A 113,930-nucleotide genomic window follows, 5' to 3' on the forward strand; every position below is an offset into this window, starting at 1 on the left:
AAAACAGGGCATGGCAAAAAACAACAACAAACAAAAACCACCAAACACACTATTGAGTTCTCAAACAACACACCCGCTTTTGGGGCAACCCTGCCAGTCTATACCGATCTGGACAGAGACGTCAAACCCCGTCCGCCAGTCCGATTGGCCTGGGGCCGTGGGCTTCTCACACGAGGGTACGCCAGCCGGCGGCAATTCCCAAAGCGGCTTCGCGGGAGAACTTCCGAGCACGAGGCGGCTCGGCAGGGACCGCTTAGACCACTCGCTCGATCTCGGCGCCCAGGCTCTTGAGGTTCTCGACGAACAGCGGATAGCCGCGGTCGATGTGGAAGACGTCATGGACCTCGGTATCGCCGTCGGCGACCAGGCCGGCCAGCACGAGCCCGGCGCCGGCGCGGATATCGGACGACCAGACCGGCGCGCTCGAGAGCTGCGAGATACCCCGGACCACCGCGTGATGGCCGTCGGTCCTGGCATCGGCTCCCAGGCGCACCATCTCCTCGACGAATCGGAACCGCGCTTCGAAGACGTTTTCCGTGATCATCGACGTGCCGTCGGCGATCGACGCCAGGGCAATCGCCATCGGCTGCAGATCCGTCGGAAAACCCGGAAACGGAAGGGTCGCGACGTTGACCGCCTTCGGACGCTCGTACTGAACAACCCGGAACCCGTCGTCGGACTGCGTCACGGTGGCGCCGGCGTCATGCAGCTTGTGCAATACCAGCTGCAGATGCTGGGGGTCCACGCCGGTCACCGAGATGTCTCCGTGCGTCATCGCGGCGGCGATCCCCCAGGTCGCGGCCACGATCCGGTCGCCGATCACCCGGTGTTCGGTCGGATGAAGCCGGTCAACGCCGGTGATCGTCATCGTCGAGGTGCCTGCGCCGGCAATCTTGGCACCCATCTGGTTGAGCATTGCGCAGAGATCGACGACGTCGGGTTCGCGCGCGGCGTTGTGAATGGTCGTGACGCCCTCGGCGACGACAGCCGCCATCAGGATGTTCTCCGTGGCGCCGACGGAGGGAAACTCCAGCTGGATCTCGGCGCCGCGGAGATGGTCCGCCTCGGCCACCACGCATCCATGCTCGATGTTGCACCGCGCCCCCAGTTGGCGGAGGCCGGCCTGGTGCATGTCCAACGGTCGTGAGCCGATCGCGTCACCTCCCGGCAGCGCTACCTTGGCCCGCTTGCATCGGCCGACGAGCGGACCCAGCACGCAGACCGACGCGCGGAACTGACGCACGGCGGCAAAGTCGGCGTCGTATTTGGGTTCGTCGGGCGAGGTGATCCGGACGACGTCGCCGGCCAACTCGACCGTGGCCCCGAGACCTCGCAACACCTCGGCCATCAGCGGCACGTCGAGAATGTCCGGACAATTGGTGATCGTGCTGGTGCCCTCGGCCAGCAAGGTCGCGGCCATCAGCTTCAGAACGCTGTTCTTCGCCCCCCCGACGGCAACTTCGCCAGACAACCGGTTTCCGCCGGTCACCACGAATCGCTCGCTCACGCGGGTTAGTGTAAACAGCGCCGCGAGCCATGTCAGTTTCCTCGGCTATGGGTTCCGGTACGGTTTGACCATGGCGGTCCATCTCACCCGCATATACACGCGCACGGGCGATGACGGCACCACGGGCCTGAGCGATTTCAGTAGGGTGTCAAAAAATGACGCCCGCCTCGTGGCGTATGCCGACTGCGACGAAGTCAATGCGGCGATCGGCGTGGCAATCGCACTGGGAAACCCCGACGAGCAAATGTCGAAGGTACTCAAGCAGATTCAGAACGACCTCTTCGACGCCGGCGCTGATCTGTCGACACCGGTGGTCGAGAATCCCGAACATCCGCCGCTGCGGATCACCCAAGGCTATGTCGACCGACTGGAAGCCTGGTGCGACGCGTTCAACGAGTCGCTGCCCGCGCTGAATTCGTTTGTACTGCCGGGGGGTACTCCCCTCTCGGCGTTGTTGCATGTGGCCCGCACAGTGGCCCGCCGCGCCGAGAGGTCGGCGTGGGCCGCCGTCGAGTCTCACGGCGATTCGATCAGCGTGTTACCCGCGAAATACCTGAACAGACTGTCGGATCTGCTCTTCATCCTGTCCCGGGTCGCCAACCCCGAGGGAGACGTGCTCTGGAAACCGGGCGGATGAGCGCTCGCGAAGACCAACAACGGTGTCCGGCAACGGGTTAGAAGCTTCGACGTCGCGCGCGCGGCGACGGCCTTGACTCCAGCCAAGACAAGAACGCCGTCAGCGCGCCACGATCCAAGGCGATTTCGTAGCCACGACGGCGTTCAGGGCTGGTGTCGCGCAACTCCAGCACCACGATCTCGTCCGTCATGATGTCGAACTCGTCACCGCGGGGCCCGCGCCGAGAGACGATCTCCAGCCCGCGGCGACTCAACCGGCGATCGGGCCACCAGCGCAGGCTCGACAACCTGTAAAAGCCGGCTTCGCCGCCGCGGTAACGCATTACGCCGTGACGCCAGCCGTGGCCACCGACGGCAGGTACGTCCCGCAGGATCGCCGCGGTACCGCCGACCTGCCGTAGCTTCCACAGCCGGTAGCACAGCGCGACGACGACAAAGAGCAGCACGCAGATCAGCGCGACCATGATGAACATGAGCGCGCTCATCTGCCTATCCCGTCGCTCCGCTCGCCCTGGCTGCGACCGCTAGTCGATCTGACCCAGGGCGCGAAGCCTCGCTCGACCCTTTGCGGCGACCGCAGGATCGTCGGATTCAGAGTCTCGTCGCGCACGGTCGGCATCGATCTCGGACTCGAGCTCAGCGGACTCTGCCAGGATGATCACGCCTTCCTCGGTGACCGACATGAATCCGCCGTCTACCGCGATGCGCAGGTCATCCTCACCCTCTCGCTCGACGCGCACCATGGCGTCGTCGACGAGCTGAGCAACCAGCGGAATGTGGCGGGGCAGGATGCCGATCTCACCTGCAGTGGTGCGGGTGAACAGGAACGTCGCCTTGCCCGACCAGATTTCCCGCTCGACGGCGACAATGTCGACGTCTAAATCCGCCATCGCTATTCGCCCTTGTCGGAATCGTCGCCCTTGCCGGAATCGTCGCCCTTGGCGGCGTCGCTCTTGTCGGAATCGTCGCCCTTGCCGGCGTCGCTGTTCGAGTCACTCTGCGCCGGGGCACCATCTCCGCCACCGTCATCCATCTTGGCTCCCAGGCTCTCGGCCTTCTTCTCCAGGTCCTCGAGACCGCCGATGAGGAAGAACGCCTGCTCCGGAAGATGGTCGAAATCACCCTTCGTGAGCTTGTCGAACGCCTCGATGGTTTCCTTCAGGGGGACAGTCGAGCCCGGCTGACCGGTGAACTGCTCGGCCGCCATCATGTTCTGCGATAGGAAGCGCTCGATACGACGGGCGCGCTGCACCAGCTGCTTGTCTTCCTCGGCCAACTCGTCGATACCGAGGATCGCGATGATGTCCTGAAGATCCTTATAGCGCTGCAGGATTCGGATGACCTCTTGCGCGACGCGGTAGTGCTCGTCACCGACAACACTCGGATCGAGGATCGTCGAGCTGGACGCCAACGGGTCCACCGCCGGGAAGATGCCCTTCGAGAACACCGACCGGCTCAGCTCCGTGGTCGCGTCGAGGTGGGCGAACGTCGTCGCAGGCGCCGGGTCGGTGTAGTCGTCGGCGGGCACGTAGACGGCTTGCATCGAGGTGATCGAGTGACCTCGGGTCGACGTGATTCGCTCCTGCAGCTCACCCATCTCGTCGGCCAGCGTCGGCTGGTAACCGACCGCCGAAGGCATGCGTCCCAGCAACGTCGAAACCTCCGAACCGGCCTGGGTGAACCGGAAGATGTTGTCGATGAACAGCAGCACGTCCTGGCCCTGCTCGTCCCGGAAGAACTCGGCCATCGTCAACGCGGACAACGCGACCCGCATACGAGTGCCCGGCGGCTCGTCCATCTGGCCGAACACCAGCGCCGTGTCCTTGAGTACGTCGGCGTCCGCAAGTTCGACCCACAGGTCGTTGCCCTCGCGGGTACGCTCACCCACACCGGCGAACACGGAAGTGCCGCCGAAGTTGCGGGCGATGCGGTTGATCATCTCCTGGATCAGAACGGTCTTGCCGACGCCGGCGCCGCCGAACAGAGCGATCTTGCCGCCGCGGACGTATGGAGTCAGCAGGTCGACGACCTTCAGCCCCGTCTCCAACATCTCGGTCTTGGGTTCGAGGTGGTCGAAGGCCGGCGGCTTGCGGTGAATCGACCAGCGGTCGAAGTCCTTGCCGTAACCGGGGTCGTCGAGGCAGTCACCCAGCGCGTTGAACACGTGGCCTTTGACGCCGTCTCCGACGGGCACCGAGATGGAGCTGCCGGTGTCGGTCACCTCGACACCACGCACCAGACCGTCGGTGGGCTGCATCGAGATGCACCGCACGAGGTTGTCGCCGAGGTGCTGAGCGACCTCGAGGGTCAGCGTCTTCGCCAGATCCTTGTAACCGATATCGGCGTGCAGCGCGTTGAACAGTTCCGGCACGGAGCCGCGCGGGAACTCGACGTCGACGACCGGGCCGGTGACACGGACGACGCGACCGGCGGTGTCGGTGCTGGTCTCTTTTTCAGCAGTAGCAGTCATTTGTCTTCTTCGCTTTCTGGGGCTACTTCTTGGCGGCGTCCGCAAGCGCGTTCGCGCCACCGACGATTTCGCTGATTTCCTGGGTGATCTGAGATTGCCGCTCGCGGTTGGCCATCAGGGTCAGATCCTTGATGAGGTCGTCGGCGTTGTCGGTCGCCGACTTCATGGCGCGTCGGCGGGAAGCCGACTCCGACGCCGCCGCCTCGAGCAGCGCGGCGAAGATGCGCGTGGAGATGTACCGCGGCAACAGCGCGCCGAATAGGGTCTCGGCGTCCGGCTCGAAGCTGAACAAGGTGCGGATGCCCGTGTCCTCCTCGCTGTACTCCACCACCATCGGTGCGATCCGGCGGGCGATCGCCGACTGCGACAGCATCGACCTGAATTCGGTGAAGACGATGTGCAGTTCGTCGACGCCGAGAACGTTGTCCGCGCCGGGATCCTCGCCCTCGTCGTCCATACCGGCCTGGAAGGCGTCGACCAGCGTCGACGCGATCTCCTGGGCGTTCTCGTATTCGGGCCGCTCGGAGAAGCCGGTCCACGACTCCTGAATGTCCCAGTTGCGGAAGCTGTAGTACCCGAGAGCTTTTCGGCCCACTACGTACAGAACCGGTTCCTTGCCCTCCGAACGAAGAAGAGCGAACAGCTCCTCAGACCGCCGGAAGATGTTCGCGTTGTATGCGCCCGCTAGGCCCCGGTCCGACGACACCACCAACACACCCGCCCGCCGAGGGTTCTCGCGCGCAACGAGCAGCGGATGATCCAGCGCGCTCGCGCTCGCGAGTTCGGTCAGCATGTTGGTGATCTCGCGGTCGTAGGGCCGAGCCGCCTCGACTCGGGCCTGCGCCTTGGCGATTCGCGACGTCGCGATCAGCTCCTGGGCTTTGGTGATCTTCTTGATCGAGCCCGCGGAGCGGATGCGGCCGCGCAATTCGCGCAGTGTGGCAGCCATCTGTTCAGGCCCTACTTCTTCTTCGGTGCGGGCTTACGAACCTTCACCGATTCCTTCTCGACGTCTTCTTCGTCCATCGCCTCGACATGCTCGTCAGGCACGACCGAGCTGCCGTCGGTGGTGGCGAAGCCCTTCTTGAAGTCGTTCACGACCTTTTCGAGCTTCTCCTCCAGCTCTTCGGAGAGCTTCTTGCTCTCCCGGATCTCCTTGAGAATGCCTTCCTGCGACCCCTTGACGTGGTCCAGGAACTCGCGCTCGAACTTCTGGACGTCCTCGACCGGAACGGAATCCAGGTGACCCCGGGTGCCGAGGAAGATCGCGACGACCTGCTCCTCGACCGGCATCGGGCTGCTCTGCGGTTGCTTGAGCAACTCGACGAGCCGGGCGCCCCGGTCCAGCTGCGCCTTCGACGTCTCGTCGAGATCGGAGGCGAACGCCGCGAACGACTCGAGTTCGCGGTACTGCGACAGGTCCAGACGGAGACTTCCTGCTACCTCTTTCATCGCCTTGATCTGGGCGGCGCCACCGACGCGCGACACCGAGACACCGACGTTGATGGCCGGCCGCACGCCCTGGTTGAACAGGTCGGTCTCCAGGAAGCACTGACCGTCGGTGATCGAGATGACGTTGGTCGGAATGTAGGCCGAGATGTCGTTGGCCTTGGTCTCGATGATCGGCAGGCCGGTCAACGAGCCACCGCCGAGATCATCGGAGAGCTTCGCGCAGCGCTCCAGCAACCGGGAGTGCAGATAGAACACGTCGCCCGGGTAGGCCTCACGGCCCGGCGGGCGGCGCAGCAGCAGCGAGATCGCGCGGTAGGCCTCGGCCTGCTTGGTCAGGTCGTCGAAGACGATCAGCACGTGCTTGCCGTCGTACATCCAGTGCTGAGCGATCGACGAGCCCGTATACGGCGCAAGCCATTTGAAGCCGGCCGAGTCAGACGCCGGCGCGGCGACGATCGTCGTGTACTCCATCGCGCCGCCCTCTTCGAGGGTCTGGCGCACGCTGGCGATCGTGGTGCCCTTCTGGCCGATCGCCACGTACACGCAGCGGACCTGCTGCTCGGGGTCGCCGGTCTCCCAGTTCTGCCGCTGGTTGAGGATGGTGTCGACACACACCGCGGTCTTACCGGTCTTACGGTCGCCGATGATCAGCTGACGCTGTCCGCGGCCGATCGGGGTCTGCGAGTCGATGGCCTTGATGCCCGTCTGCAGCGGCTCGCTGACCCCCTGGCGCTGCACCACCGAGGGTGCCTGAAGCTCGAGGGCGCGACGTTCGGTCGTCTCGATCTCGCCGCGGCCGTCGATCGGCTGGCCCAGCGGATTGACCACGCGACCGAGGAAGCCGTCACCCACCGGCACCGAGAGGACCTCACCGGTGCGCTTCACCTGTTGGCCTTCTTCGATCTTCTCGAAGTCACCGAGGATGACGGCGCCGATGCTGTGCTCGTCGAGGTTCAACGCAACGCCCAGAACGCCACCGGGGAACTCCAGCAGCTCCTGGGTCATCACCGACGGAAGGCCTTCGACGTGGGCGATACCGTCGCCCGCGTCGACGACGGTGCCGATCTCTTCGCGTTCGGTGTCCGCCTCGAAGCCGGCGACGTACTCCTCGATCGCGCCCTGGATCTCGTCCGCGGAGATCGTCAACTCTGCCATGGTGTTCGTCTTCCTACTTCGTGTGTGGGTCTTGGTGTGGTGGGTCAGTCGGGTAAGCGGGTCTCGGCCGCGGCCAGCTTCGACGCCAGCGACCCGTCGATCACCTCGTCGCCGACGGCGATGGTCAGGCCACCGAGCAGTTCGGGGTTGACGTCGAGCTGAATCGAGACCGGACGGCCGTAGATACGGGTGAGCAGTTCGGTGAGCCGCTGGCTCTGGGCGTCGCTGAGCTCAGCGGCCGCGCGAACCTGAGCCACGACTTCACCGCGCCGCGAGACGGCCAGATTCGCAAGTTCGCGAACGGCCTCGTCGGCGCGCTCACCGTGCAGCAGATCGAGCGTCTGGCGCAGCAGATCTGCGGTGTCCTTACTCGCCCGGCGCCCAAGCACGTTGTTCAGCAGGTTGATTCGCCCCTCGAGGGGGGCGGTGTATTCGCTGAGCAGCGATATCAGGCGCGGTTCGGAATCGAGGATGCGGCTGAACCGGAACAGCTGATCTTCGACGTCCTCGATCTGGCCTTCTCCCTCGGCCCGCACGAGAAGCGCCAACCTCGCGAGGTGCTGGATGCTGTGGAGCAGATCGGACGTGCTCGACCAGCGCTGTGAGACAGCGCTCTTGAGGATCTCGAGTGCCGAATCGGAAATCTGGCCCGAGAGCAGACGCTCGACGAGCCTAATTTTCGGCTCCTCGTCGCTCGAGGGGTCGGCCAGATGCCGGGAGAGCACGGCCTCGCGGCGCAACAGTTTCGCCGTGGAGCCCAGATCGTCGGCCAACCGGGTCAGCGCGTTCGCATCGAGATCCGACGCCACAGCGTCGAACCGCTCGACCGACTGGGCCAGGGATTCGCGGCTGGCGGCCCGGAGTTTGGCCGTGACCGGGTCGGTGAAAGTCGTCGTCGACGGGGCCATCTCGTCGAGCTCCGCGAGGAAGCGGTCAACGGTCGCGGACTGTTCGGAACTGTCCGAGACGAAATCACGCACCATGTCGCCGGCCCGCCGGACGGACTCGGCGCCGAGACTCTGCCGCAACTCACGAACCAACTGCTGGCGCAGCAATTGAACTTGCTGTGCCCCCTGGACTTTGATGCGTTCCAACTCCACGTCGGCCTGCGCACGCAGCTGCTCGGCGATGATTGCAGCGTCCCGTCGGGCCTCTTCGATCACACTCGCGGCCTCGGCCTTGGCTTGCTCCAACGCCTTTGCGTGCTCAGTGTCAGCGTCGGCCACCTTCTTCTCGGCCTCGGCGTGCTCGGCAAGTTGGTCGCGTACCAGCTCCTGTTGCGACCTCATCATGTTGCGCACCGGTGGCACGACGAATCGGACGATCAGGAACACGATGACGGCGAAGCCGACGAGCTGTCCGATGAATGTCGACATCTCTCAGCGCTCCCGCCCCGTTGAGACCGGCACCGTGCTGGTCGCCACGTCGACGCCGAGCACACGGCTCGCCAGGTTCGCGGCCAAGGTCTCCACCGACGACTGCAGGTCTGCCGTCAAATCACGAGACTGCTGTGTGAGCTGTTCGTTGGCCTGCTGCAGCAGAGTCGAGACCTCCGCGTTGGCGCGGGCCCGTGCGTCGTCGACGATCTTGCGGCCCTCTGCGCGGGCTTCCTCACGGACATTGGTCGCCTCCCGGCGCGCGTCGCCCATCACCTTGCGGTAATCGGCATCGGCGGCAGCCCGCAGCTGGGCTGCCCGTCGATTGTCCTCGGCCGTCTTGGACACCATGGCTTCGCGCTCGTGCAGCACCCTCGAGATCGGTGGCACGACCCACTTGGCGATCACTCCGAGCACGATCAGGAAGATCAGGAGCACGAAGATGAAGGTGCCGTTGGGGATGAGGAAGTTGCTCTGGCCGCCTCCCTCAACCGCCAACAGAACGACGTTCGAGTCAGCCATGGCCGGCTCTAACCCCCGACCGGGGTGGCGAACACGAACAGTGCCATGAAGGCCAGGTTGATGAAGTACATGGCCTCCACCAGACCGACCGTGATGAAGAACGGGACGAACAGCCGGCCCTGCGCCTCTGGCTGCCGGGCTACGCCGTTGACCAGCGCGCTACCGACGACGCCGTCACCGATAGCGGCACCGACGGCGCCACCACCGAGAAGAAGTCCACCGCCGATGAGCGCTCCGGCAGCGATAGTGGGATCCATTCCTTATCCTCCTTGATATCTGGTAGCGGTCCTACCAGGTTGTGGGTCCTGCTTGTTTCGCGGGTCAGGGTGTCGGGTCGTGTTCGTCGATCTCCATCGACTGGCCGAAGTACAGAATCGTCAGCAGCGCGAAGATGAACGCCTGGATGGCGCCGATGAACAGTTCGAAGGATTTCCACAGCGCGTTCGGCGCCCACAGGATGTAGGCGGGGAACAGCGCGATGATCGTGACCATGATGCCGCCGGCGAACACGTTTCCGAAGAGTCGGAGTGACAGCGAAACCGGCTTGGCCAGTTCCTCCACGAGGTTGATCGGCGCGAGGAACGCGACGTGTCCCTTGAGCAGTTTCACGGGGTGGCCGAGCGGGCCACGGCGCCAGAACCCGGCGGCGTGGTAACAGATGAACACGAAGAGGCCGAGGGCGACGACGAAGTTGATGTCGGAGGCAGCGGGCTTGAGCAGTTCGTGGATGCCGGTCTCATCGGAGTACTGCCACGGGAACACCGACAGCCAGTTCGCGATGAGGATGTAGACGAACAACGTCACCGCGAGCGGCAGGACGAACGGCGCGATCTTCATCCCGATCGCGGACTCGACCTGATTGCGCACCTGAACGGTGATCGCTTCCCAGAACAGCTGCACTCCGCTCGGTACGCCACTGGCCGTGACCTTGGCGCGCAGATAGAACGCCAGCGCCAGCACGATCACGGCGGCGATCGACGCGGAGAGCAACGTATCGGTGTTGACAGTCAGCCCAAACCAATTGGCCTCGGTATGCGTGCCGACGTGAATGCCGGACTCGGCGGCGAGGATGGTTTCGGTCGTCACTGGGTGGCCTCCCCTTGGGATCCAACGGTGTCAGTTGGGTTGCCGGCACGCAGTTTCCGCGCAACGGGCACCGCCGTCGAGAACACGAGCAGCATTTGGAACAACGCCATTCCGAAGACCACGCCCAGTCCCTCGGGCCGGAACACGAACGCGATCACCAAACCGATCACGGTCAGGAACATCAAGCGGACGGCGGAGTTCACGGCCATCTTGCTCTTCAGCGGGTGAGCGTGCGCGGTGATCCTGAGTGCCGATCGTCGCACCAGGACCGCGTTGAACAAGCCCAGGCCCAAGCCGATGCCGAAAAATATGCCGACCATGGGGTGGCCGAGCAGGGCGGTCGCCACCGTGGCGAGTACGGTCAGGACGAGGCAGATCACCGACAGGCGCAACGGGCGGAACGCGACGGATGGCAACACCAATGGCGCATCTTGCGCTGGCGTCGTCACAACTTCACCTCAATCCGCGGTAACGGTGGCTGTCCCGATGATTTGCGTGCGGCGCCCTGAGCGTATCGGAGGGCGTTTGGCTCGCTGGAATCACCCACGGGGCAGCTCCCTTTGTCGGTCGTGGTTCCGTGCCGATCGGTGGTGCACCGACGGCCCGGGGGCCGGCAACCCGCGAGGTTTTTTCGGGTTCTGATTGCACCCTAACACATGGTGGGAGGCATAAAACGGGGTCTACTACTTTTCGTCGTACATTGGCTGCAATTGGCCGTTCCGCCGGCGAAGAAGAGGGATCAGCGTCACGACGACGGCGACGAAAATCGCGGCCAGCATGACGGCGCCGCTGTAGCGCGGATCGAAGAAGATCGTGCTGGCCGCACCAAAGCAGACGATGCTCACCCACAGATAGATGACCAAGACCACCCGCCGGTGGGAGTGGCCGATCTGGAGCAACCGGTGATGCAGGTGCATCTTGTCCGGCGTCGTGAAGTGCACCCCGGCCCGGGTGCGCCGGATGATTGCCAGCAGGGTGTCGAGGGCGGGCACGAACATGACCGCGACCACGAGCAGGAACGGCGACAGCAACGCGAAGACGTCGCGCACCCCGTATGCGGTCTGCGAGATGGGGCCGGCGGCCGTGGTGGCCGCCGCCGCCAACATCAGGCCGATCAGCATCGACCCGGAGTCGCCCATGAAGATCCTGGCGGGGTGGAAGTTGTGCGGCAGGAATCCCAGGCATACGCCGGCCAGCACCACCGAGATCACCGCGGGCGGGTAGAACAGGACGTCGCCGCCGTGGTCGCGCAGCAACCCGACCGAGAAGATGCAGATCGCCGATGCGGTGATCAGCCCGAGCCCGGCCGCGAGGCCGTCGAGGCCGTCGATGAAGTTCATCGCGTTGACGATCGAGACCGTCAGCGCCAGCGTCAGCAGGATCGACGACACCTGGTCGAGGACGATGGTGCCGACGCCGCCGATCGGGATGTAGAGCACGCTCCACGCCACGCCCATGGTGACGAGGACACTCGCTGCGGTGATCTGTCCCGCGAACTTGGTCAGCGAGTCCAGGCCCCACCGATCGTCGATCAGGCCGACGACCATGATCAGACCGCCGGCGACGACGACTGCGGGCAAGCCTGTGGAATAGACGAACCCCCGCGTCAAGGCCGGTAGCTGAGACGCCAGCAGGACCGCGAACGCCACGCCGATGTACATGGCGAGCCCACCCATCCGCGGGACGGGTTGGGCGTGCACGTCGCGGTCGCGCGGGATCGCGACCGCACCGAAGCGACGCGCCAGGACCCTGACCCACCCGGTCGCGAAGTAGGTGATGATCGCCGCCGTCAGCCCGACGAGGGCGAGCTCCCGGATCGGTACGCCCGCACCGCGATCGTTGAGTGCCAGCAGCGTGTCGGTGGCGTAGACCACCGGTGAACCGTACTGCACGAAAGTCAATCTCAGTCCGTCAAAGTGGTCGGCTCTACACCGAGCACGGTCGCGATCGCGTCGACACCGACCGGGCCTTCACGGAGCACGCGGGGGTGCGCGCCGGTGAGGTCGACGATCGTCGACGCGGCCTGCCGCTCGGATGGTCCGGCTTCGAGGTACACCTCGACTTGCTCGCCCAGTTGTTCCCGCGCCGCCTCGGCGGTGACGGCCGGCGGGCGTCCGGAGACGTTGGCGCTGGAGACCGCCATCGGGCCGATAGCTCGCAACAGTTCGATGGCCACCGGATGCAACGGCATGCGCAACATCACGGTCCCGTGCGCATCGCCGAGGTCCCACTGCAGCGACGGCGCCTGACGTACCACCAGGCTCAGCGCGCCAGGCCAGAAGGCGCGGATGAGTTCGCGTGCGCTGCTGGGCGCGTTGTACGCCAGACCTTCGATCGTGTGCCATGACCCGACGAGAACGGGCACCGGCATGTCGCGGCCACGCCCCTTGGCGGCGAGCAGGGCGGCGACGGCTTCACCGTCGAATGCGTCGGCGCCGATGCCGTAGACGGTGTCGGTCGGCAACACGACGAGACGGCCGCCTTTGAGCGCGCTGATCGCCGACGCGATGCCCATCTCGCGCTGGTCGGCGTCGGAGCAGTCGAACAACTGACTCATGTCGCGACTCCTCCTTCGGGCGTCATCTGATCCTCCGCGCGGTCACGAACCGCGGCCGCCCGGTGAGGTCATGCCGGGCGGTCACGTTGCCGAAACGCGTTGATCGACGGAAACACTCAACGGTACGTTGCGAGGTCGTGTCGTCGTGCTCGACGGCCACGGACCCGCCGGTGCGCAGCCACCGCGCCGCCAAGCCGGAGATCGCCTCGATCACGCGCATCCCGTCCGGCCCCCCGAACAATGCGTGAGCCGGATCGTGTTCGGCCACTTCAGGTTCGAGCTGGGCACCGTCGGGAATGTATGGCGGGTTGGCAACCACGAGGTCGACTGCGGCGTCGAGTTCGGGCAGAAGTGCGGGCTCGGTCACGTCGGCGCGGAGGACCTCGACGGCCGTGCCGGCGAGATTGCGTCGCGCGTATCCGAGCGCTGCCTCGGAGTCGTCGACGGCGATGATGCGCGCGTCGGGCCGGTTGTTCGACAGCGCGAGGGCCAGCGCCCCGCTGCCCGTGCACAGGTCGACGATCACCGGGGCGTCGGGCAACCGTTGTGCCAGAGCCCATTCGAGTAAGGCCTCGGTTTCCGGGCGCGGGATGAACACGCCGGGGCCGACGTGCACGTCGACCGGTCCGAACGGTGCGGTGCCGACCAGATGCTGCAGCGGGATGCGCCGGGCGCGTCGAGCGACGAGTGCGTCATAGCGTGCGGTGAAATCCGGTCCGGCCTCGACGAAGCGGAGGCGGCCCCGGTCGGTGCCCAACAGGTGCCCGGCCAAAAGCTCGGCGTCGACGCGCGGCGTCGCCACGCCCGCTTCGGCGAGCACGCTCGCGGCGGCGTCGATGGTCTGGCTCAGCGTGGTGGATGCCGGCGCTGGGCTGGGCCCGATCATGTGGCCTGCAGTCTCGCTTGCTTGTCGGCGGCGGCCAGCGCGTCGAACAGGTCGTCGAGGTCGCCGTCGAGCACCTGGTCGAGGTTGTGCGCCTTGAAGTTGATCCGATGATCGGCGATCCGGTTCTCCGGGAAGTTGTAGGTCCGAATCCGCTCGCTGCGGTCCACGGTGCGGATCTGGCTGGCGCGGTCGGCCGACGCGTCGGCCTGCGCCTGCTCCTCGGCCAGCGCCTGCAGTCGCGCGGCGAGCACCTGCATTGCGCGGGCTTTGTTCTGCAGCTGCGACCGCTCGTTCTGACAGGTGACCACGATGCCCGTCGGCAGGTGGGTGATGCGCACGGCGGAGTCGGTGGTGTTGACGCCCTGGCCGCCCTTGCCCGACGACCGGTAGACATCGACGCGCAGATCCGACTCGTCGATCTGCACCTCTTCGACTTCTTCTGGTTCCGGGTAGACGAGCACCCCGGCCGCTGAGGTGTGCACGCGGCCCTGCGACTCGGTGACCGGAACGCGTTGCACCCGGTGCACGCCGCCTTCGAACTTCAGCCGCGACCACACGCCGTCGGCGGAGTCGCCCTTGCTGCGAATGGACAGCGTGGCGTCCTTGTAGCCGCCGAGGTCGGAGAAGGTCTCGTCGAGCACGGTGACCGTCCAGCCGTGGCGCTCGGCGTAGCGGATGTACATCCGGGCCAAATCGGCGGCGAACAGCGCCGACTCCTCACCACCCTCTCCCGACTTGACCTCGAGGACGATGTCGTCGGCGTCGTGCGGGTCGCGGGGCGCCAGCAGGTCGGTCAGCTGGGTGTCGAGTTGCTCGACGGTGGCCACCAGCCCGTCGACCTCGGCCGCGAACGACGCGTCGTCGGCCGCGAGTTCCCGTGCCGCCTCCAGGTCGCCGCGGGCGGCCTCGAGCTTGCGGTACGTCGCGACGATCGGCGACACCTGCGCGAAGCGCCTGCCCACCTTGCGGGCGCGGGCGGCGTCGGTATGCAGGTCCGGATCGCTGAGTTGACGCTCGAGGTCGGCATGCTCGGCCAGCAGCGCATCGATCGCCGTTGACGTCATGTCGACCTTCCTTCCATGGCTTCCCGCGAACGCAAACCGACGCCCGGCCTGGCCGCTGACGCGGCAGATCGGGCGCCGGAAAGGGAGCTACTTGTCGGCAGCCTTGTCCTTGCGCTTGCCGTAGCGCTTCTCGAAGCGCGCCACCCGGCCGCCGCTGTCGAGGATCTTCTGCTTGCCGGTGTAGAAGGGATGGCACTGCGAGCAGACCTCGACGTGGATCTGTCCGCTCTGCTTGGTGCTCCGCGTGGTGAACGTGTTGCCGCAGCCGCAGTGCACGGTGGTCTCTACGTAATCAGGGTGAATACCCGTCTTCATGGTTTCCTCTTCGATCGTGGGCCGGGTCGCCCCTCCGTGCTGGAGGTATTGGGCGTGAACCGGAACCGAGGGTCGGCGGTCCATTATGCCAGCTCAACCGCCAAGTGCCTAAACGCGCGCGCACCGGGCGGTATTCCGCTTCCGCCTCGACCGTCGCTCTTCCACCTCTGGCCGAACGTGGGTTACCGTCACGCGTCGCGGCGGTTTGGCGTGACATAACCCCACACTCGCGGGCTAGACAGGCTGGAACCTGCTGCCGTCGCGCCGCCAGAGCGTTCTACCGTCGGGTGTAGTTCCCCGCGCGACGAGCTCACGCTTGAGGATCTTGTTGGTCGCGGTGCTGGGCAGGTCGTGGGCGATCCACACGTACCGCGGCCAGGCTTTCGGCGAGAGGTCTCGCTGGTCCGCAAGGAACCTTTCGAACGTCTCCGGGTCGATTTCGGCGCCGTCCTGCAGGACCAGGGCGGCCATCACCTGGTCGCCGACGAGCTCGTCGGGCACGGGATAGACCGCGACGCGGTTGACCGCCGGCAGCCGGAGCAGGATCCGCTCGATGGGCGCGGTCGCGAGGTTCTCCCCGTCGACCCGCATCCAGTCCGCGGTGCGGCCGGCCAGGTAGATGAAACCGTCGGCGTCGCGGTAGGCCAGATCCCCCGACCAGTACATGCCGTGGCGCATCCGCTCGTCGGTGGCGTCCGGGTCGTTGTAGTAGCCGCGGAACAGGCCGCTGCCGTCGGTGTTGACGAGTTCGCCGATCGCCACATCGGCGTTGGCCAACGCGCCGTTCTCGTCGAACTCGGCCACCGGACATTCGGTGACCGTCTCGCTGTTGTAGATCGCCACACCCGGAAAGCCTTGTCCGATCGAGCCTTTCGGCGTGTCCGGAGTGCGGGTGATAATCACGGCGTTCTCGGTCGATCCGAAGCCGTCGTCGACGGTGACGCCGAAGCGCCGGCTGAACTGCTCGATGTCGCGGTCGGTGGCCTCGTTGCCGAAGGCGACGCGCAACGGGTTGTCGCGATCGTCGGGTCGCTCGGGTGTCGCCAGCACGTAGGCCAGCGGTTTACCCACGTAGTTCATGTACGTCACGCCGTAGCGTCGGATGTCGGCCAGGAATCTGGACGCCGAGAATTTCGCGGGCACCATCGCGGCCCCCGCGACCAGCGCAGGTGCCCATCCGCCCACCACCGCGTTCGAATGGAACATCGGCATCGACAGGTAGCAGACATCGTTGTCGCTGAGCTCGAATTTCTCGGCCAGGGCGTTGCCCGCGAACAGCACCATGAGGTTGGCGACTTGAACCGCCTTGGGATCACCGCTGGTGCCGGAGGTGAAGATCATCATGAACGTGTCGTCGACGGCGGCTTGCCGGTGGGGAACGAACGGCGCCGCCGTGGCGAGGAAGTCCGTCCACCCGCTGCTCGACGTGTCGAACACCATGACTCCCGGCAGGTCCAGACCCTCGAGCAGCGGACGGTGCTCGGCGTCGGTGATCAGGAACTGACAGTGCACCTTGACGATGTCGCGTGCCAGGGCTTCTCCGCGGCGCGTGGTGTTGATACCGCACACCACGTAGCCGCCGAGTCCGGCCGCCGCGAGCGCGATCAGCATGTCGGGGGTGTTGCCGAGGAGGACCCCGACGTGCAGGGGACGGTCCGGGTCGGCGGCCCCGATGATCGCGGCGGCCTGCGTCTTGGCCTCGGCGACGTATTGACGGTAGGTCCATGTGCGGTCGCCGTACCGGATGGCGACGGTGTCGCGGTCAGCACGCTCGTTGAGCAGCTGCTGGAGCGTGTCCGCCATGGCTCACCTCTCGACAGTGAACAGATTCGCGATTGTGTCTACCATGACACAATGCTCCGATCGGCCCGCTTGACGGCGAGATTAACGGAGGAGCCCACCTGGTGACGAGCGGCGCCGCCACCAAGAGCGTCCGCGATCGACTGATCGACGCGGCGGAGCTCTGCCTGCGCGCCAAAGGAATTCGCGCGACCACCGTGTCCGAGGTGGCCGAGGCGGCCGGTGTCTCCCGCGGTTGGCTGTACCGCCACTTCCCCGACAAGGTCTCGCTGCTGGGAGCGGCGATCGTGCGGCTCAACGAGGCGTACTGGTCCGAGGCGCACGAGATGCTCGAGCGCGTCGAGGGGCTCGACCGGCAGATCGCCGCCGGGATCCGGCATGGGCGCACAGCATACGACGACCCTGGCGCCCTGCTGATGAAGCTGCGCATCGACGAGCCCGAAGAGTTCGCCGCGTGCGCGGGCGCCGGTGTTCAGGGACTGGTACCCGACCTCGCGGACTTCTGGTCTCGCTACCTGGTCGCCGCGCGCGACTCGGGTGAGATCCACCCCGACACGGATATCACTGAAGCGTCGGAATGGCTTGCACGCGTGTTGATTTCGCTTGCCACCGTTCCCGGCGAGACGCTCGACCCGAGCGACGGTGACGCGGTACTGCGGCATCTGCGCCGCTACGTCATGCCGGGCCTGCGTGCCGGCCCCGCCGAGTGATCTCGGTGCGCTACCGATCGCTGAGCTACTGGATCTGCACCGAGATCGCCGTGGGGCGACCGGCGAGCACCATGAGAATGTCGCGGATGGGGGACTCGACCAGGCGGCCCCGCCCGACGTGGAAGTCGGCATCGGTGGCGGAGAATTCGTAGCCCTTGAGGCGACGCTGTGGGTGAAGCGGGAACCGCATGCCCCACAACCGTTCGGCGACCGCCGCGGCGGCGTCGACGGGCATGGGAAGGTCGATTCCGAGAGGCACCGCGATGTCCTGACCGTGAACCAGTACGTCCAACAGCGGGTCGAGCTCGGCGGTACCCGGCGGGCGCTTGCGCGAGCCACGCATTTTCCGCAACGCCGCGGCCAGCTGTTCGGGAGTTCGCTTGTCGTGCACCGCTGCTCGATGAACCGTCGCATTGAACCGGAACCCGTTGCGGAGCGCTTCGGCGAGCATCGTCCACGTGCTCAAGTGCGAATGCGTGAGGTGTGCAGCGACGTCGCGCACCGTCCACCCCTCGCACAGCGACGGCGTCGACCATCGATCGGCGCCGATGCCGTCGAACATGTCCGCGAGTGTCGAGCGCTGTTCGTCGATGTGCCGCCATATCGTGTCGGAGTCCATGACCGCCCCTTTTTTAGTCAGGTTTCCTGACCAATGTAGTCAGGAGATCGTACTAAAGTCAACGGTGTGCCCGAGATGCCGAACGTCGCCACGCTCATGTTCATCGGGCATCGGGCGGTCGAGGCCCGTGTGATGGAGGCATTGGCCGCCGCGGGTGCCAACGACATCACTGCAGCGCAGAGCCGGTTGATGCAACGTCTCGATCCGCAGGGAATGCGACTCACCGATCTCGCCGAGCAGGCGCGCGTCACCAAGCAGACGGCCGGTGCGCTGGTCGACCAACTGCAACGCTCGGGTTATGTGCTGCGCTCCCCTGATCCAACCGACGCGCGGGCCCGCCTCGTCACGCTGAGCGAGAAGGGGCTTGCGGTGTGCCGGACTGCGGGCGCGGAGGTCGCAAAGGTCGAAGACGAATGGCGACGCTACATCGGCGACCGCCGATTTCAGCAGCTTCGCGAAGCGCTGACCGCGCTGCGCGAGATCACCGACCCCTATCGGTGATCTCGAACCGCTGGTTAGTCGGCGTCCATCGAGCCGGGGGCGGTCTTGGAGACCTGCACCAGGAACTCGTAGTTGTTCTTGGTCTTGCGCAGCTGGCTCATCAACAGGTCGATGGCCTGGTGCGGATCCAGCCCGGACAGCACGCGACGCAGTTTGTGCACGATCGCGAACTCGTCGGGCGAGAGCAGCAGCTCGTCCTTGCGGGTGCCGGACGGGTTGACGTCGACGGCCGGGAAGACGCGCCGCTCGGCGATCTTGCGGTCGAGCTTGAGCTCGGCGTTGCCGGTGCCCTTGAACTCCTCGAAGATCACGGTGTCGCCGGTCGACCCGGTCTCCACCATCGCGGTGGCGACGATGGTCAGCGAGCCGCCCTCTTCGATGTTGCGGGCCGCGCCGAGGAACCGCTTGGGCGGATACAGCGCGGTCGAGTCCACACCACCGGACAGGATGCGACCCGAGGCCGGCGACGCGTTGTTGTACGCGCGGCCGAGGCGGGTGATCGAGTCCAGCAGCACGACGACGTCCTTACCCTGCTCGACGAGTCGCTTGGCCCGCTCGATCGCCAACTCGGCGGCCTGGGTGTGATCGGACGGCGGCCGGTCGAACGTTGAGGCGATGACCTCGCCCTTGACCGAGCGCTGCATGTCGGTCACCTCTTCCGGACGCTCGTCGACGAGCACCACCATCAAGTGGCATTCCGGGTTGTTGGTGGTGATCGCGTTGGCGATGTCCTGCAGGATCGTCGTCTTACCGGCCTTGGGCGGCGACACGATCAGCGCGCGCTGGCCCTTGCCGATCGGCATGATCAGGTCGATGACGCGGGTGGTCAGCTTCTCGGTGTTCGTCTCCAGGCGCAGCCGCTGGTTCGGGTAGAGCGGCGTGAGCTTGTTGAACTCCGGCCGCTTCTTGGCCTCCTCGACCGGTTTGCCGTTGACGGTGTCCAGCCGGACCAGCGGATTGAACTTCTGCCGCGGGTTCTTGTCGCCGCCTTCTCCATCTCGGGGCACCCGCACGGCGCCGGTCACGGCGTCACCGCGGCGTAAACCGTTCTTGCGCACCATATTCATCGAGACGTACACGTCGTTCGGGCCGGCCAGATAGCCGGAGGTGCGGACGAACGCGTAGTTGTCGAGAACGTCGAGGATGCCGGCGACGGGCTGAACGACGTCGTCCTCGCGCAGCTCGGTGTCGCGGTCACCGCCGCCGTCACCGCCGCCGCGCTCACGACGCCTGCGGTCCCGGAACCGGCGGCCGCGACGACCGCCACGGCCTTCGCCGTCGTCGTCGTTGTTGCCGCCGCCGCGGTTCTGGCCACCCTGTTGGTCGCCCTGCTGCTGATCGCCGTCGGACTTGGTATCCGACTTGTTGGACCGGTCGTTCTGGCGGTCGTCGGTCTTGGCGTCCCGAGGCGCGTTGTCCGGCTGGTTACCCGAGGCATCGGGTGTGCCGGCGCCCCGCGACGCTCCGCGACGCTCACGGCGCCGGGGCTGTTGGTCGGCGTCAATGTCCGAACCACCGTCGCTGCTCTCGGCGCCCGAATCGGCGTTCGGGGCATCTTTCGCGGGCTCGCCCGTCTTGGCTTCGGCGGCCGCAGGCGCATCGCCGCCCGCGGATGTCTTTCCACGGCCGTTCGACGCACCGCGCCGCTCACGGATGGCGGCGACCAGTTCGCTCTTGCGCATACCGGACGCGCCCTCGACGCCCATTTCCTTGGCCAGTGCACGCAGTTCGGGCAGCACCATGGTCGACAGCGAGCCGCCGCGGTTGCCGGAAGCGACCTCGGCGGTGGGTGCGGTCTCCGCGGTCGGCGCGTCCGCCGCCGCAGAAGTTGAAGTTTCTGAACTCACGGCGTTCGACAGCTCGCCGTTGTCGCTGCTGCCCCCAGCCGTGATCAGGTCCGTTTCAGTCACGGATGTCCTTTCTTTCCCTCGCAGAACGAGTCGCGCGGGGGTTCGGTGCGATCAGTTGATCCACTGAACGCATGGGCCCCACCATTGCCCCTGCAACGGTGATGGCCGGGCTTCGCCGGTATACGGCGAACCGTCAATCCACGAGTAGACCACGGGGAAAATGGGTGGTGTCCTAGTGTCGGCGCAGGTAGAGACGCTGCGATTGCCTGACGACAGCGAGAATATCCCGCATCGGGACGGGAAGCAAGAAAGACATGAGTGTCGTGTTGCTCCTGTGACTCGTGTTCCTGCCGGCCTCAGCGTCGTAACGCCACGCCCGACGTCCATCTGGCGCCGTCACCGATACCCATGGCTTTGACGGTGAACCCGTTCGCGGTGCCGTACTCGAGAGCTTCTGCGGGTAGCTCCGGTGACGTGCTGAGCGCAAGCACCGAAGGACCCGCTCCCGAGAGCGCCGCCGCAATGCCGCAACGTCGCAAGACTTGCAGATATTCCGCGGAGGCAGGCATCGCCGAAGCCCGTTGCGGCTGATGCAGGACATCCTCGGTGGCCGGCATCAGCAGGTCGGGCCGTGCCGTCAACGCAAGGACCATCAGGGCCGCCCTGCTCACGTTGAATCGCGCGTCGGCGTGGCTGACCTTCTCCGGCAGGAGCACGCGGGTCTCGGCCGTCAACGAACTCTCGTCGGGTATCGCGACGAACAGGCCGATGTCGGGGTGGATCCGGATAGGCGCGGCATCGAATCGGGCCGTCGACTCCTCCCCTTGCGTCCAGGACACCACGCCACCGCCCAGCACCGCCGCCGAGGCATTATCGGGATGGCCTTCGAACTCCGAGGACAACTGGATGAGGTCTTGTTCCGAGAGGATCTCCGAAGAGGTCTGTGCCGCAAGGCCGTTGACCACCGAGAGTCCGCTCACGACCGCTGCTGCCGACGATCCGAGCCCTCGCGAGTGCGGAATGTCGTTTCGGCACCGCACGGTCATGCCTGGAGCGCTGATGTCCAGCGCCTGGAATCCTCTCCGGATGGCCTGTACCACAAGGTGCGTCTCATCCAGCGGCACCTGGCCCTCGCCCTCGCCTTCTACAACGACCGTCAGGCCGGACTCCGTTGTCTCGACGATGATCTCGTCGTAGAGACTCAACGCGATGCCTAGGCTGTCGAAACCCGGGCCGAGGTTCGCGCTGGATGCCGCCACCACAGAGGTGGCCCTCAGTCCCGGTGGCAATACGTGAGTCACCGGCTATCCCAGCTCCAGCTGCTCGACCACGGCCACCGGATCGACGGGCACCGCGATGACCGGCGGCATGCCCTTTAACGCGGTGTCCGGGTCCTTGAGCCCGTTGCCGGTGACCGTGCACACGACCGTCGAACCCTTGGCCACCCAACCGTCTTCGATCGATTTGAGCAGACCGGCGATGCTGGCCGCCGATGCGGGCTCGACGAACACGCCTTCGGTGCTGGCCACCAGGTGGTACGCCGAGAGGATCTCCTCGTCGGTGGCGGCCAGGAATCGACCGTCGGACTGCTGCGCTGCCGCCACGGCGGTGGTCCACGATGCGGGCGAGCCGATCCGGATGGCCGTCGCGATGGTCTCCGGATTCTTGACCGGCTCACCGTGCACCAGCGGCGCCGCACCGGCCGCCTGAGTACCGAGCATCCGGGGAAGCCGGTCCGCGACGTCGTCGCGGTGGTACTCGGTGTAGCCCTTCCAATAGGCGGTGATGTTGCCGGCGTTGCCCACCGGCAGCGAATGCACGTCCGGAGCGCCACCCAACGCGTCGACGATCTCGAAGGCCGCGGTCTTCTGCCCCTCGATTCGGTAGGGGTTGACGGAGTTGACCAGCGATATGGTCGGAAAGTCGGCGGTCAGCTTGCGCGCCAGCTCCAGACAGTCATCGAAGTTGCCGTCGACCTGGATGATCTTTGCACCGTGCATGACGGCCTGGGCAAGCTTGCCCATCGCGATCTTGCCCTGCGGCACCAGCACCGCGCAGGTGATACCCGCCCTGGCCGCATAGGCCGCGGCTGATGCCGACGTGTTACCCGTCGATGCGCACAGCACCGCCTGCTGGCCGCGCGCGACCGCCTCGGTCACCGCCATGGTCATGCCGCGATCCTTGAACGACCCGGTCGGGTTGAGCCCTTCCACCTTGAGATGCACTGTGCACCCAGTCAGTTCGGACAGCCGCTGCGCGGGTAGCAGCGGAGTCCCGCCCTCACGCAGGGTGATCGGTGTCCAGCCGTCCTCGACCGGCAGACGGTCGCGGTACGCCGCGATCAGCCCGGGCCAGGGCTGATGAACAGCCTGCGCCGAGGTGCTCATTCGGTGGTTCCTTCCATGCGGAGCACGCTGTTGATGCTCTGCACGACATCGAGGTCGGCCAGCGCGGCCACGGTCTCCGACAGTGCCGCGTCCGTGGCCTGATGGGTCACCACCACGATGCGCGCACCGCAGCGCTGACCGTCCTCGTCGACCATGCCCTCTTGTCGCACCTCGGCGATGCTGACGTCGCGCTTGCCGAATTCGGCTGCCACAGCGGACAGTACGCCGGCTCGGTCGGCGACGTTCATGTTCACGTAGTAACGAGTCGGGATCAAGCCGATCGGCGCGATGGGCAGCTTGGCGTACTTCGATTCCCGCGGTCCGCGGCCGCCCTGCACGCGGTTGCGAGCCGCCATCACGAGATCACCCATCACCGCAGAGGCCGTGGGTGCACCGCCGGCCCCCTGCCCGTAGAACATCAGGCGGCCCGCGGCTTCGGCCTCGACCACCACCGCGTTGAACGCTCCGTTCACGGCGGCGAGCGGGTGATCCAACGGTACCAGCGCGGGGTACACCCGCGCCGAAACCCATTGCTGTCCTTTACTGTCCGTCAGCCGCTCGCAGATGGCCAGGAGTTTGATCGTGCAGCCGAGCGCCTCGGCGGATTCGAAGTCGGCAGTGCTGACCTTGGTGATGCCCTCGCGGTACACGTCATCGGAGCTGACCCGGGTGTGGAAGGCGATCGAGGCCAGGATCGCCGCCTTCGCCGCGGCGTCGTATCCCTCGACATCGGCGGTCGGGTCGGCCTCGGCGTATCCGAGGGCGCTCGCGTCGGCCAGCGCGCCGGTGTAATCGGCGCCGGTGCTGTCCATCTCCGAGAGGATGTAGTTGGTGGTGCCGTTGACGATGCCCGCCACACGCACGACCGAGTCCCCCGCCAGCGACTGGGTCAGCGGCCGGATGACGGGGATCGCACCGGCGACGGAAGCCTCGAAATACAGGTCTACCCGGGCGTTTTCGGCCGCCTGAGCCAACTCCCCGGTCGAGACGGCCATCAGCGCCTTGTTGGCCGTGACCACGGACTTGCCCTGCTCCAGCGCGGTCAGGATCGCTTTGCGCGCGGGTTCCACGGGCCCCATCAACTCGACGACGATATCGACGTCGTCGCGGGACACGAGCTCCTCGACGTTGTCGGTGAGCATGTCGACGGGGATTCCGCGGTCATCGGCCACTCGACGGACGCCGACGCCGCGCAGCACCAACGGCGCGCCGATGCGTGCGGCCAGGTCGTCGGCGCTCTCCTCGATGATGCGCACAACCTGGCTACCGACATTTCCAAAGCCAAGGACCGCTACGCCGATGGGCTTTTCGGAGTCAGTCATCGTTACCTCACTTCCAGACTCAGCAGATCGTCGACCGTCTCGCGGCGCAGTATCAGGCGGGCTCGCCCGTCGCGCACGGCCACCACGGCGGGACGACCGATCAGGTTGTACCGACTCGACATGGAATAGCAGTAGGCGCCGGTCGCCGCGACCCCCAAGAGGTCACCGGGCCGGAGGTCATCGGGCACCCAGGTGTCGCGGACAACGATATCGCCGCTCTCGCAATGCTTTCCGACGATTCTGCCGATTGCGGGTGCGGCCTCGGTGTGCCGCGATATCAACCGTACGTCGTATTCCGCACCGTAGAGAGACGTCCGGATGTTATCGCTCATACCGCCGTCCACGCTGACATAACGGCGATGTGCGGTCGGGCTCACGGCGACGTCCTTGACGGTGCCCACCTCGTAGAGCGTGATGGTCCCGGGACCGGCGATGGCCCGACCCGGCTCGACCACCAACCGCGGAGTCGGTAGCCCGACGGCAGCCGACTCGTCGCGCACGATCGCGGTCAGCTTGGCCGCCAGGTCGGCGATCGGAGGCGGATCGTCCTGGGGCAGATACGAGATGCCGAGGCCCCCACCCAGGTCGACGATCGACATCTGCGAGGTCTTGTCGACACCGAACTCGGCGACCACGTCGCGCAGGAGACCGATCACCCGGTGCGCGGCGATCTCGAAGCCGGCGACGTCGAAGATCTGAGAACCGATGTGGCTGTGCAGACCCTTGAGGCGTAGGTGATCGGTCTCGAACACCCGCCGGACGGCGTCCATGGCGGCGCCCGAAGCCAGTGAGAGCCCGAACTTCTGGTCCTCGTGCGCGGTCGAGATGAACTCGTGGGTGTGCGCTTCGACGCCAACCGTGACGCGGACCAACACGTCCTGGACCACTCCGGCTGCGCCGGCGATCTGGTCGAGACGGTCGATCTCGATCATCGAGTCGACCACCACGTGCTCGATACCGGCTTCGACGGCGGCGGTGAGCTCGACAACCGATTTGTTGTTGCCGTGCAACGCGATCCGCGCGGCAGGAAAACCACCGGCCATCGCGACGGCCATCTCACCTCCGCTGGCCACGTCGAGCGAAAGGCCCTCTTCGGCGATCCAGCGGGCGACCTCGGTGCACATGAACGCCTTGGCCGCGTAGCGGACGTTGTCACCCCCGCCGAACGCGGCGGCGATCTCGCGACAGCGCGACCGAAAGTCGTCCTCGTCCACCACGAATGTCGGCGTTCCGAACTCTGCGGCGATGTCGGTCACCGGCACACCGCCGATCGACACCACACCGTCGTCGTCGCGAATGGTGCTGCGGGGCCAGACGTTCGACGCCAACAGGACGAGCTCGGTCGGGGACTGCGGGCGTGGCGGAGCGCCACCGTGATGGATCTCTTCGGCATGCCGGGGACCGGCGGGATGCGCAATCACATGCGCTCCGGAGCGGTGACGCCGAGAATCCCGAGGCCGTTCGCGATCACCTGACGAGTGGCCTGGCATAGCGCCAGGCGCGCACCGTGCACCTCGTTGGGGGTCTCGTCGCCTTGCGGCAGCACGCGGCAGGAGTCGTAGAACCGGTGGTAGTCCCCGGCCAGATCCTCGAGGTATCGCGACACACGGTGCGGTTCGCGCAGTGCCGCAGCCGTTTTGAGCACTCGCGGAAACTCGCCGATGTTGCGAATCAGCGTGCCTTCCTTGTCGTGGTCGAGCAGTTGCAGGTTCTCGGCGCTGGGCACGACACCCAGTTCGGCGGCGTTACGGGCCAGGGCGGACAGCCGCGCATGCGCGTACTGCACGTAATAGACCGGGTTTTCGTTGGATGCCGACGACCACAGCTCCAGGTCGATGTCGATCGGGCTGTCGACCGAGGAACGGATCAGCGAATAGCGGGCGGCATCGACGCCGATCGCCTCGACAAGGTCGTCGAGCGTGATCACCGTGCCCGCCCGCTTACTCATCCTCACCGGTTGACCCTCGCGCACCAGATTGACCATCTGACCGATGAGCACCTCGACCGTGGCAGGATCCTCACCCAGCGCGGCCGCCACCGCCTTGAGCCGGGCGATGTAGCCGTGGTGATCGGCGCCGAGCATGTAGATGCACAGGTCGAATCCGCGCTGGCGCTTGTCGAGGTAGTAGGCGATGTCCGCGGCGATGTAGGCCGGCGCACCGTCGCTCTTGATCACGACGCGGTCCTTGTCGTCGCCGTAATCGGTGGTGCGCAACCAGGTTGCGCCGTCCTTCTCATAGATGCTGCCCGCTTCGCGCAGTCGTGCGACGGCCTGCTCGACGCGCCCGGATGTGTGCATCGAGTCTTCGTGGGTGTAGACGTCGAAGTCGGTGCCGAAGTCGTGCAAGGACTGCTTGATGTGGGCGAACATCAGGTCCACACCGATGGCGCGGAAGGTCTCGCGCATCTCGCTTTCGGGCAGGCCAAGCGCATCGGGTTCCTTGACCAGCACTTGAGCGGCGATGTCCTTGATGTAGTCGCCCGCGTAGCCGTCGTCGGGGGTCGGTTCACCCTTGGCGGCGGCAATCAGAGAGTTGGTGAACCGGTCGATCTGGGCGCCGTGGTCGTTGAAGTAGTACTCGCGGGTGACGGCGGCGCCTTGGGTGGACAAAAGCCGGCCGAGAGCGTCGCCGACGGCCGCCCAGCGGGTGCCACCGATGTGGATCGGCCCGGTGGGGTTGGCCGAGACGAACTCGAGGTTGATGTTCTGCCCCGCGAGCGCCTCCGTATGCCCGTAGGCGGCGCCGGCCGCCAAGACGTCGGTGACGATCACGTTCTGCGCCGACGCCTCGAGGCGCAGGTTCACAAAGCCAGGGCCCGCAACGTCTGCGGCAGCGATCCCGTCGTTGTCGGCCAAGGCCGAAGCCAGCCAGCCGGCCAGTTCCCGCGGATTGGCGCCGACCTTCTTGCCCAGCTGAAGGGCCAGGTTGGTGGCATAGTCGCCGTGCTCGGGATTACGCGGACGTTCGACGGTGACGGTCTCCGGCAGCACCGACGCATCAAGCCCATGCTGGACGAGCACCGCGGCGGCGGTGGTCTTGAGCAGGTCGGCCAGGTCGGCGGGGGTCACGAGGGTCCATCCTATGGTCTTGGGTGGTCAGCCCCGAATCCGTTTCCGATCACCCGAATGCGTTAGGCTGTCCAAGCCCATCGGCGCCGTTTCTCACGCGCCCCCGTAGCTCAGGGGATAGAGCGTCTGCCTCCGGAGCAGAAGGCCGCAGGTTCGAATCCTGCCGGGGGCACAATCTGACCAGGTCTTTCGCCCTCTGCACAACGCTCAGACCCTTCTAAACTGATTGACCGCGACATAGCCGGAATCCCGGCGTGCGGAGTCGAACGCTAAACGTTCCTGGGCGTAGCGTGCAGAAGCTCGTCGCAGCACCGCCGCCGGCCCCTCGTCCCGAGGTAGCGTGCGACGCGATGACCGGGCCTCGGATCGTTCTTGACGACGTAGCCCGGCCTGGACCCGAGTGCGCTCGATGCTGATTGAGCGGCCGTCCAAGTCGACGTCAGACCCGGCGGCATTGTGGGCGACCTCCCTGTGCATCACACCTAGGCCAGCATCGAGCCCCCCGCATCGACTGCATTGTCCAGCGATCGCGGCCGGAACCAGCGCATAGACCAACGAGTTGATCGTCGCGGCGCGGGCATGGTGCAGGGCGACGGTGAATTTGCTCCCTACGGGCGACGGGCAGATTTGCGGTGCCAGGACATGAACATCGAAATTCGGCTCTGGCCGATGCCAGCCCTGACCGGCGCGCGCTAACTTGAGGGACTGTGGCGACCGCGGCGGGGCGAACTGGCGAACGGGCATCCTCACAGCAGCCCTGGACGGCCGTGGCACCTCAGGCTGATGCGCCGTTGATCGGCTGCTTGGCCGCAGTGATTTGCGTCATCGGCGCGGGGAACCCGTCGTTCTGGTACGACGAGGCCGCCACTATGTCGGCGACCGGCCGCTCACTGGCGGAGCTGGCGAAGCTGATCGCCACCAGCGACGCGGCACACCCGCTCTACTACCTGCTGATGCACGGATGGTTCGAGATCGCGCCACGAACCGAGTTTTGGGCACGAGTACCCAGTTCGATCGCGATCGGCTTCGCCGCGGCGGGACTCGTGGTGTTGGCCCGGTTGCTTTCGAATCGGGCTCTCGGAATCAGCGCCGGGTTGGTGTTCGCGATCCTGCCGCGAGTCACCTGGGCCGGCATCGAGGCGAGGCCCTATGCACTGACCTGTGTTGCGTCCATCTGGCTGACGGTTCTACTGGTCGTCGCCGCCCGCCGCGGAAGGAGCTGGTTGTGGGCTGCTTACGCGGGGCTATTTGCCGTATCGGTGTTGCTTCACATCCACCTGGCGATGATCGCGTTGGTGCATCTGGCTGTCGTTGTGGTTCTCCGGTTGCCCCGGTCGACGATGATCCGATGGGTCGCGGCCACGGGAACCGCTGTAGCCGTGCTGATTCCGTACTTGGCATTCTTGAGTGGACAGACGTCGCAGCTGGCGTGGATCGAGCCGTTGAGCCTTGAGACATTGGCTCACGTCTTCGGAACGCAGTACTTCGACCGCTCGATTCCGTTCGCCGCCATCGCAGCGCTAGTGGTGGTGTTGTCGTTCGCGATTCCTCGCTACCGACGGCAATGGCGCACCGTTCCCGGCTCGCTGGAGGTCGTGGCGATATCGGCGCTGTGGATTGTGCTGCCTACCGGATTTATCCTCGTCGCCTCCGCGATACTGCAACCGCTCTACGCCGATCGGTATCTGACTTTCACCGCTCCCGCTGCCGCTCTGGGGATTGGGATGTGCGTGGTGGTGCTGGGACGCAATGCCAGGGGTATCGCCATCATCTGCGCGTTGTTGGCCGTCGCTGCTGTGCCCAATTACATCTGGCAGCGCAGCGATTATGCCAAGGCGAAGATGGATTACAGCCAGGTCGCCGATTTGATCAGCGCGCATGCGTCTCCGGGTGACTGCTTGCTTCTGGACGACACCGTCGATTGGCGGCCAGGCCCGATTCGGCCACTGGCGCATGCTAGACCAGCGGCCTACGCGGGTCTCGTCGACGTGGGTCTGGGCCGGCCCGCGGAGGAAGCAGGGCAGCTATGGGACTCCAACCTTGCTCCGTTCCAGGTGGTCGACCGCATCGCGAAATGCGATGTGATTTGGACGATCTCGCAGAAAGACCCGACGCTGCCGTCGCATGAGGCAGGTATCGCGCTCCCACCGGGACCGCGTTTCACCACCGCGAATGCCTTTTGGGTGCCGCGAGACCTCGGTTTTCGCCTCGTTGAGCGGTGGCAGTTCAACATCAGCCAGGTGATCAAAGCTATCCGATAGACGCTTACCCTCGTCGCCGCTACCACGCTCCGGGAGACGCTGCAGGCATCGACACACTCACCAGATGCGGCGCTGTGCAACGCGTGGACGGATGCTCGCGTGGCCGGCGTGCTACGGGCCCTGTTCGGTGTCACGACGTCGCAGGGGTCTCCTCCTGGTTGAAATCCCCGGTCGATTTGATGTTCAAGTTCCCCGGATGAGTTCTCCGGTCGCGACGTTGACTCGATCGAACGCCGCTTCGTTTGTCGCCGCACCTTCGGGGGTAGTCGATGAACGCTGTTTTACTCGAGAGGAGGCGCTATGACCGACTTGAGCACTCTCTTCGGATCGCTCCAGTCGATCATCTGGCTGCTGGTGGTCATCCTCATCATCGCCGTGATCATCTGGGCTGTGCGTATCGCATCCGCGCCGCGACCACGGTCGCACGAGCCACCGCCGGTGGTGCAGCAACCGATCGTGCAGCAGCCGACGCCGAGCAGCGGTCTGGCGCCAGGCTGGTACCCGGACCAGAACGACCCGAACTCGATGCGCTATTACGACGGCCGGACGTGGACGTCACAGACCGAACCCCGCCGCTGACTAGAACGGCAGCGTCGTACCGTTCCTTCTCCGCGAACCCCACAATCTCCTGGCGTCGTCGTAATCGCATGCGACCGCGCCCCGACCGCTCAGTGTCGGCCACCCTTCAAGCCGTACCGGCTGTCGATGCGGACGTTGGCAAACACCAGCGCCGCCGCCTTGACCACCCTCGAGGCGAATCGTCGGCACGGGAGAGTAACGGCCGCCCGCTGGACTGATCGTGAGGCGCTCGCATTTCCGCGATCGTTACCATGACCGGGTCGGTCGATGAGTTGCTCGCCGCGGAGACGGTTGCCACGGCTGTTGGGCTGAAGGGGTGTATGGGGTGGCCGAGAACCTCGATGTCGATCCCACAGGTCTGCGCACGGCCGCCGCGGGCAGTGACGGACTCGCCGCCGCGTTGGGTGCTACCCCATCAGCAGCGAGCGCAGGAGGCGGTCAGGCGACGCACGCGGCAGTGTCGGCCATGGACGCGGCAATTGCCACGGCGCGCCTTGGCCAGTCGGCGCGGATATCCCAGCAGGCCGCCGACATGCAGTCGGCCGGCAGCACCTACCAGAGCACCGACGAACGCGCTGCCGGCGAACTCGCGGAATCGATGTGACCCCAGCCAGCGCGGTGGGCAGCTCGACGGTGCCGCTGCGCTCTCAGATCGCGAATTGGGATGTCGCGCATCTGGAGAGTGCTGCAACGAGGTGGCGCTCGCTGGCCGCCCAATCCGAGCGGCTGTTCGCAGAACACGCGCAGAACGTGCGTATGCCGGGCGGCACCACGTGGAAAGGCAGCGCTGCCGAGGCAGCATCCGACCGTGTTACCGCCGACATGGTGGTGGTGCGGCGCCATAGCGACCTCATGCGACAGGCTGCCGCCGCTGCGGCCCGCGGCTCAGGTGATCTTCGAGCCGCCCAAGTCAAAGCACTGGATGCCATCGCCGACGCCGAAGCCGATGGATTCCGGGTCGGCGAGGACTTGTCCGTGACCGACACACAGCAGCGAGAGCCAGCCGAAGCAGCCGCCCGCCAGCGCGTCGCAACCGAGCACGCGGAGTACATCCGCTGGCACGCCGAGCAACTGGCGCAGACGGACAGCCACATCGCAACCCAGGTGACGGCCACGGTCGCTGAGTTGGGGGGCACCACATTCGAGCAGTCCGGCGATGATTCGACACAGATGCTCACTGACGACGAGGAGCGCCAGGGGCCGGAGTATGCCACCGACATATCCTCGGGTGACGTCGAGGTGATTGATCGGGCCAATCGTGAACTGCTTCAGGAGATGTTGGAGGACGTCCAGCAGTTGCCCGACGGTCAGGTCAAGCAGGACCGGCTGGCCGACATCGCCGCCATCGAAGAAGCTCTGCGGGTGCCCGACTCCCATCTGATCTATGTGGAAAAGCCCGACGACTGGTCCGAGATGGTCCCAGCGGCGACGGCGGTCAGCGACCCGTTCGAGGCCGACCACGTCTCCGTGACCGTTCCCGGCGTATCGAGCACCACTCGCGGCGCGATAGCCGGCATGACTCGCGAAAGTTACCAACTACAGCAAGAAGCGATCGATGTCGCCAGAAGAGTCGGGGCAAGCCAGAATGTCGCGGCTGTGGCATGGGTGGGGTATCAGCCGCCGCCGAACTTGGGGTCGACCGACGTGCTCAGCGATGACCTGGCCCAGGCAGGGGCGCCCAAACTCACGTCCTTCCTGCACGACCTCGACGCCGCCAAGCGCAACCCTGACCAGACCCTTGCCTTGTTCGGACATTCCTATGGCTCGTTGACGTCGGGCATCGCCCTTCAGGACGGAGCCAGCCAAGTGGTGGACAATTCAGTGATGTACGGGTCGCCGGGATTCAAGGCCGACACCCCTGCCGACCTCGGAATGAACGACAACAACTTCTTTGTGATGTCGGCGTCAGACGACCCGATCAACTACATTGCCGACCTTGCGCCGCTACACGGCTGGGGATCGAGCCCGAACGACGTCATCGACGACGACGGAGATCTTCGGTTCCGGTTCCAACACCTGGAAGCAGATGCCGGCCTCACACCTATCGACGGCTACGAATCCAAGATCGGGGCGTCTGGGCACTCGGAGTATGGCCGCGATGCAGGAGATCGAATGACCGGATACAACCTGGCGGCAATCCTGCTCGACCGCCCAGATCTCACGGTGAAGGAAACCCCGCTCTCATGGTGACCCGACAGTGCGGCGAACGAGCGCCGCGCCGCCTGGCGGCACTGACTTTTCTGTTGTGTACCTCGACGTTGATAGGTGGCTGCACCTTGACCGAGAATCCGCACGAGTCCAAGACCGTCAAGGGTGATGAGGCGGTGCAACTGATCGACAGCATGCGCGACAAGGGCTCCTACGAGGACACCCGCGAACGCCTCAATGAGACCGCCCGCGTGATCGGCGAACGGATCGCCGCAGCCGTCCCCGGCCAGACCTGGAGATTCGATGACGACCCGCACGGGCTGAAGGCCGCCAGGAACGGAGCATTGTGCGAAAAGCTCAATGCAGACGTCGCGCGGCGTCCCCGAGCGGACCCAGTTGTGTTCGGCAGGACGTTCTCCGCGGAGGAGTTCGCGACAGCGGCCGACATCGTGCACGAAGAAGCCGCGCAGTACGGCGCCACGGACGATTCTTCGCTGTTCAACGAGCAAGACAAGCGCGACTTCGACCTGCAGGGCAACGGTTACGAATTCAACCTTGGACAAATCAATTTCGCCACACTCACGATCACCGGCGACTGCTTCCTTCTGCAGAAGGTGCTCGAGCTGCCACCCGGGCAGCTCCCACCAGAACCACCCATCCTGCCGACGACACCCACTCCGTGACCGCCGGTGTGGACCACCCGGCCACGGTCAGCAGCAAACGGTCGTCGTGGTTGTCGGTTCGCCGTCGCGTGCGGTACCAGCGCAGCACCGATCCCCTTCGACGTCGGCGTCCTGGCGCAATGAGCCGCTGCCGAATGTCTCGGAGTCAGCCAGCACGGCGTAGACCTCCCATTTTTCGCCGGCAGGCCCCCTGACCCAGACCTTGTCCTGTTTGGCAAAGCAACACGTCGTGCCGATCTCCTCGTCGGTGAACAGGCCCTCCCCCGCGAGCCGCGCGAGTTCGGCGTGCACCGTCTCGCTGGATTCCACCTCGACGCCGAGGTGGTTGATAGTTCCGCCCTTCCCGTGATTCTCCAGTAGGACGAGCTTGAGCGGCGGGTCGACGATGGCGAAGTTGGCGTACCCCTCTTTGAGCTTCGCGGGCTCTGCGTTGAACAGCTTCGAATAGAACGTGACGGCTTCGTCGAGGTCGTCGACGTTGAGTGCCAGTTGAACCCGGGACATGGTGACCTCCATACCTGTGTGACATATATCGAACTCGAGGTAGGGCCGATACTGCCACCTTTTTGATATATGTCAACCCATCTGGCACGATGGATTCATGCCCAAAGCGTTGCCGATGGTCGACATCTCCGCCCCTGTTTGCTGCGAGCCGGTCGCAGCCGGGCGGCTCGACGACGCCGCGGCCCTCGGCATCGCCCTGCGCCTCAAAGCGCTGGCCGACCCCATGCGAGTCACGCTGGTGTCGCTGCTGTTCAGTGCAGCGGAGGGCGAACTGTGCAGCCGAGATCTCGCAGCGGACGTCGGCCTTTCCGAGTCCACCGTCAGTCATCACCTGTCGCAGCTTCGCAAAGCGGGCCTGGTGGAATCCGAGCGACGCGGCATGAACGTCTATCACCAACCCAACCGCGACGCCCTGGCGGCTCTGTGCCGCGTACTCGATCCGAGTTGCTGCCTGTAGCCGATCGTAGAGCCGCTGTGCCACAACGCTTTTGGGGCGCTCGGCCAACCCACCTCAGATCGGCAGGCTGGTACCGGTTTCCTTCTCCGCGAACTCCCACAGCCGTCTGGCGTCGTCGTAATCGCACGCCACCGCGCCGCGCCCGCTCAACGTCGGCGCACCCTTCAAGCCGTACCTGCTGTCGATGCCGACATAACTGCCGGGTGGAATCGGCTCGGTGATGCAGTACAGCGTCGGCGCCGCGCCCGCTTCGAGGTCGTTGGCCAGCACTCGGGCCGCCGCCTTGACCACTGCGTGAAACACGGCCATCACCGGCTTTTCGGAGACGTTCGACAGGTTCGAGGCCACCCAGCCGGGGTGCGTCAGGAAGCTGGTGATCGGCGAGCCGGCCTCGCGCAGCCGGCGGTCCAGTTCGAGGCCCCATAGCATCACGGCCAGCTTTGAGCGGGCGTATGCCGGGAAGGCCGACCAATTGCCGGTGCGCAGATGAGGGTCATCGAAGTCGATGCTCGCCGACTTGTGCGCGTCGGAGCCCACGTTGATGATCTTCGACCGCACTCGCCCGAAGAGCAAATTGCTCAACGCGAACGGCCCTAAGAAGTTGGTGCCGAGCGTGATCTCGAAGCCGTCCACGGTTTCACGTCGGCTCTGCGCGACGAGGCCCGCGTTGTTGATGAGGATGTCGACGTCGCCCTCGAGCAGATCCGGGAAGGCGCGCACCGACGACTGATCGGCCAAGTCGAGCTTGACCACTGACGTGTCGCCGCCCATCTCCGCGGCCCGTTGTGCGCCCAACTCGAGGTTGCGCACCGCCAGGATGACATGTGCGCCCGCAGCGGTCAGGGCCCGCGCCGTCGCCAAGCCGACTCCGTTGGTCGCGCCCGTGACGATGACCCGCTTTCCGCTCAGATTGCCGAGCCGGCTCGGCGACCAATTCGTAGCCACCGTGTGAGGCTAGGTGATGCGGTGGAGCGCATGATCGTTGACACGACACAGTGGTGCTGGTTGTCTACTGGCCGATGAGCGACTCCGCCCGCGAGATCGAGAATCTCGTCTACGCCTACGCTGAGCGAATCGACGCCGGCGATTTCGACGGTGTCGGCGCACTCTTCGCCCATGGCCGGATCCGCGCCGTCGAGAACGGGCCGCCGGAAACGGTTTTCGAGGGCGCGACCCGAGTGCGACAGATGTTCGAGACGGCGGTGCGCCTGTACGACGACGGCACCCCCAAGACCAAGCACCTCACCACCAATGTGACGATCCACGTCGACGAGGACGCCGGGACCGGTCACGCTAGCGCCTACTACTGCGTCACGCAGGCCACCCCCGAACTGCCACTGCAGGTCATCGTGGCCGGCCGATACCGCGACACCTTTCACCGCGTCGACGGCTCATGGTGGTTCGACACTCGCACCATGTTCGTCGACCAGGTGGGCGACACCAGCCACCACCTCACGTTCTAGCGGCGGCCACGACCTTCAGCCGCCCTACGGCGCGAACTCGCCCACCACGTCAGCGACCCGACGCACCTGGTCGACGTCGGAACTCGTTGGGATCAAATGAATCTCGTCGGTACCGATGTCCTCGAACCGGCGCAAGACGTCGAGCAGTTCTTGTTCACTGCCCGCCCAGCCGGTCGTGGGTGCCATCGCGTCGACCACGTCGGCAGGAATCCAGTTCATGTACCGCCGCAGATGACGGTGCACCTGCTCGCGCGGTCGGTCGTCCTCGCCGATCGCGAACCAGAACGACGTGGCCAGGTGCGGTGCGGGTTTACCGGCCTGAGCCCACGAGGCGCGGGCGACATCGAACAACTCGTTCTGCCCGTCGACGTCCAGATCCAGGGTCGTGCCTGCCAGCCCGTCGGCCCACAGTGCAGCACTGCGCACCGTCCTCGGGCCGATCGTGCCGACCAACAACCTCGGGCCGCCGGACTGCACCGGCGCCGGGCCGACCGGGAGGACGGATTCGGTGACTTTCTCGCCCGCCCAGACCCTGCGCATCACGGCGACGCGGTCGGCCATCGCCCGCATCGTTTGGCCGGCCGGGTCCGCGCCGACCGCGCGGTAGTCCTCTTCCCTACCGCCGACACCGAGACCGACCGTCAACCGTCCGCCGCAGAGCATGTCGCCGGTGGCCAGCGCCTTGGCCAGCATCACGGGGTCGTGCAGTTGCGGGACCACCACGGTGGTCACCAGGCGAACCCGCTCGGTCCACGCGGCGAGCGCCCCGAGCAGCGTCAGCGAGTGCGGGTTGTCGAACGCGACGCGCTCTCCCCAGCACAGCGACGAGAAGGGCCCGTCGTCGATCACCCGCGCCCACGTCTCGAGCGTCTCCGCGTCGAGATCGGCTTCCATGACCGGCATCGTCATCCCGATTCGCACGTCGGCGATTCTGGCACGGCTGGCAGCATGGGGACATGCCGATCACCACCACGTCCATCGCGCACATCCGCCTGACCGTGACCGACATCGAGCGATCGCGTGAATTCTACGAAGCCGTCTTTGGCTGGCGTGTTCTCTACGAGATGCCCGAAGGCGCCGATGCCGTGACCCGTGAAGCGCTGGGTTTCCTGTTCGGCGGGGTCATCTACGACCTCGGCGGCATGCTCGTGGGCTTACGACCGGCAGCGGCAGACACCGACTCCTTCGACGAGAACCGCACAGGCCTCGACCACGTCGCGTTCCGGTTGACCAGCAAGGACGAACTCGACTCCGCGGAAAGCCATCTCGATGATCTCGGCATCTCGCACGAACCGATCAAGGACATCGGGCCGATGTACATCCTCGAGTTCCGCGACCCGGACAACATCGCGCTGGAGTTGACCGCCCCGAAGTGACCAGTCAGGCGAGTGTGCCCATGATGTCGGCCACCGAACCGGTTCTGGCCGCACGGAATCCGGTACCCGCCCATACGTTCACCCCGTGCGGATCGCCCGCTCGCACGGCCGCCGCCCGCAGCGGGCTGGTCAGGTAGTGCACCTCGGGGTATCCCAACGGTGCCTCGCCTTCGTGGTCGTCAACGAACCGGTTGCGCAGGCCGCGTGCGTAACGGCCCGAGAACGCCTTCGTCACAACGGTTTCAGTGAACCCGTCGTCCTGCAACGCGGCACGGTGCACGGCGCTGCTGCCCGCCTCGTCGGCGAGCAAGAACGCGGTGCCGAGTTGTGCGGCCACCGCGCCCGCGTGCCGCACCCGCACGATGTCCTCGCTCGTCATCAGGCCACCGGCGGCGACGACGGGCACGTCGACGGTGGCCATCAATGACGCCAGCAGTTCGTCCAGCGGAACCTCGGACGGGCGCGCGGTCGGGTCGAAGGTGCCGCGGTGCCCGCCGGCCGCCGGACCCTGCGCCGTGACAGCGTCCACGCCGCGCGCGACGGCTTGCTGCGCCTCGGCCAGCGTGGTCACAGTGCCCACCGTCGTGATACCGGCCCCGCGTAACCGCTGTATCTCCTCGTTGGTGGGCAATCCGAACGTGAACGACGCCACCGCGGGCTTGAGGTCGAGCAGCACATCGAGCTTGGCCGCCCAGGCGTCGTCGTCGAACCGGGGGTCACCGAGCGCGGTGCCGTAAAGTTCGGCGTCTTTCGCCAGCGACTCGGCGTACCGTGCAAGTGGGCCGGGGCTGGCCGCACTCGGTTGCGGCACAAACAGATTGGCGCCGACGGGCCCGGAGGTGAGCTGCTGGGCGGCGGCGAGGCGCTCGGCGAATGCCTCGGCAGTGAGATAGCCCGCCGCGACGAACCCGAGACCGCCCGCATTGGTTCCCGCAGCGGCGAGTTCGGGTGTCGAGGGCCCGCCCGCCATCGGCGCCACGACGACAGGATGAGCGAGGTCGCGGAAGTCGAACGTCACCGCTACATCGTGCAACGTTGTCGGGGTTGGGCCGCGGTGGTTGACTGAATGGGTATGGCCATCGAGTTCAACCACACGATCGTCGCGGCACGGGATCGCGAGGAATCGGCCCGCTTTTTCACCGAGTTGTTCGGCTTGCCGCCTGCCAAGGAATTCGGCCCGTTCCTGGCGGTGGGCCTGGCGCACGATGCCAGTCTCGATTACGCGCAGGTCGGCCCCGGCGAGAAGATCCACCCCCAGCATCTCGCATTCCTGGTCTCCGAAGACGAGTTCACCGAGATCTACGGGCGCATCCAGGATCGTGGTCTTCAGCACTGGGCCGATCCCCACGGTTCGCGCCCGGGTGAGATCAACCACAACGACGGTGGCCGCGGCGTCTACTTCCCGGACCCGGCGGGTCACCGCCTCGAGATCATCACCCGGCCGTACGGGTCCGGAGGCTGACCCGTCACGTCAATTCAGCGAGTGCCCGCGCTGGGTCTCCTGATCGCGATAGTCGTCGGCGAGCTTGCGGACGTGCTTGGGCAGCGCATCGGCGGCCACGTCGGCCACGCTCGTCTGCTCGAGCACCGAACGCATGCTCGCCCGCAGCGCCCGCCAGACATCCCTCAGCGGTGTCGTCGGCCCGGTGTACGGCAGGTCTCCGAGCCCGATGTCGCGAACGCTGGCCAGTGGGCCGTCGATGCAGCGCAGCACGTCAGCCAGGCTGATGTCCGTGGCCGGACGAGCCAACTCGTATCCGCCTTCACGGCCGCGGTGGCTGCGCACGAGGCGGTCGGTGCGCAGGGCGGAGAGGATGTCGACGAGGAACTGCGGCGGAATCCCCTGTGCCTTGGCGAGGTCGTCGGTCGTCACGAGCACGCCGTCGTCGACCGTGGCGAGCTGCACCATCGCGCGGACGGCATACTCCGCTTTGGCCGACATGCGCATGAGCCCAGTCAATCACGCGTCACGGCGAGCACCGCGTCGGCGAGCTCGGGGCGGCACACGACGAGGTCGGGAAGCAGCGGGTCAGGGCGGTTGTAGATCAGCGGCGCGCCGTCGATGCGGGAGGTGTGCAAACCTGCGGCTCGTGCGACGGCAACCGGTGCAGCCGAGTCCCACTCGTACTGGCCGCCGGCATGCACGTACACATCCGACAGGCCCTGGACGACCGACGCCACCTTCGCCCCCGCCGAGCCCATTTCGACCAGCGTGCCCTGCAGCGCGTCGCGCACGGCGAGTGCGATCGTCGGCGGGCGCGTGCGCGACACCACGATGCGCGGTTGGTCGGGAGCAGCGGGTGGGGCCTCGACGGTGGGCGTGGCGAATGTGATGCCCTGCGCGGGAAGGGCGACCGCGCCGGCCGACAGCGTCCCGGCCTCCCAGAGCGCGACGTGCACGGCCCAGTCGTCGCGGCCCAGCTCGGAGAACTCGCGGGTGCCGTCGAGGGGGTCAACGATCCAGACGCGTTCGGCTCTCAGGCGGACCGGGTCGTCGGCGCCCTCCTCGGAGAGCACGGCGTCGTTCGGCCGCTCGGCTCGCAGCGCCTCCATCAGGAAGTCGTGGGAGCGCTTGTCTCCGGCTGCTTTCCGTTCAGCGGCGGTGGCGTCGGCGAGTTCGGAACGGACATTGAGCAGAAGTTCTCCAGCCGCGGTGGCAAGGCGTGCGGCGAGCTCGTGATCGCTCACTGCCGACCTTCCAGCATCTCGATCACCATCTGAGCCAACTCCTCCGGGTCGCGGTCGGGGGTCAGCCTCAGGTCCGGATTCTTCGGCCGCTGGTAGGGGCTGTCAATGCCGGTGAAGTGGGTGATCTCGCCGGAACGGGCCTTGGCGTACAGGCCCTTCGGATCGCGTCGTTCGCAGTCCTCCAGCGGGGTGTCGCAGAACACCTCGAAGAAGTCGAGCCCGGCGTCGGTGGTCACTTTTCGCGCCAGGGCGCGGTGCTCCTCGAGGGGGCTGATCGCGGGCACCAGCACAACCTGTCCGGAATCGGCGAGGATAGCTGCGACGTGAGCCAGCCTACGCTGGTTCTCGGCACGGTCAGACATCGAGAAGCCGAGGTCGGCGTTGAGCCCGTGACGGAGGTTGTCACCGTCGAGAACATAAGCGGGAACACCTCTTTCGATCAGCTTCTGCTCGACCAGCATCGCCACCGACGATTTGCCCGAGCCTGACAGCCCGGTAAACCACACGGTCCTGCCCTTGCTCAGCCGGTCCTCGGCCTTGCACAGCGACTCGTGCCTGACGGTGTTGGGGCTCGAGGTGCGGGCCGTCACCTGCGGCAGGATCATGCCCGCCGCGACGGTGCCGTTGGTGTTGGGATCGATCAGGATGAACGACCCCGTGGTTGCGTTGCGGCTGTACTCGTCGAGCAGCAGCGGCTGTTGTGTGCGCAGCGAAACCCGGCCCAGCTCATTGAGTTTGAGGGCGGTGACTTCCTTGTCCCGGTGCAAGGTGTTGACGTCGAGGCGGTAGTCCAGCGCCGTGACCCGGACTCGCGTGGTGCGGGTGGTGTGCTTGATCACGTAGTCGCGGCCGGGTTCGAGGGCGGAGCCGTCGGCCATCCAGCAGACGGTGGCGTCGAACTCCTGGGTCACCCGCGGCTGATTGTTGGGCCGCGCGATGAGGTCGCCGCGCGAGATGTCGATATCGTCGGTGAGGCTGATCGCCACGGCCATCGGGGGAAACGCTTCGTCGACCGGACCGCTCGGACCCTCGATCGCCGCGATCCGCGACGTCATCCCGGCGGGCAGCACGACGACGTCGTCGCCGACCCGCATCACCCCGCTCGCGACGGTGCCCGCGTAGCTGCGGTGATCGTGGTGTTCGAGGCTCTGCGGGCGGATCACGTACTGGACCGGGAACCGGACGTCGACGAGGTTGCGGTCGCCGGCGATATAGACCTCTTCGAGGTGGCTCAGCAGCGGCGGACCCTCGTACCAGGGGGTGTTGTCGGATTTGGTGACGACATTGTCGCCGTTGAGTGCGGACAGCGGAATCGTCGTCACGTCGTGGATGTCCAGGCGCGCGGCGAAATCGTGGAAGTCGTCGCGGATCTTCTCGAACTGCTCTCTGTCCCAATCGATCAGGTCCATTTTGTTCACCGCGAGCACGATGTGCCGGATGCCGAGCAGCGATGCGAGGAACGCGTGGCGGCGGGACTGCTCGAGCAATCCGTGGCGGGCGTCGACCAGGACGATCGCCAATTGCGCGGTGGATGTACCCGTGACCATGTTACGGGTGTACTGAATGTGGCCGGGGGTGTCGGCGATGATGAATTTGCGCTTGGGCGTTGCGAAGTAGCGGTAGGCGACGTCGATCGTGATGCCCTGTTCGCGCTCGGCGCGCAGACCATCGGTCACCAGCGCCAGATCTGTGTAGTCGTGGCCGCGTTCTTTGGAAGTGCGCTCCACCGAGGCCAATTGGTCTTCCATGACGGCCTTGGAGTCGAAGAGCAGCCGCCCGATCAGGGTCGACTTGCCGTCGTCGACGGACCCCGCGGTGGCGATGCGGAGCAGCGTCGCGGCGGGCCGCGTGGCGGCTCCGGGCCGCTCGGTGGTGCGAGTCATCAGTGTTGTCCGTTCTTCGCGCGAGCGTCCCCTGCCCTTCGGGCGTGGGCCCACATCAGAAGTAACCCTCTCGCTTGCGGTCTTCCATACCGGCCTCGGAGATGCGGTCGTCGGCGCGCGTGGCGCCGCGCTCGGTGAGCCGCGACACCGCCGTCTCGGCGATCACCTCGGAAACCGTTGCGGCGTACGACTCCACGCAGCCGGTGCAGGTGACATCGCCGACGGTGCGGAACCGCACCGTCTTCTCGACGATCTCCTCGTCTTTGCGCGGCTGCAGGTACTTGTGGACGGCCAGCAGCATCCCGTCGCGCTCGAACACCTTGCGGCGATGGGCGTAGTAGATCGACGGCAGCTTGATCTTCTCGGCGCCGACGTAGGACCAGATGTCGAATTCGGTCCAGTTCGACAGCGGGAACACGCGGATGTGCTCGCCCTTGTGGTGGCGGCCGTTGTAGAGGTTCCACAACTCGGGCCGCTGGGCCTTCGGGTCCCATTGGCCGAACTCGTCGCGGAACGAGAACACCCGCTCCTTGGCGCGGGCCTTCTCCTCGTCGCGGCGTGCGCCGCCGAACGCGGCGTCGAACTTGTTCTCGCGAATGGCGCGCAGCAGGGTCACCGTCTGCAGAGGATTGCGCGACGGGATCGTCTCGACCACGCGCCCGGCGTCGATGTCGTCCTGCACCTTCGCGACGACCAGCCGGACACCGAACTCCTCGACGAGCTCGTCGCGGGTCTGCAACACCTCGTCGAAATTGTGTCCGGTGTCGACGTGCATTACCGGGAAAGGCAGCCGGCCCGGCCGGAACGCCTTGAGCGCCAGATGCAGCATGACGATGGAGTCTTTGCCGCCGGAGAACAACAGCACGGGCCGCTCGAACTCCGCGGCCACCTCACGGATGATGTGGATGGCCTCGGCTTCCAAGGACCGTAGGTGGCTGAGCTCGTAACGCCCGGCGTTGAGCTGCTCGGTCGTGGCCGTCATCGTTACCTCGTTAAGTTGGTAGGAATGGCCATATTTATGGTCATTACCGGATATTAGACACCGCTGCGGTCCGAGGTGTCAACGCACCCCTATCTGCGACGGTGCCCCCTATCTGCGCGACGGTGCGGGTCTGTCGACGACACGCCGCGAGATGTCGCCACTTAACGCACCGTCACCGCGCCGCGAGCGTGCGCAGGGCGCTGCTGTCAATGCTGCGAAGGCGATCGCAACCTACAAAGTGGGATACCCCGCGGGGCCGTGAGCGTGCGCAAAGTGCTGTTTTTCCGCGGCATGTCGTGTGCAGACACGCACCCTCGCGCAAGAGGAGGGAGGTCGCGCAGCGGCAGGTAAGGTCGCCCGCCGAGAGTCAGAGCGTGACTTCGGTCAGCCGGCCGGTGGCGACGTCGAAGATGAAACCGCGCAACGACTCGTGCTTGGTGACGAAGGGGCTCGCCTCGATCCGTCGCAGTGATTGCCGCACGTCGACTTCGAGGTCGATGAACGACTCGGCGGCCCACTCGGGCTTGATGCCGATCTCGTCCTGGATCTGCTGCTTGAAACCGTCGTCGGTGAAGGTCAGCATGCCGCAGTCGGTGTGGTGGATCAGGATGATCTCCTTGGTTCCGAGTAGCCGCTGGCTGATGGCCAGCGAGCGGATCTCGTCGTCGGTGATGACGCCGCCGGCATTGCGGATGACGTGGGCCTCGCCGTCGCCCAGACCGAGAATCCGGTAGACGTCGAGGCGGGCGTCCATGCACGCGACCACCGCGACGTGCTTACTCGGCGGCAGCGGCAGCGGACCGGAGAACGTCTTCGCGTACTCCTCGTTGTTCTTCAGATATTCGTCGGTCACAGACATTCGTCGACCATATAACCGCGCTCCCGTACAGAGGCCATAGAAAATCAGGCCGATCGAATGGGAAAGGCCGAATCACCGGCCGGGCAACGTCACGACGAAGCGCGTCTCACCGGGGGCGCTGTCCACCTCGATGGTGCCGCGGTGGGCCTTGACGACAGCGGCCACGATCGCCAATCCGAGGCCCGTCCCTCCGTCGCGACGAGACCGCGACGAGTCTCCGCGGGCGAACCTCTCGAAAATCTCGGGCTGCAACCAGCCCGGGATGCCCGGGCCGTCGTCGGCCACGGTCAGTACCACGGCGCCATCCGCCTTGACGGTCAGCGACGTGGTGACCGAGGTGCCCGGCGGCGTGTGAACGCGGGCGTTGGCAAGCAGGTTCGCGAGCACCTGGTGTAGCCGGGCCTCATCGCCCACGACGAGTACCGGTTCCGTGGGGAGATTGAGCGACCATTGGTGTTCCGGCCCGGCGATATGCGCGTCGCTGACCGCGTCGACGATCAGGCGCGACAGGTCCACCGGCTGCTGCTCGAGCGGTCGTCCGGTGTCGAGGCGCGCCAGCAGCAGCATGTCCTCGACGAGCTGCGTCATACGGGCGGTTTCCGATTCCACCCGGCTCATGGCGTGGGCGACGTCGTCGGGCACGTCGTCGTGTTTGCGTTGTGCCAGTTCGGTATAGCCGCGGATGGCGGCCAGCGGGGTGCGTAGCTCGTGGCTGGCGTCGGCGACGAACTGGCGGATCCGGGTCTCGCTGGCGTGCCTCGCCGACAGCGCAGACGCGATCCGATCGAGCATTCGGTTCAACGCGGAGCCGAGTTGCCCGATCTCGGTGTGCGCGCCCGCCGGGTCCACCTTGACGATCGGCGTGGGCAGGCGCACTTCGCCGCGTTCGAGTTCTAGGTCGGCGACCTGCCGCGCCGCATCGGAAACTCTTGCCAGCGGCGCGAGTTGACGGCGAATGATCACAATGCCGGCCGTCGTTCCGCCGATCAACGCGGTAGCGCCGACGACGCAGAAGATGACCGCGACGGTGAACAATGTGTCGTCGACATCGGATGTGGGCAGGCCGATCACGATCGTCTCGCCGCCCCGGGGCGTGTGCATCGCGATCACCCGGTAGCGTTTGAGTCCGTCGAGGTCGACGGTCGTCGGCGTGTCCGGCACGACGTGCGCCAGTTGTTGCCCTGCGGCCGTGCTGATCTCGCTGCGTGAGCCCTCGGCGGTGATGACCCCGGCATCGACCGGGGTGCCGCGCGAGACCACCGCGCCCACTGTGCCTGCTGCCTGCCCCGGAGCGTTGAGGAATGCGGGACCTGGCCCGAGGTTGTCGCGAATGATCATGCGGTGACGGAAAGCCGGGCGCGGGAATCCCGGCGGCGCCGGCGGCGGGCCGAACTCGAACAGCCCGGCCGAACGTCGCCCCGTTTCGGCCAAGCGCTCATCCAATTGGTTGACCAGAAAGTGTTGCAGCGCAACGACGGTCCCCACCCCGACCACCGCGCACACCAGTGCGAGGAGAACGATCTGGGAGGCGAGAAGCCGAGCACGCAGCGACCACGTCCGCGGCCATCGGATTCGCGTCGACGGCCCGTCAGCGCGCGGGTTTGAGGACATAGCCGGCACCGCGCAGGGTGTGAATCATCGGTGCACGCCCGTTGTCGATCTTCTTTCTGAGGTACGAGATGTACAACTCGACGACGTTCGAGCGGCCGCCGAAGTCGTAACTCCATACACGATCGAGGATTTGCGCCTTGCTCAGCACGCGTTTCGGATTGCGCATCATGAACCGAAGTAGCTCGAACTCCGTCGCGGTCAACGTGATCGGCTCACCGCCGCGAGTCACCTCGTGACTGTCCTCGTCGAGGACCAGATCTCCGACCACGATCTTCGCGCCATCCGGTTCAGTTGTCACACCGGTGCGCCGCAGCAGCGCCCGTAGGCGCAAGACCACTTCCTCGATGCTGAACGGTTTGGTGACGTAGTCGTCCCCGCCTGCGGTCAACCCTGCGATGCGATCCTCCATCGAGTCCTTCGCGGTCAACAGCAACAGCGGCAACCCGGGGACCTGCTCTCGCAATCTGCGCAACACGTCCAAGCCGCTCATGTCCGGCAGCATCACGTCGAGCACCACGACGTCGGGCGGCGTCTCACGTGCCGAGGCGATGGCTGAAGCCCCGTCGGCCGCGGTCGCGATGTCCCAGCCCTCGTAACGCAAGGCCATCGACATCAGCTCGGTGAGTACCGGTTCGTCGTCGACCACCAGCACGTGTATCGGCTTGCCGTCGGCGCGACGCATGACGACGCGGCCTGCGTGCTGCTCGCTCACACCGGGGATCGCCACGGCTCTCATTATCGTGGTCGTCGTGAGGGGCGGCTGTGCGCTTCCTAAGCGCCGGCTGTGAACCTGCCAGGGTCTGTCAGGCCGCGGGCGGCGGTTCGGCCTTGACCGACGGCGTGGCCACCTACGTCGGGCTCACTTCTTGACGGCAAACGGAGCCGGGCCCTTGATGGTCGGCTCCGCCTTGCCGACCGCCGGCGCAGTGGAGGGTGTTGTCTGGGTCTCCGTCGCGCCGACGCTCATCCTCGGCATCGCGATCGGAGTGGGACCGGCAGGGTGTTCGACCACCATCCCGAGCGCGGCCATCGCCACGAACGCACCGCCGCCGACCACAGCTGAGGCTGCCCGAATTGCATTACTGCGTCCTACCCTGTGACGTGCCATCCGAATTCCTCCATTCGTGGTTGCCCAGTCGCCCCATCGGCGCGGCCACCGGTGAAATCGCAGATGTCGATTGACTGAACCAGCGGTCCCTGGACGCCCGCTGCGGCCCGGGTGAGAGTTCACCAAAATGCCCGGCTCGGTGGCCGCAACGGCCCGCATAACGGCCATCGGGGCCGTCATCTCCTAACCTGAGCGCATGCAGCCGACCGACGGATTCACCGCATGACGCGGTTCTTGGCCCGCCGACTGCTCAACTACCTGGTGTTGCTGGGACTGGCGTCGTTTCTGGTCTTCCTGCTCGCGTCGTGGCAGTTCGACCCCCTCGACAGCCTGGAAAGCCGCAACCCGCGCCCGCCCCAGGCCGTCATCGACGCCAAACGCGTCGAACTCGGTCTCGACAAGCCGGTGCTCGAGCAGTACGTCCACTGGGCATCCGGCGCCATCCGCGGCGACTTCGGGGTGACGATCGCCGGGCAGCCGGTGACCGACGAGCTGTGGCGGCGGGTGGGCGTCAGCCTCCGTCTGTTGGTGATCGGCTCAATCATCGGAACCATGGTCGGCGTGGCCGCCGGAGCGTGGGGGGCCATCCGGCAGTATCGGCTCAGCGACCGCGTCGTCACCGTGCTGTCCCTTCTGGTGATCAGCACACCGACCTTCGTGTTGGCCAACCTCTTCATCCTGGCCGCGCTGGGCGTGAACAACGTACTGGGCGTTCGGATATTCGAGTACACCGGCGAGACCTCACCCTTCCCCATCGAGGGGGCGTGGAACCAATTCGTCGACCGGTTGCAGCATTTGGTGCTGCCCAGCATGACGCTCGCCATCTCCTCGATCGCGATCTACAGCCGGTACCAGCGCAACGCGATGCTCGACGTCCTCGGTCAGGACTTCATCCGCACTGCGCGGGCCAAGGGTTTGACGCGGCGGCGTGCGCTCGTCAAGCACGGCCTGCGCACCGCGCTGATTCCGATGGCGACGTTGTTCGCCTACAGCGTCGCGGGATTGGTGACCGGCGCGGTGTTCACCGAGAAGATCTTCGGCTGGTACGGCGTCGGCGAATGGATCGTCACCGGAATCGGTAACCAGGACATCAACATCGTCGCCGCCATCACCGTGCTGTCCGCTGCGATGATCCTGCTGGCCGGCTTGCTGTCCGACGTGGTCTACGCCGCGCTCGATCCGAGGGTGCGGGTGTCATGACCGAACCAGCCACAGAGCGCTCGACCACCGCGCAGTCCGGCCTGAAAGCAGCCGGGTTCGCATCGCGACGCGCGCTGGTGTTCCGCCGGTTCCTGCGTAACAAGCCGGCCGTCATCTCTCTGGTGCTGTTGGTGGTCCTGTTCGTCGGGTGCTACGCGCTGCCCCCGCTATTGCCCTACAGCTACAACGATCTCGACTACTTCGCGCTGCAGCAACCGCCCAGCCCCGACCACTGGTTCGGCACCAACGCCCTGGGACAGGATCTGTTCGCCCAGACGCTGCGGGGCATGCAGAAGTCGATGCTGATCGGTGTCTGCGTCGCGTTCATCTCGACGATCATCGCGGCGACGGTCGGCACGATCTCGGGCTACTTCACAGACTGGCGCGACCCTGCCCTGATGTGGCTGGTCGACCTGATGCTGGTGGTGCCGAGCTTCCTGCTGATCTCGATCGTCGTGCAGCGCACCAAGGGTGACATCTTCTGGATGATCGTGCTGCTGTCGTTGTTCAGCTGGATGATCAGCTCCAGGATCGTCCGCGGCATGACGATGAGCCTTCGCGACCGCGAATTCGTCGCGGCCGCACGCTATATGGGTGTCAGCGATTGGCGGATCATCATCCGCCACATCCTGCCCAACGTCGCGTCGATCATCATCATCGACACCGCGCTCAACGTCGGTGTTGCGGTGTTGGCCGAAACGGGCCTGAGCTTCTTGGGTTTCGGTATCCAGCCGCCCGATGTGTCGCTCGGGACGCTGATCGCCGACGGGACGAAGTCAGCGACGACGTTCCCGTGGCTGTTCCTGTTTCCCGGTGGTGTCCTGGTGCTGATCATCTTGTGCGCCAACCTCGTCGGCGACGGGCTGCGCGACGCGCTCGATCCGGGTGCGCGCCAGCTCCGGAGGCGCAAGCGATGAGCCTGCTCGAGGTCCGGGATCTCACCGTCGAATTCCCCACGGACTCGGTACCGGTGAAAGCGGTGCGCGGCATGAACTTCGACGTCGACAAGGGCGAGGTCGTCGCGCTGGTCGGCGAATCCGGAGCGGGTAAGTCGGCCAGCGCGATGGCCGTCGTCGGCCTGCTCCCCGAGTACGCCGACGTGTCCGGTTCGATCCGGCTGCACGGCGACCAGCTGATCGGATTGTCCGATCAGCGGATGTCCGCGATCCGTGGCAAGGCCATCGGCACGGTGTTCCAGGATCCGATGTCCGCGCTCACCCCCGTCTACACCGTCGGCGACCAGATCGCCGAGGCGATAGAGATCCACCAGCGCGGCATCGGCCGACAGGCGGCCCGCAGGCGCGCGGTCGAACTGCTCGAATTGGTCGGCATCGCCCAACCCGACCGGCGGGCCAAGTCGTTTCCGCACGAGTTGTCCGGTGGCGAACGTCAACGAGTCGTGATCGCCATCGCCATCGCCAACGATCCCGACCTGATCATCTGCGACGAGCCGACGACCGCCCTGGACGTGACGGTGCAGGCGCAGATCCTCGAGGTGCTCAAGACCGCCCGCGATGTGACCGGCGCGGGTGTCCTGATCATCACCCACGACCTCGGGGTGGTCGCCGAGTTCGCCGACCGCGCCCTGGTGATGTACGCGGGCCGGGCGGTCGAGGTGGCCGGCGTCGAGCAGCTGTACCGGGACCGGCGCATGCCCTACACCGTCGGGCTGCTGGGTTCCGTCCCCCGCCTCGACGCCGCCCAGGGCGCGCGGCTGATCCCCATACCGGGGGCACCGCCGTCGATGGCCGCGCTGCCGCCCGGATGTCCGTTCGCCCCGCGGTGTCCGCTTGCCATCGACGACTGCCTTGCCGCCGAGCCCGAGCTGCTGCCCGTGAACTCCGAGGCGAGCCACCGCGCGGCCTGCATCCGCACCGAACACGTCGTCGGCCGCAGCGCCGCCGAGATCTACGGCGTGTCGACGACCCCGCCCGACACGCCGTCCGCGGCCGAGCCCCCGGTGGTGCTGCGCGTCGACAATCTGGTCAAGACCTACAAACTGACCAAGGGTGTGGTGTTCCGCCGCCAGGTCGGGGAGGTGCGCGCCGTCGACGGCGTCAGCTTCGAACTGCAGCAGGGCCGCACGCTGGGCATCGTCGGAGAATCCGGGTCGGGCAAGTCGACGACCCTGCACCAGATTCTTCAGCTGACCGCGCCCGAGGGTGGCTCCATCGAGGTGCTCGGCAAGGATGTCGCCTCGTTGGACCGGCAGGGACGACGGCTGCTGCGAGGCGACCTGCAGGTGGTGTTCCAGGACCCGGTGGCCTCCCTGGACCCGCGGCTTCCGGTGTTCGATGTGCTGGCTGAACCGTTGCAGGCCAACGGGTTCGGCAAACGTGAACGTGACGAACGGGTCGGTGAACTGCTCGGCATCGTCGGACTGCAGCGCGAAGACGCCTCCCGCTATCCAGCGGAGTTCTCGGGCGGGCAGAAGCAGCGCATCGGCATCGCGCGGGCGCTCGCGCTGCAGCCCAAGATCCTCGCCCTCGACGAGCCGGTGTCGGCGCTGGACGTCTCGATCCAGGCCGGCATCATCAATCTGCTGTTGGATCTGCAGCAGCGGTTCGAGCTGTCGTATCTGTTCGTCTCGCACGACCTCTCGGTGGTGCGGCACCTCGCCCACCGGGTGGCCGTGATGTACAAGGGCACCGTGGTCGAACAGGGCGACGGTGACCAGGTGTTCACCGACCCGCAGCACGACTACACGCGGCGGCTGCTGGCCGCGGTGCCGCAACCGCAGGTGAATCGCCGCTAGAGTCGGAGCGCATGAAGATGCGACGCTTCGCTGCGGCTTCCATGATCGCCGCGCTGACCCTGACCGCCTGCTCAGGCGGTTCCGAGGAGGCCCCCTCCGCCGGCGGCGAGGCGACGGTGGGAACCACCAACGACATCAACCCGCGAGACGTCGCCGACCTGCAGCAAGGCGGCAACCTCCGGCTGGCGCTCAACGACTTCTCGCCCAACTTCAACCCGCTGCACATCGACGGCAACACCGGCGACAACAACTCGGTGCTCAAGCCGACCATGCCGCGCGCGTTCCGCATCGGGCCCGACGGCTCGGCCACCGTCAACACCGACTACTTCACCGACGTGGAGTTGACGAGCACCGACCCGCAGGTCGTCACGTACACCATCAACCCGAAAGCGGTGTGGAGCGACGGCGCACCGATAACCTGGGAGGACATCCGGTCCCAGATCAACGCCACCAGCGGCAACGACGACCGCTTCGCGATCGCCGCGACCAACGGCAGCGACCGGGTCGAGAAGGTCGAGCGGGGTGTCGACGACCGCCAGGCCGTCGTCACCTTCGCCAAGCCGTGGTCCGACTGGCAGGGGATGTTCGCAGGCACCAGCATGCTGCTGCCCAAGAGCTCGACGGAGGACCCGGAGGTCTTCAACAGGGGTCAGCTCAACGGCCCCGGACCGTCGGCGGGACCGTTCATCGTCTCCAACCTGGATCGCGGAGCGAAGCGAATCACGTTGACCCGCAACCCCAAATGGTGGGGTGAGCAGCCTCTGCTGGACAGCATCACGTTCCTCGTGCTCGACGATGCCGCACGCATTCCCGCGTTGCAGAACAACACCATCGATGCCACCGGTCTGGCGACACTCGACGAGATGCAGATCGCGCGACGCACACAGGGTGTGAGCATCCGGCGTGCGCCCGGCCTGGCCTGGTACCACTTCACGTTCAACGGCTCGCCCGGTTCGATCCTGGCCGACCCCGCGCTGCGACGGGCGATCGCCAAGGGCATCGACCGCAAGACGATCGCCGAAGTCACCCAGCGTGGACTCGCCGACAACCCCGCACCGCTGAACAACCACATCTTCGTCGCGGGCCAGGAGGGTTACCAGGACAACAGCGGCGAGGTCACCTTCGATCCGGAGAAGGCCGAACAGGAGCTCGATGCGCTGGGCTGGCGGCTCAACGGTCAGTTCCGCGAGAAGGACGGGCGCCAACTCGTGATCCGCGATGTGCTGTTCGACTCGCTCAGCACCCGGCAGTACGGGCAGATCGCGCAGAACAACCTCGCCCAGATCGGGGTGAACCTCGAGCTGGACGTCCGCCCGGCGGCCGGGTTCTTCACCGACTACGTCACCGTCGGCAACTTCGACATCGCCCAATTCTCTTGGAGCGGCGATGCTTTCCCGCTCGCCAGCCTGACGCAGATCTACCGGACCGGAGCCGAGAGCAACTTCGGACAGATCGGCAGCCCGGAGATCGACGCGAAGATCGAGCAGACCGTCGGCGAACTGGATCCGGCCAAGTCCCGTGTGCTGGCGAACGAGCTGGACAAGATGCTGTTCAACGAGGTGTTCAGCCTGCCGTTGACCCAGTCGCCGGGAAACATCGCCGTGCGAAGCAATCTCGCCAACTTCGGTGCGTTCGGTCTGGCCGACGCCGACTACACGAAGATCGGCTTCGCGAAGCCGTAGCGGGGTGTGACGTTCGTGCACACCTCGAGGGCATTAGGTCCTTCGTCGGAGGCAATAGCGCCGCGAACCTGACATGTAGTCGTAGCGTGATGGGCGGGAGCGAATATGACGGCATTCATGCGCAATACCGACGCCTTCACCTGGGCGATGGAAAGTGACCCGCGGTTGCGGTCGACCGTGGTGACGGTGATCATGCTCGACCGGGTGCCGGATTGGGGCGAGGTTCGTCGCCGGTTCGACCGGGTGAGTCGGATGCTGCCGATGTTCCGGCAACGGGTCGTGCAGTCGCCGCCGCCGGCACCGCCGAGGTGGGAACAGGCGCCCGATTTCGACCTCGACTTCCACATGCGACGAGTGACCGCACCGACGCCCGGCACGCTGGACACCGTCTTGGAGATGGCGCGACTGGCTCAGATGGCCGACTTCGACAGGGCCCGTCCGCTCTGGGAGGCCACGCTGATCGACGGATTGACCGGTGGAGCGGCAGCGGTGTTGTGCCGATTCCACCACGCGTTGACCGACGGCGTAGGCGGCGTCCAGATCGGCATGATCCTCTTCGATATCCAACAGCAACCGAACAACGTTGTGCCCCTGCCGGAGGCGCCTCCTGCGGTCAGCGAATCGTGGTTCAGTGGCTACCGTGATGCGTTGCGCTACAACGCGGGTTTGGCCGGTGCCGCTATGAGCACCGCGATCACCTTCGCTCCGAGGTGGCTGAGTCAGGGCATCCGACGCCCGCTCGCGACGGTCAACGCGGCAACGGCGACGGCGGCGTCGGTCTACCGCACGGTCCGCCCGGTGAACAGCACCGGATCGCCTCTGATCACGCGTCGCAGCCTCGTCCGTCGCCTCGGTGTTCACGATGTTTCGCTGCAACGTCTCAGAGAGGCCGCGCACCGGTGTGACTGCGCCCTCAACGACGCCTTCGTGGCCGGAGTCGCCGGCGGCCTGCGCCGCTATCACGACAAGCACGGCGTCGTCATCGGCGACCTGCACCTGACCATGCCGATCAACCTGCGGACCACAGGAGAGGAGATGGGCGGCAACCGGATCACGCTGATGCGATTCGACATTCCGGCGGGGCTGGCCGACCCTGCTCAGCGGATGCGCGAAATCCGCTCCCGGACAGGTGAAGTACGTCATGAGCGTGCGATTCCGTACACGCAGGCGATCGCGGGAGTACTCAACCTCATGCCCCGCTGGTATATCGGTTCCATTCTGCGCCACGTGGACTTCGTCGCCAGTGACGTGCCGGGCATCCCAATACCGGTGTACCTCGGCGGGTCGCGGGTCACCGCCCAGTACGCATTCGGCCCGACGATCGGCGCGGCGGTCAACGTGACGCTGCTGACGTATGCCGACACCTGTCACCTCGGCCTCAACGTCGACACCGGTGCGATACCTGACTACGACCTCTTCCGTTCCTGCCTTGTGGAGGGGTTCGACGAAGTCCTGACACTGGCGGACTGAGCTGCGGCGACTTGTGCGTGATTCCGATCGCTCAGCGAACGTTTTCACGCACGAATCGCCGTTATTGGAGACGCGGGCGAAGCCGATCGGGGTCGATCTGCGCTCCGGCTTCGAGGTCGTCGATGAGCGTCCCCGCGTAGTCGACGAGCCCGGTGACGTCGACACCGTGCGTGGTAGAGGTGTCGTCGGTCAGACCACTGCGCGCGCGGCGCAATACCCCGAGCGCTCCCTTGGTGTTCCCGCGTTGCACGTGGGTGATGCCGACGGCCAGCTGGGCGAGGCTCTGCCACAGCGAGCGTTCGGTGTGCGGACCGTTCTTCCACGCCGCCTCGAACACCTCGTGCGCGTGGAACGCCATACCGTTGTCGAGAAGCTCCTGGGCATAGGCGAGGGTCTCGGCCGGCGGCATGTCTAGGTCGTCGGGAATCCGCGCGACACCCTCGCTGCCGTGCGGCAGCGGCCGTCCCAGCGCATCGCGGGGACGGGTGTTACGGGGACGCCCGGCTTCATCGCGGTCGCGATCGGCCATGGCACCCATCTTGGCACCCGCGGCTGTCACGCACGCAGCAGCTCGGCAGCCGGCTACGCCGTCAGCGCGATGTGTTGGGCGCCGTCGACGGCCGCGTACCGCTGCGGGCTGCACGTCAGCACGATCACCTGTCCGTCGCCACCGACCGCGTTGAACACCGCGCCCATCTTGACCAGGCGGTCGGGATCGGTGAAGCCGAGCGCGTCGTCGATGACCACCGGCACGCTGTCCTCCTTGGCCACCAACGCCGCGCTGGCCAGTCGCGCAACGATGCCGAGTTGTTCCTTGGCCCCGCCCGAGAGCAAGTCATAGGGCACTGTGCGGCCCGACAGCGTGCGGGTGCAGATCCGCAGCGCGCTGTCGACCTCCACCTCGAAGCTCTCTCCGAACACCATGCGGCCCAACCGCTCCACTTCACCGCGGAACGGCTCGACGTAACGCTGCCGGGTGGAGTCGCGATGCCGTGTGATCACCGACCGCAGCAACTCGGCGGCCCGCGCGCGGCGCTGCACCCTCGAGTACTCGGCGAGGGCGTGCTCGCGCTCCGTCTCCGCCTCGTCGAGTTTGCCCTTGCGGCCTTCGGTGCCGTACACCTTCAATCGCGTGCTGACCTCTTTCAGCTCCTCTGCCACCTGATCGTGTTCGGCCGAAAAGGCGTCGGCCCGGCGGGTCGCTTCCTGAAGAGCCGCGGCCACGGCCTCGGGCGCCGCGCGGGTGAGTTCGTCGCTCAGCTCGGCGACCAGGGCGGTGGCCCGCAACGCGTCGTCGGCGTGCGCCTGGGCCTTGACCGCCAACTCCGCGTCACCAACGGTGGCGCGCTGCTCCTCCAATCGTTCGCGGGCCAGCGCAAGCTCGGACCGCGCACCGGCCGACTTCTCGCGCAGCACGGTAATCCGAGTGTCGCACTCCCCCAGGCGCTTAGCGGCCTCCTCGGCAACCTTACGATGCGTTTCGCAATCGGCGATCGCCTGGTGCTGTGCGGCGGTCGCGGCGTCGAGCTCGGCACAGGCGACGTCCGCGTCGACCTCGAACACCTCCGCAACCTCGGGCCGTCGCGCATTGAGGTCGGCCAGCCGCGCCATGAGCCGCTCGGCCGATTCGTCACCCGTCAGCGCCTCGACCGTCGCGCTCAGCCGGTCTCGGGTCGTGATCAATTGTTGACGCCGCTGATCGACGACGCGCGCCTCGGCGACGTCACCGACACCGCACGCCTCGAGCACAGACGTCAGGACCTCCTGTGCAGCAACGAGTTTGGCCTTAATCTGCGCCGCCGGCGTGCCGGGTACCAGCCGAGCGGTCAGCAAACCCGGCATTTCGATGGTGGTCTCAGCGCTGACGCTGGCCGTCCACGCCTCGCCCGCCCCGAGGGGGACCGTCTCGCCTGCGACGCGTACCGCGACGTCGGCCGTCGCGATCAGCTCGATGTGCGCCGCCGCCGATTCGAGCTGTGCCGTCACCGCGTCGACCGTCGCTTCGGCGGATTCGATGGCCCGCATCTTCTCGCCGGTCAACCGGATCTCGGCGAGTTCGTCTCGCACGCGGTCGAGCTCGCGCTGGGCGGTCTCGATCTTCGCCAGCCGCGCGGCGATGCGGTCGGCCTCGTCGCGGTCGGCAAGCCGCTGTACGGTTCGTCGTGCCGCTTCGACGCGGGATTCGATGGCCGACAACGCGCTTCGTGCCTGCTGCGCGGCGGCCTCGGCGAGCTCGGCCACCTCCGCGACCGTCGACTGATCGTCGGCGGCCTGGGCCACCGTGGCCTCGAGCTCGGCCATCGCGGCGGCTCGCTGCTCGATGTCGGCACGCAGCCGCCGCCGCTCCTCGACCGCGGCACGCGACGCGTCGTGATTGGCCTGCGCCGCCGCGAGAACCAGCTCGGCTTCCTTGAGCTGTCCCCTCAGCGCGGCCACCTCGTCCGCTGCCTTCTGCACGACGGCGACCTGCTTCACGGCATCGGCGCGCTGTGCGGCCAGCCGCGCCAGGTCGTCGGTGAGCGTGGCATGCCTGCGCGCCGCGTCGTCGACCTGGGCGACGGCGGCCGCCGCTTCGGCCAACGCGTCCTCGGCCGTTCGCAACCGCTTGGTGGCCGCGGCCCACTCACCTGTGGGCCTTCCGGTGCGGGTGAAGTACCGCAGGTATTCCTCTTCCACGCGGTCGACCAGCAACGGTTCGGCACCCGAAAGTTCCACCGCCTCACCGGCGGCCACGTCGAGCGCGCGCGACAGCGCGTCGCATCCGGACAGGTCGACCGCCGCCGTCGACCCGGACTGCAGCACCCGCTGGGCCTGCCACAGGCAGGTGTCGACGGTCTCGTCGAGCATGGCCCGAACGCGGTCGTGTGCCTCGTCGCCGGTGAGCTGTTCGCGGCGCGGCTCCACGATCGTCAGCTCGGTCTCGAAGCGTTTGTGGAAGCGCTTGCGGTAGACGAATCGATACCGCCCGGTGGAGATCTCGGCTTCGACTTCGGCACCGACGTCCGCGTGTGTTGGCTTGACGTCTTTGACGTCCTTCTTCGCCGACCGGTCCTTGGCCTCGATCAGCAGGTCCAGCGCCTCGATCATCGAGGACTTGCCGATCTCGTTTGCGCCGCTGACGATCACCACGCCGTGGTCGGGAAACTCGATCTCGCGGTGGGTGATGCCGCGGTAATTGGTCAGAACCAGACGATGCAGTTTCACGCCACACCTCGATCCGACAGCCGCAGAAGCAGCGCGAGGGCGGCGCGCGCGTCCTCGGCCGCCTCACCGTCCGACCGGGCGGTCGCGACCAGTTCGTCGACGGCCGATGCGGCGAAGCCGCCGATACCGAGGTCGTCGAACTCACCGTCAGCGGGAACGACCGCGATGTCGCTCTGCTTCTCGTCCACCCTCAGCGCGGCGAACAGGCGCGCGTATTTGTCCAGGCAGGTGTCGAGCGCAGCCTTGTCGGTGACCGTCAAGGTTCCGGTGAGCGCGAGACGGACCACGGTACGTTCCTTGTCCGGCAACAGATCCAGGTTGATGTCCAGGTCTGCGACGTCGCGGTCGCTGTCCACCCCACGATGCAGGGTGACGAACCGCCAGCGGCCCACCTTCCGTGGTTCGACGGTGACCGGATGCGCCGGGTCCTCTTCGTCGATCTCGACGACCAGCACATGCCCCGGGTCGACCTCGATGTCGTCGTAGTTGGTGACCTCCGGTGACCCGGAGTACCAGATCCGCCCGGTGGACCCCACCTGCATACGAGAATGCTTGTCGCCCAAGGCGACATAGTGAACGGCGCCCCGGTTGACGGCCGCCTCCAGCGCCGAAAGCCGGATGAGCGACGGTCGGTCCTTGTCCGGCACGAAGATGTCCACACCGCCGTGCCCGACGACGACCCGCGTCACCCCGTCGGCGGGCAGGTCCTCGAGCACGCCCGCCACGGGGTCCGACGACGGCGCCTTCGAGGTCCACGGCGCCGCGACCAGCTCCAGTCCGGGCCGCACCTCGTGCACACCGGCGCGATCGAGGATCGACACGTTTCCGGGGCATTCGGCGACGAACAGCGGGCTGGTGTACACCGACGAGGCGTCGAGCGGGTCGTGGTTGCCCGGCAGCAGGTACACGGGAACGCCGATGGCACGCATGACCTCGAGCGATTGGCTGACGTCGCGCGGCGCGAGTTGGTTGTGCTCGAAGACATCACCGGCGACGACGACGAACTCCGCGCCGGCGTCGGCAGCCACCCGTCCCAGCTCGGCCACCGCGTCCCGGCGCGCGGCCGAATAACGGGGCTGCGCCTCACCATTGAGGAAGTAACGCGTCATGCCGAGCTGCCAGTCGGCGGTGTGCACGAATCGCATCTCAGCGCCCCCTCCCCCTCGTGTGTTTGCCGGGCACCGCGAGTGTAGGGCGGCACGCCGACAAGTCACGGGAGGTGCAGCGGCATGCCTTACCGTTGATCCGGTGACCGACCGGTACCGCACGCTGCTGTTGCTCCGGCACGCCAAGTCGGACTACCCGCCGGGGGTCGGCGACCACGACCGTCCACTGGCGGCCAGGGGTGTGCGCGAGGCCGGGTTGGCCGGCGACTGGCTGCGTGCTCACGCACCGGCCGTGGACGCCGTGCTGTGCTCGACCGCGACCCGCACCCGCGAGACGCTCGCACGCACCGGTATCGCCGCGCCCGTCCAGTACCTCGACCGCCTCTACGACGCGACGCCGGGCACGGTGATCGGCGAGATCAACCGGGTGCAATCGCACTTCGACTTCGAGGTGGGGGCCCTGCTGGTGATCGGCCATGAACCGGCGATGTCGGGTGTCGCGCTCGGCCTGGCCACCATGGACGGCAGCAATAGCGTTGCCGCCGAACAGATTTCGCTGAAGTACCCGACGTCGGCCATCGCGGTGCTGCGGACGCGGGAAACGTGGGCCGACTTGGCGCTCGGCGGCGCGACGCTGGTGGACTTCCACGTCGCGCGATAGCGAGTTATGCGCGTTTTGCCGCGCTCACCGCAACAAAGCGCTCACAATCACCCGGTCAGGCGCGGGTGGCCAGCGTCAGCTCCATCAGCTTGATCGCCATCCCGCACGCATCCATCCCCGGCGATTGCGGGTTGATCCACCAGCCGACCACCCCGGCGGCGTCGCTGGCCACACCGCACGCGCCGTTCGGATCGTTCGGCCGCATCACGATGGACTGGATTCCAGCGACCCTGCGATCTTCGATCCGATAGTCCAACCGCTGGGCGACCTCGCGTTCGTGGTCCAGATCGCCCTGCTCGAACCAGAACCGGGTGATGTCGATGAGGCCCGCCGGATTGGCCGCCTGCCAGCGGCACACGGCACCGACGAAGGTGCTCTGGATGTCGAGGGGCTCGGCGCCCACGGTCTCGGCGAGGATGTCTTCGGTCAGCACATCGCACTCCTTGAGCAGGTTCGGGTACTGCCGCTCGGAATCTTCGTTGCGCGGTCCCCCACCCGATCCCGACTTGGCCGCGGTGCCTTCGACCGTCTGTGTGCAACCGGTGAGCACGGCCAACGAAGCGAGCACGGCGAACATGCCCGCGATCAGCCGACGAGCGGACACGGATCTCATTCGGAGTTCACAATCGATTGGCGGGTCAGTTCCTTGGCCACCTCGCAGGGATCCGGGAACGGCTTCGAGGCGTAGCTGACCGACCACTCGATGAAGTCGTCGTCGAACTGGATGCCGATCTCGCAGAGGTTGACGCCGTTGATCGGGTCCTCGGTGTAACCGATGAATCCGTCGTGGCCTTCGATGGTGATGTCTTCGACGGCGGTGCGCGACAGTTCCATGGTCTTGCGCTCACGTCCGATCGGGCTGCCGCGGAACCAGGTGAACGAGAAGTGCGGGCCGAGGATGCTGCCGCCCGCCAGCCACTGGCACCCGACGGAGGTCTGGGCGGTGTTGACCAGCCCCGGGATCCGCGTCTGCTTGATGACCTCCTGGTCGCTGATACCGCCGCATTGCGGGAAGAACGGGCCGTGCGAGACGTTCTCCGTTGGCGCTGAGGTGTCCTCGGGCACTTGCGGGCCGGCGGGTTCGGAATCCGAGCATGCGGACAGCGGAATGACCACCGCGGCCGCGAGGGCCAAGCAGCGGGTCACGCGCGTGCTGTGAGTCACGCCATGCACTGTAGCGGCAGCCACTCTGGTCAACCACCGACATGCCGGTTGACCTGCCCATATATCGGATGTGCGACAGTAACGGGATGTTATGGGCGCTGCTGCGACAGTACGCGCGGCCATATCGGGCGCTGCTCGCCACCGTCGCCGCGCTGCAGTTGGTCAGCACGCTCGCCTCGCTGTACCTGCCGACGGTCAACGCGGCGATCATCGACGACGGCGTCGCGGCGGGGAACCTGCGCCGGATCGTCGAACTGGGCGGTGTGATGCTGGCGGTCACCGCGCTGCAGGTGGTGTGCGCGGTGGGGGCGGTGTACTTCGGCTCTCGCGCGGGCATGGGCGTCGGGCGCGATCTGCGCGCGGCGATGTTCGACCACGTCACCGGGTTCTCCGCCGAGGACGCCGCACGGTTCGGTGCACCGTCACTGCTCACCCGCACCACCAACGACGTGCAGCAGATTCAACTGCTGGTCCAACTGACCTGCACGATGCTGGTCACCGCGCCGATCATGTCGATCGGCGGAATCTTCATGGCACTGCATCAGGACGCCGGGCTGTCCTGGCTGCTGCTCCTGAGCGTGCCGATCCTGGCCCTGTCGAACTACTGGATCGTGCGCAACCTACTTCCGATCTTCCGCCGCATGCAGCGTCTGGTCGACGGCATCAACGGGGTGATGCGCGACCAACTCGCCGGCCTGCGCGTGATCCGCGCGTTCGCCCGGGAGCCGTTCGAACGCAACCGGTTCGCCGAAGCCAACCACGCGCTGGCCGACACCGCGCTCGAAGCCGGACGGTGGCAGGCGCTGATGCTGCCCACCACGACGCTGGTGATCAACGTGTCGAGCGTCGCGTTGATCTGGTTCGGTGGGCTGCGGATCGACGCCGGACAGATGCAGGTGGGTTCGTTGATCGCGTTCCTGGCCTACTTCATGCAGATACTGATGGCGGTCCTGCTGGCAACGTTCATTCTCGTCATCATCCCGCGGGCGTCGGTGTGCGCCGAGCGGATCGTGGAGGTGCTTTCCGTCACACCGCGGATCGTCACCCCCGAACGTCCGGTGCGGCCGTCGAGCATACGGGGCGAGATCCGGCTGGACGCCGCGACGTTCTGTTATCCAGGCGCGGAACAGCCTGTTCTGCAGGATATTTCGCTGACGGCACCACCGGGGACGACGACGGCGGTGGTCGGCTCCACAGGGTCGGGTAAGTCGACGCTGGTGTCGCTGATCTGCCGGATGTACGACGTGACGAGCGGTTCGGTGTATCTCGACGGAATCGACCTCCGTGACTACGACCTCGAGCAACTGTGGTCGGTGGTCGGCCTGGTGCCTCAGCGCGGATACCTGTTCTCGGGCACCGTCGCCGACAATCTGCAAATCGGTATGGCCCCAGGAAATGTGGCCACCGACGATGAGATGTGGGACGCGCTGCGGGTGGCCGCGGCCGACGATTTCGTGCGCGCGCACCCCGACGGCTTGGCCATGAAGGTCGCGCAGGGAGGGGCGAATCTCTCGGGCGGTCAGCGCCAGCGGTTGGCCATCGCCCGCGCGGTGATCCGTCGACCCGCCGTGTATCTGTTCGACGACGCGTTCTCCGCACTCGACGTGCATACCGACGCCCGCGTGCGCTCGGCGCTGCGCGAGGCGTCGGCAGACGCGACGGTCATCGTTGTCGCCCAGCGCATCTCCACCGTCACCCAGGCAGACCAGATCGTGGTGATCGACGACGGCCGGATTGTCGGCATCGGTACCCACGAAACCCTGCTGACGGACTGCCCGCAGTACGCCGAATTCGCCGACTCCCAGTCACTCGCCGTCGTCGGGGACGTCCAGTGAGCGGCCCGATGACCCGGCCGATCCGCGGCGTGATGCAGGCGCCCACGCAGCGCTCGCGCGACTTCACCGGGTCCGCGATCCGCTTGGTCAAACGGCTGACACCGCAGCGCGGCCTGACCACCGCGGTGATACTCCTTGGCGTCGCGGGCATCGCGATCAGTGTCATCGGGCCGCGAATCCTGGGGCACGCCACCGATCTTCTGTTCAACGGCGTGGTCGGCCGTCAGCTGCCCGCGGGGATCACCAAGGAGCAGGCCATCGTCGCCGCCCGCGCGCGCGGTGACGGCACGTTCGCCGATCTGCTGTCGGGGATGAACGTGGTCCCCGGCCAGGGTGTGGACTTCGAGGCCGTCGGGCGCACACTGCTGCTCGCGTTGGGCCTGTATCTCGTCGCTGCGCTGATGGTCTGGTTGCAGGCCCTGCTCCTCAACGTCGCGGTGCAGCGGACCATGGCGACGCTGCGCTCCGACGTCGAGGACAAGCTGCACCGAATGCCGCTGTCCTACTTCGACTCTCGTCAGCGCGGCGAGGTGCTCAGCAGGGTCACCAACGACGTCGACAACATCCAGGGCTCGTTGTCGATGACGATCAGCCAGTTGTTGACGTCCGTGCTGACGGTGCTGTCGGTGCTGGTGATGATGCTGACCATCTCACCGCTTCTGACGCTGCTGACCGTGGTGACGGTGCCGCTGTCGCTGTGGGCGACCCGGGTCATCGCGCGCCGGTCGCAACGCCTGTTCGTCGCGCAGTGGGCCAACACCGGCAGGCTCAACGCCCACATCGAGGAGACCTACAGCGGCTTCGCCATCGTCAAGACCTTCGGTCATCGCGCCGCGGCGCAGGAGCGGTTCCGCGAGTGCAACGAGGACGTCCACGACGCCGCCTTCGGCGCCCAGTTCTTCTCCGGTCTCGTCGGGCCCGCCACCACGTTCATCGGTAACCTGAGCTATGTCGCGGTCGCCGTGGTGGGCGGGTTGCAGGTGGCCACCGGCCAGATCACGCTCGGCAGCATCCAGGCGTTCATCCAGTACGTCCGCCAGTTCAACCAGCCGCTGACGCAGGTCGCGGGCATGTACAACTCGCTGCAGTCCGGCGTGGCCAGTGCGGAGCGGGTATTCGAGCTGCTCGACGCGGATGAGGAGGTGCCCGATTCCGCGGACCGGCTGCCGGTCGGTGACCCGGTGGCCGGTCGGGTCGAGTTCGAGGACGTCACGTTCGGCTACCACCCGGACACACCGGTGATCCGGAACCTGTCGCTGGTCGCCGAACCCGGTAGCACGGTGGCAATCGTCGGGCCGACGGGCGCGGGCAAGACGACGCTGGTGAACCTGCTGATGCGGTTCTACGACGTGGACTCCGGCCGGATCCTGGTGGACGGCGTGGACATCTCGACGGTCAGCAGGGAATCGCTGCGGTCCCGCATCGGGATGGTGCTCCAAGACACCTGGCTGTTCGCCGGCACCATCTTCGAGAACATCGCCTACGGCAGACCCGGCGCCTCCGAGGACGAGGTGATCGCGGCGGCCAAGGCCGCATACGTCGACCGGTTCGTGCACATGCTGCCCAACGGCTATCAGACCCACGTCACCGACGACGGCGCCTCGATCAGCGCCGGCGAGAAACAGCTCATCACGATCGCGCGCGCGGTGCTGGCCCGGCCCAGCCTGCTGATCCTCGACGAGGCGACCAGCTCGGTCGACACCCGCACCGAGCTGCTGATTCAGCAGGCGATGGCCGAGTTGCGCCGCGACCGAACGAGTTTCATCATCGCCCACCGGCTGTCGACCATCCGTGACGCCGACCTCATCGTGGTGATGGACGCGGGTGAGATCGTCGAACGCGGCACCCACGCCGAGTTGCTCGCTAAGCGTGGCGCTTATTGGTCCATGACGCAGGTCTGAGCATCGTACGCTCACGATGATGAGCGAAACGGTCTACACGTTCTGTCGCATCTGCCTGGCGTCCTGCGGACTGGAGGTGACGGTGGAGGGCAACCGCGTCACGAAGATCGCCGCCGACAAACAGAATCCGCACAGCTGGCGAGACTTCTGCGCCAAGGGCCGCACCGCGCACAGACTCCTCGAGCACCCGCGCCGGATCCTCAATCCCATGCGCCGCGTCCGCGATTCCTATGTCGAGGCCACCTGGGAGGAGGCCGTCGCGGACATCGCCGCGAGGATGAACGCCGCGATCGAGGCCGGCGGACCCGACGCGGTCGGCGTCTACTACGGGAACCCGGCGGGTTTCTCCTCCTCCAACGTCATCTTCATGAACGGCTGGCTGGACGCGCTGGGGACCCAGAACCGTTACGCCGTGGGCTCGGTCGACCAGAACGCAATGCACGTCGTCGCGGAGGCGATGTACGGATCGATGCTGATGGTGCCGGTTTCGGACGTCGACAACTGCGACTACTTCCTCATCGTCGGCGCGAATCCCGCTGTGAGCGCATGGAATTGGCTCGAGACGGTGCCCGCTGGGTGGCGACGCGCGCTTGCACGTCAACAACAGGGCGCGACGATCGTGGTGGTGGACCCGCTGCGGACAGAGTCCGCCGAAAAGGCGGACGTACACCTGGCGGTGCGCCCCGGGCAGGATTGGGCGCTGCTGCTGGCGATGGTGAAGGTCATTCTCGACGAGCGCCTCGAACATCGGCTGGACTGCACGGAACTGGCCACCGGCGTCGACGATCTGCGCGCTCTGGTCGCCGACGCCGACCTCGACGATCTCGCCACCCGCTGCGACATCCCCCGCGACCGGATCGAACGCGTCGCCCGCGACTTCGCCGCGGCGCGCGGGGCCATGGTGGTGACCCGCACCGGGGTGTCACTTCACCTGGCGGGCACCGTCGCCGAATGGTTGGGTCATGTACTCAACGTGGTCACCGGTCGCATGGACCGTCCCGGTGGACGCCGCTTCGAACCCGGCTACGTCGACGCGATCCGCATGTCGGCGATGGTCAAGACCAAGCCACACTACAGTCGGCTCCTGGGCCGCGAAATGGTCGCGGGCGCACACGCGCTCAGCGAGTTGCCCGACGAGATCACCACACCGGGCCGCGGTCAGATTCGCGCGCTGCTGATCAATTGCGGCAACCCCGTGGTCTCCGGGCCCGACGGCGACGAACTGGACCGCGCGCTGGCCGACCTGGACCTGCTGGTCGCGATCGACTTCGTTCAACGGGAGAGCCACCGTCATGCACATTGGCTGCTTCCCGCGGCCCACTGGTTGGAGCGCGACGACCTGCTCTCGTTCACCAGCAACATGCACGACGAGCCCTATCTGCAGTACGGCGCCAAGGTCGTCGAGCCACCACCGGGGGTCCGACAGGAGTGGCGCATCTTCACCGACCTCGCAATCGCGATGCGCAGACCGCTGTTCGGCGCCAAGGGCCTCAACGGATTCATCAAGTCGACGCGGGCCGCGGCGCGCGTGACCCGCAGGCCCGCCCTGGAGTTCGGTCCACACTGGATCGACCGGTTGGTCGTGGCGACCTCCCGGAAGATCAACGGACGCAGGATCAAATGGCGAGACGTCCTGTCGCACCCGCACGGCTGGGTGTTGGGGCCGCGCGAGTTCGGGCATTTCCGGGATGCGCTGAGAACCGACGACAAGAAGGTGCACGCCGCACCGCCCGAGTTCGTCGCGCGGGCCCGTGAACTGCTCGCCGAGCCGCTTCCCGCGGCGCCGGTCGACTATCCGTTCCAGCTGGCCAACCGCAGGCACCGGCACTCGATGAACTCCTGGCTCAACGAGTTACCCGGACTGCACCCCGCGGGGAAGGGCAACGACGTGGTCCTTCATCCGAAGGACGCGGCCGACCTCGGAGTGAGCGACGGCGACCTCGTCAGGGTCTACTCGCCGGTCGGAGAGGTCGAGTTGAAGGCGGTGGTGAACGACCGTCCGCGTCAAGGGGTTGTCATCATCGACCACGGTTGGGGCTCACGCGTTTTCGACCCACGCGGGCACAGCGAACCGGTCTCGTACGGTGCCAACCGTAACCTCTTGGTCGACGGCGGACCGGTTGATCCGCTGTCGCAGACCCCGGCGTTGAGTTCGCAATACGTTGGCGTCGAGCGGATCTAGAGGTTCGGACCCTCGGCGCGCAGTTCGTCGACGTTGCGCATCGCCTCGCGCAGCTTGCTCAGCCACTCGTCGGCGTGTTCACCGACCAACCGCACCGACCACACCAGTGCATCCGACCGTGACCGTGCCACGCCCGCGTCGACCAGCGTGTCGAGCACCTGGCGCTCGGGCTGGCGCAGCCGGGTCATCACCGGAACGGCCATGTTGGTGAACATGATCCGCTCATGGTCGTCGGTGCCTGGTGCCCCGATCTCGATGCCCCACGCGACCTTGCGGCCATAGCGCGCCTCGGCCTCGTCGGCGACGCGCATGCGTTCGGACCGGGTTTCCTCACGGAACCGCGCCGCCCGTCCCGATGCCCGCGCCTCGCTCTGGCCGCCTTCGGGCTCCGCAAGGCGTCCGACGACGGTGATCTCCTCGCGGTCGACGATCACCGTCGGGTCTCCTGCGAACCAGTTCTCGGGAAGCCGGCCGGCGAACCAGTCGGCGGCGTCGCCCGCGTCGGGCTGCTGAGCCTGTTGCCAGCCGCCCTGACGGCGCCGGCCATGGATGGTGTGTCGCATAATTACATGATTACACCGTCACAGGCGTTGCAGAACAGCGTTCGCCGACAGCGAACACTCCAGGTCAGAAGATCTCCGCCGGCTTGACCGGTTCGTCCCCGGGAAATCAGCTGCGCTTGCGCAGCAGCACGGCGCCACCGCCGACAACCGCACCGATCAACAGCAGCACGGCCAGGATCGGGCTGACCAACCACCACACCAGGCCAACGGCGATGAGGACAGGCGAGGCGACGAAGAGCACCATGCCCGGATGCTGATTGACGACCGCAAAGGCGCTCTGCGCACGTACTCGGTCGATTTCTCTTGCCATGACCCAAGAATGCCAGTCGAGGACCAGTGCGCGCCGGAGCACCAGTGCAGAAAGTCCCCCACCACATGAGGGTCGTCCGGTTAGTTTGTAGGCCATGACAGCACCGAATAACGGAAGCTGGCGGCCCGACCCCGAGGGTCGCTACGAGTACCGCTGGTGGGACGGACAACGCTGGACCGATCAGGTGTCGCACCAGGGTCAGATGGGTCGGGCGCCGCTCACCTCGTTGGGAGGACCCCCACCGGCACCTCAGGGTCCGCCACAACAAACCGCGCCGCCGCAAGCGATGGCGGTCGGACAGGCTCCAGGCGACGGCTTCGGAGGAATCAGCGGCGATCTGGTGGACGGCCGGTTCAGCGAGAAGGAGGCCAAGGCCATCGCCAACCAGAACACCAAGATGTTGCGTGTCCGCCTCGGGGAGCCGTTCATGGCGCGGCAGGGCTCGATGGTGGCCTACCAGGGAAACGTCGATTTCGCGTTCGAGGGTGGCGGCGCGTCGAAGTTCCTCAAGAAGGCGCTGACCGGCGAGGGTCTACCTTTGATGCGCTGTCAGGGTCAGGGCGATGTCTTTCTCGCCGAGCGGGCCTACGACGTGCATCTGCTGCAGCTGACGAACTCCGGGCTCTCGATCAGCGGTAAGAACGTGCTGGCGTTCTCGTCGAGCTTGGACTGGAACATCGAGCGGGTGCGCGGCGGCAGCATCGCGACCGGCGGGTTGTTCAACACCACGCTGCGCGGGACCGGGTGGGTGGCGCTGACGACCGACGGGCCGCCGGTGGTGCTCAATGCCGCCGAGGCGCCGACGTTCGCCGACACCAATGCGGTGGTGGCGTGGTCGGCGAATCTGCAGACCCAGCTCAAGACCAGCTTCAAGGCCGGCGCGCTCATCGGCCGCGGCTCCGGGGAGGCGATCCAGGTGTCGTTCCACGGGCAGGGGTTCGTGATCGTCCAGCCCTCGGAGGGCGCACCGCCGGTCGCCACCACGTAGTCACAGCTCGAGCAGCACGGTCACCGGGCCGTCGTTGACCAGCTGTACCTGCATGTGGGCGCCGAAGACGCCGGTTGCCACCGACGCGCCCAGGTCGCCCAGCGCATCGGCGAACGCGGTGACGAGTGGCTCGGCGATCGCGCGCGGCGCGGCGGCGTTCCATGCCGGCCGCCGGCCCTTGGCGGTGTTGGCGTACAGGGTGAACTGGCTGACCACCAAGATCGACGCCCCGACGTCGGACGCGGACTTCTCGTCGTCGAGAATCCGGAGTTGCCAGAGCTTTTCGGCCATCCGCCGAGCCTTGGCCACATCGTCGTCGTGCGTCACGCCGACCAGCGCGACCAGCCCCTGACCGTCGGGCTGGATCGCTCCGACGACCTCGCCGTCCACGGTGACGGCAGCTGAAGTGACCCGTTGGGCGAGAACACGCATGGTCGCCGATGCTGCCATGGGGTCGTGCAGAAGGCTGGCAGCAGATCGGAAGTGATACCCCTAGGGGGTATGGAGTATCCTGGCTTCATGGCTACCACCACTGTCACCGTCACCGGAATGACCTGCCAACATTGCGCCGCGTCGGTGCGCGAGGAACTCGCCGAGATTCCGGGCGTGAAGTCGGTCGAGGTGGATGTCGCCAGCGGTTCGGTGACCATCGACAGTGTCGCACCCGTTGGAACCGACGCGATCAGGAGCGCCGTGGAAGAAGCCGGCTACCGGTTGGCAAGCTGATGAAGACCACGCCTCGGATCGTCGCGTTCATCGCCATACTCGCGGTGGTGTTCGCGGCATCGGTGTGGGTCGGCCGGTCGTTCGGTCCCGAGAGTGACGTCGCTGCAGAGCGACACTCCGCCGCATACGATGTTCAGCCCGTCGAGGCTCCCGGTGGCTTACAGGTGACCGAGAGCGGCTACACGCTGGACGTGGCTCAACCGCTCCCGCCGGCGAACCGAACCTGGCCGCTGGAGTTCAGGGTCCTCGACCAACGCGGTGCTCCCGTGACGCAATTCGACGAAACGCACGAGAAGCTGATGCATTTGATTGTGGTTCGCAACGACTTGTCCGCGTTCCAGCACGTTCACCCCGTGCTCGACGACCGCGGCACGTGGCGGACTCCCGTGGATTTCAGTCGCTCGGGCGACTACCGAGTCTTCGCCGACTTCGTGCCCACCGACGGTCCCGCGCTGACCCTCGGCGCCAACGTGCACGTCGCGGGCCCCTACTCCCCTGTGCCGCTGCCTGCGGTCGATACGTCAGCGGCCGTCGACGAGTACACCGTCACACTCAGCGGTGTTCCGAAAACCGGTGAGGCATCGACTCTTTCGCTGACCGTCCACCGCGACGGCGTTCCGGTCTACGACCTGCAACCGTACCTGGGTGCCTACGGTCATCTCGTCGCGCTGCGGGCCGCCGACCTCGCATACCTGCATGTGCATCCGCTGGGTGGAGTCGGCGATGCCCGTACTCGCCCGGGGCCGGCAATCGAGTTTCACACCACGTTCCCCAGCGCCGGGCAGTATCGACTGTTCCTTGATTTCCAGCACCGCGACGTCGTGCGCACGGCCGAATTCACCGTGTCGGTCGATCCCTCCGCGCAGCCGCCCGTCCCCACAGACGATCGCGGCGAGGCCGGCCATGGCCACTGACACGATCGAGCTGTCGATCGACGGCATGACCTGTGCGTCATGCGCCAACCGAATCGAGCGCAAGCTCAACAAGATCGACGGCGTGACCGCCACCGTCAACTTCGCCACCGAGAAGGCGCGCGTCGAATACAGCGCAGACGTGACGCCGGAGGCGTTGGTGGCCACGGTGGAAGACGCCGGCTATCAAGCGCATCTGCCCACCGAACGGGCAACCGTCGTCGAAGACGATCCGACCGCCGCGCTGCGGATTCGGCTGCTGGTCTCACTCGCGCTGACGGTTCCGGTGATTGCGATGGCGATGATCCCGGCACTGCAGTTCACCAATTGGCAGTGGCTTTCGCTGACACTGACGGCGCCGGTGGTGGTGTGGGGAGCCTGGCCGTTCCACCGTGCGGCGTGGGCGAACCTGCGCCACGGCAGCGCCACCATGGACACGCTGATCTCGATGGGCACGCTCGCCGCGCTGGGATGGTCGCTCTATGCGCTGTTCTGGGGCACCGCCGGCACCCCCGGAATGACGCATGGGTTCGAGCTGACGCTGTCACGCACCGACGGTTCGGGCAGCGTGTACTTCGAGGTCGCTGCCGGGGTCACCACGTTCATCTTGGCCGGTCGATACTTCGAAGCGCGCTCCAAGCGGCGTGCCGGCGCGGCGCTGCGGGCGCTGCTGGAACTAGGCGCCAAGGATGTCGTGGTCCGCAAAGATACTGGTGAACTACGGATTCCGATCGATCAGCTCGGCGTGGGCGACGAATTCGTGGTGCGGCCCGGTGAGAAGATCGCCGCCGACGGCGTGGTGGTCGAGGGGGCCTCGGCGGTCGACGCCTCGATGCTGACCGGCGAGTCTGTTCCAGTGGACGTCGGTCCCGGTGATGAGGTCGTCGGTGCGACGGTCAACGTCGACGGTCGGCTCGTGGTGCGGGCCAAGCGGATCGGCGCCGACACACAGCTCGCTCAGATGGCACGGCTGGTCGAGGACGCCCAGAGCGGGAAGGCGGCTGCACAGCGACTGGCCGACAGGATCTCGGGTGTGTTCGTGCCGGTCGTGATCGCGTTATCGGTTGCGACTCTGGGCTTCTGGCTGGGTACCGGCGGATCGGTTGCGACGGCCTTCACCGCGGCGGTGGCCGTGCTGATCATCGCGTGCCCGTGCGCGTTGGGGTTGGCGACGCCGACCGCGCTCATGGTCGGCACGGGCCGCGGTGCACAGCTGGGCATCTTGATCAAGGGTCCGGAGGTGCTGGAGTCGACCCGTCGGATCGACACCATCGTGCTGGACAAGACGGGCACCATCACCACCGGCAGGATGACGTTGGTCGATGTCGTCGCCGCCGACGGTGAACGGCCCGACGAGGTGCTGCGGATGGCCGGTGCGGTCGAGGACGGTTCCGAGCACCCGATCGCCAGGGCGATCGCGACGGGCGCGCGGGAGAAACTGGGTGACCTGCCGACGGTTCAGGGCTTCACCAACCTGCGCGGTCTGGGGGTGCGCGGGAGGGTCGACGGCCGCGAGGTGACGGTCGGGCGGCAGCGGCTGCTGTCGTCGCACGATTTTCCCGAGTCGTTGAAAGCGGCTGCGCGGCAGGAGGAGTCACAGGGCCGCACTGTGGTTGTCGTGGGCTGGGACGGCAGTGCCCGCGGGGTGCTGGTGGTGGCAGATGCGATCAAACCCACGTCACCCGAGGCGATTTCGCGGCTTCGTGCGCTGGGGTTGAAACCCATCATGGTGACCGGCGACAACGAGGCCTGTGCTCGCACCATCGCTGCGGAGGTAGGCATTGACGATGTCGTCGCCGAGGTGCTGCCGCAGGACAAAGTGGACGCCGTCAAAGGTCTGCAGTCCGAAGGCAAGGTGGTCGCGATGGTGGGCGACGGCGTCAACGATGCGGCGGCGCTCGCCCAGGCCGATCTGGGACTCGCGATGGGAAGCGGCACCGACGTCGCGATCGAGGCGAGCGACCTGACCTTGGTGCGCGACGACCTGAATGCCGTTCCCGACGCGATTCGCCTGTCGCGTCGGACATTGGCGACGATCAAGGGCAATCTGTTCTGGGCGTTCGCCTATAACGTCGCTGCGTTGCCTCTGGCGGCGGCCGGTCTGCTGAACCCGATGATCGCCGGTGCGGCGATGGCGTTCAGTTCGGTTTTCGTCGTCAGCAACAGCCTTCGGCTGCGCCGGTTCAGCACTACAGCGTCGCGTTGATCGGACCGAGCATGTCGCAGTTGGGCTCCAGCGCGTCTTCGAAGACCTTGCCGCAGCCGCGTCCGCTCGCGATGTAGGTCGCGCCTGGCTGGTACGGCTCGAAGAACACCTGGGCGGGCGCCGGTCCCCGCGCCTGCGTGCACTGCCCCTGTGAATCGTGGCCGGCGAGGTGGACACAGGCGACGCTCATCGCCGGGCGAAACGGCGCACCGCATGCGTAGAACGACACCGTTGCCGTCACCTTGCTCACTCCACCGGCGTTGACGACCTGCGGCGGCGACAGCGTGTACCCGCACGCCGGCTGCGGCGGCTGGGCGTTGGCTGCACTCACACCCAGCAGTCCGGACGATGCGACGAGCAGCGCGACCATTACGGCTTTGACGACCCGGCTCATGCGTCGATGGTAGTTCACCGACTGCGACCGCCGTCCCCGAATGAAAGCCCAGAAGTCCCGCTCAGTCTCCCCCGCGGCGAACGCGATACAACTTGACGTCGGATTTGATGCCCTTCAGACGCCGTGCCCCCGCGAAGGAGAACGAGAACCGCTCGTCGTCGTCGATCGCCTCGCGCGTCGACTCCGAGATCAGAACGGAGCCGGGCCGCGCGGCGCCGGAGACGCGGCTCGCGAGGTTGACCGCTCCGCCGAACCAGTCGCCGATACGGCTCACGGCCATTCCCGTCGCCAAGCCAACGCGCAGACGCGGGAAGTCCTCATCGTCGTTGGTCTGCTCGACCAGGGTCAGCGCAACGTCCAGCAGGGGCACTGCTTCCTGGCTGACGAGCATCACCTCGTCACCGATCGTCTTGACGAACCGCACCGGCGGGACGGATGCCTCGCGGGCGAGCTCGAAGAGTCGGTGGGCAAGCCGTTCGAGATCTTCCGGCGGCACGGCCTCGCCCAGCCTGGTGAAACCGACGAGATCGGCGAAGGCGATCGTCACCAGCCGGGCACCGGGTAGCCGCTGGCCCTTCGCGCGTTCGGAGGCGGTGATCGCCTCGGTCTCCATCAGGTGGCGCAGCTGCAACCGCAGCATGTCCTGGATCATGGGGCCGAGCAGCGGATCGGCGGTACGCACCAGGGCTTCGGCGTTCTTGGCGATGACGACTTCCGATGCGCCCGGGTCGAGCACCGACGCGAGCCCGGCATACCGCATCACCTCGGCGGCCTTCGACAGTCCGTCGGCGAGCACGCGGGTGATCTGGATGATCTGGTCGGGCAGGAACCCGATCTCGATGAAGCGCTGAGCGTACGCGGCGGCTTCGGCGTCGGCGCGCAGGTGGACCTTCGCGTCGGGATCGTCGACTGTCGGGAGCCCCATGGCGCGTTGAATGCGCTGCAGCAGTTCGAGATCGATGCCGGTCTTTTGGCTTGTTTCCCGCGCGGAGACGTAGACCCCGTCGTCGCCGAGGGCTTGACGCGCGGCAAGGAGCATCGGCAGGAAGGCGTTTCGGATCACCTCGACGTCGATGCCTCTACTCACCAACCACGCGATCAGTTCGGCGCGCTGGGCGCGCTCATCGCCATCGAGCCCGTCGAGCAGACCGGACCCTTCGACGTCGAAGTCATCGGCCACCGGCCCAACGTATACCGCATGCGATAGTCGAAGTATGGGTTCGCCGGTGCTGTACGGATTTCCGCCGATCGTCGGCGAAAGAGCTCACATCTTGATCCTGGGCAATATGCCCAGCGTCATGTCGCTCGCCGCGCAGCAGTACTACGGCAATCCACGCAATGCCTTCTGGCGTATCATGGGCGAAATCCTCGGGTTCGCATCCGACGCGCCGTACGGGCAGCGTTGTGCCACGCTGACAGCGAATGGGATCGCGGTCTGGGACGTGCTGCGCTCGTGTCGGCGTGAGGGCAGCCTGGATTCCGCGGTTCGGCGGGAGAGCATGGTGCCGAACGATTTTCAGCAGTTCTTCGATGAGCACCACAGCGTCAGGCGGGTGCTGTTCAACGGCGCCGCAGCGGAGAAGAACTACACCCGACTCGTCTCCGTCGCCAACGATTTGCGCTACCGACGGCTGCCGTCGACGAGCCCGGCGCAGACCATGCGATTCGTCGACAAGCTCGCGGCGTGGCGGGAGGTCCTTTCCGAGGCCGCGGCTTAGGACACGGGCAACCGTGCCTGTCCGACGACGCCCGCGAAGACAAGCGAGCGACGGAGAACCGCTACCGTGGCGGCATGTCCTGTGTGTTCTGCGGCATCGTCGCCGGCGAGGCCCCGGCCATCCGCATCTACGAAGACGACGACGTTCTCGCCATCCTCGACATCCGTCCGTTCAGCCGCGGCCATACTCTGGTGATCCCGAAGCGGCACACGGTGGACCTGACCGACACGCCGCCCGAGACGGTCGCCACCCTGGCGCGGGTGGGTCAGCGGATCGCGCGCGCCGCACGCCGGTCCGGACTTCACGCCGACGGCAACAATGTGGTGATCAACGACGGCAGGGCCGCATTTCAGACGGTGTTCCACATCCATCTGCACGTCCTGCCGCGACAGGAGGGCGACAAGCTCTCGTTCGCCAAGAACATGCTCCTTCGCCGCGACCCGGACCGGGAGGAGTCGGGACGGCTGCTGCGCGAAGCCCTGGCGGAACTCGACTCGGCTGCGCAAGACTGAACCCCATGAGCATGCCCTGGTACGAGAAGTACATCGGTTACCCGATGCTGTTGCTGCACGACAAGCTCTACAAGGGCACCAACGGCCGCATCGGCCACACGATCCCCGGTGCACCGTCGATGCTGATCCTGCATACGGTCGGCGCGAAAACCGGTTTGCAGCGGTCGAATTCGCTCGCGTATGCCCGCGACGGGGACGACTATCTGGTCGTCGCGTCCAAGGGTGGCGAGCCGAAGGCGCCGGGCTGGTATCACAACCTCAAGGCCAATCCGAACGTCGAGATCAACGTGGGGCCCAAGCGCATCAAGGTGACCGCCACGCCCGTCACTCACGACGATCCGGATTTCCCGCGGCTGTGGAGGATCGTCAACGACATGCGCGGCAACAAGGACCGCTACATCGGGTACCAGAAGCGGACGTCTCGTCCCATCCCGGTGGTCAGGTTGACTCCGGCCTAGAACAACTCCTTGGCCAGCAATTCGAGCGTCTTGTCGCGGGCCGGCGCGGTCGCCGGATCGGTGCCGCGGCGGGCCGAGGCCACCGGATTGATCATGACCTCGTCGACGCCGAACCGGTCGGCCAACGCGCGCACCTGCTCGGCCGCCTCTGTCGGATCGCCGACGACGGCGCGCCCGAAAGCGGCTTCGGCGATGCGCTGCGCCTGCGGTGCGAGTTCCTGCTGTTCGGCGTCCTCGACGAGATCCAGCGGCCCCAACGGCTGGCCGGTGCGCAGCCGCGCCATCATCTGAAGGTTGGGCAACGCCAACGCTTCTGCTTCGTCGTGTGTTTCGGCGACGACCGCGTTGACGGTCAGGAACGTGACTGGTTCGGGCGCCGACTCGCTGGGCCGGAACTCCGAGCGGTACACCTCGAGGGCCTCAGCGGTGCCCTGGCCCGAGAAGTGGTGGGCGAACACGTAGGGCAGCCCCTTCGCGGCGGCCAGGTGCGCCGAGTACATCGACGACCCGAGCAGCCACAGCTTCGGCTCGGTCGCCGCCGCAGGTGTCGCCTTGAGAATGTAGCGCTGATTGGGGATCGGGACACGGACACCGCGCGCGCCCATCAGCGCGACGACGTCGTCGAGATAGTCGGGGAAGGCCTCGATATCGCGATCGTCGCGACCGGCGGCGCCGCGCAGCGCCATCGACGTCACCGGGTCCGAGCCCGGCGCCCGGCCGATGCCGAGGTCGATGCGACCGGGATGGGCCGCCTCCAGCAGCGCAAACTGCTCGGCGACGGCCAGCGGCGCATGGTTGGGCAGCATCACCCCGCCCGACCCGAGCCGCATGTGTTGGGTGTGGGCGGCCAGGTGCGCGATGAGGACCGGCGGGCTGGTCGCCGCCACCGAGGGCATGTTGTGGTGCTCGGCGACCCAGTACCGGGTGTAGCCGAGGCGGTCGGCGGTCTGCGCGAGCTGCGTCGACGCCGCCAGCGCGTCGGAGGTCGACTGGTCGGTGCGCACGGGCACGAGATCGAGGACTGAAAGGCGCATGGCAGTCACAACGCTTTCGGCCGCACGGACCTTCCCCGTACCGCTTTGACCAGCGCTTCGGGGTCGGGGTGTCGTCGCAGGAGGCGCTGGATGGGGCGCAACGCCATCTCCACGCTCATCACCCGCATCGCGAGCTCACGGGCGACGGCCAGCGTGTTGCTGCGGCGAAACATCACCATGGCGAGTTGGCCGCGAGTTGGCCGCCGCCCAGTTCGCGACTATCCGACGGACGCTAGCGCCTTGGCCTTGCGGAAGACGTCGTCGAACATCTGCGGGGTCAGCTTGCCGGTGAAGGTGTTCTGCTGGCTCGGGTGATAGCAGCCCACCAACGAGACGCCGCTCAGCTCGGCCGTGACCCCGTGGCCGAACTTCGGGGCGGGCGCCGGTATCGACACCCCGCCCGTGCGCAGCATCTGCAGAGCGGCGCGCCAGGCGAACCCGCCGAGCGCGACGACCACCCGCACGTGTGCCGCCGCCAGCCGCCATTCGGCGTCCAGCCACGGCGCACACGTCGCCCGTTCGGCCGGCGTCGGAGCATTGGCGGGCGGGGCGCAGCGCACGGCAGCGGCAACTCGGGTTGCGTTGAGCGTCAACCCGTCTGCGGCGTCCACACACAGCGCCTGGTTCGCCAGCCCTACCCGGTGCAGCGCCGCGAACAGGAAATCACCCGACCGGTCACCGGTGAAGATCCGACCGGTGCGGTTCGCGCCGTGCGCAGCGGGCGCGAGGCCGACGACGAACACCTTCGGCCGTGATGATCCCCAGCCGGGTGCCGGACGGCCCCAGTACGGCTCGTCGGCGAACGACCTGCGCTTGACGACGGCGGACTCCTCCCGCCACTCGACCAGACGGGGACAGGCCCGGCACACCGATACCTCGGCGTCGAGCTCGTCGAGTGACTGCGTCGCCGCGGCCATCGACACGACCTGTGCCGCGGTCGTAGCGACGGCGGTCTGAGGTGTGGCGGGGTCACCCGGCCAACCCGAGCCAGGAGGAACCGGCGACGCGAACCGCGCACCGGTCCGCGGGTGGGGCAAGAGCTGCACAGCTCCACTGTGCACGGTGGGGAATTCAGATGCCGAGCGGCCTCGAGCGCTGTTACATTCTGCCGCGATAACTCATGACGGATAGCAGGCGCGGCCCCCTACTGCTGATTCTGTTCGCCGCGCTGATGGCCGGTGCCGGCAACGGCATATCGCTCGTCGCGTTCCCGTGGCTGGTGTTGCAGCGCAACGGATCTGCGCTCGACGCGTCGATGGTGGCGATGGCGGGCTCGCTCCCGCTGTTGGTTGCGACGCTGATCGCGGGGGCCGCGGTGGACTACCTGGGCCGACGACGGGTTTCGATGATCTCCGACGCCTTGTCTGCGCTGTCGGTGGCCGCCGTGCCCGTGCTCGCCGTGACCTTCGGCGTCGAGTCCGTCAACGTCGCGGTGCTCGCCACGTTGGCCGCACTGGGCGCCTTCTTCGACCCGGCGGGTATGACCGCTCGCGAGACGATGCTGCCCGAAGCGGCGACGCGTGCCGGATGGACGCTGGACCGCGCCAACAGCGTCTACGAGGCGGTGTTCAACCTCGCCTACATCGTCGGGCCTGGCATCGGCGGCCTGCTGATCGCCACGCTCGGCGGCATCGACACGATGTGGGTCACCGCGTCGGCGTTCGTCACCTCGATAGCCGCGATCGCGGTCCTGCGGTTGGAAGGGGCCGGAACGCCCGACCGCACCTCGTTGCCCGAGGGGGTGTGGGCGGGCGTCGTGGAAGGGCTCAGGTTCGTCTGGCACAACAAGGTGCTGCGCACGCTGGCGGTCGTCGACCTGGTGGCAACCGGGCTCTACATGCCGATGGAGTCGGTCCTGTTCCCCAAGTACTTCACCGACCGCGACGAACCCGTGCAACTCGGTTGGGTGCTGATGGCGTTGAGCATCGGTGGCCTGGTGGGCGCGCTCGGCTACGCGGTGTCGTCGAAGTACATCAGCAGGAGGGTGACGATGTTGGCCGCGGTGCTGACGCTCGGCGCCGCGATGACGGTCATCGCGTTCCTGCCGCCGCTACCGCTGATCCTGGTGCTCTCGGCGATCGTCGGCCTGGTCTACGGGCCGATCGCGCCGATCTACAACTACGTCATGCAGACTCGGGCACCGCAACACCTGCGCGGCCGGGTGGTGGGGGTGATGGGGTCGCTGGCCTACGCCGCGGGACCTCTTGGCCTGATCGTCGCCGGACCGCTGGCCGACTCGGCCGGCCTGCACGTCACGTTCCTGGCGCTCGCGCTGCCGATGCTGCTGTTGGGCATCATCGCCGTGTTCCTGCCCGCGCTCCGTGAACTCGACTGCTCCCCAACGGTTTAGCGGGCCGGACCCTGTCGGGCGATCGCGGGTTGTTTTGCCGGCGTGACTCGGCCGCGATCCTGTCCACCGTGCGGCTCGTACCATTGCGCTGTGGAGTCACCCCTTGCCGATCTCATCGACGCACTGCCCGAAGGCGCCGTGGTCACCGATGCGGACATTCTGGGGTCCTATCGGCAGGACCGGGCGTTCGATCCGAACGCGGGCACGCCGCTGGCCGTGGCGCGGCCGCGCTCCACAGAGGACGTGCAGGCCGTCCTGCGCTGGGCCACCGCCAACAAGGTCGCGATCGTGCCGCGCGGTATGGGTACCGGCCTGTCCGGCGGCGCCTCGGCCCTCGACGGCGCCATCGTGCTGACGACCGAGAAGATGCGCGACATCACCGTCGACCCCGTGACCCGCACCGCCGTCGTCCAGCCCGGTCTGCTCAACGCGGAGGTCAAGAGGGCGGTCGCCGAGGTCGGGCTGTGGTATCCGCCGGACCCGTCGTCGTTCGAGATCTGCAGCATCGGCGGCAACGTCGCCACCAACGCGGGCGGTCTGTGCTGTGTGAAGTACGGCGTCACAACGGATTACGTGCTCGGGTTACAGGTGGTGCTCGCCGACGGCACGGCGGTGCGGCTCGGCGGTCCACGGCTCAAAGACGTCGCAGGCCTTCCGTTGACGAAATTGTTCGTCGGCAGCGAGGGCACGCTCGGCGTGGTGACCGAGGTGACGCTGAAACTGCTGCCGGCGCAGTCCGCGGCGTGCACCGTGGTGGCGTCCTTCGGTTCGGTGGAGGCTGCCGCGACGGCCGTCGTCGCGATCACGGCGAAGATCCGGCCTTCGATGCTGGAGTTCATGGACTCGGCCGCCATCAACGCCGTCGAGGACAAGCTGAAGATGGGCCTCGACCGCAGCGCCGCCGCGATGCTGGTGGCCGCCTCCGACGACCGGGGTCCGTCCGGCGCCGAGGACGCCCGGTTCATGGCCGACGTCTTCACCGAACACGGCGCCAAGGAAGTGTTTTCGACGTCCGACCCCGAGGAGGGCGAGGCCTTCGTCGCCGCTCGGCGGTTCTGCATTCCGGCCGTCGAGCTGAAGGGCTCGCTGCTGCTCGAGGACGTCGGAGTGCCGTTGCCGGCGTTGGCCGATCTGGTCGGCGGGGTCGAGAAGATCGCGGCCAACCACGAATTGCTGATCTCGGTGATCGCGCACGCCGGTGACGGCAACACGCACCCGCTGATCGTCTACGACCCCACCGATCCCGCGATGACCGAAGCCGCACACCAAGCGTTCGGCGAGATCATGGACCTGGCCGTGAGCCTGGGCGGCACGATCACCGGCGAACACGGGGTCGGCAGGCTCAAGCGGCCGTGGCTGGCCGGTCAGATCGGCCCGGAGGCGATGGAACTCAACCGGCGGATCAAGCAGGCGCTCGATCCGGACAACATCCTCAATCCGGGCGCGGCGATTTAGCTCCGTTCCTCGTCGAGACCGACGTAATGGCGACAGATCACCGCGATTAGCGACCAAACCGTCGGCTTCGACGTCGATGGTATTGACAGGTTGCCGCATAGTGTCGTACGAATGAGACGTGACGGCTACCTTGTCTCATGACACGCCGGTTGGATATCAGCTCCCGAACGCCGACACGTGGGCCGATCCCTGGCCGATGTATCGCGCGCTGCGTGACCACGACCCCGTCCATCACGTCGTGCCGCGGGACCGGCCCGATCACGACTATTTCGTCATGTCGCGGCACGCCGACATCTGGGCCGCCGCGCGTGACCATGAGACGTTCTCCTCGGCGCAGGGGCTCACGGTCAACTACGGCGAGCTCGAACTGATCGGCCTGGCCGACAATCCGCCGATGGTCATGCAGGACCCGCCGGTGCACACCGAGTTCCGCAAGTTGGTGTCGCGAGGCTTCACGCCGCGTCAGGTCGAGGCGGTCGAGCCCAAGGTCCGCGACTACGTCGTCGAGCGGATCGAGCGGTTGCGCGCCGACGGCGGTGGCGACATCGTCGCCGAGCTGTTCAAGCCTTTGCCGTCGATGGTGGTCGCGCATTACCTCGGGGTACCGGAGGCCGACCGCGACAAGTTCGACGGCTGGACCGAGGCGATCGTCGCGGCCAACACCGTCGACGGCGGAATCGGCGGTGCGCTGGAGACGCTCGGCGACAATCTGGGCGAGATGATGGCCTACTTCACCGATTTGATCGAGCGCCGCCGCGTCGAGCCCGAGGACGACACCGTGTCACATCTGGTGGCCGCGGGAGTGGGGGCCGACGGCGACATCGCCGGCGTGCTGTCGATCCTGGCGTTCACCTTCACCATGGTCACCGGCGGCAACGACACCACCACCGGCATGCTCGGCGGCTCGGTCCAGCTGCTCCACCAGCGACCCGACCAGCGCCGCCTTCTCGTCGAAAACCCCGAGCTGGTAGCGGATTCCATCGACGAGTTCCTGCGCATGACCTCGCCGGTGCAGGGGCTGGCCCGCACCGTCACCCGCGACGTGACGGTCGCCGACACCACCATTCCGCAGGGCAGGCGGGTCCTGTTGCTCTATGCGTCGGCCAACCGCGACGAACGCCAGTTCGGCGACGACGCATCCGAACTCGACGTGACGCGCAAACCGCGCAACATCCTGACCTTCAGCCACGGCGCGCACCACTGCCTCGGTGCGGCGGCGGCGCGGATGCAGTCCCGCGTCGCTTTGACCGAACTCCTCACGCGCATCCCGGATTTCGAGGTCGACGAGAGCGGAATCGTATGGGCCGGTGGCAGTTACGTACGACGGCCGCTGTCGGTCCCGTTCGAGGTGACCGCCTGATGGCCGGCGACTGGTTGGCCGCGCGCCGCACCGAGGTGGCCGCGGACCGAATCCTGGACGCTGCGGGTGAGCTGTTCGCCCAGAAAGAGGCCGCCACGGTCGGCATGAACGAGATCGCTTCGGCGGCAGGATGTTCGCGCGCGACGCTGTACCGCTATTTCGAGAACCGCGAGGCGCTCTACACCGCGTATGTGCACCGGGAGAGCTACCGGCTCTACCGCGAGATGACCGAGCAGATCAATGCGCTGACCGATCCGCGGGAGCGCCTGATCGAGGGGATGTTGGCCTCGCTGCGCAACGTCCGCGAAAGCCCGGCCCTGGCATCGTGGTTCGCCACGACTCAGCGACCGATCGGTGCGGAGATGGCCGAGGAGTCCGAGGTGATCAAGGCGCTGACCGAGGCGTTCGTCATCTCCCTCGGTCCCGACGACCCGGAACTGGTCGCGCACCGTGCCCGGTGGCTGGTGCGGGTGATGACCTCGCTGATGCTGTTCCCCGGTCACGACGAGGACGACGAACGGTCCATGCTCGAGGAGTTCGTCGTACCGATCGTGCTGCCGAGCCGTCAGGCCACCCAGTAGCGCCCGGAGCCGTCAGGCGACCAATTCGCCGGGCCGTCAGGCGACCCAATACGCTCGGAGCCGTCAGGCGACCCAATACGCTTGGGCCTTCATCGACTTTTTCGAGATCTTGTATTCCTCGCGCAAGACCTTCGCCACCGCGCGCGTCGTGCGGTTGTCGCATGCGACCCATCCGAAGTGGTCGGGGGCCTCGAACGCCGCGGCGGCAACGGCTTCGACCAGCGCCTCGCCCGCGTTCTTGCGGTCCACCCACATCACGTCGGTGCTGCGCGCGACCGGTAGCTGTCGGTCGTCGTCGTGCGCCGCCTCCAGGAACACCCGCGCCGGGGTGTCGCCGATCGCGGTCAGCAGCGAGTTGATGGCGGGCAGCGATGCGGTGTCTCCGACGATCACGTAACCGGCCGGCGGCGGTTCGGGCAGCCTGAAGTTGCTGCCGAGCACCGTCACCTCGATCGTGTCGCCGGGTTGGGCGTTCTCCGCCCAGCGCGATGCGATCCCGTCGTGCAGCGCGAACTCGATGTCGACGGTGTCGGCCGCCGGGTTCGGGTCGACCAGGGTGTAGCCGCGCTGATGCAGCTTGTCGCCGTCGGCGAACCACATGCGGATCCACATCGTCGGGTGCAGCGGCGAGCCTTCGAGCATGCCGCCCGCGTCGAAGCTCAGCCGCAGGTAGTGCGGGCTGATCTCGCGCTTACCCGTCACGGTCAGCCGATAGTCGCCCGCGCGCAGGAGTTTGAGCACCGCACCCTGGAAACCGCGCGTTTTCTTCTTGTCCGACATAACTGGCCCTCCGTGTCGATGTTCTGGTTAGGCTACCCTAACCCACAAGCGACGCTTAACCGGTGGATCCCATGCAGCCGGTAAGTGCGATCAACCGGTTAGTGCCAGAGAGGCCGTCAGGATCGCACCCGGGTGAACCGGTGCAACAGCCACGCCAGCGGGACGGTGATCACGAAGGTGACGAGAAAGAGCATCACGATCGAACCCGTGTAGATCGGATAGTGCAGGATCTCCACCATCGCCAGTTCCATCGTGATCAAGTGGATCAGGAAGATCTCGTAGGAGATCTCGCCGAGGAACACCATCGGCCGGCTGGACAGCACGCGGGCGTAGATCCCGCGGTCGCCGAGCGCCAGCGGCGCCACCGCCAACGTCGCGATCACCGCGTAGAACAACGCCTTCACCAACGCCTCGCGCAACTCACTGGGCGAGGTGGTGGGCTCGCCCGCGATGGGTGTGGAGACGATGAAGTAGCACGCCACCGCCAGCGGGATGCACGCGAGGCCGTACGCCCGCACGCCAAGCGGCTGCAACACGGCGAGCAACATCCCGCCGATGAACCAGAGCAGATATGCCGGCAGCCACAGCCTCGCACCGTCGGGCAGAAAGTCGGTGGTGTGCACCAGGATCAACCATGCGGGAGTGATCAGGGCCAGTGCGACCAGACCTCCGATCAGCAGGCCGGGCCGCCACCGTCGTCGACACAGGGCCACCAGCAGCAGCCAGGCCAGCAGCGGCAGCATTACATAGAAAGCGACCTCGACGGCCAGGCTCCACATCTGCGTAAGCCCTTGGTGCAGATACGAGTACAGGTAGTTGTCGGTGTAGATCTGGGTGTGAGTCAGGTTGCGCAGCAACCCCTCCCAGGTGTGCCCAGGGTTCGGGCCCGCGGTCCGGAAGTGGTAGACGAGGTAGGCCACCAGCACTGTGACCACGTACGCCGGCATGATCCGCCGGACCCGGCGCCAGGCATAGCGGCGCGTGGACGGCGGCGGCGCCTCCGCGTGAGCGGCCTTCACCCACGGCGAGAACAAAAGAAATCCGCTGAGCACGAAGAAGATCGGCACCCCGATCTCGGCGCGGGAGTACACCAGACCGACATAGCCTTGCGGGTACTTGCCCGTCGTATAGGCGGCGTGGGTCAGCATCACCAACAACGCGGCGACGGCGCGGATACCGGTGAGCGAGGAGACACGTTCGGGCCTGCCGACGGATTCCAGACCGCCCTGCGCGTCCAGGCCACGCGACAGCGTCATCTCTGCTTGTGCCGGCCCTTGTCCGGCCGTCGGTCCGGCTGCAGGTTGATCTTCACCCCCGAGATACGGGTGTTCTCAAGGGCTTTGAGCGTCTTCCTGGGCAGATCGGCGGGCAGCTCGACCAACGAGAAGTCTGGGCGGATGGTGATGTGGCCGAAGTCGCTGCGGTGCAGGCCACCTTCGTTGGCGATCGCGCCGACGATGTGGCCGGGCCCGACCTTGTGCCGCTTGCCCACCGCGATGCGGTAGGTGACCAACCCGTCCCGCGGTTTACGGTCGGGCTTGTCGCGACGGGGCCGCTCGTCGCGCTCGCGTCGTTTCTCCGGCGGCGGCTCGACCATGAAGAACTCGTCACCGCCCTGCGCCTGGGCGGCCAACGCCGCGGCGATGTCGACGATCGGCACGTCGTGCTCGCGTTCGTAGTCCTCGATGATGTTGCGGAAGACGTCGATGCCCGGGGCGTTGAGCGCTTCGGTGATCGAGTCGCGGAACTTGGCCACCCGTTGGGTGTTCACGTCCTCGATGGTCGGCAGTTCCGCCTCGATCAGCTTGGAGCGGGTGGCCTTCTCGATGGCCTTGAGCAGGTGCCGCTCGCGCGGCGTGACGAACAGCAGCGCCGCCCCGGACCGGCCCGCCCGTCCCGTGCGACCGATGCGGTGTACATAGGACTCGGTGTCGTTGGGGATGTCGTAGTTCAGGACGTGGGAGATGCGTTCGACATCCAGCCCGCGCGCGGCGACATCGGTCGCGATCAGGATGTCGATTCTGCCGTCCTTCAACGCGGCGATGGTGCGCTCACGCTGCGCCTGCGGGATGTCTCCGTTGATCGCCGCGGCGGCGAAGCCCCTGGCCTTGAGCCGTTCGGCGACCTCTTCGGTGGCTTGTTTGGTGCGGACGAACACGATCATCGCGTCGCCCTCCTCCACTTCGAGCACCCGCGTAAGCGCGTCCATCTTGCGGTGGCCCGACACCTGGATGTAGCGCTGCGAAATGTTCTCGGCGGTCGCCGTTTTCGCCTTGACCGTCACCTCGACGGGGTCGTGCAGGTATTTCTTGGTGATCTTGCGGATCGCCGGCGGCATGGTCGCCGAGAACAACGCGACCTGTTTGAACTCCGGGGTGTCGGCCAGGATGCGCTCGACGTCCTCGGCGAAGCCCATCTGCAGCATCTCGTCGGCCTCGTCGAGCACCAGGTAATCGAGCCGCGACAGATCGAGGCGACCCTTCTCAAGGTGGTCGATTACCCGGCCCGGTGTGCCGACGACGACCTGGGCGCCGCGTTTGAGTCCGGCCAGCTGTGGACCGTAGGACGAGCCGCCGTAGATCGGCAGCACGTTGACCTCCGGCAAGTGTGCGCCGTAGCGACCGAACGCCTCGGCCACCTGCAGCGCCAGTTCGCGCGTCGGCGCCAGGACCAGCGCCTGGGTGGCACGGCTGGCGGTGTCGATCTTGGACAGGATCGGAATGGCGAACGCGGCGGTCTTGCCGGTACCGGTCTGGGCCAGACCCACCACATCGGAACCCGCCATCATCGCCGGGATGGTGGCCGCCTGGATCGCCGACGGCGTCTCGTATCCGACGTCGACGACGGCCCGCAGCACCGAAGGGTGAATCTGCAGGTCGTCGAAGGTCAGGTCGCCGGTCGAGCCGTCGGGACTCGCATCCGACTCGGCTGAGGTCATCGGCGTCGAGTCTAGTGCCAGCGAGCGTCCCGATTCGCCACGCGGTGTGTCGGCGCGACCTGCTCGACGCGATTTGCAAGGGTGGCTCAGGTGATGTGCACGGTTCGGCTCAAGGGGCTTCTCCGACCGGCGGCGACGCTCTCGGCGATGCTGGTGGTCGCCGTCGGCTGCGGTGCGAGCGACTCCACCGTCTCCAAGACACCCGACGCCGTGCCCTCCGTCGCACCTCCCCCGGTCGCGGCGCCATCCCCGGCCCCCAACGCCGCGCCGTCCAGCGCTCCGGCGGCCAACGACCCCTGCGCGGTCGACCTCGCCGCGCCGGAGATCGCCAGGGCGGTGACCGAGCTGCCCCGCGATCCGCGCAGCAACCAGGGCTGGAATCCGGAGCCGATCGCCGGCAACTACAACGAATGCGCGCAGCTGTCGGTCGTCATCGTCAAGGCCAACACCAACGCCGCCAACCCCAACACGCGTGCGGTGATGTTCCACCTCGGCAAGTTCATCCCATCCGGGGCGCCCGACACCTACGGGTTCAACGGCGTCGACACCTCGGAGAGCACCGGCGACACGGTCGCGCTGCACTACTCCAACGGCGTGCCGGGCCTCGACAGCGTGGTCAGGTTCCGCTGGAACGGAAACGGTGTCGAGCTGATCGGCAACACCGGCTGACGGCTCCGCCGAACGTGGGTTACCCGCACACCTTTCGCGGCGCGGACGTGTATCGAGCCCACACTCGGCGGGCTATAGCCGAGCAATTTGAGCGTTGAGCCGAACCGTGTCCGAATGCGGCCAGCCTCTCGCCTGCATCGCGTCCCGTACGCGAGCGAGAAAGACATGCGGACGATTGCGCAAGAGATCGCGACTGACCCGGATGATCAGCCAGCCTTGACCCGCCAGTTCGGCCAGCCGGTCGATGTCGCGGGCGTGCTGTATCGGATCGTCCCAGTGTTGCGGACCGTCGTATTCGACGCCGACCTTGAACTCCTCCCAGCCCATGTCTACGCGGCCGACGAAGGAGCCGTACTCGTCAGCGACGACAATCTGCGTCTGCGGCCTCGGAAACTCGGCTGCGATGAGCAGCAGGCGTGTCCTTGTTTCCTGCGGTGACTCGGCCCCGCCGTCCATCAGCTCCACAACCCGCCGCAACTGCACCACACCGCGTGCGCCGCGATGGTTTCCGGCGAGACGCGCGACGTCGACCGGCTTGAGACCAGTAACGTTCGCCAATGCATCGACCGCGATGATCGCTCTCTCGAGCCCGTTTCTCCGTCCGAGGTCGAATGCTGTCCGCGCAGGAGTGGTGACCGGCATCCCGCGCACGATGCCGACTTCGTCATCACGCAGCTTCGCCCGATGGATGACGATTCCGTCGACATCACATGCCTCGACGCGAATCAGTTCGGCGGGCAGGTCCTCGTCGATCCATCGAGACCCATGTAAGGCCGCGGCGGATGATCCGGCGAGGGTGGCGTTGCGCCCGGACCACAACCAGGCGGCCGCCGCTCGTCTGTCAGGTGTCAACGTCGCACCCTTCAGCAGGTAGACATTCCGATAGATCATGTTGTGGCGGCTGACCAACGTCCGCCTTGTCACCACTCCAGCGGCCAGCGCTTCAGTGCCGATGAACGGCGATGCATTCGTATCCATGCGGTCACTGTCGGTACGCGGTCTCTCGCAAACGGTCGATCCGTGCCGGCGAACGGCGGTCCTGTGGATACGCGTGGCGTTGGGGACGAAGGAGTGTGGCCTCGAGTGCTCGAGTGTGGGCTCGTGTGACGCGCGGGCTGCGTCGAGTGTGGGCTCGTGTCACGCGCGGGCCGCGTCGAGTGTGCGGGTAACCCACGTTCGGCGGAGCGGTGAGGTGTCGCCCGGGTCACATACAGTGGCAGCGTGTTCGTGGCCTCCGAGGGCGCCGAAACCCGCGTCGTATACAGCGCATCCGATCTCGCTGCGGCAGCCCGCTGCGAGTACGCGCTGCTGCGCGCGTTCGATGCCAAGGTCGGCCGGGGTCCCGCCGTCGCAACCGAGGACGAGCTGTTGGCCAGGACGGCTCAGCTCGGCGATGAGCATGAACAGCGGCATCTCGATCTGCTCCGCGACCGGGCCGAAGTCGCGATCATCGGTAGGCCCCCCTACACGGTCGACGGGCTGTCCGCCGCCGCCGACCAGACGCGTCGTGCCGTCGAGCGTAGAGCGGAAGTGATCTATCAGGCCGCGATGTTCGACGGCCGGTTCGTCGGTTTCGCCGACTTCCTGATCTTGGAGCGGGACGCCGACGGCGAGCGGTATCGGTTGCGCGACACCAAGCTCGCGCGCTCGGTGAAGGTGGAGGCGCTGCTGCAGTTGGCCGCCTACGCCGAGACGCTCACCGCCGCGGGGGTGCCGGTGGCCGACGAGGTCGAGTTGGTGCTCGGCGACGGCGCGACCGCGAGCTACCGCCTCGACGAGCTGCTTCCGGTATATCGGCCGCGGCGCCAAGCACTGCAGCGGCTGCTCGATGACCACTTCGCGTCGGGGGCGCCGGTCGACTGGGCCGACGAGACCGTGCGCGCGTGTTTCCGCTGTCCGGAATGCGAGGTCCAGGTGCGGGCCAGCGACGATCTGCTGCTCGTGGCGAACATGCGGGTGAGCCAGCGGGCACGTCTGCTCGACGCGGGTATCACCACGGTCGCCGAACTTGCGCGACACGAAGGCCCGGTCGCCGAGCTGTCCGCCCGGACGTTCATCGCGCTGCAAGAGCAGGCCCGCCTGCAGCTGGCTCCGCGGGTGGACGGAAAGCCGCCGTACAAGGTCGTCGAGGCACAGCCGTTGACGCTGCTCCCCGACCCCGATAAGGGCGATCTGTTCTTCGACTTCGAGGGTGATCCCCTGTGGACTTCCGGAGCCGCTCGGCCGGCGACATCTGGCTCCGACGGTCACGAGTGGGGCCTGGAGTACATGTGGGGTGTGCTCGAGGCGGGCGGCGACTTCCGGCCGCTGTGGGCGCACGACCGGGCGAGCGAGCGCAAGGCCCTCATCGACTTCCTCAAGCTGGTGCGCCAGCGCCGCAAGCGATTTCCGAAGATGCATATCTACCACTACGCGGCGTACGAGAAGACCGCGCTTCTTCGGCTGGCCGGCCGCTACGGCGTCGGCGAGGACGAGGTCGACGACCTGCTGCGCAGCGGCGTTCTGGTCGACTTGTATCCGTTGGTGCGTAAGAGCATTCGCGTGGGCACGGAGAACTACAGCTTGAAGTCCTTGGAGCCGCTCTACATGGGTTCCGAATTGCGCACCGGTGACGTCACCACCGCAACGGAATCGATCACGATGTACGCGCGGTTCTGTGAGCTGCGCGCCGAAGGTCGCGACGACGAAGCCGCCAACATGCTCAAGAAGATCGAGGACTACAACCGCTACGACTGCCGATCGACACACCGGCTGCGCGACTGGCTGATCAAGATCGCCATCGAGTCGAGCGTCCCGCCGCTCGGACCGCAGCCCGTCACCCAGAGCGTCGCGGTCGAGGACACCGATCAATTGGCCCGCACGCTGCTGGACTTCGCCGGCGACGGTGTGGCGGAACGAAGTCCCGAGCAGACGGCCGTGGCCTTGGTCGCCGCCGCCCGCGGATATCACCGTCGTGAAGACAAACCGTTCTGGTGGGCGCATTTCGACCGGTTGAACAACCCCGTCGACGAGTGGGGCGACACCAGCGACGTGTTCCTGGTCGACGCCGACGGCGCGACAGTGGTCAAGGACTGGCACCTGCCGTCGACACGCGCCCGCAAACAGCAGCGGTGGTTGGAGCTGACCGGGGCGTTGGAGGGCGGTGTTGTCAGCAAAGAGGTGTTCGCACTGTATGAACCGCCCTCGCCCGCAGGCATGGCCGACAACGCGGACCGGCGCGCCGCCGGTAATGCCGACGTCATCGGGGTCGACGACTCGAATGTCCCGACCCGGGTAATGATCTGCGAACGCGAGACTCCGGCCGGGACGTTCACCCAGACGCCGTTTGCGCTCACGCCGCGAAATATCGTGCCGAACAAGAAGTTGCGCGAGGCGATCGACACCGCGGCCGCCGAGGTCGCCGCGACGCTACCGGAACTGCCGCGCACCGCGGTGGTCGATATCCTGCTGCGCCGGCCGCCACGCACCCGCAGCGGCGCGCCGCTCCCCCACGCCGGCGATGTCACCACGGACATCGCCACCGCGGTGCTCGATCTGGACTCGTCCTATCTGGCGGTGCACGGTCCGCCCGGAACCGGCAAGACCTACACGGCCGCTCGCATCATCGCCCGCCTGGTGAACGACCATCAGTGGCGCGTCGGCGTCGTCGCGCAGTCACATGCGGTGGTGGAGAACCTTTTTCGCGAGCTCATCAAGGCCGGGGTGGACCCCGCGCGCATCGCCAAGAAGGACTGTCCCGAGGACGTCGGCTGTCAGGCGATCGACAAAGACGACTATGCGGCGTTCATCGCCGATCACGCCGGATGCGTCATCGGCGGCACGGCGTGGGATTTCGCGAACGACACTCGCGTGGAAGCGCGCAGCTTGAACCTCCTGGTGGTCGAGGAGGCGGGTCAGTTCTGCCTGGCGAACACCATCGCCGTGGCCAGGGCAGCCGAGAACCTGATGCTGCTCGGCGACCCGCAACAGCTCCCGCAGGTCATCCAGGGCCACCATCCAGAGCCGGTCGACGCGTCGGCGCTGGGCTGGCTGGTGCGGGAAAACCGCACGTTGCCTGAGGAATTCGGCTATTTCCTCGATCGCTCCTATCGGATGCATCCGGCGGTGTGCGCCCAGGTCTCGCGACTGGCATACGAGGGCAAACTGTGGTCCGTCGAGGGCGGGCCCGCCGCGCGGCGCCTCGACGGTCAGGATCCTGGCGTGCGGGTGGTGGCCATCGCTCACGACGGCAACTCCACGAGCAGCCCCGAGGAGGCAGAAGCGATCGTCGCGGCGACACGGAAGCTGCTGGGCAGCGGCTGGAGCGATGAGGACGGCACCCGCCCGCTGACCCAGAAGGACGTTCTCGTCGTGGCCCCGTACAACGCGCAGGTGCTGTTGCTGCGCGAGCACTTCGCGGCGGCCGGGCTGTCCGGTGTCGCGGTCGGCACCGTCGACAAGTTCCAGGGCAGGCAGGCACCGGTGGTGTTCGTCTCGATGACGGCGTCCTCCATCGATGATGTGCCGCGCGGAATCGCGTTCCTGCTCAACAGGAATCGGCTGAATGTCGCGGTCAGTCGCGCGAAGTACCTCAGCGTGATCGTCCGTTCGGAGACGCTCACCGAGTATCTGCCGAGCACACCGGACCGCTTGATCGAGTTGGGCGCGTTCCTGTCGCTGGGCGCATGTGACACACCCGCATGATGAGCATGACCGACCGACTGGCCGAGATCGTCGGGAAGGCTTACGTCAGCACCGATCCCGACGTGCTCGTGGCCCGCGTCGTCGACCACACCGGGCGGTACCGCGGCCGGGCCAGCACCCTGGTGCGGCCGGGGACGGCCGACGAGGTGGCGGCGGTGCTGCGGGCCTGCCGCGACGCCGGCGCCTACGTCACCGTGCAGGGTGGCCGGACCTCCCTGGTGGCGGGCACCGTCCCCGAACACGACGACGTGCTGCTGTCCACCGAGCGGCTGCGCCACATCGGTGACGTCGACGTCGCCGAACGCCGGATCTCGGTGGGCGCCGGGGCGACTCTGGCCGACGTGCAACGGGCGGCCGCTGACGCGGGGTTGGTGTTCGGCGTCGACCTGGCCGCGCGCGACACCGCGACCGTCGGGGGGATGGCGTCGACGAATGCGGGCGGATTGCACACCGTTCGCTACGGCAACATGGGCGAGCAGGTGATCGGCTTGGACGTCGCGCTGCCCGACGGTTCGATGCTGCACCGGCACAGCCGCGTGCGGATGGACAACACCGGCTACGACCTGGCGTCGCTGTTCGTCGGCGCGGAGGGCACTTTGGGCGTCATCACCGCGCTCGATCTGAGGCTGCACCCCACGCCGCCTCACCGGGTGACGGCGGTCTGCGGGTTCTCCGACCTCGATGCGCTCGTCGCCGCCGGGCGGATCTTCCGCGACCTGGACGGCATCGCGGCGCTGGAGTTGGTCGACGCTCGCGCCAGCGCGCTGATCGCCGAACATGCCGGGGTGCCCGCGCCCGTCGACGGCGCCTGGCAGCTTCTGGTCGAACTGGCGGGCGACACTGACCAGACCGAGCGGCTGGCCGACGCGATCGAAGGCGCGGACCTGTGCGGTGAACCAGCCGTCGGCGTCGACACGGCCGCACAGCAGCGACTCTGGCAGGTGCGCGAGGCCGTCGCCGAAGTGCTCGGCGTGTACGGACCGCCGCTGAAATTCGACGTGTCTCTGCCGCTTGCGGTCATCGCGCAGTTCGCCGCCGATGCCGCCATACTCGTCGCCGACCATGCACCCGAGGCGATCCCGGTGCTGTTCGGACATATCGGCGAGGGCAACCTGCACCTGAACCTCGTGCGGTGCACGCTCGACCGCGAAGCGGAGCGCGCCCTGTACTCGGCGATGATGGATCTCATCGCCCACCTCGGCGGCAACGTCAGCTCCGAGCACGGCGTCGGCACCCGCAAGCGCCCGTACCTCGCAATGTCGCGTACCGACGCCGATATCGCGGCCATGCGGACAGTGAAGGCGGCCTTCGACCCGTCCGGCTACCTCAATGCCGCGGTGCTGTTCGACTGATTCCCTTATTGCGAATTTTCTTTCGTATATTATGATTCGTAAAAATGATCTCGCTATAGGGGAATTGCCAACGATGCTTGCGGCGACCGACCAAACGACCCGACCGGTGAACGACGACGCCGTCGCCGTAGGCGGACAGAAGCTGTTGGACAGCACCGGAACGGACATGCGGGATACCCGATGACCAGCACCGTGGTCGACGTTCCCGTCTGGGGCTGGCTCGCGCTCACCGTTTTCATCGCCGCGATGTTGGCGGTGGACCTGTTCCTACACAGGGACAACCACGTCATCGGGTTCCGCGAACCCGCGATGTGGTCGGGAATCTGGATAGCGGCCGGACTCCTCTTCGGCGCCGTCGTCTGGTGGGCGTATGGCGGTGAGGTCGCTGGAACGTACTACGCGGGATACCTCATAGAGAAGGCCCTGTCGGTCGACAACGTGTTCGTGTTCGCGCTCATCTTCTCTTACTTCGCGGTTCCCGACCGCTATCAGCACAAGGTGCTGTTCTGGGGTGTGATCGGAGCCCTGTTGTTTCGGTTGGTGTTCATCTTCCTCGGCGTCGAGTTGCTCGAGACGTTCTTCTGGACGGCGTACCTGTTCGGCGCGTTCCTCATCTACACCGCCTACAAGATGGCGTTCAAACACAACAAAGACGACCTGCAGCCGGAACGAAACCTGGTGGTGCGGATGGTCCGTCGCCTGCTGCCGACCGATCCCCGCTATCACGGCGACCGGCTGTTCACCGTCGTCAACGGCAAGCGGGTGGCCACGCTGTTGTTCGTCGTCCTGGTGGCTGTGGAGGCGACCGACCTCGTCTTTGCGATCGACTCGGTGGCCGCTGTACTGGCCATCACCACCAGCACGTTCATCGTCTGGACCGCCAACGCCTTCGCCGTGCTCGGACTGCGTAGCCTGTACTTCTGCCTGGCCGGGTTACTGCGCCGCTTTTCTCATCTGCACTACGGCCTCGCCGTGCTGCTGGCGTTCGCCGGGCTGAAGCTCATCCTGTCAGAGACACCGATCGGCAAACTTCCCATCCCGCTGACTCTTTCGGTGATCGTGGTGACCCTGGCCGCGTCGGTCGCTTGGAGCGTGTTGGCGACCCGCCAGGACGAAGCGCACGATCCCGACACCGAGCCGCGCACGCGATCGGCACACCGGAATGACAATTCATGAATGATCTTTGACGAAACTGAAACCCCAGAGACTGGGGTAACATGACGGGCGCGATGGAGGCGACGACGAAACCTCTCAAGAGGGCGGGCAACCGCAACCGGGGCCCCGATACGCGCGCGCGGACGGTGACTAGCACCGGAGACGGGGCGCGCGGATGGACGTTTCTCACCAATCACGCGCATGTCCTGCTCTGTTTGGCGCACGGCGATTCGTTGACAGCCCGCGAGCTCAGCATGCGGATCGGCATCACCGAACGCTCGGTGCAGGCGATCCTCGCCGACTTGATCGACAACGGCTACCTCAGGAAATCAAAGGTCGGTCGGCGCAACACGTACGCGGTCAACCGGAAAGGTCGGCTACGTCACCCAGTCGAGGCCGCACACACCGTCGGCGAACTGATCGACGCGCTCACCTGACTGGCGAGTCCGGTTCGGTGTGCGGCTTCGGCCGCCTCAGTCGTGCCGGGACCGGGAATGTCTGCCGCCGCGGGGAGCGGCGTCGAGGTTGTCGCCGTGGGAATGTCTGCCGCCAGACTCGAACCAGAACTGACGGGCCGCGCGCTCGTCGGGCCGTCGACGGTGGCCGAGGTCTCCCTCGGGGCGCGGCACCGCATCGGGCCGTCGCTCGTCGTCCACGGGTGATCCGTACCAGCTGACCGAATCGGAAACGGATTTGGCGGGCGGGGTTTCGGCGAGCAGTTGGTCGAGAATCGCGCGCCACGAGTCGTCGGCCTGCTCGGGCGGACATTCGTCACGTGCGGGCAGCGGCTCGGTCGTCGGCTCCCGCCCGGCGGGCACCCACGAGGCGGAGCCGTCGTCCCAGTCGATGGTGTATTCGACGTAGTCGTCATCGTCGTCGACGAAGGCCTCGCCGTCGTCGGGCTCGACGGTGTCGGCGTCCCCGGCTGGGCGACGCGCGTATCCGAGCATGAACACCGCGGCGATCACACCGAAGAGCGCGACGAACGCGGGCAACAACAAGGACTGCGACATGGCGGACGCGAACGGTGTGTGCAGGAACGACGGCAGCTGCATCGCACCCCCGTCACCCGGAGCCGAATCGGTGGCCCACGGCGGCATCTGGGCGTTGACCTGCCAGGTCATGAACGCGGCCATACTGGCGCTGCCGAGCACCGCCCCGACCTGGCGGGTGGTGTTGTAGACACCCGAACCGGCACCGGCCAACCGCGGCGGCAGGTTGCGGGTCGCGGTCGCGGCCAGCGGCGACCAGATGAACGCCATGCCGATTCCCGTTGCGGTCAGTGGCAGCACCAGTCGCCAGATCGGGGTGGCCGGCGCCATCTCCAGCGACAGCCAGGTCATCGAGATCGCCAGTACGGAGAACCCGAATCCGACCACCGGGCGAGGGTGCCACCGGTCGACGATCCGCCCGACGACGGGTGCGAGCACGCCCGTCGCGATCGCCATCGGCGCGGTGAGGACCGCCGATTGCGTCGGCGACAACCCGCACACCGCCTGGGCGTAGAACATGATCGGCACGATCATGCCGGTGACCACGAACCCGATCGTCGCGACCCCGAACGTCGACAACGAGAAGTCGCGGTCGCGGAAGATCTCGAGCGGCAGGAGCGGATCGTTGCGGTTGGCCGCCTGCCAGAACAGGAACGCGGCCACCACTCCCGTGCCCAGCGCCAACAGGCCCCACACCCAGTGCGTCCACCTGTGCGCCTGGCCCTCCTGCAGGGCGAACACGATGAGGAACAACCCGACCGCCGAAAGGATCACGCCGGGCACGTCGAGTCGCTGCCGCTGCCTCGGCAACTGGGGCACCAGCCGCAGCGCCAACGCGACGCCGACCACCCCGATCGGCACGTTGACGAAGAAGATCCACTGCCATCCGAGGGCGTCGACGAGGACCCCGCCGGCCAGCGGACCGACCAGCGTCGCGACGCCGGCCGTCGCACCCCAGACGCTCATCGCCACGCCGCGCCGTTCCGCGGGGAAGATGCGGGTGACCGTCGACAGCGTCTGCGGCGTCAGCAGCGCCGCACCCACGCCCTGCACGACCCGCGCGGCGATCAGCATGCCGATCGTGTCGGACAGTCCGCACCACAGGGAGGCGACGGTGAACACCGTGAGACCGAGAAGGTAGAGGTTCTTGGGGCCGAACCGGTCGCCGAGGCGGCCGGCGACCAGCAACGGCACCGCGTAGGCGAGGAGGTAGGCGCTCGTGACCCACAGGACGGCGTCGTAGCCGGCGTCGAACCTGGCCATGATGGACGGGTTGGCGACCGCGACGATCGTCGCGTCCACCAGGATCATGAAGAAGCCGACCATCATCGCCCACAGCGCATGCCACGGGTTCGTTGAGGCGTTCTGCCTGGTGAAAAGGGTTGAGAACATCATGGGTCGACTAGCTGTTCTTCGCGGAGACATCGCGTTCGGAGTCGTTCGCGCGTTCGGCCGTCGACACGTCGACGGCGATGGGCGCGAGCAACGCGATCACCATACCCATCGTCGTCATCGACGCCGGAACCAACTCGTTGTTGCCTCGCGCGCCGCGGCACAGCCGGCGGTGGTGCCACGAAATGGTTAGCGCGGCTTCTCAGTACTTCTTCCCGCTGTAGGTGAGCGCGATCACGGCGGGCACCCCAGGGCCGGCTTCGTTCGTTAACCGAAGCGATAGCCTGAAGCGAGTCGTTCGGACAGGAGGCCCACATGAGTGCCCGGTCGAAGGCCAAGGGCCAGTCACCGGCGGTCAGCGATGGTTCCGCCGACGATCCGAGCGTCGCCGCCAAGGCGTTGTCCCGGATCATCGAGCGCGGGTCGCGCGTCCAGACTCCCGCGGTCAAGGCGTATGTCGACCGCCTACGCGAGCAGTATCCGCACGCGACGCCCGCCGAGGTGATCAAGAAACTGGAGAAGCGGTACTTGAGCGCGGTGATGGCCAGCGGCGCCGCCGTCGGGTCGGCCGCGGCGTTCCCCGGCATCGGGACGCTGACCGCGATGGCGTCGGTGGCCGGTGAGACGGTCGTGTTCCTGGAGGCGACGGCGTTGTACGTGCTCGCGATCGCCGAGGTGCACGGGATCCCGACCGATCATCAGGAGCGGCGTCGCGCGCTCGTGCTGGCGGTGTTGGTCGGCGAGGACAGCAAGGGGGCGATCGCCGACCTGGTCGGTCGGGGCCGTACCCGGGGCGGCTGGGTCGCCGACGGGGCGGCCACCCTCCCGCTGCCGGCGCTGTCTCAACTGAACTCGCGGCTGCTCAGGTATTTCGTCAAGCGCTACACCCTCAAGCGAGGCGCGCTCGCCTTCGGCAAGACGCTGCCCGTGGGCGTCGGCGCCGTCGTCGGCGGTGTGGGAAACCGCCTGATGGGCAAGCGGATCGTCGCCAACGCGCGCGGCGCGTTCGGCCCCCCGCCGCCGCGGTGGCCCACGGTGCTCCACGTGCTGCCCGCACCGCGGGACTAGCGGTACGTGTTCGGGGAGGTCGTTGTCGTGGTCTCGGCGATGCTTCGGCGCTAGCCTTTAGTCGGCGGATTTCGGGTAACCGTACAGAACCTGGCGAGCGTTGAGATGCGCTCGCGTGGAGCGAAGAATCGAGGCGAGTACCTACCGTGAGCTCACCTTCACCATTCGGACAGAACGAGTGGTTGGTCGAGGAGATGTATCGCAAATTCCGCGAGGATCCCTCGTCGGTAGATCCCAGTTGGCACGAATTCCTTGTCGACTACTCCTCTGGGCCGACCTACGAGAGCCAGACCGGCAGCGGGAACGGTCGGCGCGCTGCGGGGCCGGTGAGCCCGCCGGAGCCTGCCCCTGCGCCCGCGCCCGAGCGGTCCGACAGCAACGGTGCCACCCGACCCGCCAAGGAGACCTCAGCCAACGAGACCAAGGCGAAGGGATCCGACGCCTCCGAGAGCAAGGCGTCGAAGTCGTCGGCACCGGCCAAGGCTCCCGCCAAGCCCAAGGAGCCCGCAAAGGAGTCGGCACCCAAGGAGTCGGCCAAGAAATCGGAGACCAAGGAGTCCGCCAAGGCCAAGACCAAGGCCAAGGACGCCGAGGACAAGGATTCTGGCGGCGACGACGAGACTCAGGTGCTGCGCGGCGCGGCCGCGGCCGTCGTGAAGAACATGGCGGCGTCACTGGAGGTGCCGACCGCGACCAGTGTTCGCGCGGTCCCGGCCAAGTTGATGATCGACAACCGGATCGTCATCAACAACCACCTCAAACGGACCCGTGGCGGGAAGATCTCGTTCACCCACCTCATCGGGTATGCGCTCGTGCAGGCGGTCAAGAAGTTCCCGGGTATGAACCGGTACTTCGAAGAGATCGACGGCAAACCCAACGTGGTCACCCCGCCGCACACCAACCTGGGCCTGGCCATCGACCTGCAACGCAAGGACGGCGACCGGCAACTGGTGGTGGCCGCGATCAAGAAGGCCGACACGATGGGCTTCGGCCAGTTCGTGGCCGCCTACGAGGACATCGTGCGGCGGGCCCGCGACGGCAAGCTGACCATGGACGACTTCTCCGGCGTGACGATCTCGCTGACCAATCCCGGCACCATCGGCACCGTGCACTCCGTCCCGAGGTTGATGCGCGGCCAGGGCACGATCCTCGGCGTCGGCGCGATGGAGTACCCCGCCGAGTTCCAGGGCGCCAGCGAGGAACGCATCGCCCAACTGGGCATCGGAAAGCTGGTCACGCTGACGTCGACCTATGACCATCGCATCATCCAGGGCGCCGAATCCGGCGACTTCCTGCGCACCATTCACGAACTGCTGCTCGACGACGACTTCTTCGACGAGATCTTCCGCGAGCTGCACATCCCGTACGAGCCGGTGCGCTGGCGGACCGACAACCCGGACTCGATCGAGGACAAGAACGCCCGCGTCATCGAGTTGATCGCCGCGTATCGCAACCGCGGTCATCTGATGGCCGACATCGACCCGTTGCGGTTGGACAAGAACCGGTTCCGCAGTCACCCGGACCTCGATGTGCTCACGCACGGGCTGACGTTGTGGGATCTGGACCGCGAGTTCAAGGTCAACGGTTTCGCGGGTGGCGAGCAGAAGAAGCTGCGCGACGTGTTGGGGCTGTTGCGTGATTCGTACTGTCGTCACATCGGCGTCGAGTACACCCACATCCTCGAACCCGAACAGCAGCAGTGGCTGCAGGACCGAATCGAGAAGAAGCACGAGAAGCCCACCGTCGCCGAACAGAAGTACATCCTGAGCAAGCTCAACGCGGCCGAGGCGTTCGAAACGTTCCTGCAGACGAAATACGTTGGCCAGAAACGGTTCTCGCTGGAGGGTGCCGAGACGGTCATCCCGACCATGGATGCGGTGATCGACCAGTGCGCCGAACACGCGCTCGACGAGGTCGTCATCGCCATGCCGCACCGCGGCCGGCTCAACGTGCTGGCCAACATCGTCGGCAAGCCCTACTCGCAGATCTTCTCGGAGTTCGAGGGGAATCTGAATCCGTCGCAGGCGCACGGCTCCGGCGACGTGAAGTACCACCTGGGCGCGTCGGGCAAGTTCATCCAGATGTTCGGCGACAACGACATCGACGTGTCGCTGGTGGCCAACCCGTCGCACCTCGAGGCCGTCGACCCGGTCCTGGAGGGCCTGGTGCGCGCCAAGCAGGACATGATCGACAAGGGTGACGGCGACGGTGAGGGCGCCGGGGCGTTCAGTATCGTGCCGCTGATGCTGCACGGTGACGCCGCGTTCGCCGGCCAGGGCGTGGTCGCCGAGACGCTGAACCTGGCGCTGCTGCGGGGCTATCGCACCGGCGGGACGATCCACATCATCGTCAACAACCAGATCGGTTTCACCACTTCGCCATCCGACGCCAAGTCCTCGGAGTACTGCACCGATGTCGCGAAGATGGTCGGCGCGCCGATCTTCCATGTCAACGGCGACGACCCCGAGGCCGCGGCCTGGGTGGCTCGGCTCGCGGTCGACTTCCGGCAGAAGTTCCACAAGGACGTCGTCATCGACATGCTGTGCTACCGACGCCGCGGGCACAACGAAGGTGACGACCCGTCGATGACGCAGCCGAGGATGTACGACGCGATCGACGTCAAACGCGGGGTTCGCAAGAGCTACACCGAAGCGCTGATCGGCCGCGGCGACATCTCGATGAAAGAGGCCGAGGACGCGCTGCGCGACTACCAGGGCCAGCTGGAACGGGTCTTCAACGAGGTGCGCGAACTCGAGAAACACGAGATCGAACCGAGCGCTTCGGTGGAGGCCGATCAGATGGTGCCCGCCGGGACGAACACCGCGGTGGACAAGTCGTTGCTGGCGCGTATCGGTGACGCACATCTGTCGGTGCCCGAGGGCTTCAACGTGCATCCGCGTGTCAAACCGGTGCTGGAGAAGCGCCGCGAGATGGCCTACGAGGGCAAGGTCGACTGGGCGTTCGCCGAGCTGCTCGCGCTCGGCTCGCTGATCGCCGAGGGCAAGACCGTGCGGCTCTCGGGGCAGGACACCCGCCGCGGCACGTTCACCCAGCGGCATTCGGTGATCATCGACCGCAAGACCGGCCAGGAGTTCACCCCGCTGGATCTGTTGACCGTCGACAAGGACGGCAACCCGACCGGCGGCAGGTTCATGGTGTACGACTCGCCGCTGTCGGAGTTCGCGGCCGTCGGCTTCGAGTACGGCTACTCGGTGGGCAACCCCGACGCGATGGTGTTGTGGGAGGCGCAGTTCGGCGACTTCATCAACGGCGCGCAGTCGATCATCGACGAGTTCATCAGTTCCGGTGAGGCCAAGTGGGGCCAGCGCTCGGACGTCGTGCTGCTACTGCCGCACGGGCACGAGGGCCAGGGCCCCGACCACACGTCGGGACGCATCGAGCGGTTCCTGCTGTTGTGGGCCGAGGGGTCGATGACGATCGCGATGCCGTCGACGCCGGCGAACTACTTCCACCTGTTGCGGCGTCACGCTCTGGACGGCATTCATCGTCCGCTCATCGTGTTCACGCCGAAGTCGATGTTGCGAAACAAGGCCGCCGTCAGCGACATTCGCGACTTCACCGAGCAGAAGTTCCGCTCGGTGCTCGAGGAGCCGACGTACACCGACGGCGACGGGGATCGCAGTGAGGCCAAGCGGATATTGTTGTGCAGCGGCAAGCTCTACTACGAGCTGGCAGCCCGCAAGAACAAGGACCAACGCGACGACGTGGCGATCGTGCGCGTCGAACAGCTCGCCCCGCTGCCGCGGCGGCGGCTGGCCGAGACGCTGGACCGGTACCCCAACGTCGAGCAGTATCTCTGGGTGCAGGAGGAACCAGCGAACCAGGGCCCGTGGCCGACGTTCGGCCTGACGTTGCCGGAGGTGCTGCCGGAGAAGCTGACCGGCATCACGCGGGTTTCGCGGCGGGCCATGTCGGCGCCGTCGTCGGGCTCGTCGAAGGTGCACGCCGTCGAGCAGCAGGAGATCATCGACGAGGCGTTCGCCTGAGCGAAGCGAAGGGAACGCCGAGGAGTATCCAACCGGGCCGAGGCGTTCGCCTGAGCGAAGCGAAGGGAACGCTGAGGAGATCATCGACGAGGCGTTCGCCTGAGCCCTAGATCCTTGCGGGTGAGTCGCTTAACAGGTTGATCCCACGCAGCTGCTGCGTGGGATCAACCCCTTAGTGGGGCGGACCGGCGGTACCGGCTAGCCTCGACGAGTCAACCGACACGAGGGAGTGGTTATGCAGGGCTTCGCCGGAAAGGTCGCCGTGGTGACCGGCGCCGGGTCGGGTATCGGACAGGCACTGGCGGTCGAGCTGGCCAAGTCCGGCGCGAGCGTCGCCATCAGCGACGTCGACACCGAGGGCCTGGCGGCCACCGAGGAGCGGCTGAAGGCGATCGGCGCGCCGGTGAAGACAGACCGTCTCGACGTCACCGAGCGTGAGGCCTTCGAGTTGTACGCCGACGCGGTGGTCGAGCACTTCGGCAAGGTCAACCAGATCTACAACAACGCCGGCATCGCCTATGTCGGTGATGTCGAGGTGATGCCGTACAAGGACATCGAGCGGGTGATGGACGTCGACTTCTGGGGTGTCGTCAACGGCACGAAAGCGTTCCTGCCGCACCTGATCGCCTCGGGTGACGGACACGTCGTCAACGTGTCCAGCCTGTTCGGCATCTTCTCGGTTCCGGGCCAGGCGGCATACAACTCAGCCAAATTTGCTGTCCGCGGGTTCACCGAGGCGCTACGCCAGGAGATGCAGGTCGCCGGCCATCCGGTCAAGGTCACCACGATCCACCCCGGCGGGATCAAGACGGCGATCATGCGAAATTCGACGGCCGCCGAGGGCGTCGACCACGAAGGCCTGACCAAGGTGTTCGACAAGAAGCTGACCCGGACCACGCCCGAGGAGGCCGCCAAGATCATCCTCGACGGCGTCCGCAAGAACCGGGCGCGCGTATTGGTGGGGCCCGACGCGAAAATTCTCGATGCGATTGTGCGGCTCACCGGTTCGGGGTATCAGCCACTGTTCCTGACGGTGATGAAGCGGCTGGTGCCCAACAGCTATTGACGCACGCTGAGGCCCGCGCGAGCGTGCCTAGACTGTCGAGAAATGGCGGCGTGTCGTATGCGGACACGCGCGCTCGCCGAAACAAAGAGGGTGGTTAGGAGTCGCCGAGGGGGTGTTCGGCGAGGAACGCATCGGCCACGTGGCCGGGGTCCGCCCCGTCGGCGACGTCGGCGCGCATCTCGGCCAGCGCCGCGGTGTCCAGCACACCGGCGATCTCGTTGAGGGCGAGCACCTGTGACTCGTCGAGTTCGTTGCGGCGAGACAGCGGCACCAGGTTCTCGGCGCGGATCAGCGACGTGCGGTCCGACAGCATCAGCAATTCGGGTGGGACGCCCGGAGTCGCGGTCGTCGTCCACGCGGCCGGCAACCGGCCGGAGCGCACAGCGTCGAAAGCCGCTGCGGCTTCGGGGAATTCGACCACCTTGGGTTTGCACGTACCGATCGTCGCCGGCCGCGGCGCATCGGCGACCGCGGCGATGGTCAGCCCGTCGCAGTTGCGCACGGCGGCGGTGACGTCGCGTCCGTCCCACTTCTCGGCCGTCGCCTCGGTCACCGCGAGCGCGGGCTTGTCCTCCGCCGACGTGGTGTAGTCCCCCGCGGCGACGCCCTCGGGCAGGGCGGAGACCATCTCGCGATAGACCTGCATCGGCGCGCGCGCCGCCGACTCGGGATCCAACCTGTGCAGCAACCGTCCGGTGAACCCGGGGACGACGCGGACGGTCCCCGAATCCAACTCGCTCAGCGGGTCGTCGGCGATCTTCACGTGGGCGGGGCTGCCATACGACCGCAGCGCGGCGGCGTAGAGGTGGGCGATCATCGTCGCCTCCGGATCGGCCGTGGCGCCGACGGCTATCGACGGCTGCTCGGTGTTCCCGCCGCACGCGGCGGTGCCCGCCACGATCACCGCGACGAGCGCCAGCGCCAGCCGCCGGCCCACGAGCGACTAGCCCCCCGACGTGTCGCGGGACGCACTTGCGACCGCCTGCGCGACGGCGGGTGCCACCCGGGGGTCGAGCACGCTCGGCACGATGCGATCGGGTGCGAGGTCGTCACCGACGACCGAGACGATCGCTTCGGCGGCGGCCACCTTCATCCGCTCGGTGATGCGGCGCGCACCGGCGTCGAGCGCACCACGGAACACGCCCGGGAAGGCGAGCACGTTGTTGATCTGGTTCGGGAAGTCGCTGCGCCCAGTGGCGACGACGGCCGCGTACCTGCTCGCTTCGTCCGGATGGATCTCCGGATCCGGGTTCGACAGCGCGAACACGATCGAGTTCGGGGCCATCGACGCGATCAGTTCGGCGGGCACGATGCCCGCGGACAGCCCGAGGAACACGTCGGCGCCGTCGAGCGCTTCGGCGAGTCCTCCGGTCAGCCCGCGCGGGTTGGTCGAGGACGCCAGGTCGGCCTTGTAGGAGTTGAGGTTGTCTCGGCTCTTGTGCACGATGCCCTGCGAGTCGAGCAGTGTGATGTCGCTGACACCCGCTGCCATCAGGATCTTCGCGCACGCGACGCCGGCCGCACCACAACCGGAGACCACGACCCGAAGCGAGGCGATCTCTCGCTCGACGACCTTGGCCGCGCCCAGCAGGGCGGCCAGCACGACGATTGCGGTGCCGTGCTGGTCGTCGTGCATGACCGGGCAGTCCAGCGCCTCGATCAGGCGCCGCTCGATCTCGAAGCACCGCGGCGCCGAGATGTCCTCGAGGTTGACCGCGCCGAACGTCGGGCGCAGCCGGATCAGCGTCTCGACGATCTCGTCGGTGTCCTTGGTGTCGAGCACGATCGGGATCGAGTCGAGCCCGGCGAACGCCTTGAACAGGGCGCTTTTACCCTCCATCACCGGCAGCGACGCCGCCGCGCCGATGTCTCCGAGCCCCAGCACCGCGCTGCCGTCGCTGACCACCGCCACCATGCGGCTCGCCCACGTGTAGCGGGCGGCCAGCGTGTGGTCCGCGGCGATGGCACGGCTGACCTGGGCCACGCCCGGTGTGTATGCGACGGACAACGCCCGCTCGGTGTCCAGGGCTGCGTTCAGCGCGACCGAGAGCTTGCCGCCGACGTGGGCAGCGAAGATCTCCTCGTCGCTGAGCACGATGTTGGATCCGGTCAATGGAAGGTCTCTCACCGCTTGCGACACGGCGCCCAGGTTAACGACGAACTGGTAGGTAACCTAATCGCCCGCTCGTCCTCAGATCAGGCCGAGGTCCGTGACCGCTTTGCGCTCGTCGGCGAGCTCGGACGTGGACTTGTCGATGCGGCCGCGAGAGAAATCGTCGATCTCCAGACCCTGCACGATCGACCAATCGCCGTTCTTCGTCGTCACCGGGAATGACGAGATCAAACCTTCCGGCACACCGTAGGAACCGTCGGAGATCACCGCCATCGACACCCAGTCGTCCGACGGGGTGCCCAGCAGCCAATCCCGGGCGGCGTCGACGGTCGCCGACGCGGCAGACGCCGCCGAGGAGGCGCCGCGGGCGTCGATGATCGCCGCGCCGCGCTTGGCGACGGTCGGGATGAAGTCGTTCTCGATCCAGTTCTGGTCGTCGACCACCTCGGCGGCGTTCTTGCCGCCAACCTCGGCGTGGAAGATGTCGGGATACTGGGTGGCCGAGTGGTTGCCCCAGATCGTCATCTTCTTGATTTCGGTGACCTTGACGCCGGTCTTGCGGGCCAGCTGGCTGATCGCCCGGTTGTGGTCGAGGCGGGTCAGCGCCGAGAACCGCTCGCGCGGGATGTCGGGGGCGTTGGACATCGCGATCAGCGCGTTGGTGTTGGCCGGGTTGCCGGTCACCCCGATGCGCACGTCGTCGGCGGCCACCTCGTTGAGCGCCTTGCCCTGGGCGGTGAAGATCGCGCCGTTGGCCTCCAGCAGATCACTGCGCTCCATACCCGGGCCCCTGGGGCGCGCCCCGACGAGCAGCGCAAGGTTGGCGCCGTCGAAGATCTTGTTCGCGTCGGCGCCGATCTCAACGCCGGAAAGAAGCGGGAACGCGCAGTCGTCAAGCTCCATCACCACACCCTCGAGCGCCTTGAGCGCCGGCTCGATCTCGAGCAGCCGCAACTCGATCGGCCGGTCGGGGCCGAGCAGCGATCCGCTCGCGAGGCGGAACAGCAGGCTGTAGCCGATCTGGCCGGCGGCACCGGTGACTGCGACCTTGAGGGGAGTTGTGCTCACGTCAGATGCTCCTTGGACAGATGTACGTTGCCCGCACGCGGGCGGATTGCGTCGGGAACGAAACTAGCAGGCAGCCGACGCGTCCAGCCGCGTAGCATCGACCACGGCCCGAAACCGGGTGTGCGTTGTTCAGGAAGGCTGCGCCGATGCCGTTGTCCAGTCCGGGCCTTCGTCGCGACGTCCGGCCGTGAAGAACAGCCGCGACGGTGTGGCCGCCGACCCAGTCCGCGTGCCCGTGGCGCAGGCGACGGTGGACTGCGGTATCTATTGCGACGGCACGCGACTGCCCGGAAGCTTCACTCACGATGCCGCGCAGGACAAGGTGCACGAGCTGCGCCAAGAAGGCAGGAACGCCTTCGTCTGGATCGGCTTCCATGAACCCGACGAACGCCAGATGCAGACGGTCGCAGACGTGTTCGGCCTGCATGCGCTCGCCGTCGAGGACGCCGTGCACGCACACCAGCGACCGAAGCTGGAACGGTACGACGACACCCTGTTCCTGGTGCTCATGACCGTCACCTACGTCGAACACGAGTCGGTCGCGAAGGCCCGCCAAATCGTCGAGACCGGCGAGGTCATGGTTTTCGTCGGCCCTGACTTCGTGGTGACCGTCCGGCACGGTCAGCACGGCGGACTGGCCGGGGTCCGCAAACGCCTCGAGGCCTCACCTCACCTCCTCGAACTCGGCCCCTATGCGGTGATGCACGCGATCGCCGACCACGTCGTGGACGGCTACCTGGAGGTCACCGAGTCGATCGAAACCGACATCGATGCGATGGAGGAGGACGTCTTCTCGCCGACGAAGCGGACCGACATCGAATGCATCTACCTGCTCAAGCGGGAGATCGTCGAACTCCGCCGCGCGGTGGGCCCGTTGGCCACGGACTTGCAGAGTCTGGGTTCCGAGCACGCCGATCTGGTCGATGTCGAGATCCTCCGGTACATGGGCGACGTACTCGACCACGCCATCAAGGCGTCCGACCGCATCGCCGGCTTCGACGAGGTGCTCACCTCGCTTGTGCAGGCGGCGGTCGGCAAGGTGGCCATGCAGCAGAACACCGACATGCGCAAGATCTCGGCCTATGTCGCGATCGCCGCGGTGCCCACGGCGATCGCCGGCATCTACGGTATGAATTTCGAGCACATGCCTGAACTGTCGGCGACGTGGGGCTACCCCGCGGTGCTGCTGTTGATGGTGGTCATCTGCAGTGTGCTGTTCCGGGCCTTCCGGCACAACCACTGGCTCTAGAACTCGCGAAATTGCATTCCCGCAGGCGCCTTCTCGAGATTCCGCTGCCGGAATGCAATTTCGCGCGGAGCTCAGCTCGGTTTGGCCGCCGGGCGTGCCGGATCGAGCACGTCGACGCCGTCCTGTTGCCACGCCTCGCGCATCGCGTCGGCACCCTTGAGCCGCACCCACGCGGCTTCGGTGGCGGTGATCGGCGTGGCGGCCAACACCTTCACCGGCTCCAGCGGGGCGGTCAAAGGCACATCGCCGATCATGCTGTCGCTCAACAGGAATGCGGTGAACGGGGAGGACTCCCACAGTGGTGTCTCCAGGTCGATCAACGCATCCGGCGCCAGGACGAGCCCTTCCACCGCGGGCGCTGCGGCCACGATCGCGATCGACCGGTGCAGCCCCCGCGGCGATGATCCGCGCAGGGCCACGCTCACCTCCGCGCGCGGACCGTGCACGACGTCGGTCACCATCTCGGTCGGGTCGAACATCGGATGACGTGAACAGCCCAGCGACACATAGTGTGTGACTCCGTCGGGGTCGGGCCCTAAACGAAGCACGTCGATCGTCTCGGTGCCCAGGAACGTGACGCTGGCCTCGTCGGGCTCGGAATCGACGCCGCGCTGGGCGAAATGCTCGCGCAGGTGAGCGCGAACCTTGGCGGGGACGTCGATCACTCGGTCGGCGGCGCGGGTGAATCGGTGTCGGGCAGGCTGAGGTTCCTGCCCGTCTCGGGATCGAAGACCACCAGCTTCGATGTGTCGAACGCCAGCTGGATCGTGTCTCCTTGCCTGGCGGTCGAATCGACCGAAACCCTTGCCACGAATTCATTTTCACCGACGCCGGACTCCGCGGCCAGCTCGGCCAGGTGCGCCGAATGCGCGCCGGCGCCTTCGGTTTTGAAGTGGAGGTACTTGTCGGCGCCCAGCGACTCCACCAGTTCCGCCTTCACGTCGAAGGTCAGGGCCCGAATGCGCGCGTATCCGTCGAGCACCGCGGCGTCCTCGAAATGCTCGGGCCGGACGCCGACGATCACGTTCTTGGGCGCGTTGCGCCGGGTGAGCAGGTCGTAATTCTCCGGGGTGAGGGTGACTTCACCGAACGGCAGCCGCACACCGATGTCGGTGATCGTCGCCGGAAAGAAGTTCATGGCCGGCGAGCCGATGAAGCCGGCGACGAACAGGTTCGCGGGGCGGTTGTAGAGATCCTCGGGAGTCCCGATCTGCTGTGCCACCCCGGCGCGCAGCACCACCACGCGATCGCCCAGCGTCATCGCCTCGGTCTGGTCGTGGGTGACGTAGACCGTGGTGGTGCCCAACCTGTCCTGCAGGCGAGCGATCTCCGAGCGCATCTGCACACGCAGCTTGGCGTCGAGATTCGACAGCGGCTCGTCCATCAGGAAGGCTTTGGGGTCGCGCACGATCGCGCGACCCATCGCGACGCGCTGGCGCTGACCGCCCGACAGCTGACCCGGTTTGCGGTCCAGGAGTTCGCTCAGATCAAGGGTTTTCGCGGCCTCGTCGACCTTGCGGGCGATCTCGTCCTTCTTCAGCTTGGCCAGAGTGAGCGGAAACGCGATGTTCTGCCGGACGGTCATGTGGGGATACAGCGCGTAGGACTGGAAGACCATCGCGATGTCGCGGTCCTTGGGCGCCTTCTCGTTGACGCGCTCGCCGCCGATGCGCAGTTCACCGGAGGTGATGTCCTCCAGGCCCGCGATCATGTTGAGCGTGGTCGATTTACCGCATCCCGACGGGCCGACGAGGATGATGAACTCGCCGTCGGCGATCTTCATCGACAGCTCGTGGACGGCTGTCGCGCCGTTGGGGAAACTCTTCGTCACCCGGTCCAACACAATCTCGGCCATGGAACTACCCCTTCACCGCGCCGGATGTCAGTCCGGCGACGATCCGTCGTTGGAAGATGAGGACAAAGACGATGATCGGGATGGTGATGACCATCGCGCCCGCCGCGATCGATCCCGTCGGTTCCTCGAACTGTGAACTGCCGGTGAAGTTCGCGATCGCCACAGGCGCCGTGATCGCGCGTTCCGTTGCGGTCAGCGACAGTGCCAGAAGCAGGTCGTTCCACGCGAAGATGAACACCAGAATCGCCGCGGTGACGATGCCCGGCGCGGCGAGTGGTGCGATCACCTTGCGGAACGCCAGCGCCGGCGTCGCACCGTCCATCTTGGCCGCCTTCTCCAGATCCCACGGGATCTCCCGGAAGAACGCCGAGAGCGTGTAGATCGCCAGCGGGAGCGCGAAGGTGATGTAGGGGATGATGAGGCCGGGCCAGGTGTCGAAGAGGCCGACCGCGCGCTCGATGTCGAAAAGCGGTGTGACCAGGGAGATGTGGGGGAACATCGCGATCAGCAGGGCGACGCCGATCAGCAGCTGCTTGCCGCGGAACTCGAGTCGCGCGACGGCGTACGCGGCCATACCACCGATCACCACCGCGATGGCGGTGGTGATCAATCCGATACCGATCGAGTTGATCAACGCCGAGGTGAAGATGTTGCCCTGAAATATCGCCTTGTAGTTGTCGAAGGTGATTTCGGCGGGAATCAGCTTGCCGTCCTTGACACTCGAGGTGGGCTTGAGCGACAGGGACAGGATCCACAGCACCGGGAAGAGCGCGTAGACGACGACCAGCACGTTGACGACCGCCCAACCGGTCGCCCGCGATGCACCGACCCGCTCAGCCATCAGCGATTCTCCTCGGCGGCCCCCGGCGCGGCCGCACCGAAGATCTTGATGTAGATGAACGCGATGATCGCCACGCACAGGAAGATCAGCACGCTGATCGCCGAGCCGAGGCCCACGTTGAACGCCTTGAACAGGTTGTCGTATCCCAGGATCGAGACCGAGCCGGTGTTGTTGGCCCCGCCGGTGAGGACGTAGATGTTGTCGAAGATCCGAAACGCGTCGAGGGTGCGGAACAGCAACGCCACCAGGATCGCCGGCTTGATCAGCGGCAGGATCACCTTGATCAGCCGCTTCCAGGCGCCTGCGCCGTCGACCTGGGCGGCGTTGAGCAGATCCTGTGGTACCAGCGCCAATCCGGCCAACAGCAGCAGCGCCATGAACGGCGTCGTCTTCCACACCTCGGCGAGCACCACGATCGCCAGCGACGGAAGCTGTTCGGTCAGTGGCGCACTGCCCTCGGGCAACAGATTTGCCAGGTATCCAGTGCCCGGCGTCCACGCGTAGTACCAGCTGTACGACGCGGCGACCGTCACGATTCCGTACGGGATGAGGATGGCCGTTCGCACGACGCCCTTGCCGAAGATGGTGCGGTGCATCACCAGCGCCAGCGCCAAGCCGAGGACGAACTCGATGGCCACCGAGACGACCGTGATGCCGAGCGTGACGAAAAAGGCTGTCCACCAGTACTGGTCGGTCAGGATGGTGACGTAGTTCTCCAGCCCGATGAACTCGGTGTCCTCGGGTGCGGCCATGTTGTTGCGCTGCAAGCTCAGCCACACCGCGTACGCGATCGGGTAACCGGTCACCGCCAGCATCAGAACGACTGCCGGTGCGATCAGCAGGAGAGCCAACCTCCGCTCTGAGCGGGTGTCGGCGCTGCCGGTCGCGCTCGCTGCGGGTGCGGACGGGGCTGCGGGTGGTGCTGTCATGGGATCAGCCCTTTGCCGTCGATGGCCTTCTGCACCTGCTCGGTGAGCTCGTCGGCGGTGCGCTCCGGGTCGATGTCGGTGATCGGCGCCAGCGTGGCGGAGATGCGGGTCGAAACCGCTTGGTACTGGGGCGTGGCGGGACGCACCGCAGCGTTGGTGAGTTGTTCGCGGATGATCTCGTACTGGGGATATTTCGCCTGGAACACCGGGTCGCTGTACAGCGACGTGCGCACCGCGGGCAGCCCGCCTTCGACGGAGGTGTAGCGCTGGTTCTCCACATCGCGCAGGCATCGAATGGCTTCGAACGCCTCGGCCTTGTGTCGCGTCGTCTTCGCCACGGCGAGATTGAGGCCGCCGATGGTGACCTTTGTCTGCTCTCCCGGTTGCACGCCCGGGTACTGAGCGAATCCCAATACCTCCCTGCTGCGGGCGAATGCGGTCTCGAACTGTTCGTCGCTCGGCGAGAACGTTCCGACGTCGTTGATGCTGTCGGCGAGCGAGGGGTCTTCGTTCAGCGGCAGGAACGACACCCCGCCCTTGATCGCGTTCTCCAGCAGGGACGGCAGCACGTAGGGCCAGTTCACCTCGAGCGCGGCCTTGCCCTGTTCCAGTGCCAGCCGTGCGGTGGTCTCGTCGGTCTGAGTTACCGACGGGTCCGCGCCGGGTGCGGTGGCGACGTTCTTGATGATCTGCAGCGCCTTGACGGTGGCGGCCCGGTGTTCGGGGGTGTCGGTCAGCGTGACGGTTTCGCCGTCGTCGGAAAGCACCTGTCCGCCCGCGCTTTCGAGCAGGGTGTTGAACCAGACGACCAAGCCTTCGTATTGCTTTCCCTGTACCGCAATCCAGCTCGGCTCGCCCGCGGCGTGCAGGCGGGTGGCCTCGGCCACCATGTCGTCCCATGTCGCCGGAGGCTCCGACATCAGATCGGCTCGGTACCAGAGCAATTGGGTGTTGGTCGTAATCGGTGCGGCGTAGAGCTTGTCCTGCCACGTGGCGGTCTCCAGCGGGCCCGGCAACGTGTCGGCCTTCGCGTCGGCCTCGGCTTGGCCGGCCGGATCGTCGGAGAGCGGTAACGCCCAACCGGCTTCGGCGAATTCGGCGGTCCACACCACGTCGAGCGCCATGACGTCGAGGCTTCTGTCGTTTCCGGTCAGCCGCCGCGCGAGCTGAAGCCGTTGATCGTCGGCGCTCTTCGGCAAGCTGACCTGCTGGATGGTGAAGCGCCCGCCGAGCTGGTCGTTACACCGCTTGGCGACGGCCGTGAAAGTCTGCGCCTCGTTGGCGGGCGTGTAGTAGTTGATGACGATGCCGCCGCTGTCGGAACCGCATGCCGTCAGCGTTGAGGCTGCCGTCAGCGCAGCAATCGCCGCAGCACCCATCCGCCGTGGGCCCCCGCGCCTGCTGGGGAAGCGCACCACCGGCCTCCGTCCGCATCGATGTCGCCGCCGCAGCGGCTCCACATCTCGATGTCGCCGCCGGAGCGGCTCCACATCTCGGGAATCTCCCGCGCGCAAACCGTATTGCCACCACCGTGTGGTTTGCAACACCTCGGAGTCGCGCGTCGCGCACCGTTACCCAATCGCGAGCGTTCGCAACATCCGCTTTGGCCGCGGCATGTCGTCTGCAGACCCGCACGCTCGCGAAAAAGGGAGGGTCAGATGGTCAAGCGCGCCAGTAGATCCCGTCCGCGTTCGGCGTTCTGCGGATCGCACAGTACGTCGTAGCGGCCGGCGACGAGCTGCAGTGTAGAGCTGAAATCTCTTGTGCCGCGCGCCATCGCATACGGAATCGCCGATGTGATGAGGCCGAAGAACACGCCGGCGACCAAGCCGGTGGCCAGCGCTGCCCATGGGTTGGGGCTGAAGAACCCGAGAATCAGGCCGATGAACAGACCTAGCCACGCGCCGGTCAACACGCCACCGCCGAGCACCTTGGGCCACGACAACCGGCCGGTGACCCGCTCGACCTGCATCAGGTCGACGCCGACGATCGTCACCTGTTGTACGGGGAACTCCTGGTCCGACAGGTAGTCCACGGCGCGCTGAGCCTCGGCGTATGTCGGATACGAACCGATGGGCCACCCCTTGGGCGGCGTGGGCAATCCCGCGGGGCCACGCCCCAAATTTGGGCTACCCTGCGTTGCGCCGGGATTTGCTCCAGGTTGAAACGGGCTGGTCATCGGTCCTCTATCTCCTCTTTGCCGCGAATCGCTAAGTTGCTGTCTCATAAGGGACAACGCCGCGATGGCCGCAATCGTCCCCGAGAATTGCGCTAGGTTGACAAGCATGACAAATCCCGGGGAGGACGCAGCAAGAAACGCACCATCCGAATCGAGCGGAGGTGCCTCCGAGCAGACGTCCGCCGGCTACGAGGCGCCGCCGATCGAGCAGTCGCAGACCTCGCCGACCGGCCAACCGACAACTCCTTACGGCCACGATTCGAGGTTCGAGCGGCCCGCCGACCAGCCACCCACCTACGGCACGCCGTACCAGACGCCGCCGGCATACGACCCGTCGTCGGGGTATCCGCCGCCTCCGGCCTACGCCCCGCCGCCCCAGGGTGCTTATCCACCTCCGCCGCCCAGTGCCTACCCACCGCCGCCGCCCGGGGTCTATCCCCCGCCCTATCCTGACCCGGCCGACGCCGGCCAGGGGTATCCGCCGCCTTACGGCGCCGCGTCACCGTATGGCACGCCGACCTCCTACAGCGGATACGGCACGCCCGGGTATGCCGGCGGTTACGGCGCGCCGCAGGGAAAGACCAACGGATTGGCCATCGGCTCACTGGTGGCCTCGGCGGTCGGCGTCCTCTGTGGTGTCGGCTCGCTGATCGGCATCGTGCTGGGCATCGTGGCGCTGAACCAGATCAAGACCTCGGGCGACGGCGGCCGCGGATTGGCGATCGCCGGCATCGCCGTCGGCGCGGCAACGCTCCTGCTCAACATCATCGTCACCGTCGCCATGCTGAGCACCTGAGCGGTGAGCACGGGCCCGGACGGGGTCGGGAACACCGGCAGGCCCGACCCGTTCGCACCGGTGGATTACCCCGCCGATGCGGGGCTGCCGCCGCCGGTCGATGCGCCGCACCCGGGCTACCCGCCGCCGTATCCACCTTCCCCGTACCCCTATCAGTCCTACTACCAGCCCGGCGGTTATGAATTCGACCCGTACCGACCGACGCGACCCGGTGGCACGAACGGGATGGCGATCGGCGCGCTGGTGTGCTCGCTCGTGGGAGTGTTCTGCTGCGGGGTGACGTGCATCGTCGGCGTCATCTTCGGTGTCATGGCGATGCGCGAAACCAAGCGCACCGGACAGGACGGCTACGGAATTGCGTTGGCGGGCACGATCATCGGTGGTCTGGCGATCGCCGGCTTCCTCGTGTACATGCTGCTCTACGTGGGCCTGCTCGCCACCGGATGGCAGTCGGTTTGAGCGTCACTGCGGTGGACGGTACGGCTCGCCTTGACGCTGCATGCCTGCGGCGCGGCCCTTTCCGGCGATCACCAGCGCCATCTTGCGGCTCGCCTCGTCGATCATCTCGTCGCCGAGCATGACCGCGCCTCTGGCCCCGCCCGCGCGCGAGGTGTGCCACTCGTAGGCCTCCAGAATCAGTTCGGCGTGGTCGTAGTCCTTCTGCCGGGGACTGAAAAGCTCGTTTCCTGCGGCGATCTGATCGGGGTGCAGTACCCATTTGCCGTCATATCCGAGGGCTGCGGAACGGCCCGCGACGCGGCGGAAGCCGTCGACGTCGCGCACTTTCAGGTAGGGGCCGTCGATAGCGAGCACTCCGTGCGTGCGCGCCGCCACGAGGATTCGCATCAGCACGTGATGGTGCGCATCGCCGATGTCATACCCCTCCGGCTGTTCACCGACCTCGAGCGTGCGCATGTTCAGACTCGCCGCCATGTCGGCGGGCCCCAGCACCAGCGCCTGCACCCGCGGTGCGGCAGCGATCGCGTCAATGTTGGTGAGGCCCTGCGCATTCTCGATCTGCGCCTCGATGCCGATGCCCCCGACGGGCAGGTCGTGAGTGGCCTCGAGCTGGCTCAGCAACAAGTGCAGCGCCTGAATGTGTGAGGCGTCGCTGACCTTGGGCAGAACCACGATGTCCAACGCGGCACCGGCAGTCGACACCACCTCGATGATGTCGGCGTAGGTCCACGGCGTGGTCCAGTCGTTGACGCGCACACCGCGCAGCTGACCGGCCCACCCAGGCTCCGCCAGAGCGGTCGCCGCCCGCGTACGGGCCTCGGCTTTGGCCTCAGGTGCAACGGCGTCCTCGAGATCGAGGAACACCTCGTCGGCGGACAGGGTTTTCGCCTTCTCGACCATCTTCGCGCTGCTCCCGGGAACGGAAAGCACCGTTCGGCGGGGTCGATACCGGTTTTCCACAACCACACTCTCTACCCTTTGATGCATGGCGGCGGTCAACAGGGTCTATGCGGCCCGTCTCGCGGGAATGGTGGTCTTGGGCCCCGACGGCGAGTCCATCGGCCGTGTCCGTGATGTGGTGGTCAGCATCAGCCTGGTCCGCCAGCAACCGCGCGTACTCGGCTTGGTTGTCGAATTGCTCACGCGGCGAAGGATTTTCGTTCCGATCCTGCGGGTCACGTCGATCGATCCCGGTGCCGTGACGCTTGCCACGGGCAGTGTGTCGTTGCGTCGATTCGCCCAGCGTCCCGGCGAGGTGCTCGTGCTGGGCCAGGTGATCGAAACCCGGGTTCGCGTCGACGATCCCGACCTGCCGCAGCTGGCCAACGTCGACGTCATCGTCGTCGACCTGGGCATCGAACAGACGCGCACCCGCGACTGGATGGTCACGAAGGTCGCGGTCCGCCCGCACCGGCGGCTGGGCAGGCGTGTCAATGTGCACGTGGTGGATTGGCAGCACGTTCAAGGGCTGACGCCGTCCGGACTCGCGATGCCCGGCCAGGGGGTTGCGCAACTGCTTGATCAGTTCGAGGGCCAGCGCGCCGTCGAGGTGGCCGAGGCCATCCGGGAACTGCCCCCCAAGCGGCGCTACGAGCTGGTCAACGCCCTCGACGACGAGCGGCTGGCCGACGTGCTGCAGGAATTGCCCGAAGACGACCAGCTCGATGTGCTCAGGCGGCTGCCCGCCGACCGGGCCGCGGACGTTCTCGAGGCAATGGACCCCGAC

The 113,930-nt window shown here is 66.6% G+C and carries 108 protein-coding genes and 1 tRNA gene (1 of these 109 running past the window's edge); 45 read left to right on the forward strand and 64 right to left on the reverse strand.

Going from position 1 to position 113,930, the window contains the following annotated elements; all coding sequences use genetic code 11:
- Nucleotides 1–253: 253 nt before the first annotated feature.
- Entirely contained in the window at nucleotides 254–1,507 is a 1,254-nt protein-coding gene (murA, locus tag AU193_RS16055) for a UDP-N-acetylglucosamine 1-carboxyvinyltransferase (RefSeq protein ID WP_064423370.1), read from the reverse strand.
- A 70-nt stretch (nucleotides 1,508–1,577) separates the two neighbouring features.
- On the opposite strand from murA, the gene AU193_RS16060 reads away from it, so the two are divergent.
- The gene (locus tag AU193_RS16060; RefSeq protein WP_064423371.1) at nucleotides 1,578–2,144 is read left to right on the forward strand and encodes a cob(I)yrinic acid a,c-diamide adenosyltransferase; all 567 of its coding nucleotides are present in this window, start codon (nucleotides 1,578–1,580) and stop codon (nucleotides 2,142–2,144) included.
- Between the two features lie 37 nt (nucleotides 2,145–2,181).
- Here AU193_RS16060 and AU193_RS16065 read toward each other — a convergent pair whose 3' ends face one another.
- The 16 genes from AU193_RS16065 to fadD1 form a co-directional block, all read right to left on the reverse strand.
- The gene (locus AU193_RS16065; RefSeq protein WP_064423372.1) at nucleotides 2,182–2,628 is read right to left on the reverse strand and encodes a DUF2550 domain-containing protein; all 447 of its coding nucleotides are present in this window, start codon (nucleotides 2,626–2,628) and stop codon (nucleotides 2,182–2,184) included.
- Between the two features lie 39 nt (nucleotides 2,629–2,667).
- Nucleotides 2,668–3,033, reverse strand: coding sequence for a F0F1 ATP synthase subunit epsilon (locus tag AU193_RS16070; RefSeq protein WP_064423373.1), 366 nt, complete (start codon nucleotides 3,031–3,033; stop codon nucleotides 2,668–2,670).
- A 2-nt stretch (nucleotides 3,034–3,035) separates the two neighbouring features.
- On the reverse strand, nucleotides 3,036–4,613 hold the full coding sequence (gene atpD / locus AU193_RS16075) for a F0F1 ATP synthase subunit beta (protein WP_064423374.1): 1,578 nt from the start codon (nucleotides 4,611–4,613) through the stop codon (nucleotides 3,036–3,038).
- A gap of 22 nt (nucleotides 4,614–4,635) precedes the next feature.
- Nucleotides 4,636–5,562 carry a F0F1 ATP synthase subunit gamma gene (locus AU193_RS16080; RefSeq protein ID WP_064423375.1) on the reverse strand — a complete coding sequence of 309 codons (927 nt, stop codon included), beginning with the start codon at nucleotides 5,560–5,562 and terminating at the stop codon, nucleotides 4,636–4,638.
- A gap of 11 nt (nucleotides 5,563–5,573) precedes the next feature.
- Nucleotides 5,574–7,220, reverse strand: a complete 1,647-nt coding sequence (gene atpA, locus AU193_RS16085) for a F0F1 ATP synthase subunit alpha (RefSeq protein WP_064423376.1) — start codon at nucleotides 7,218–7,220, stop codon at nucleotides 5,574–5,576.
- 44 nt (nucleotides 7,221–7,264) lie between these two features.
- A complete protein-coding gene (locus tag AU193_RS16090) occupies nucleotides 7,265–8,596 on the reverse strand; it encodes a F0F1 ATP synthase subunit B/delta (protein ID WP_064423377.1) in 1,332 nt (443 codons plus the stop codon).
- Between the two features lie 3 nt (nucleotides 8,597–8,599).
- Entirely contained in the window at nucleotides 8,600–9,118 is a 519-nt protein-coding gene (locus AU193_RS16095; protein ID WP_064423378.1) for a F0F1 ATP synthase subunit B, read from the reverse strand.
- An 8-nt stretch (nucleotides 9,119–9,126) separates the two neighbouring features.
- Nucleotides 9,127–9,375: a F0F1 ATP synthase subunit C gene (locus tag AU193_RS16100; RefSeq protein ID WP_064423379.1), complete on the reverse strand. Its 249-nt coding sequence runs from the start codon at nucleotides 9,373–9,375 to the stop codon at nucleotides 9,127–9,129.
- A gap of 64 nt (nucleotides 9,376–9,439) precedes the next feature.
- Complete coding sequence (gene atpB / locus AU193_RS16105; protein ID WP_064423380.1) at nucleotides 9,440–10,204, reverse strand: F0F1 ATP synthase subunit A; 765 nt, start codon at nucleotides 10,202–10,204, stop codon at nucleotides 9,440–9,442.
- Complete coding sequence (locus tag AU193_RS16110; protein ID WP_064423381.1) at nucleotides 10,201–10,653, reverse strand: ATP synthase subunit I; 453 nt, start codon at nucleotides 10,651–10,653, stop codon at nucleotides 10,201–10,203. The genes atpB and AU193_RS16110 overlap by 4 nt, the downstream gene beginning before the upstream one ends.
- 234 nt (nucleotides 10,654–10,887) lie before the next feature.
- Nucleotides 10,888–12,105: a glycosyltransferase family 4 protein gene (locus tag AU193_RS16115; RefSeq protein WP_172798329.1), complete on the reverse strand. Its 1,218-nt coding sequence runs from the start codon at nucleotides 12,103–12,105 to the stop codon at nucleotides 10,888–10,890.
- A 2-nt stretch (nucleotides 12,106–12,107) separates the two neighbouring features.
- Nucleotides 12,108–12,761 carry an L-threonylcarbamoyladenylate synthase gene (locus AU193_RS16120; protein ID WP_064423382.1) on the reverse strand — a complete coding sequence of 218 codons (654 nt, stop codon included), beginning with the start codon at nucleotides 12,759–12,761 and terminating at the stop codon, nucleotides 12,108–12,110.
- A gap of 22 nt (nucleotides 12,762–12,783) precedes the next feature.
- Entirely contained in the window at nucleotides 12,784–13,647 is an 864-nt protein-coding gene (gene prmC / locus AU193_RS16125) for a peptide chain release factor N(5)-glutamine methyltransferase (protein ID WP_064423383.1), read from the reverse strand.
- Nucleotides 13,644–14,711: a peptide chain release factor 1 gene (prfA, locus tag AU193_RS16130; RefSeq protein WP_064423384.1), complete on the reverse strand. Its 1,068-nt coding sequence runs from the start codon at nucleotides 14,709–14,711 to the stop codon at nucleotides 13,644–13,646. The genes prmC and prfA overlap by 4 nt, the downstream gene beginning before the upstream one ends.
- Nucleotides 14,712–14,798: 87 nt before the next feature.
- A complete protein-coding gene (rpmE, locus tag AU193_RS16135) occupies nucleotides 14,799–15,026 on the reverse strand; it encodes a 50S ribosomal protein L31 (RefSeq protein WP_064347106.1) in 228 nt (75 codons plus the stop codon).
- Nucleotides 15,027–15,260: 234 nt separating this feature from the next.
- A complete protein-coding gene (gene fadD1 / locus AU193_RS16140) occupies nucleotides 15,261–16,829 on the reverse strand; it encodes a fatty-acid--CoA ligase FadD1 (protein ID WP_064423385.1) in 1,569 nt (522 codons plus the stop codon).
- A gap of 101 nt (nucleotides 16,830–16,930) precedes the next feature.
- Here fadD1 and AU193_RS16145 point away from each other — a divergent pair, with 101 nt between their 5' ends.
- Nucleotides 16,931–17,536 (forward strand): TetR/AcrR family transcriptional regulator, encoded by a 606-nt coding sequence (locus AU193_RS16145; RefSeq protein WP_064423386.1) that lies wholly within the window; start codon nucleotides 16,931–16,933, stop codon nucleotides 17,534–17,536.
- Between the two features lie 25 nt (nucleotides 17,537–17,561).
- On the opposite strand, the gene AU193_RS16150 is transcribed toward AU193_RS16145, so the two are convergent.
- On the reverse strand, nucleotides 17,562–18,155 hold the full coding sequence (locus AU193_RS16150) for a maleylpyruvate isomerase family mycothiol-dependent enzyme (RefSeq protein WP_064423387.1): 594 nt from the start codon (nucleotides 18,153–18,155) through the stop codon (nucleotides 17,562–17,564).
- A gap of 75 nt (nucleotides 18,156–18,230) precedes the next feature.
- Between AU193_RS16150 and AU193_RS16155 the strand changes: the two genes are divergently transcribed.
- Nucleotides 18,231–18,656 carry a MarR family transcriptional regulator gene (locus tag AU193_RS16155; RefSeq protein ID WP_172798340.1) on the forward strand — a complete coding sequence of 142 codons (426 nt, stop codon included), beginning with the start codon at nucleotides 18,231–18,233 and terminating at the stop codon, nucleotides 18,654–18,656.
- A gap of 14 nt (nucleotides 18,657–18,670) precedes the next feature.
- On the opposite strand, the gene rho is transcribed toward AU193_RS16155, so the two are convergent.
- The 6 genes from rho to argS all read right to left on the reverse strand — a co-directional run bounded on the left by rho (nucleotide 18,671) and on the right by argS (nucleotide 27,285).
- Nucleotides 18,671–20,566 (reverse strand): transcription termination factor Rho, encoded by a 1,896-nt coding sequence (gene rho, locus AU193_RS16160; protein ID WP_064423389.1) that lies wholly within the window; start codon nucleotides 20,564–20,566, stop codon nucleotides 18,671–18,673.
- A gap of 296 nt (nucleotides 20,567–20,862) precedes the next feature.
- Entirely contained in the window at nucleotides 20,863–21,807 is a 945-nt protein-coding gene (gene thrB / locus AU193_RS16165; RefSeq protein WP_064423390.1) for a homoserine kinase, read from the reverse strand.
- 3 nt (nucleotides 21,808–21,810) lie between these two features.
- Nucleotides 21,811–22,893, reverse strand: coding sequence for a threonine synthase (gene thrC / locus AU193_RS16170; RefSeq protein ID WP_064423391.1), 1,083 nt, complete (start codon nucleotides 22,891–22,893; stop codon nucleotides 21,811–21,813).
- Complete coding sequence (locus AU193_RS16175; RefSeq protein ID WP_064423392.1) at nucleotides 22,890–24,215, reverse strand: homoserine dehydrogenase; 1,326 nt, start codon at nucleotides 24,213–24,215, stop codon at nucleotides 22,890–22,892. Before AU193_RS16175 ends, thrC begins: the two co-directional genes overlap by 4 nt.
- Before the next feature lie 2 nt (nucleotides 24,216–24,217).
- Nucleotides 24,218–25,636, reverse strand: a complete 1,419-nt coding sequence (gene lysA / locus AU193_RS16180; RefSeq protein WP_064423393.1) for a diaminopimelate decarboxylase — start codon at nucleotides 25,634–25,636, stop codon at nucleotides 24,218–24,220.
- Nucleotides 25,633–27,285 (reverse strand): arginine--tRNA ligase, encoded by a 1,653-nt coding sequence (gene argS, locus AU193_RS16185; protein WP_064423394.1) that lies wholly within the window; start codon nucleotides 27,283–27,285, stop codon nucleotides 25,633–25,635. The genes lysA and argS overlap by 4 nt, the downstream gene beginning before the upstream one ends.
- A gap of 99 nt (nucleotides 27,286–27,384) precedes the next feature.
- Here argS and AU193_RS16190 point away from each other — a divergent pair.
- The 6 genes from AU193_RS16190 to AU193_RS16215 all read left to right on the forward strand — a co-directional run bounded on the left by AU193_RS16190 (nucleotide 27,385) and on the right by AU193_RS16215 (nucleotide 32,956).
- Nucleotides 27,385–27,457: transfer RNA gene (locus tag AU193_RS16190), tRNA-Arg, on the forward strand.
- Between the two features lie 631 nt (nucleotides 27,458–28,088).
- Nucleotides 28,089–29,546, forward strand: coding sequence for a glycosyltransferase family 39 protein (locus AU193_RS16195; RefSeq protein ID WP_216637287.1), 1,458 nt, complete (start codon nucleotides 28,089–28,091; stop codon nucleotides 29,544–29,546).
- A 300-nt stretch (nucleotides 29,547–29,846) separates the two neighbouring features.
- Complete coding sequence (locus AU193_RS16200; protein ID WP_064423396.1) at nucleotides 29,847–30,125, forward strand: DUF2510 domain-containing protein; 279 nt, start codon at nucleotides 29,847–29,849, stop codon at nucleotides 30,123–30,125.
- Nucleotides 30,126–30,450: 325 nt separating this feature from the next.
- Nucleotides 30,451–30,729 (forward strand): hypothetical protein, encoded by a 279-nt coding sequence (locus AU193_RS16205; protein WP_064423397.1) that lies wholly within the window; start codon nucleotides 30,451–30,453, stop codon nucleotides 30,727–30,729.
- On the forward strand, nucleotides 30,726–32,315 hold the full coding sequence (locus AU193_RS16210) for an alpha/beta hydrolase (protein ID WP_371259219.1): 1,590 nt from the start codon (nucleotides 30,726–30,728) through the stop codon (nucleotides 32,313–32,315). The genes AU193_RS16205 and AU193_RS16210 overlap by 4 nt, the downstream gene beginning before the upstream one ends.
- Complete coding sequence (locus AU193_RS16215) at nucleotides 32,309–32,956, forward strand: LppA family lipoprotein (RefSeq protein ID WP_064423398.1); 648 nt, start codon at nucleotides 32,309–32,311, stop codon at nucleotides 32,954–32,956. Before AU193_RS16210 ends, AU193_RS16215 begins: the two co-directional genes overlap by 7 nt.
- A gap of 27 nt (nucleotides 32,957–32,983) precedes the next feature.
- Here the strand turns inward: AU193_RS16215 and AU193_RS16220 are convergent, their stop codons facing one another.
- Nucleotides 32,984–33,460, reverse strand: coding sequence for an ArsI/CadI family heavy metal resistance metalloenzyme (locus AU193_RS16220; protein WP_064423586.1), 477 nt, complete (start codon nucleotides 33,458–33,460; stop codon nucleotides 32,984–32,986).
- A 97-nt stretch (nucleotides 33,461–33,557) separates the two neighbouring features.
- Here AU193_RS16220 and AU193_RS16225 point away from each other — a divergent pair, with 97 nt between their 5' ends.
- Nucleotides 33,558–33,917: an Rv2640c family ArsR-like transcriptional regulator gene (locus tag AU193_RS16225; protein WP_064423399.1), complete on the forward strand. Its 360-nt coding sequence runs from the start codon at nucleotides 33,558–33,560 to the stop codon at nucleotides 33,915–33,917.
- A 54-nt stretch (nucleotides 33,918–33,971) separates the two neighbouring features.
- On the opposite strand, the gene AU193_RS16230 is transcribed toward AU193_RS16225, so the two are convergent.
- Nucleotides 33,972–34,862, reverse strand: a complete 891-nt coding sequence (locus AU193_RS16230) for an SDR family NAD(P)-dependent oxidoreductase (RefSeq protein WP_064423400.1) — start codon at nucleotides 34,860–34,862, stop codon at nucleotides 33,972–33,974.
- A 74-nt stretch (nucleotides 34,863–34,936) separates the two neighbouring features.
- Between AU193_RS16230 and AU193_RS16235 the strand changes: the two genes are divergently transcribed.
- Complete coding sequence (locus tag AU193_RS16235) at nucleotides 34,937–35,380, forward strand: nuclear transport factor 2 family protein (protein ID WP_064423587.1); 444 nt, start codon at nucleotides 34,937–34,939, stop codon at nucleotides 35,378–35,380.
- A gap of 24 nt (nucleotides 35,381–35,404) precedes the next feature.
- Here the strand turns inward: AU193_RS16235 and AU193_RS16240 are convergent, their stop codons facing one another.
- A complete protein-coding gene (locus tag AU193_RS16240) occupies nucleotides 35,405–36,289 on the reverse strand; it encodes an LLM class flavin-dependent oxidoreductase (RefSeq protein ID WP_064423401.1) in 885 nt (294 codons plus the stop codon).
- Nucleotides 36,290–36,336: 47 nt separating this feature from the next.
- Here AU193_RS16240 and AU193_RS16245 point away from each other — a divergent pair, with 47 nt between their 5' ends.
- Nucleotides 36,337–36,756: a VOC family protein gene (locus tag AU193_RS16245; protein ID WP_064423402.1), complete on the forward strand. Its 420-nt coding sequence runs from the start codon at nucleotides 36,337–36,339 to the stop codon at nucleotides 36,754–36,756.
- A 4-nt stretch (nucleotides 36,757–36,760) separates the two neighbouring features.
- Here AU193_RS16245 and AU193_RS16250 read toward each other — a convergent pair whose 3' ends face one another.
- Nucleotides 36,761–37,774 carry a nitronate monooxygenase gene (locus tag AU193_RS16250; RefSeq protein WP_064423403.1) on the reverse strand — a complete coding sequence of 338 codons (1,014 nt, stop codon included), beginning with the start codon at nucleotides 37,772–37,774 and terminating at the stop codon, nucleotides 36,761–36,763.
- Between the two features lie 54 nt (nucleotides 37,775–37,828).
- Between AU193_RS16250 and AU193_RS16255 the strand changes: the two genes are divergently transcribed.
- Nucleotides 37,829–38,218 carry a VOC family protein gene (locus tag AU193_RS16255; protein ID WP_064423404.1) on the forward strand — a complete coding sequence of 130 codons (390 nt, stop codon included), beginning with the start codon at nucleotides 37,829–37,831 and terminating at the stop codon, nucleotides 38,216–38,218.
- Nucleotides 38,219–38,227: 9 nt separating this feature from the next.
- On the opposite strand, the gene AU193_RS16260 is transcribed toward AU193_RS16255, so the two are convergent.
- The 8 genes from AU193_RS16260 to AU193_RS16295 form a co-directional block, all read right to left on the reverse strand.
- Entirely contained in the window at nucleotides 38,228–38,704 is a 477-nt protein-coding gene (locus AU193_RS16260; RefSeq protein ID WP_064423405.1) for an RrF2 family transcriptional regulator, read from the reverse strand.
- Between the two features lie 8 nt (nucleotides 38,705–38,712).
- Nucleotides 38,713–39,444, reverse strand: coding sequence for a 3'(2'),5'-bisphosphate nucleotidase CysQ (locus AU193_RS16265; protein WP_064423406.1), 732 nt, complete (start codon nucleotides 39,442–39,444; stop codon nucleotides 38,713–38,715).
- Entirely contained in the window at nucleotides 39,441–41,327 is a 1,887-nt protein-coding gene (gene cysN, locus AU193_RS16270; protein ID WP_064423407.1) for a sulfate adenylyltransferase subunit CysN, read from the reverse strand. The genes AU193_RS16265 and cysN overlap by 4 nt, the downstream gene beginning before the upstream one ends.
- Nucleotides 41,328–41,382: 55 nt before the next feature.
- Nucleotides 41,383–42,309: a sulfate adenylyltransferase subunit CysD gene (gene cysD, locus AU193_RS16275; RefSeq protein WP_064423408.1), complete on the reverse strand. Its 927-nt coding sequence runs from the start codon at nucleotides 42,307–42,309 to the stop codon at nucleotides 41,383–41,385.
- 367 nt (nucleotides 42,310–42,676) lie between these two features.
- Complete coding sequence (locus tag AU193_RS16280) at nucleotides 42,677–43,168, reverse strand: carbonic anhydrase (protein ID WP_064423409.1); 492 nt, start codon at nucleotides 43,166–43,168, stop codon at nucleotides 42,677–42,679.
- A 72-nt stretch (nucleotides 43,169–43,240) separates the two neighbouring features.
- Complete coding sequence (locus tag AU193_RS16285) at nucleotides 43,241–44,779, reverse strand: cell wall metabolism sensor histidine kinase WalK (RefSeq protein ID WP_064423410.1); 1,539 nt, start codon at nucleotides 44,777–44,779, stop codon at nucleotides 43,241–43,243.
- Nucleotides 44,757–45,461: a response regulator transcription factor gene (locus tag AU193_RS16290; protein ID WP_064423588.1), complete on the reverse strand. Its 705-nt coding sequence runs from the start codon at nucleotides 45,459–45,461 to the stop codon at nucleotides 44,757–44,759. The genes AU193_RS16285 and AU193_RS16290 overlap by 23 nt, the downstream gene beginning before the upstream one ends.
- Nucleotides 45,462–45,638: 177 nt before the next feature.
- On the reverse strand, nucleotides 45,639–45,836 hold the full coding sequence (locus AU193_RS16295) for a hypothetical protein (protein WP_064423411.1): 198 nt from the start codon (nucleotides 45,834–45,836) through the stop codon (nucleotides 45,639–45,641).
- A 273-nt stretch (nucleotides 45,837–46,109) separates the two neighbouring features.
- Between AU193_RS16295 and AU193_RS16300 the strand changes: the two genes are divergently transcribed.
- The 5 genes from AU193_RS16300 (at nucleotide 46,110) to AU193_RS16320 (ending at nucleotide 52,994) form a co-directional block, all read left to right on the forward strand.
- Nucleotides 46,110–47,087, forward strand: coding sequence for an ABC transporter permease (locus AU193_RS16300; protein WP_064423412.1), 978 nt, complete (start codon nucleotides 46,110–46,112; stop codon nucleotides 47,085–47,087).
- Entirely contained in the window at nucleotides 47,084–48,004 is a 921-nt protein-coding gene (locus AU193_RS16305; RefSeq protein ID WP_064423413.1) for an ABC transporter permease, read from the forward strand. Before AU193_RS16300 ends, AU193_RS16305 begins: the two co-directional genes overlap by 4 nt.
- The gene (locus AU193_RS16310; protein ID WP_064423414.1) at nucleotides 48,001–49,842 is read left to right on the forward strand and encodes an ABC transporter ATP-binding protein; all 1,842 of its coding nucleotides are present in this window, start codon (nucleotides 48,001–48,003) and stop codon (nucleotides 49,840–49,842) included. Before AU193_RS16305 ends, AU193_RS16310 begins: the two co-directional genes overlap by 4 nt.
- Before the next feature lie 11 nt (nucleotides 49,843–49,853).
- Entirely contained in the window at nucleotides 49,854–51,524 is a 1,671-nt protein-coding gene (locus AU193_RS16315) for an ABC transporter family substrate-binding protein (RefSeq protein WP_064423415.1), read from the forward strand.
- Nucleotides 51,525–51,629: 105 nt separating this feature from the next.
- Nucleotides 51,630–52,994, forward strand: a complete 1,365-nt coding sequence (locus AU193_RS16320; protein WP_064423416.1) for a wax ester/triacylglycerol synthase domain-containing protein — start codon at nucleotides 51,630–51,632, stop codon at nucleotides 52,992–52,994.
- 61 nt (nucleotides 52,995–53,055) lie between these two features.
- Here AU193_RS16320 and AU193_RS16325 read toward each other — a convergent pair whose 3' ends face one another.
- From AU193_RS16325 to AU193_RS16335, 3 genes are read right to left on the reverse strand one after another with little or no spacing between them, the layout of a single operon-like run.
- Nucleotides 53,056–53,523, reverse strand: a complete 468-nt coding sequence (locus AU193_RS16325) for a DUF309 domain-containing protein (RefSeq protein WP_064423589.1) — start codon at nucleotides 53,521–53,523, stop codon at nucleotides 53,056–53,058.
- Between the two features lie 53 nt (nucleotides 53,524–53,576).
- Complete coding sequence (locus AU193_RS16330) at nucleotides 53,577–56,198, reverse strand: AAA family ATPase (RefSeq protein ID WP_064423417.1); 2,622 nt, start codon at nucleotides 56,196–56,198, stop codon at nucleotides 53,577–53,579.
- Nucleotides 56,195–57,343 carry an exonuclease SbcCD subunit D gene (locus tag AU193_RS16335; protein ID WP_064423418.1) on the reverse strand — a complete coding sequence of 383 codons (1,149 nt, stop codon included), beginning with the start codon at nucleotides 57,341–57,343 and terminating at the stop codon, nucleotides 56,195–56,197. Before AU193_RS16335 ends, AU193_RS16330 begins: the two co-directional genes overlap by 4 nt.
- Nucleotides 57,344–57,446: 103 nt before the next feature.
- Between AU193_RS16335 and AU193_RS16340 the strand changes: the two genes are divergently transcribed.
- On the forward strand, nucleotides 57,447–57,965 hold the full coding sequence (locus AU193_RS16340; RefSeq protein ID WP_064423419.1) for a histidine phosphatase family protein: 519 nt from the start codon (nucleotides 57,447–57,449) through the stop codon (nucleotides 57,963–57,965).
- A 55-nt stretch (nucleotides 57,966–58,020) separates the two neighbouring features.
- On the opposite strand, the gene AU193_RS16345 is transcribed toward AU193_RS16340, so the two are convergent.
- Both AU193_RS16345 and AU193_RS16350 read right to left on the reverse strand, forming a co-directional pair.
- Nucleotides 58,021–58,578, reverse strand: a complete 558-nt coding sequence (locus AU193_RS16345) for a DUF3558 domain-containing protein (protein WP_064423420.1) — start codon at nucleotides 58,576–58,578, stop codon at nucleotides 58,021–58,023.
- A complete protein-coding gene (locus AU193_RS16350; protein ID WP_064423421.1) occupies nucleotides 58,575–59,138 on the reverse strand; it encodes a DUF3558 domain-containing protein in 564 nt (187 codons plus the stop codon). Before AU193_RS16350 ends, AU193_RS16345 begins: the two co-directional genes overlap by 4 nt.
- A 77-nt stretch (nucleotides 59,139–59,215) precedes the next feature.
- Between AU193_RS16350 and AU193_RS16355 the strand changes: the two genes are divergently transcribed.
- Genes AU193_RS16355 through AU193_RS16365 form a run of 3 tightly spaced genes read left to right on the forward strand, consistent with a single transcriptional unit; the run spans nucleotide 59,216 to nucleotide 65,047 of the window.
- A complete protein-coding gene (locus AU193_RS16355; RefSeq protein ID WP_064423422.1) occupies nucleotides 59,216–60,964 on the forward strand; it encodes an ABC transporter ATP-binding protein in 1,749 nt (582 codons plus the stop codon).
- Nucleotides 60,965–60,972: 8 nt separating this feature from the next.
- A complete protein-coding gene (locus AU193_RS16360) occupies nucleotides 60,973–62,865 on the forward strand; it encodes an ABC transporter ATP-binding protein (RefSeq protein ID WP_064423590.1) in 1,893 nt (630 codons plus the stop codon).
- A 19-nt stretch (nucleotides 62,866–62,884) separates the two neighbouring features.
- On the forward strand, nucleotides 62,885–65,047 hold the full coding sequence (locus AU193_RS16365) for a molybdopterin-dependent oxidoreductase (protein WP_082683022.1): 2,163 nt from the start codon (nucleotides 62,885–62,887) through the stop codon (nucleotides 65,045–65,047).
- Here the strand turns inward: AU193_RS16365 and AU193_RS16370 are convergent.
- The gene (locus tag AU193_RS16370) at nucleotides 65,044–65,610 is read right to left on the reverse strand and encodes a hypothetical protein (protein ID WP_064423424.1); all 567 of its coding nucleotides are present in this window, start codon (nucleotides 65,608–65,610) and stop codon (nucleotides 65,044–65,046) included. The genes AU193_RS16365 and AU193_RS16370 overlap by 4 nt on opposite strands.
- Nucleotides 65,611–65,716: 106 nt before the next feature.
- Complete coding sequence (locus AU193_RS16375) at nucleotides 65,717–65,920, reverse strand: hypothetical protein (protein ID WP_064423425.1); 204 nt, start codon at nucleotides 65,918–65,920, stop codon at nucleotides 65,717–65,719.
- Nucleotides 65,921–66,014: 94 nt separating this feature from the next.
- Here AU193_RS16375 and AU193_RS16380 point away from each other — a divergent pair, with 94 nt between their 5' ends.
- Nucleotides 66,015–66,908: an AIM24 family protein gene (locus AU193_RS16380; protein ID WP_064423426.1), complete on the forward strand. Its 894-nt coding sequence runs from the start codon at nucleotides 66,015–66,017 to the stop codon at nucleotides 66,906–66,908.
- On the opposite strand, the gene dtd is transcribed toward AU193_RS16380, so the two are convergent.
- Nucleotides 66,909–67,340 carry a D-aminoacyl-tRNA deacylase gene (gene dtd / locus AU193_RS16385; RefSeq protein ID WP_064423591.1) on the reverse strand — a complete coding sequence of 144 codons (432 nt, stop codon included), beginning with the start codon at nucleotides 67,338–67,340 and terminating at the stop codon, nucleotides 66,909–66,911.
- 87 nt (nucleotides 67,341–67,427) lie between these two features.
- On the opposite strand from dtd, the gene AU193_RS16390 reads away from it, so the two are divergent.
- Genes AU193_RS16390 through AU193_RS16400 form a run of 3 tightly spaced genes read left to right on the forward strand, consistent with a single transcriptional unit; the run spans nucleotide 67,428 to nucleotide 70,751 of the window.
- Nucleotides 67,428–67,634: a heavy-metal-associated domain-containing protein gene (locus tag AU193_RS16390; RefSeq protein WP_064423592.1), complete on the forward strand. Its 207-nt coding sequence runs from the start codon at nucleotides 67,428–67,430 to the stop codon at nucleotides 67,632–67,634.
- Nucleotides 67,634–68,548, forward strand: coding sequence for a hypothetical protein (locus AU193_RS16395; RefSeq protein WP_064423427.1), 915 nt, complete (start codon nucleotides 67,634–67,636; stop codon nucleotides 68,546–68,548). The genes AU193_RS16390 and AU193_RS16395 overlap by 1 nt, the downstream gene beginning before the upstream one ends.
- The gene (locus AU193_RS16400; RefSeq protein WP_064423428.1) at nucleotides 68,538–70,751 is read left to right on the forward strand and encodes a cation-translocating P-type ATPase; all 2,214 of its coding nucleotides are present in this window, start codon (nucleotides 68,538–68,540) and stop codon (nucleotides 70,749–70,751) included. Before AU193_RS16395 ends, AU193_RS16400 begins: the two co-directional genes overlap by 11 nt.
- On the opposite strand, the gene AU193_RS16405 is transcribed toward AU193_RS16400, so the two are convergent.
- Together AU193_RS16405 and AU193_RS16410 are read right to left on the reverse strand one after the other, a co-directional pair.
- Nucleotides 70,735–71,145, reverse strand: a complete 411-nt coding sequence (locus tag AU193_RS16405; RefSeq protein WP_082683012.1) for a hypothetical protein — start codon at nucleotides 71,143–71,145, stop codon at nucleotides 70,735–70,737. The two genes, AU193_RS16400 and AU193_RS16405, sit on opposite strands and share 17 nt — an antisense overlap.
- 61 nt (nucleotides 71,146–71,206) lie before the next feature.
- Nucleotides 71,207–72,325 carry an adenylate/guanylate cyclase domain-containing protein gene (locus AU193_RS16410; protein ID WP_064423430.1) on the reverse strand — a complete coding sequence of 373 codons (1,119 nt, stop codon included), beginning with the start codon at nucleotides 72,323–72,325 and terminating at the stop codon, nucleotides 71,207–71,209.
- Between the two features lie 34 nt (nucleotides 72,326–72,359).
- Between AU193_RS16410 and AU193_RS16415 the strand changes: the two genes are divergently transcribed.
- From AU193_RS16415 to AU193_RS16425, 3 genes are all read left to right on the forward strand, one after another.
- Entirely contained in the window at nucleotides 72,360–72,863 is a 504-nt protein-coding gene (locus AU193_RS16415) for a DNA-deoxyinosine glycosylase (RefSeq protein WP_064423431.1), read from the forward strand.
- A gap of 74 nt (nucleotides 72,864–72,937) precedes the next feature.
- The gene (locus AU193_RS16420; RefSeq protein WP_064423432.1) at nucleotides 72,938–73,375 is read left to right on the forward strand and encodes an HIT family protein; all 438 of its coding nucleotides are present in this window, start codon (nucleotides 72,938–72,940) and stop codon (nucleotides 73,373–73,375) included.
- A gap of 11 nt (nucleotides 73,376–73,386) precedes the next feature.
- Nucleotides 73,387–73,833, forward strand: coding sequence for a nitroreductase family deazaflavin-dependent oxidoreductase (locus AU193_RS16425; RefSeq protein ID WP_082683023.1), 447 nt, complete (start codon nucleotides 73,387–73,389; stop codon nucleotides 73,831–73,833).
- Here the strand turns inward: AU193_RS16425 and AU193_RS16430 are convergent.
- Genes AU193_RS16430 through AU193_RS16435 form a run of 3 tightly spaced genes read right to left on the reverse strand, consistent with a single transcriptional unit; the run spans nucleotide 73,830 to nucleotide 75,904 of the window.
- Nucleotides 73,830–74,867, reverse strand: coding sequence for an LLM class flavin-dependent oxidoreductase (locus AU193_RS16430; protein WP_064423434.1), 1,038 nt, complete (start codon nucleotides 74,865–74,867; stop codon nucleotides 73,830–73,832). The genes AU193_RS16425 and AU193_RS16430 overlap by 4 nt on opposite strands.
- Nucleotides 74,868–74,872: 5 nt before the next feature.
- The gene (locus AU193_RS23210; RefSeq protein WP_156425252.1) at nucleotides 74,873–75,046 is read right to left on the reverse strand and encodes a hypothetical protein; all 174 of its coding nucleotides are present in this window, start codon (nucleotides 75,044–75,046) and stop codon (nucleotides 74,873–74,875) included.
- 39 nt (nucleotides 75,047–75,085) lie between these two features.
- Nucleotides 75,086–75,904, reverse strand: a complete 819-nt coding sequence (locus AU193_RS16435; protein WP_082683024.1) for a uracil-DNA glycosylase — start codon at nucleotides 75,902–75,904, stop codon at nucleotides 75,086–75,088.
- An 83-nt stretch (nucleotides 75,905–75,987) separates the two neighbouring features.
- Here AU193_RS16435 and AU193_RS16440 point away from each other — a divergent pair, with 83 nt between their 5' ends.
- The 4 genes from AU193_RS16440 to AU193_RS16455 all read left to right on the forward strand — a co-directional run bounded on the left by AU193_RS16440 (nucleotide 75,988) and on the right by AU193_RS16455 (nucleotide 80,613).
- Nucleotides 75,988–77,217, forward strand: coding sequence for an MFS transporter (locus tag AU193_RS16440; protein ID WP_064423436.1), 1,230 nt, complete (start codon nucleotides 75,988–75,990; stop codon nucleotides 77,215–77,217).
- Between the two features lie 90 nt (nucleotides 77,218–77,307).
- Complete coding sequence (locus AU193_RS16445) at nucleotides 77,308–78,672, forward strand: FAD-binding oxidoreductase (RefSeq protein WP_064423437.1); 1,365 nt, start codon at nucleotides 77,308–77,310, stop codon at nucleotides 78,670–78,672.
- A 196-nt stretch (nucleotides 78,673–78,868) separates the two neighbouring features.
- Nucleotides 78,869–80,032, forward strand: coding sequence for a cytochrome P450 (locus tag AU193_RS16450; protein WP_371259231.1), 1,164 nt, complete (start codon nucleotides 78,869–78,871; stop codon nucleotides 80,030–80,032).
- On the forward strand, nucleotides 80,032–80,613 hold the full coding sequence (locus AU193_RS16455; RefSeq protein ID WP_064423439.1) for a TetR/AcrR family transcriptional regulator: 582 nt from the start codon (nucleotides 80,032–80,034) through the stop codon (nucleotides 80,611–80,613). Before AU193_RS16450 ends, AU193_RS16455 begins: the two co-directional genes overlap by 1 nt.
- A 63-nt stretch (nucleotides 80,614–80,676) precedes the next feature.
- On the opposite strand, the gene AU193_RS16460 is transcribed toward AU193_RS16455, so the two are convergent.
- The 3 genes from AU193_RS16460 to AU193_RS16470 all read right to left on the reverse strand — a co-directional run bounded on the left by AU193_RS16460 (nucleotide 80,677) and on the right by AU193_RS16470 (nucleotide 84,331).
- Nucleotides 80,677–81,393, reverse strand: coding sequence for a siderophore-interacting protein (locus AU193_RS16460; protein ID WP_064423440.1), 717 nt, complete (start codon nucleotides 81,391–81,393; stop codon nucleotides 80,677–80,679).
- A 116-nt stretch (nucleotides 81,394–81,509) separates the two neighbouring features.
- Complete coding sequence (locus tag AU193_RS16465) at nucleotides 81,510–82,649, reverse strand: acyltransferase (protein WP_064423441.1); 1,140 nt, start codon at nucleotides 82,647–82,649, stop codon at nucleotides 81,510–81,512.
- Nucleotides 82,646–84,331 carry a DEAD/DEAH box helicase gene (locus AU193_RS16470; RefSeq protein WP_064423442.1) on the reverse strand — a complete coding sequence of 562 codons (1,686 nt, stop codon included), beginning with the start codon at nucleotides 84,329–84,331 and terminating at the stop codon, nucleotides 82,646–82,648. Before AU193_RS16470 ends, AU193_RS16465 begins: the two co-directional genes overlap by 4 nt.
- Nucleotides 84,332–84,424: 93 nt before the next feature.
- On the opposite strand from AU193_RS16470, the gene AU193_RS16475 reads away from it, so the two are divergent.
- A complete protein-coding gene (locus AU193_RS16475; RefSeq protein ID WP_064423443.1) occupies nucleotides 84,425–85,000 on the forward strand; it encodes an LppP/LprE family lipoprotein in 576 nt (191 codons plus the stop codon).
- A 72-nt stretch (nucleotides 85,001–85,072) separates the two neighbouring features.
- Here the strand turns inward: AU193_RS16475 and AU193_RS16480 are convergent, their stop codons facing one another.
- Nucleotides 85,073–85,978, reverse strand: a complete 906-nt coding sequence (locus AU193_RS16480) for a DUF559 domain-containing protein (protein ID WP_064423444.1) — start codon at nucleotides 85,976–85,978, stop codon at nucleotides 85,073–85,075.
- A gap of 243 nt (nucleotides 85,979–86,221) precedes the next feature.
- Here AU193_RS16480 and AU193_RS16485 point away from each other — a divergent pair, with 243 nt between their 5' ends.
- The 4 genes from AU193_RS16485 (at nucleotide 86,222) to AU193_RS16500 (ending at nucleotide 92,627) form a co-directional block, all read left to right on the forward strand.
- Nucleotides 86,222–89,683, forward strand: a complete 3,462-nt coding sequence (locus tag AU193_RS16485; protein ID WP_064423445.1) for a TM0106 family RecB-like putative nuclease — start codon at nucleotides 86,222–86,224, stop codon at nucleotides 89,681–89,683.
- Nucleotides 89,684–89,688: 5 nt separating this feature from the next.
- Nucleotides 89,689–91,035, forward strand: a complete 1,347-nt coding sequence (locus tag AU193_RS16490) for an FAD-binding oxidoreductase (RefSeq protein WP_172798331.1) — start codon at nucleotides 89,689–89,691, stop codon at nucleotides 91,033–91,035.
- A 180-nt stretch (nucleotides 91,036–91,215) separates the two neighbouring features.
- Nucleotides 91,216–92,211 (forward strand): TerC family protein, encoded by a 996-nt coding sequence (locus tag AU193_RS16495; protein WP_064423447.1) that lies wholly within the window; start codon nucleotides 91,216–91,218, stop codon nucleotides 92,209–92,211.
- Nucleotides 92,212–92,252: 41 nt separating this feature from the next.
- Nucleotides 92,253–92,627, forward strand: coding sequence for a MarR family winged helix-turn-helix transcriptional regulator (locus tag AU193_RS16500; protein ID WP_253867878.1), 375 nt, complete (start codon nucleotides 92,253–92,255; stop codon nucleotides 92,625–92,627).
- Nucleotides 92,628–92,663: 36 nt separating this feature from the next.
- Here AU193_RS16500 and AU193_RS16505 read toward each other — a convergent pair whose 3' ends face one another.
- Complete coding sequence (locus tag AU193_RS16505; protein ID WP_064423594.1) at nucleotides 92,664–94,574, reverse strand: MFS transporter; 1,911 nt, start codon at nucleotides 94,572–94,574, stop codon at nucleotides 92,664–92,666.
- Nucleotides 94,575–94,889: 315 nt separating this feature from the next.
- Between AU193_RS16505 and AU193_RS16510 the strand changes: the two genes are divergently transcribed.
- The 3 genes from AU193_RS16510 to AU193_RS16520 all read left to right on the forward strand — a co-directional run bounded on the left by AU193_RS16510 (nucleotide 94,890) and on the right by AU193_RS16520 (nucleotide 100,715).
- Nucleotides 94,890–95,642 carry a hypothetical protein gene (locus AU193_RS16510; protein WP_064423448.1) on the forward strand — a complete coding sequence of 251 codons (753 nt, stop codon included), beginning with the start codon at nucleotides 94,890–94,892 and terminating at the stop codon, nucleotides 95,640–95,642.
- Between the two features lie 194 nt (nucleotides 95,643–95,836).
- The gene (locus AU193_RS16515) at nucleotides 95,837–99,649 is read left to right on the forward strand and encodes a multifunctional oxoglutarate decarboxylase/oxoglutarate dehydrogenase thiamine pyrophosphate-binding subunit/dihydrolipoyllysine-residue succinyltransferase subunit (protein ID WP_253867899.1); all 3,813 of its coding nucleotides are present in this window, start codon (nucleotides 95,837–95,839) and stop codon (nucleotides 99,647–99,649) included.
- 235 nt (nucleotides 99,650–99,884) lie between these two features.
- Entirely contained in the window at nucleotides 99,885–100,715 is an 831-nt protein-coding gene (locus AU193_RS16520) for an SDR family oxidoreductase (protein ID WP_064423450.1), read from the forward strand.
- A gap of 94 nt (nucleotides 100,716–100,809) precedes the next feature.
- Here AU193_RS16520 and AU193_RS16525 read toward each other — a convergent pair whose 3' ends face one another.
- The 3 genes from AU193_RS16525 to AU193_RS16535 are packed head-to-tail and all read right to left on the reverse strand — an operon-like array spanning nucleotide 100,810 to nucleotide 103,896.
- Nucleotides 100,810–101,652, reverse strand: a complete 843-nt coding sequence (locus tag AU193_RS16525; protein ID WP_064423451.1) for a glycine betaine ABC transporter substrate-binding protein — start codon at nucleotides 101,650–101,652, stop codon at nucleotides 100,810–100,812.
- 6 nt (nucleotides 101,653–101,658) lie between these two features.
- Nucleotides 101,659–102,855, reverse strand: coding sequence for an NADP-dependent malic enzyme (locus AU193_RS16530; RefSeq protein ID WP_172798332.1), 1,197 nt, complete (start codon nucleotides 102,853–102,855; stop codon nucleotides 101,659–101,661).
- Between the two features lie 51 nt (nucleotides 102,856–102,906).
- Complete coding sequence (locus AU193_RS16535) at nucleotides 102,907–103,896, reverse strand: malate dehydrogenase (RefSeq protein WP_064423452.1); 990 nt, start codon at nucleotides 103,894–103,896, stop codon at nucleotides 102,907–102,909.
- Nucleotides 103,897–104,083: 187 nt separating this feature from the next.
- Between AU193_RS16535 and corA the strand changes: the two genes are divergently transcribed.
- Nucleotides 104,084–105,145, forward strand: a complete 1,062-nt coding sequence (corA, locus tag AU193_RS16540; RefSeq protein ID WP_064423453.1) for a magnesium/cobalt transporter CorA — start codon at nucleotides 104,084–104,086, stop codon at nucleotides 105,143–105,145.
- A 71-nt stretch (nucleotides 105,146–105,216) separates the two neighbouring features.
- On the opposite strand, the gene AU193_RS16545 is transcribed toward corA, so the two are convergent.
- The 6 genes from AU193_RS16545 to AU193_RS16570 all read right to left on the reverse strand — a co-directional run bounded on the left by AU193_RS16545 (nucleotide 105,217) and on the right by AU193_RS16570 (nucleotide 110,949).
- Nucleotides 105,217–105,810, reverse strand: coding sequence for a suppressor of fused domain protein (locus AU193_RS16545; RefSeq protein WP_064423454.1), 594 nt, complete (start codon nucleotides 105,808–105,810; stop codon nucleotides 105,217–105,219).
- Nucleotides 105,807–107,000 (reverse strand): ABC transporter ATP-binding protein, encoded by a 1,194-nt coding sequence (locus AU193_RS16550; RefSeq protein ID WP_064423455.1) that lies wholly within the window; start codon nucleotides 106,998–107,000, stop codon nucleotides 105,807–105,809. The genes AU193_RS16545 and AU193_RS16550 overlap by 4 nt, the downstream gene beginning before the upstream one ends.
- Nucleotides 107,001–107,004: 4 nt before the next feature.
- Nucleotides 107,005–107,841: a carbohydrate ABC transporter permease gene (locus tag AU193_RS16555; RefSeq protein WP_064423456.1), complete on the reverse strand. Its 837-nt coding sequence runs from the start codon at nucleotides 107,839–107,841 to the stop codon at nucleotides 107,005–107,007.
- Nucleotides 107,841–108,770, reverse strand: coding sequence for a carbohydrate ABC transporter permease (locus AU193_RS16560; protein WP_064423457.1), 930 nt, complete (start codon nucleotides 108,768–108,770; stop codon nucleotides 107,841–107,843). The genes AU193_RS16555 and AU193_RS16560 overlap by 1 nt, the downstream gene beginning before the upstream one ends.
- Nucleotides 108,767–110,149 carry an ABC transporter substrate-binding protein gene (locus AU193_RS16565; protein WP_064423458.1) on the reverse strand — a complete coding sequence of 461 codons (1,383 nt, stop codon included), beginning with the start codon at nucleotides 110,147–110,149 and terminating at the stop codon, nucleotides 108,767–108,769. The genes AU193_RS16560 and AU193_RS16565 overlap by 4 nt, the downstream gene beginning before the upstream one ends.
- Nucleotides 110,150–110,424: 275 nt before the next feature.
- Nucleotides 110,425–110,949 (reverse strand): general stress protein, encoded by a 525-nt coding sequence (locus AU193_RS16570; RefSeq protein WP_064423459.1) that lies wholly within the window; start codon nucleotides 110,947–110,949, stop codon nucleotides 110,425–110,427.
- 106 nt (nucleotides 110,950–111,055) lie between these two features.
- Between AU193_RS16570 and AU193_RS16575 the strand changes: the two genes are divergently transcribed.
- Nucleotides 111,056–111,745 (forward strand): DUF4190 domain-containing protein, encoded by a 690-nt coding sequence (locus tag AU193_RS16575; RefSeq protein ID WP_064423460.1) that lies wholly within the window; start codon nucleotides 111,056–111,058, stop codon nucleotides 111,743–111,745.
- Between the two features lie 3 nt (nucleotides 111,746–111,748).
- On the forward strand, nucleotides 111,749–112,204 hold the full coding sequence (locus AU193_RS16580) for a DUF4190 domain-containing protein (protein ID WP_082683013.1): 456 nt from the start codon (nucleotides 111,749–111,751) through the stop codon (nucleotides 112,202–112,204).
- A gap of 3 nt (nucleotides 112,205–112,207) precedes the next feature.
- Here AU193_RS16580 and AU193_RS16585 read toward each other — a convergent pair whose 3' ends face one another.
- Nucleotides 112,208–113,164, reverse strand: a complete 957-nt coding sequence (locus AU193_RS16585) for a CoA ester lyase (protein ID WP_156425253.1) — start codon at nucleotides 113,162–113,164, stop codon at nucleotides 112,208–112,210.
- Nucleotides 113,165–113,189: 25 nt separating this feature from the next.
- Here AU193_RS16585 and AU193_RS16590 point away from each other — a divergent pair, with 25 nt between their 5' ends.
- On the forward strand, nucleotides 113,190–113,930 hold the 5' portion of the coding sequence (locus AU193_RS16590) for a magnesium transporter MgtE N-terminal domain-containing protein (RefSeq protein WP_064423461.1). It continues 552 nt past the right edge of the window; only the first 741 of its 1,293 coding nucleotides appear in the window; it begins with the start codon at nucleotides 113,190–113,192; its stop codon lies beyond the right edge, outside the window.

Source organism: Mycobacterium sp. GA-1285, assembly GCF_001499905.1.
Classification (GTDB): Bacteria; Actinomycetota; Actinomycetes; order Mycobacteriales; family Mycobacteriaceae; genus Mycobacterium.

Coding starts and splice junctions, on each gene's coding strand:
- AU193_RS16060 (WP_064423371.1), top strand. CDS start 1,578: ATGGCGGTCCATCTCACCCGCATATACACGCGCACGGGCGATGACGGC.
- AU193_RS16065 (WP_064423372.1), bottom strand. CDS start 2,628: ATGAGCGCGCTCATGTTCATCATGGTCGCGCTGATCTGCGTGCTGCTC.
- AU193_RS16070 (WP_064423373.1), bottom strand. CDS start 3,033: ATGGCGGATTTAGACGTCGACATTGTCGCCGTCGAGCGGGAAATCTGG.
- atpD (WP_064423374.1), bottom strand. CDS start 4,613: ATGACTGCTACTGCTGAAAAAGAGACCAGCACCGACACCGCCGGTCGC.
- AU193_RS16080 (WP_064423375.1), bottom strand. CDS start 5,562: ATGGCTGCCACACTGCGCGAATTGCGCGGCCGCATCCGCTCCGCGGGC.
- atpA (WP_064423376.1), bottom strand. CDS start 7,220: ATGGCAGAGTTGACGATCTCCGCGGACGAGATCCAGGGCGCGATCGAG.
- AU193_RS16090 (WP_064423377.1), bottom strand. CDS start 8,596: ATGTCGACATTCATCGGACAGCTCGTCGGCTTCGCCGTCATCGTGTTC.
- AU193_RS16095 (WP_064423378.1), bottom strand. CDS start 9,118: ATGGCTGACTCGAACGTCGTTCTGTTGGCGGTTGAGGGAGGCGGCCAG.
- AU193_RS16100 (WP_064423379.1), bottom strand. CDS start 9,375: ATGGATCCCACTATCGCTGCCGGAGCGCTCATCGGCGGTGGACTTCTT.
- AU193_RS16120 (WP_064423382.1), bottom strand. CDS start 12,761: ATGAGTCAGTTGTTCGACTGCTCCGACGCCGACCAGCGCGAGATGGGC.
- prmC (WP_064423383.1), bottom strand. CDS start 13,647: ATGATCGGGCCCAGCCCAGCGCCGGCATCCACCACGCTGAGCCAGACC.
- prfA (WP_064423384.1), bottom strand. CDS start 14,711: ATGACGTCAACGGCGATCGATGCGCTGCTGGCCGAGCATGCCGACCTC.
- rpmE (WP_064347106.1), bottom strand. CDS start 15,026: ATGAAGACGGGTATTCACCCTGATTACGTAGAGACCACCGTGCACTGC.
- fadD1 (WP_064423385.1), bottom strand. CDS start 16,829: ATGGCGGACACGCTCCAGCAGCTGCTCAACGAGCGTGCTGACCGCGAC.
- AU193_RS16150 (WP_064423387.1), bottom strand. CDS start 18,155: ATGGACTCCGACACGATATGGCGGCACATCGACGAACAGCGCTCGACA.
- AU193_RS16155 (WP_172798340.1), top strand. CDS start 18,231: ATGCCGAACGTCGCCACGCTCATGTTCATCGGGCATCGGGCGGTCGAG.
- thrC (WP_064423391.1), bottom strand. CDS start 22,893: ATGAGCACCTCGGCGCAGGCTGTTCATCAGCCCTGGCCCGGGCTGATC.
- AU193_RS16175 (WP_064423392.1), bottom strand. CDS start 24,215: ATGACTGACTCCGAAAAGCCCATCGGCGTAGCGGTCCTTGGCTTTGGA.
- AU193_RS16200 (WP_064423396.1), top strand. CDS start 29,847: ATGACCGACTTGAGCACTCTCTTCGGATCGCTCCAGTCGATCATCTGG.
- AU193_RS16215 (WP_064423398.1), top strand. CDS start 32,309: ATGGTGACCCGACAGTGCGGCGAACGAGCGCCGCGCCGCCTGGCGGCA.
- AU193_RS16220 (WP_064423586.1), bottom strand. CDS start 33,460: ATGTCCCGGGTTCAACTGGCACTCAACGTCGACGACCTCGACGAAGCC.
- AU193_RS16225 (WP_064423399.1), top strand. CDS start 33,558: ATGCCCAAAGCGTTGCCGATGGTCGACATCTCCGCCCCTGTTTGCTGC.
- AU193_RS16235 (WP_064423587.1), top strand. CDS start 34,937: ATGAGCGACTCCGCCCGCGAGATCGAGAATCTCGTCTACGCCTACGCT.
- AU193_RS16240 (WP_064423401.1), bottom strand. CDS start 36,289: ATGACGATGCCGGTCATGGAAGCCGATCTCGACGCGGAGACGCTCGAG.
- AU193_RS16245 (WP_064423402.1), top strand. CDS start 36,337: ATGCCGATCACCACCACGTCCATCGCGCACATCCGCCTGACCGTGACC.
- AU193_RS16255 (WP_064423404.1), top strand. CDS start 37,829: ATGGCCATCGAGTTCAACCACACGATCGTCGCGGCACGGGATCGCGAG.
- AU193_RS16260 (WP_064423405.1), bottom strand. CDS start 38,704: ATGCGCATGTCGGCCAAAGCGGAGTATGCCGTCCGCGCGATGGTGCAG.
- cysN (WP_064423407.1), bottom strand. CDS start 41,327: ATGACTCGCACCACCGAGCGGCCCGGAGCCGCCACGCGGCCCGCCGCG.
- cysD (WP_064423408.1), bottom strand. CDS start 42,309: ATGACGGCCACGACCGAGCAGCTCAACGCCGGGCGTTACGAGCTCAGC.
- AU193_RS16280 (WP_064423409.1), bottom strand. CDS start 43,168: ATGTCTGTGACCGACGAATATCTGAAGAACAACGAGGAGTACGCGAAG.
- AU193_RS16285 (WP_064423410.1), bottom strand. CDS start 44,779: ATGTCCTCAAACCCGCGCGCTGACGGGCCGTCGACGCGAATCCGATGG.
- AU193_RS16290 (WP_064423588.1), bottom strand. CDS start 45,461: ATGCGTCGCGCCGACGGCAAGCCGATACACGTGCTGGTGGTCGACGAC.
- AU193_RS16300 (WP_064423412.1), top strand. CDS start 46,110: ATGACGCGGTTCTTGGCCCGCCGACTGCTCAACTACCTGGTGTTGCTG.
- AU193_RS16305 (WP_064423413.1), top strand. CDS start 47,084: ATGACCGAACCAGCCACAGAGCGCTCGACCACCGCGCAGTCCGGCCTG.
- AU193_RS16310 (WP_064423414.1), top strand. CDS start 48,001: ATGAGCCTGCTCGAGGTCCGGGATCTCACCGTCGAATTCCCCACGGAC.
- AU193_RS16315 (WP_064423415.1), top strand. CDS start 49,854: ATGAAGATGCGACGCTTCGCTGCGGCTTCCATGATCGCCGCGCTGACC.
- AU193_RS16320 (WP_064423416.1), top strand. CDS start 51,630: ATGACGGCATTCATGCGCAATACCGACGCCTTCACCTGGGCGATGGAA.
- AU193_RS16325 (WP_064423589.1), bottom strand. CDS start 53,523: ATGGCCGATCGCGACCGCGATGAAGCCGGGCGTCCCCGTAACACCCGT.
- AU193_RS16335 (WP_064423418.1), bottom strand. CDS start 57,343: ATGCGATTCGTGCACACCGCCGACTGGCAGCTCGGCATGACGCGTTAC.
- AU193_RS16345 (WP_064423420.1), bottom strand. CDS start 58,578: ATGAGATCCGTGTCCGCTCGTCGGCTGATCGCGGGCATGTTCGCCGTG.
- AU193_RS16355 (WP_064423422.1), top strand. CDS start 59,216: ATGTTATGGGCGCTGCTGCGACAGTACGCGCGGCCATATCGGGCGCTG.
- AU193_RS16360 (WP_064423590.1), top strand. CDS start 60,973: ATGACCCGGCCGATCCGCGGCGTGATGCAGGCGCCCACGCAGCGCTCG.
- AU193_RS16365 (WP_082683022.1), top strand. CDS start 62,885: ATGAGCGAAACGGTCTACACGTTCTGTCGCATCTGCCTGGCGTCCTGC.
- AU193_RS16370 (WP_064423424.1), bottom strand. CDS start 65,610: ATGCGACACACCATCCATGGCCGGCGCCGTCAGGGCGGCTGGCAACAG.
- AU193_RS16375 (WP_064423425.1), bottom strand. CDS start 65,920: ATGGCAAGAGAAATCGACCGAGTACGTGCGCAGAGCGCCTTTGCGGTC.
- AU193_RS16380 (WP_064423426.1), top strand. CDS start 66,015: ATGACAGCACCGAATAACGGAAGCTGGCGGCCCGACCCCGAGGGTCGC.
- dtd (WP_064423591.1), bottom strand. CDS start 67,340: ATGCGTGTTCTCGCCCAACGGGTCACTTCAGCTGCCGTCACCGTGGAC.
- AU193_RS16390 (WP_064423592.1), top strand. CDS start 67,428: ATGGCTACCACCACTGTCACCGTCACCGGAATGACCTGCCAACATTGC.
- AU193_RS16395 (WP_064423427.1), top strand. CDS start 67,634: ATGAAGACCACGCCTCGGATCGTCGCGTTCATCGCCATACTCGCGGTG.
- AU193_RS16400 (WP_064423428.1), top strand. CDS start 68,538: ATGGCCACTGACACGATCGAGCTGTCGATCGACGGCATGACCTGTGCG.
- AU193_RS16405 (WP_082683012.1), bottom strand. CDS start 71,145: ATGAGCCGGGTCGTCAAAGCCGTAATGGTCGCGCTGCTCGTCGCATCG.
- AU193_RS16415 (WP_064423431.1), top strand. CDS start 72,360: ATGGGTTCGCCGGTGCTGTACGGATTTCCGCCGATCGTCGGCGAAAGA.
- AU193_RS16420 (WP_064423432.1), top strand. CDS start 72,938: ATGTCCTGTGTGTTCTGCGGCATCGTCGCCGGCGAGGCCCCGGCCATC.
- AU193_RS16425 (WP_082683023.1), top strand. CDS start 73,387: ATGCCCTGGTACGAGAAGTACATCGGTTACCCGATGCTGTTGCTGCAC.
- AU193_RS16430 (WP_064423434.1), bottom strand. CDS start 74,867: ATGCGCCTTTCAGTCCTCGATCTCGTGCCCGTGCGCACCGACCAGTCG.
- AU193_RS23210 (WP_156425252.1), bottom strand. CDS start 75,046: ATGGTGATGTTTCGCCGCAGCAACACGCTGGCCGTCGCCCGTGAGCTC.
- AU193_RS16440 (WP_064423436.1), top strand. CDS start 75,988: ATGACGGATAGCAGGCGCGGCCCCCTACTGCTGATTCTGTTCGCCGCG.
- AU193_RS16450 (WP_371259231.1), top strand. CDS start 78,869: ATGTATCGCGCGCTGCGTGACCACGACCCCGTCCATCACGTCGTGCCG.
- AU193_RS16455 (WP_064423439.1), top strand. CDS start 80,032: ATGGCCGGCGACTGGTTGGCCGCGCGCCGCACCGAGGTGGCCGCGGAC.
- AU193_RS16460 (WP_064423440.1), bottom strand. CDS start 81,393: ATGTCGGACAAGAAGAAAACGCGCGGTTTCCAGGGTGCGGTGCTCAAA.
- AU193_RS16465 (WP_064423441.1), bottom strand. CDS start 82,649: ATGACGCTGTCGCGTGGCCTGGACGCGCAGGGCGGTCTGGAATCCGTC.
- AU193_RS16470 (WP_064423442.1), bottom strand. CDS start 84,331: ATGACCTCAGCCGAGTCGGATGCGAGTCCCGACGGCTCGACCGGCGAC.
- AU193_RS16475 (WP_064423443.1), top strand. CDS start 84,425: ATGTGCACGGTTCGGCTCAAGGGGCTTCTCCGACCGGCGGCGACGCTC.
- AU193_RS16480 (WP_064423444.1), bottom strand. CDS start 85,978: ATGGATACGAATGCATCGCCGTTCATCGGCACTGAAGCGCTGGCCGCT.
- AU193_RS16490 (WP_172798331.1), top strand. CDS start 89,689: ATGACCGACCGACTGGCCGAGATCGTCGGGAAGGCTTACGTCAGCACC.
- AU193_RS16495 (WP_064423447.1), top strand. CDS start 91,216: ATGACCAGCACCGTGGTCGACGTTCCCGTCTGGGGCTGGCTCGCGCTC.
- AU193_RS16500 (WP_253867878.1), top strand. CDS start 92,253: ATGACGGGCGCGATGGAGGCGACGACGAAACCTCTCAAGAGGGCGGGC.
- AU193_RS16505 (WP_064423594.1), bottom strand. CDS start 94,574: ATGTTCTCAACCCTTTTCACCAGGCAGAACGCCTCAACGAACCCGTGG.
- AU193_RS16510 (WP_064423448.1), top strand. CDS start 94,890: ATGAGTGCCCGGTCGAAGGCCAAGGGCCAGTCACCGGCGGTCAGCGAT.
- AU193_RS16515 (WP_253867899.1), top strand. CDS start 95,837: ATGTATCGCAAATTCCGCGAGGATCCCTCGTCGGTAGATCCCAGTTGG.
- AU193_RS16520 (WP_064423450.1), top strand. CDS start 99,885: ATGCAGGGCTTCGCCGGAAAGGTCGCCGTGGTGACCGGCGCCGGGTCG.
- AU193_RS16550 (WP_064423455.1), bottom strand. CDS start 107,000: ATGGCCGAGATTGTGTTGGACCGGGTGACGAAGAGTTTCCCCAACGGC.
- AU193_RS16555 (WP_064423456.1), bottom strand. CDS start 107,841: ATGGCTGAGCGGGTCGGTGCATCGCGGGCGACCGGTTGGGCGGTCGTC.
- AU193_RS16560 (WP_064423457.1), bottom strand. CDS start 108,770: ATGACAGCACCACCCGCAGCCCCGTCCGCACCCGCAGCGAGCGCGACC.
- AU193_RS16565 (WP_064423458.1), bottom strand. CDS start 110,149: ATGGGTGCTGCGGCGATTGCTGCGCTGACGGCAGCCTCAACGCTGACG.
- AU193_RS16570 (WP_064423459.1), bottom strand. CDS start 110,949: ATGACCAGCCCGTTTCAACCTGGAGCAAATCCCGGCGCAACGCAGGGT.
- AU193_RS16575 (WP_064423460.1), top strand. CDS start 111,056: ATGACAAATCCCGGGGAGGACGCAGCAAGAAACGCACCATCCGAATCG.